The sequence below is a fragment of the Sanguibacter suaedae genome, assembly GCF_016342785.1.
Classification (GTDB): domain Bacteria; phylum Actinomycetota; class Actinomycetes; order Actinomycetales; family Cellulomonadaceae; genus Sanguibacter; species Sanguibacter suaedae.
Genome location: NZ_JAEINH010000002.1, coordinates 262,988 through 348,445, shown reverse-complemented (window position 1 = coordinate 348,445; position 85,458 = coordinate 262,988). Strand labels below are relative to the sequence as shown.

Sequence of the window (85,458 nt, the reverse complement as noted above, 5' to 3'; positions counted from 1 at the left end):
CGGCCCTCCCGGTTGTGGGGTGCCCCCGCCCGGCCCGCGCCGGACTGGCCCCACCACCGGTCGGGTCAGAGACCGAGCTGGTCGGCCGAGTAGAACTCGGAGTCCACGAGCAGGGACTCGATGGTGTCGGGCACGACGACCTCCGGCGGGAGGAGGAACGCGGGGACGACCTTGACGCCGTTGTCGTACGTCGTCTCGTCGTTGACCGTGACCTCTTCCTCGTCGATGATCTGGCCGACCATCGTCGCGACCTGGTCGCCGAGGGTTCGGGTGTCCTTCCAGACGGTCATCGACTGCATGCCGGCGATCATGTTCTTGACGTTCGCCTCGTCGGCGTCCTGACCGGTGATGAGGGGCCAGTCGGCCTCGGTGTAGCCCGCGCCGTCGAGAGCCTGCTCGATACCGAGGGCGAGCGAGTCGTTCGGGGAGAGGACGACGTCGACCTTCTTGTCGGTGTAGAAGGAGTTGAGGCGGTTCTCCATCTCGGACTGGGCCTTGGCGGACTCCCAGCCCTGGATCCCGATCGTCGTCCACTCGTCGATCGAGGCGGGCGCCTTCCCCGACGGCACGACGAGCTGACCGGACTCGACGTAGGGCGACAGGACGTCCCACGCACCCTTGAAGAAGAACCTGGCGTTGTTGTCGTCCGGGGAGCCTGCGAAGGGCTCGAGGTTGAACGGCCCCGCGCCGCTCGCGAGGTCGAGCTGCTCCTCGATGAACTGGCCCTGGAGCGTCCCGACGAGCTCGTTGTCGAAGGTCGCGTAGTAGTCGACGTTCTCGGAGTCGTTGATGAGGCGGTCGTAGGCGATGACGGGGATGTCCTGCGCAGCGGCGGTCTCGAGGACCGGACCGAGCGCGGTGCCGTCGATCGAGGCGATGACGAGGACGTCCGCGCCCTCGTTGATCATGTTCTGCAGCTGGGTGATCTGCTCGTCCACCTTGTTGTTGGCGTACTGCAGCGTCGTGTCGTAGCCCTTGTCCTCGAGGAGACCCTCGAGGTGGGCACCGTCGTTGTTCCATCGCTCGAGGCTCTTCGTCGGCATCGCGATGCCGATGAGCGGCGTGTCGGACCCGGAGTCCCCGCTGTCGCCCGAGCGCTCGGAGCTGCACCCTACGAGTGCTCCGAAGAGCATGGTCGTGCCCGCGAGGGCAGCAATCGTCTTACGCATTGACGTCATCGTCGTGTCCCTTTCACCGTTGAACAAGGGTGGGCGGCGGCAGCGCCGCCCAGGGCCGAGGTGTCTGTGTCCCAGACGTGGCCGCTGTCGAGAAAACTATGGCTGTTGAGTTCGACCGTCAAGCGCATCCCCCACTTCGTAACCATTTTGTGTTCGAGGCTCGAACTCAAGACAGTGATCCACCTCACAGGAGTAGCGCTGCGGTAGGCTGCCGCGTGTGACCATCGACCGATCCACCCCCGGATCGCAGACGTCGCTCCGAGAGGCGAACAGAGCGCGGATCGTCGATGCGGTCAAGCGGTTCGGCGGACTCACCCAGATCGAGCTCGCCGAGGCCACCGGCCTGTCCACCGCGACGATCTCGACGATCGTCAAGGAGCTCCTCGGCGCCGGTGTCGTCGACACCCGTCCCACGTCGCGCTCCGGGCGCCGCGCCCTCAAGGTCACCCTCGCCCGTCGGCTCGGTCTCGTCGCCGGCATCCAGTTCGGCCACCGCCACCTCAAGGTCGTCCTCGGGGACCTCGGACGGACGATCGTCGCCGAGCAGCACATGCCGCTACCCCTCGACCACCGGGTCGACACGGGGCTCGACCGCGCGGCGCTGCTCGTCGTGGACCTCCTGGACCAGGTCGGCGCGTCCATGGACGAGCTGCTCACCGTGGGCCTCGCGCTCCCGGCCCCGGTCGACACGTCCACCGGGATGATCTCGGTGCGCGGCGTGATGCGAGGCTGGGACGACCTGCACATCGGACAGACCATGTCCAAGCGCCTCGGACGCACCGTGGTCGTCGACAACGACGCCAACCTCGGCGTCCTCGCCGAGCACGAGCTGGGCGCGGGACGCGGGTACCGGGACACGATCTTCGTCCGCGCGTCCTACACGACCGGTGCCGGGATCATGCTCGGAGGACACGTGCACCGCGGCTACGCCGGGGCCGCCGGCGAGATCGGCCACATCCAGGTCGACCCCACAGGAGACATCTGCCGGTGCGGGAACCGCGGGTGCCTCGACACCGTCGTCAGCTCCACCGCGCTGCTCGACCTCGTGCGCTCGAGCCACGGGGACCTCACGCTGCGCGACCTCATCGCCAGGGCGATCGAGGGTGACCCCGGGTGCCGCCGCGTGATCGCCGACGCAGGAGACCGGATCGGCTCCGTCGTCGCCCAGGTGGTCAACACCCTCAACCCTCGGCGCGTCGTGGTCGGCGGGGAGCTCGCAGCTGCCGGCGAGGTCCTCATCGGTCCGCTCCGCGAAGCCGTCCTCAGGCACACGGCACCGAACATGATCGCTCCCGTCGAGGTGGTCGCGGGCGAGCTGGGAGCAGAGGCCGAGGTCATGGGCGCGCTCACCCTCGCGCTACAGTCCGCCGAGGTGGCCACGGACCACCGGACCATCAGCACCCTGACCGACGAGTCGTCGGCCGGCCGACCCGATCGCCCCCCCGCACCATGACGTCCCTCCGCCCGACACCACGACGACGTGGCTGTCCTGCCGCCCCCCTCGGGGCCCTCCCGAACAGAGGACTGACGTGAACGACCCCACCCCGACCCCAGCGCTGGAGCTCCGCGGGATCGACAAGTCCTTCGGAGCAGTCCGAGCACTCTCCGAGGTCAACTTCACGATCCGGTCGAGCGAGGTCGTCGCGATCGTCGGCGACAACGCCGCCGGGAAGTCGACGCTCGCCAAGATCATCGCCGGGGTCATCACCCCCGACGCCGGGATCATCGAGTCCGAGGGCGTCCCGGTGACGATCCCGACCCCGGCGAGCGCGCACGCCCTCGGGATCGCGACCGTCTTCCAGGAGCTCGCCCTCTGCGACAACCTCGACGTCGTCTCCAACCTCTTCCTCGGCCGAGAGCTGCGCCGCGGTCGGCACATGGACGAGGCGGCGATGGAGGAGATCGCGCGGAAGATCCTGCGCGACCTCACGTCGCGGATCCCGTCCGTCCGGACCCTGCTCTCGTCCCTCTCCGGAGGGCAGCGTCAGAGCGTCGCGATCGCACGGACGCTGCTGGGCAACCCTCGGATCGTGGTGCTCGACGAGCCCACCGCGTCGTTGTCCGTCGCCCAGACCGCCGAGGTGCTCACGCACATCGAGAGGCTCCGAGAGCTCGGGCACGCTGTCGTGCTCATCAGTCACAACATGACCGACGTGCGCTCCGTCGCCGACCGCATCGAGGTGCTGCGGCACGGCAGGAACAACGGCAGCTTCCCGGGACACTCGACGAGCTACGAGGAGATCATCGCCGCGATCACCGGAGCCGTGGACTTCTCCACACCCCACCGCTAGGAGGCGCGGGCCACCTCGAGCAGCCTCTCAGGCCTCGCCGGCGCTGACGCTCGCGTCGTCGTCCGCGACACCCTCGCCGAGGATGCGTCGGAGATAGGCATAGGTGAGGTCACCGGCGACCTGGTCGTGCTGGTGCTCGTAGCCCTGCTTCTGGTACATCGCGAGGTTCTGCTTCGAGTCCTTGCCGGTGAAGACCCAGATCTCGGTGGTCTCCTCGGGGAGGTGCGGCAGCACGGCGAACATCATCTGCGTCCCGATGCCCTTCCCCTGGAGGTCCGGCGCGACGGCCAGCCTCCCGAGGGTCGCCTTGTCGTCCTCGATCTCGACGCGCACCGATCCCACGAGCCGGGTGCCGGCCCAGGCGCCGAGCGTGACGACGCCCTCCGCGGCGAGGTCGGCCTTGAGCTCGCCCAGCGTCTGGGTCAGCGGCGGGATGTTGGGGTCACCGTAGACCTGCGCCTCCGTGACGAACGCGGCACGGCGCAGCGTGAGGAGCTCCCCCGCTGCGTCGTCGGTCACGAGTCCGATGGTGATCTCTGGCTCACTCATGCGCTCATCGTCTCAGACTTCCGTGCCGCTCCGCCCCCCGCACCCACCCCAGCACTACCCTGGGGCGGTGACCTCCACAGCTCCTGCACCCGACGCCCTCACCCACCGGGTCCTCACCCTCTCCTGTCCGGACCGGCCGGGCATCGTCCGCGCCGTCGCCGGGGCGATTGCCGAGCACGGGGGCAACATCACCGAGTCGCAGCAGTTCGGAGACCCGGACACCCACCTGTTCTTCATGCGCGTGCAGGTGGAGTCGTCGGCGTCGCACGACGAGCTCGCCGGGGCGATGACCGTGCTCGCGGAGGAGTTCGGGATGACGTGGCACCTCGACGTCGTCGGACGGCCCGTGCGCACCCTCGTCATGGTGAGCACAGCGGCGCACTGCCTCAACGACCTCCTCTTCCGCCAGCGCTCCGAGGGCCTGCCCATCGAGGTGGTGGCCGTCGCAGGCAACCACCTCGACCTCCGCCCGCTCACGGCCTTCTACGGCAAGACGTTCCACCACATCCCCGTGACCAAGGAGACCAAGGCCGAGGCCGAGGCGGCCCTCCTCGCGCTGGTGAAGGAGCTCGACGTCGAGCTCGTGGTCCTCGCCCGGTACATGCAGGTGCTGTCCGACGACCTGTGCCGCGAGCTCGCGGGACGGGTCATCAACATCCATCACTCCTTCCTGCCCAGCTTCAAGGGCGCCCGGCCGTACCACCAGGCGCACGACCGCGGCGTCAAGCTCATCGGCGCGACGTCCCACTACGTCACGGGAGATCTCGACGAGGGCCCGATCATCGAGCAGGACGTCGAACGCGTGGACCACACCCGCCACGTCCAGGAGCTCGTCGCCCTCGGGCAGGACGTGGAGCGGCGTGTGCTCTCGCGCGCCGTCCGGTGGCACGCGGAGCACCGGGTGCTGCTCAACGGCCACCGGACCGTGATCTTCCGCTGAGCGTCCCGGTCGGGTCCCGGGGCTCCCGGGACCCGACCGCTGCGACGCGTCAGGTCCCGTCAACCCTCCCCCGAGCCCGGTAACGGCCGACGGCAACCGCCCCGGCACCGAGGAGCACGAGCGCCAGCGCCACCCCGACGAGGGCGGGGCTGAACCCGGTGAACCCGAGGAACCCGCCACCGGCGACGGCCACGACCGTGAGCTCCGCCGACGCCGTCGACGCAGACGCCAGACCGACGGCCTCGACCGTGTGCCGCCCGGGAGACGCGTCGGCCGGGACGGTGGTGCGTACCGTGAACCGCCCCTCCGTGTCGGCCGTGGGGGCGGCCAGCAGCTGCGCGTCCGACCGGAACCAGACCTGGACCGTCTCCCCCGGAGCGAACCCCTCCCCGGCGACCGTCACGGGGTCGCCCGCACGGACCCGCGTCTCGGACAGGGTGATCGAGACGTCCGCGGTGGGCTCCCCCGCACCTCCCGGCTCACCGGGCTGACCGGGTCCACCGGGCCGGCCGGGCTGACCGGGTCCACCAGGCTGACCGGGTCCACCAGGCTGACCGGGTCCACCCGGCTCACCAGGTCCACCAGGTCCACCAGGCGTCCCTGCCTGGGTCTCGACGAGGACCGCGACCGTGCGGGCGGGCACCGTGACCGTGCCCGACGCGACGTCCCACGCAGTGGACCGCACGACGGCGTCCGCACCGTCCTGCTGGACCTGCGAGAGGGTGAGCGCCCGGCCCGCCATCCCGTCGACCGGACGGCTCACCGCCTCGGGCGTCGCGTTGACGACCACGAGCATCCCGTCGAGCGCCGGGTCCACGTCGGTGCCGACCGTGTCGTCGACCCTCATGAGGATCACGCCCGGTGCGGCGTCGGGCCCGGAACCGGGGAAGGTGACCTTCTCCCCGATGAGCCCAGGGTCGCCGAGCCGGAAGAGCGGCGTGGAGTACCGCAGCCGCAGGAGGTCCTGCGCCCCGGCCGTCGCGGCCGCGATGTGCTCGGCGGACGGCTTGAGCGTCGGGTCGGCGAGCAGGGGCCCCAGGTAGGGCCACGACTCGCCGTTCTTCCCCTCGGGCGGGAGGCCCACCCCGAAGTTGTTCGTCGTCCCCGTCCAGTCGACGGCGTTGAAGTGGTCGCCCGAGTCGTAGCTGTCCCGGTCGAGCGACTTGCTGCGCAGGAGGTCGGTGCCCGCGTGCCAGAACGTCGGGGTCTGCGCCAGGGTCGTTGTCGCGAGCGACAGCGTGTTCATCCGCACCCGGTCCTCCATCGGGGTCCCGACAGGCAGCTTGAGGGTGAGGATGTCGAAGAGGGTCTCGTTGTCGTGGGCGTCGACGTAGGTGACGACCTCCTCCGGCGAGTCCGCGTACCCGGCGGGCGAGCCGCGGTAGTCGATCTCGTCGCCCCGGCGGACCTCCCCCGTCGAGGTGAGGAACGAGAAGGCGCGGAGGTTGCCGGCCATCCCGAGCCGCACGAGGTCGCTCTGGTGTGCGAGGCCGGCGATCTCGTCGGGCGACCCGTCGTTGACGGTGGCGGCGTCGCCGAGCCGCGCGGTGCGACCGTTCGGGTCGGTCCCGAGGCCCGTGCCGAACCCCTGCTCGAAGAGCGACGCCCCGTCGACGGGGCTGCCCCCGTGCACGGCGTCACGGAGGCGGTCCGAGAACGTCCCGATGCCGGTCCCGCCGAGCTGCCCCTGGGTGGCCTGGGTGAAGAGCGCGTTGTCGGCCACCTCCCCGAAGTTCCACCCCTCCCCGTACAGGTACACGGCAGCGCCGTCGACGCCGTCCTCCTCGAGCGTCAGTCCGTCGAGGGCGGCCCGGACCGCGAGCATGTTCTCCTTCGAGTGGTGCCCCATGAGGTCGAAGCGGAATCCGTCGACCCGGTACTCCCGCGCCCAGTGGACCACCGAGTCGACCATGAGACGCTCGGCCATCCGGTGCTCGGTGGCGACGTTCTCGCAGCACGTCGAGGTCTCGACCGTCCCGCTGGCGCTGAGCCGGTGGTAGTACCCGGGCACCACCTTGTCGAGCACGGAGGTGTCGGCCTGACCGCTGGCGGCCGTGTGGTTGTACACCTGGTCGAGGACCACCTGCAGGCCCGACCCGTGGAGCGCCCCGACCATGGACCGGAACTCGGCGGTGCGCGCACCGCCGTCCTGGGCGCCCGTCGTCGCGTACGACCCCTCGGGGGCGAGGAAGTGGTACGGGTCGTACCCCCAGTTGTAGCCGTCCTCGGCGGCGATCGCGCTCACCGCCTCCTGCTGCTCGGGCGAGTCGGGGGCGAAGCCGGACAGGTCACCGGTCGTGGCCTGGGCGGCCCGGTCCTCCTCGATGGTCGCGATGTCGAAGGTGGGCAGCAGGTGCACCGTGTTCAGACCGGCCGCCGCGAGCTCGCGCAGGTGCTGCATGCCGGTGGAGTCACGGGTGAACGCCTTGTACGTCCCCCGTTCCTCCGCGGGGACGGTCGGGTCGCCGATCGAGAAGTCGCGCACGTGCAGCTCGTAGATGCTGCGGTCCACGGGGCGCTCGACGGCGGGAGCCGGAGTCTGCTCCCAGAGGTCCGGCCGGAAGACCGGGTCGTCGAGGTCGACGGCCACGGACCGTGTCGAGTTCCTCGTCAGCGCGACGGAGTAGGGGTCCGTGACGAGGTTGTGCTCGACGGTTCCCGTCGTGGGCACGAAGACCTCGACGTCGAACAGGTAGCGGGCCCCCGCGAGGTCGTCGGTGCCGGTGAGCGTCCATGCCCCGTCCGTACCGCGCGTCATCGCGGACCGCTGCGCGTCCTCGACCTCTCCTGACGCGTCAGGGGTCCAGGTGAGGAGCTCGACGGACCGTGCCGTCGGTGCCCACAGGGTGAACGTCGGGTTCCCGGCGTCCCACGTGACGCCGAAGGACCGCTCGGCGGCGGGCTCGGCGTAGAGGGCGTCGAGAACCCCGGGCACCTGGACACCGGTGAGCGCGGTGAGGGTGCCGTCGGCGGTGGTCTGCGACACCTGGATCTGGCCGGTGAGGAGGTCCTCGACCGTCGCGCGGTCGGCGTCAAGCCGGAGCGCGACGTGCTCGGCGAGCGCGGGGAACGTCTCCGCGACGCCCGCGGGGATCCCGCCCGGGTCGACCGTGAGGGTGAGGGATCCGCCGTCGGACGGCACCTCGACGACGCCGTCGGTGGCTCCGATGCCGCCGGTGGGTGCGTGGTGCAGGGACCAGGAGAGGTCCGCCGCGTCGGTCCCGGCGGGCAGGAGGTCGCGCGGCCACGCGAGGACGCCCTGGTCGAGCCAGTGGGCGCGCGCCTGCCCGGTGCCCGCGAGGGGCGGGTCGGCGACGTCGACGGTCAGCACGTGGGTGGTGGGGTCGTAGGTGAGCACGACGTTCTCGCCCTCGGACGTGGAGAACGTGTAGTTCTCGCCGTCGGGCACACCGTCGACACCGTAGTTGACATCCCAGCTCCCGTTCTCGGCGACCTTCACCTCGTAGGTCCCGGCGGCCAGGGCGTCCGTCGAGTACGTGTAGAGGCCGTCGCCGTCGAGGTCCTGCAACCAGGTTGCCAGGCATCCGGGCTGCCAGGCGCCCGGGCAGCCGACCTGGTCCTGGTAGGAACCGGGCGCCGTGAGGACCGGGCCGTCGGCGCTCGTGGTGAAGTAGTGGGTCACGGGGTCGTAGTAGAAGGTCACGGTCCCGCTGTCGGGGACGGTGTAGGTCGCGTTGGCGCCGCCCGGGACCCCGCCGGTGCCGTAGTTCACGTCCCACGTGCCGCCCTCGGCGACCTTGTACTCGAAGGTCTGCCCGGCGGGCAGGTCGAACGTCGCGGAGTAGGCGCCGTCGTCCCGGAGGTCGAGGCGGGCCGCCTCGCAGGCGGGCACCCAGTCGCCGGAGCAGCCCATGGCGGCGTTGTGGTCACCGGGGACGGTGACGAGCAGGTCGCCCGGGTCGGGTTCCGCGGGGACGGTGCCGTCGACGGCGTGCCCGACGCTCGCGAAGGTCGATGCCGCGGCGCGCTCCCCGGAGGTGTCGGTCGTCACGGCGCGGTACTCGAGGAGGGTGCCGTCAGGCAGACCGGAGGTGGCGTGGTAGACGCGGGGCGTGGTGTCGTCGGCGGTGCCGAGGGGTGTCCAGGCCGTGTCGCCGACGGCGCGGACCGCGAAGCTCGTCTCGGCCCACCGGTCCGCGCCGAGGGTCGCTGCGACGGGCGTGACGCCGTCGACCGCTCCCCCGGGCGTCGGGACCTCGACGGTCACCTCGGGCGTCCCGGGGGCGACCTCGCGGTCGGCGACGAGGACGAGGGCGTCGAGCGCCGGGACCGTGAGGCTGACGACGCCGTCGGGACCCGCGACGACCGTGCCGTCGGTGCCGAGGAGACCGCTGAACGTCGCGCCCGGGGTGAGGGTGGGGACGTCCACGGTGCGGTCGGTGGTGGAGTTGTTGAGCGCCACGAGGTGCTCGACCCGCTCGTCGCGGTGCACGCGGGAGAAGGCGTAGACACCGGGCCCGTCGGACGCGAGCCGCTCGATCTGCGCACCGCTCTCGAGGGCGCGGTGGCCCGCGCGGAGCCCGGCGAGCGCGGCGATGTGCGTGTAGAGCGGCGCTCCTGTGTCGTGACGGTCCTGGGACCCGAGCGGTGTGCCGTCGAGGAGGGGCTGCTCCGTGTACTCGGTGACCTGGCTGGGGAAGAGCGACTGGCGGGCGTTCTTGTCCTTGCCGTCGCCGACCCCGACGAAGCCCTGCTCGTCGCCGTAGTAGACGACCGGCTGCCCCCGCGTGAGGTACATGAGGGAGTGGGCGAGGGCGCTGCGGCGCTGCCCGTCGCCCGACCCGGCGACCATCGTGCCGATGCGACCCATGTCGTGGTTGCCGAGGAACGTCGGGAGCGCGTGGGCGCTCGTCGTGGGAGTCGTGTAGAGGTCGTCGGTGGCGAAGAAGGAGCTCAGGCCGGCAGCCGTGAACCCCTTGGCGTAGCTCGCGGCGCTCGCCTGGAACGCGAAGTCGAGGGTCGCGCTCATGTCCGTGTCCCGCACGTAGGGGCTGAGCTTGGCCGCGTCGGCGTCGTACACCTCGCCGAACATGAAGAACTCGTCGTGCCCCTGGGCGTGGGCGTGGTCGAGGACCTCGGTGGTCCACTCCTCCCAGAACTCCATGTTCACGTGCTTGACGGTGTCGATGCGGAAGCCGTCGATCCCGAGGTCGACCCAGGTCTCGTAGACCTCGACGAAACCGTCGACGACGGTGGGGTGCTCCGTCATGAGGTCGTCGAGACCGTCGAAGTCCCCGAACGTGGTCGACTCGCCCTCCCACGTGGAGTTTCCGCGGTTGTGGTAGAGGGTCGGGTCGTTGAGCCAGGCCGGGACCTTGACGTCGGCCTCGTCGGCGGGCACCACGGGGGTGTACGGGAAGGACGTCGCGGCGTCGAGCTCGGGGAAGCTCCCGGTGCCCGCGTGGTCGGCCGGGTCGAAGGGCGTCCCCGCGGCGTCGAGATAGGGCGCGGTGGCCTGGTCGACGTAGGAGTACTGCTGCTCCTCGTAGTCGATGACGTCGGCCGTGTGGTTGGTGATGATGTCGAAGTAGACCTTCATGCCGCGCGCGTGGGCGTCGTCGATGAGCGCCTCGAGCTCGGCGTTGGTCCCCAGGTGCGGGTCGATCCGCGTGAAGTCGGTGATCCAGTACCCGTGGTACCCGGCCGACGCGTCGGCTCCGCTCCCCTGGACGGGCTTGTTGGCGAACGACGGTGTGAGCCAGATGGCCGTGGTGCCCAGACCCTCGATGTAGTCGAGGTCCGCGCGCAGCCCGGCGAGGTCACCACCGTGGTAGAAGCCCTTGTCGGTGGGGTCGTAGCCGGAGACCATCCGGTCGTCACCGAGGCCGGCGTCGTTGTTCGTGGGGTCCCCGTCGGTGAAGCGGTCGGTGAGCACGAAGTACATCTGCTCGTCGGAACCGGGCTGACGGGCAGGCTCCGCGACGAGTGCGTCGTCGGCCGGACCGTAGGCACCCTCGAGGCCGAGAGGCACGACCCCGGTCCGGTGGGTCGAGTCGTCGTAGGTGATGCGGAGGGTGGTCTCCCCCGCGACCGTGAGCGGGACGTTCGCGTCGCCGCCGTCGAGCCCGTAGGCCTCGTCCCACGAGCCGTCGATGGCGACCTTGTACTCGTAGGTGCCGGCGGGCAGGGTGACGTCCGCCGTGTACGTCCCGTCGCCGGCGGGCAGGAGCGCGCTCTCGGCGCAGTCCGGCAGCCAGTCCTCGGCGCACCCGAGCTCGTCCTGGAGGTCACCGACCAGGGTCGCCGTGCGCTCCTGGGCGACGGCCTGCTGGTCGACGGCGGTCAGCCCCACGGCGACCACCGCCAGTGCTGTGAGTGCGGACGCCGCTGCGCGCGAGCGCGACCCTGCGCTTGTTCTCATCCCGACTCCTTCGTCGAAAGACACGTGTCGGGACGGAACTGTACCCATTGCAGAAACTTGCAGCAATAGGCTCGAATCCTGTTGCAACGGACCATGCGTTCACCCGCCAGAACCGTGACTAAACGGTATCAAACGGACACACTTCTTGCAGCCGGCCTGGGTGACTCATCACCCGACGCACGGAGGCTCCCCCGCGCGGTGCGCGGAGGAGCCTCAGGACGTCCGGGGAGATCAGACGAGACCGAGCTCCCGCACGGCGTCGCGCTCCTCGACGAGCTCGGCCACGGACCGGTCGATGCGCTCCCTCGAGAGGTCGCCGATCTCGAGCCCCTGGACGATCTCCCACGCACCACCACGCGATGTCACCGGGAACGAGGACACGAGCCCCTCGGGGACCCCGTAGGACCCGTCCGACACGATGCCTGCCGACGTCCAGTCGCCCTCCCGCGTGCCCTGCACCCAGTCACGCACGTGGTCGACCGCCGCGTTCGCCGCGGACGCGGCCGACGAGGCCCCGCGAGCCTCGATGATCGCCGCCCCGCGCGTCGCGACGGTGGGCACGAAGTCGTCGAGCAGCCACGACTCGTCCTCGACGAGCGCCGGGGCGGGAGCCCCGCCGACCTCGACGTGGAAGAGGTCCGGGTACTGCGTCGCCGAGTGGTTCCCCCAGATGGTCAGGCGCCGCACCTCGTCGACGGGCACCCCGGCACGCCGCGCCACCTGCGTGAGCGCACGGTTGTGGTCGAGGCGCGTCATCGCGGTGAACCGGTCCGCGGGGACGTCGGGGGCGTTCGCGGACGTGATGAGGGCGTTCGTGTTCGCGGGGTTGCCGACGACGAGCACGCGCACGTCGTCCGCGGCCACCGCGTTGATGGCCTCACCCTGCGGCTTGAAGATGCCACCGTTGGCCTCGAGGAGGTCCGCCCGCTCCATGCCCTTGGTCCGCGGACGCGCACCGACGAGGAGCGCCACGTTGGTGCCGTCGAAGCCCGCGCGGGCGTCGTCGGTGATGTCGATGCCCGCCAGCAGCGGGAACGCGCAGTCGTCGAGCTCCATGGCCGTGCCCTCGGCCGCCTTGACGCCCTGCGGGATCTCCAGGAGGCGGAGCCGGACCGGCGTGTCCGGACCGAGCATCTGGCCGGAGGCGATCCGGAAGAGCAGGGCATAGCCGATCTGGCCTGCCGCTCCGGTCACGGTCACGGTCACGGGGGTGGCGGTCATGTCACAGCTCCTTCGTCGTTGAGGACACGCGGGTCGGTCGGGTCACGCTCGGCGCCCGGTGCGGCTGGAGCCGCACGAGAGACGCCGGGTGCGCGACCGTCGGCCGGGAGCCCGAGGCTCTCCGACCAACGATCACGCACCCGGCGTCGGACCGCGACCTCAGGCGAGGCGCGCGGCGAGGTTCTCGTCGAGGGCCGCGAGGAACTCCTCGGTGGTGAGCCACTCCTGGTCCTTGCTGATGAGCAGCGCCAGGTCCTTGGTCATCTTCCCGGACTCGACCGTCGTGATCACGACGTCCTCGAGCGTCTCGGCGAAGGTGACGACCTCGGGGGTCCCGTCGAGCTTCCCACGGTGCATGAGGCCGCGCGTCCACGCGAAGATCGACGCGATGGGGTTCGTCGACGTCGGCTTGCCCTGCTGGTGCTGACGGTAGTGACGGGTCACGGTGCCGTGCGCGGCCTCCGCCTCGACGGTCTTGCCGTCGGGCGTCATGAGGACGCTCGTCATGAGGCCGAGCGAACCGAAGCCCTGCGCCACGGTGTCCGACTGGACGTCACCGTCGTAGTTCTTGCAGGCCCAGACGTAGCCGCCCTCCCACTTCATGGCCGACGCGACCATGTCGTCGATGAGGCGGTGCTCGTAGGTGAGGCCGGCCGCCTCGAACTTCTCGGCGAACTCGGCGTCGAAGACCTCCTGAAACAGGTCCTTGAACTGGCCGTCGTAGGCCTTGAGGATCGTGTTCTTGGTCGACAGGTACACCGGGTAGCTGCGCTGCAGGCCGTACGCGAAGGACGCGCGCGCGAAGTCCTTGATGGACTCGTTGAAGTTGTACATCCCCATCGCGACACCGCCCTCCTCGGGCATCGTCACGACGTCGAACTGCATGGGCTCCCCGCCGTCGGACGGCTCGAAGGTCATGGTGACCTTGCCGGGCCCGGGGACCTTGAAGTTGGTCGACTTGTACTGGTCGCCGTGGGCGTGGCGCCCGATGATGATCGGCTTGTTCCAGCCCGGCACCAGGCGCGGGATGTTCGAGATGATGATGGGCTCGCGGAAGACGACGCCGCCGAGGATGTTGCGGATGGTCCCGTTCGGGGAGACCCACATCTTCTTCAGGCCGAACTCCTCGACGCGGGCCTCGTCGGGCGTGATCGTGGCGCACTTGACGCCGACGTTGTGCTCCTTGATGGCGTTCGCGGCGTCGATCGTCACCTGGTCGTCGGTGGCGTCACGGTTCTTGATCGAGAGGTCGAAGTACCGCAGGTCGACGTCGAGGTACGGGTGGATGAGGCGGTCCTTGATGAACTGCCAGATGATGCGCGTCATCTCGTCGCCGTCGAGTTCGACGACCGGCCCTACGACCTTGATCTTGCCCATGCGAGGAACACTCCTGTGTTGATCGGTTGCGACACCTCAGGCTACTCGACTTCTCGACGTCAAGATATCTCTGACGGCCCTCTTCCCGACCTTCCCCGGGGCCCCGCCGGTCCTCCTCTTCATGCGCCTCACAGGTGGAGGTGGAACGATGCACTGCGGAGCCGCCCCGACGTGGCTCCTGTTCGCCCCGGTCACGGCCCTGCGCGGACGCCAGCCGGGCGTCGCGGCACGGGCACGACCGTTCCCTCAACACGACAGGACCAACATGTCTCAGGACGCGTCTGCGCAGCAGACCCTCACGGCCGACCACCGTGACGCCGCTCCCTCCCGGAACCTCTTCGCGGTCGTCGGCGCCGAGCTCTTCGGGTCGTTCCTCCTCGTCTTCGTCGGCGTCGGGATCGCCCTGTACGCATCGCTGCACGGCGCCGGCGCGCTCGGCGTCGCCCTCGGCTCGGGCGTCGCTTTCATGGCCGCCGCCGCGGCGATCGGCTCGGTGTCCGGTGGTCACCTCACGCCCGCCCTGACCCTCGGCTCGGCCATCGCCGGCCGCACCCCGTGGGCCCATGTCCCCGCGTACTGGCTGGCGCAGGTCGTCGGTGCCGTCGCCGCGGCCGCCGCGCTCTTCACGACGATCCCCAAGAACCTCGTCGAGGGGCAGAGCGCCACGTTCGACGGCCTCAACGACTTCTTCTCGACGACCGCGAACGGCTTCGAGGAGCACTCCGGCGCGTTCCGCTCGGCGTCCGAGGCCTTCTTCGCCCCCTACTTCGCGCAGGGCATCACCCCGCAGCAGATCGACGACGCGGTCGCCTCCGGGCAGCTCGTGATGCCGTCCTTCCCCGAGTTCAGCCTCGTCGCCGTGGGCATCATGGAGGTCCTCGCCACGGCGCTCCTCGTGGGCGTCGCCCTCGCGGTCACGGACCGCCGCACCCGCAACCGGTTCGCACCCGTCGTGGTCGGCCTGACGTTCGGGTTCCTCGTCCTGCTCGCGACCCCGCTGTCGGGCGGCTCGCTCAACCCCGCCCGGTCCCTCGCGACCGCTCTGTTCTCCGAGGGCTGGGCCCTCGGCCAGGTCTGGGTGTTCCTCGTCGCCCCGCTCGTCGGCGCCGCGCTCGGCGCCCTCTTCTACCGCGGGTTCGTGCCCGACGACCAGGCCGTCGTCGTCGCGGACGACGTGGTCGTCGAAGAGGTGGAGGAGGTCACCGAGGTCGTCGTCACGGACACCACGCCGGAGGCGGCAGCCCCGTCGACGACGGACGCGTCGCCCTCGCTCGAGAAGGACACGACCGCGACGTCCCCCGAGGTCCCGACGACGGCCCGCGAGACGGCCGCCCCGTCCGCCCCGACCACTCCGCCCGAGACCGCGAGCACGACGCCGGCCGAGCGGACCGAGGACCCCGAGGCGCCCACGGGCACCACGGCCCCGAAGGGCACGAAGAAGCCGAAGGGCACGGGCGCCACGGACTGACGTCCCCCAGCCCCGCGGCAGGCCGGTGGCCGGAGCGCTCAGCGCCCGGCGCCGGCCTGCGGCGTCCCGGCACCCGGACCCGGGTGGTGCTCAGATGTTGGGGGCGGTCTGCGCCAGGGCGGCGATGACCGCGGCGAGCCCGACGAACATGAGGACGTCGACCCCCCGAGACCGGACGGTGATGCCGATGGGCCCCGGGCCGGGCACCAGCCCGCGGGTCACCGCCGCCGCGACGAGGAGCGCGGAGATGCTCATGGCCCCCGCCCTCGCCCCGACGTCGAACGTCACCGCGAGGGACGCCAGGAGCGCCACCATGACGATCCACATCGCGGTGCTCCTGCGCTGCGGGGCGGACGCGGCCCCGGTGGGCGGCCCGTCCGGCGGCTGCTCCACGACCGTCGCAGGGCCCTCGGTCGGGTTCACGAGACCGTCCTGGGTCGTCCGCCCGGGCACGTCATCCAGCACATCACCCCGTGAGACTACCGTTGCCCCATGCCACTCGAACCATCCGTACCCCCGCGCGGGGCCACCGACCCGCGCGCGGCCCGGGTCGTCGTCGTCGGGGCCGGTCTCGCCGGGACGCAGACGGCGGCCGCGCTCCGGGCCCACGGGCACACGGGGACACTCACCGTCGTCGGTGACGAGGATCTCCCGCCGTACGACCGACCGCCGTTGTCCAAGGAGCTGATGTCCCGCACCGAGCCGGCGTGGCTGTCCGCGGAGCTCGGGGCGGACCTCACCGCCCTGGCCGACGAGGTCCTCCTCGGCGACGCGGCCCGCGTGCTCCTCCCCTCGTCGGACGGCGCCCGCGTCGTCACCGCGTCAGGGCGGACCCTCGACGCCGACGTCGTCGTCCTCGCGTGCGGGTCACGGCCGGTCCGCCCGGCCGGGTGGGACGGCGCCGTCGTCCTGCACACCGCGGACGACGCCGCAGCCCTGCGGTCCCGCCTGCGCCCCGGGGTCCGGCTGGTGTGCGTAGGGGCGGGGTGGATCGGCGCGGAGGTCGCGGGTGCCGCGGCGCGGGCGGGCTGCGACGTCACGGTCGTGGAGGCCGCCGGCGTCCCGCTCCACCGCCAGCTCGGGACCGTCGTGGGCGAGCACCTCGGGGCCTGGTACGCGTCGGCGGGCGTCCGCCTGCTCACCTCGGCGACCGTCACCGGCGTGACCTCCCGCGCGGTCCACGCCACCGACGCGTCCGGGAGGCACCACGAGCTCGCTGCCGACGTGGTGCTCGTCGCGGTGGGGGCGCGCCCTGCGACGGGCTGGCTCGACGGTGCCGTCCGGACCGACGCGCGGGGGGCGGTCGTCGTCGACGCCTCCGGGCGGGCCGACCTCCCCGGGGCGCCGCCCGGCAGCGTGCGCGCCGTGGGCGACTGCGCGGTCCGGGCCGACGGCGCCTGGGGCACCGTCCCCGGCGGTCACTGGTCGGCCGCGCTGCTCGACCCCGACGCGGTCGCACGGTCCGTCCTCGGGCTCGACGCGCCCGCACGCCCCGCGCCCTACGTCTTCTCCACCCAGCTGGGCCACGACCTCGCGCTCCTCGGGCTCCCCGACGTCGCGTCGGACGACGTGGTGCTCCGGGGCGACCCAGGCACCCCGGGGACGGGGTGGGGCGCCTTGTACGTCGACCGCACCGGTCGGGTGACAGGGATCCTCGCCGTCGACTCGCCACGCGACGTCGGAGGGGCACGGCGGCTCCTCGCCCACGGCCCCGTGGAGCTCGACGTGGGGCGCGCCGCGGACCCGACGGTCGCCCTGCGCTCGACGGTCCGCGTCGACGCGGGCTGACCTCAGGCGGCCGCCACGGCGAGGATCCCGCTCTCCGCCACGAGGTCGACGGCGAGGGTCCGGTACCCGTGCTCCTCGAAGAGGACCGTCACGCGGCCGTCCTCGACGAGCGTCACGGTGCCCGCCCCCCACTCGGGATGGACGACCGCCTGCCCCAGGCGGTACGGGCCGTCGCCGGCGCTCCGGCTCGTGCCCTCGTCGCACCGGTCGCAGCGACCGCAGGGGTCGGGCTGCACCTCGCCGAGGAGCTCGAGGAGCACCCGCCGACGGCAGTCGAGGGTGTCCGCGTAGGTCCGCACCATCTCGACGCGCGACAGGTCGACGCGTCGGCGGGTCTCGTGGTTCTCCCGCACCCGGCGCAGCACGGCGTCGAGGCGCTGCCCGCGCACCCACCGGGGCCCGTCCTGCTCGTCGACGGCCCCGGCCTGGACGAGGGCTCCGAGCGCACGCGACACGGTGCGGGCGCCGAGGCCCGTGCGCCGCACCACCTCGGCACGGTCCGCCGGTGCCTTGCGGACGGCCGCGGCGACGGTGCGCAGCACCGTCTCCTTGGGCGCTCCTCCCCCACGGAGGTACCGGCTCACGGCGAAGTCCTCGGCACGGTGGAACAGGACCGCGGCGGCGGGCTCGCCGTCCCGGCCGGCACGGCCGACCTCCTGGTAGTACGCGTCGAGCGACGGCGACGGCCCCGCGTGCAGCACCAGGCGGACGTCGGCGCGGTCCACCCCCATGCCGAACGCGCTCGTCGCGACGACGAGGTCGGCGGTCCCGCCCATGAAGGCGTCCTGCGCCTCGTCCCTGTCCCGCGCGCGCATCCCCGCGTGGTACCTGAGCGCCGGTCGGCCGGCCGCGGTGATCGCCTCGGCGAGGGCGTCGACGTGGGCACGGGTCTGCGCGTACACGATGACGGCACCCTCGGCGTCGACGGCCTGCTGGACGACGGCGGCGTCGCGGGACGCGTCGTCGGCGACGTCGCGCGCGGCGAGGTGGATGTTCGGGCGGTCCACGTCGTGCACCACCACGGCGGGGTCGGTGAGGGCGAGGCGTTCCACGACGTCCTGCCGGACGGACGCGGACGCCGTGGCGGTCGTCGCGAGGACGCGCGGGGCGCCGAGGCGTGCGGCCGCGGCGGGGACGTGGAGGTAGTCGGGACGGAAGTCGTGACCCCACTCGCTCACGCAGTGCGCCTCGTCGACGACGAGGAGGCCGACGCCTGCGCCGGCGAGGGTGTCGACGACCTCCGGGCGGACGAGCTGCTCCGGGGCGAGGAGGAGGACGTCGAGCCCGCCGGACGCGGCCGCCTCGAGTGCGTCGCGCTGCTGCCGGGCCGTGCGGGCCGAGCTCACCGAGGCGGCGCGCAGCCCCGCCTCGGCGAGCGACTCGACGTGGTCGCGCTGCAGCGACAGCGTCGGGGACACGACGAGGGTCAGCCGGCGGGCGAGGAGGGTCGCGACCGCGAAGACCGCCGTCTTCCCCGCGCCCGACCGGGCGACGAGGAGGGTGTCGCGGTCCTGGAGCTCGGTGAGCGCCTCGCGCTGGGCGTCCCGCAACCGTGCTTCCTCGCCGAGCACCTGGCGGACCGCGTCCTCGAGACGGGATGCTGTCGTCATCGGGACACGCTAACCGCGCCGTGCGCACCCCGCACCGTGGACGACCCACAACCCGGGTCCGCGCCGCAGCGGGTCAGGCGAGAGTGAGCAGGAGCCTCTCCTCGGCGCGCGACGGGTCGCGCGGCAGGGGGTGCCGCTCGTCGGTGCGGGCGAACCCGGCCCGCACCGCGAGGTCACCGGCGGCCACGTCGTCGTCGACCACCCACGCCGAGAGGGTGCGCGCACCGTCGGCGAGGGCTGCGCGACGGACGGTGTCGAGGAGGCTCCAGGCGATCCCCTGGCGCCGGTGGGCGGGATCCACCCACAGGGACGTCACGTGCCGGTCGTCGGCGGGCGATCCCGGCTCCTCGATGAGGCACACCATCCCCCGGGGGGCGCCGCCGCTGCTCACCGCGAGCCACGTGGGGGTGCTGCGCAGCCGCAACCGCCAGTGGAGCTCCTTGAACCCCTCCTCCCGCTGGCGTGACGCCACGAAGGGGCTGTCCTCCTCGATGAGGGCACGGAGCCGGGCGTCCTGGACGAGGGCCCAGTCGTCCTCGGTGGCCCGGCGTACGGTCGTCTGCGTCGTCATGCCCACAGGATGCCGTGCACGGGGCGGGACCGTGGGACGCCGGGCCGAGGACGGCCCGGCGTCACCCGGTCAGTGCGCGAAGTGCCGGGTCCCGGTGAGGTAGAGCGTGACGCCCGCCGCCTCGGCGGCCGCGACGACCTCCGCGTCGCGCACGGACCCACCCGGCTGGACGACTGCGCGCACCCCGGCGTCGAGGAGCACCTGGAGCCCGTCGGCGAAGGGGAAGAACGCGTCGGACGCCGCGACGGCGCCCCGGGCGCGCTCGCTGTCGCCGGCGTTCGCGCGCTCGACCGCGAGGCGGCACGAGTCGACGCGGTTGACCTGTCCCATGCCGACCCCGACGGACGCTCCCCCGGTGGCGAGGAGGATCGCGTTGGACTTCACGGCACGGACGGCACGCCACGCGAACTCGAGGTCCGCGAGGGTGGCGTCGTCGGCCGGCTCGCCGGCGGCGAGCGTCCACGACGACGGCGCGTCCCCGCCGTCGGGGCCTGCCGCGTCGACCCGGTCCACGGCCTGGACGAGGAGCCCGCCGCTGACGGGCCGAATCTCGACGTCCGCGCCGGGCGCCCCGTCGACCTGGAGGAGCCGGACGTTCTTCTTCGCGGTGAGGATCTCGAGGGCCTCGGGCTCGAAGCCGGGTGCGACGACCACCTCGGTGAAGACGGGCGCGATCTGCTCCGCGGCGGCGCGCGTCACGACGCCGTTGGACGCGATGACGCCACCGAAGGCCGACAGCGGGTCGCACGCGTGCGCCTTGGCGTGCGCGTCGGCGACGTCGTCGCCCACCGCGATGCCGCACGGGTTGGCGTGCTTGATGATCGCGACGGCGGGGCGCGCGTGGTCGTGGGCGGCACGCCACGCAGCGTCGGCGTCCACGTAGTTGTTGTAGCTCATCGCCTTGCCGTGCAGCTGCGTGGCGCGGGCGAGCCCGGGCGCCCCGTCGGCGGAGGCGTACAGGGCGGCGCGCTGGTGTGGGTTCTCCCCGTACCGCAGGACGTCCGACCGGGTCCAGGTGGCCCCCACCCACGCGGGGAGGGCGGCCGAGTCCTCGGCGGGCGCGACGACGTCGGCCATCCAGCTCGCGACGGCGACGTCGTAGGACGCGGTGTGGGCGAACGCCTGGGCGGCGAGACCCTTGCGCTGGGCGTAGGTGAAGCCCCCGCCCTGCACCGCCTCGACGACGGCCGGGTAGGCGGCCGGGTCGACGACGACGGCGACGCTCGGGTGGTTCTTGGCGGCGGCGCGCACCATGGACGGCCCACCGATGTCGATCTGCTCGACGCACTCGTCGGGGCTCGCCCCGGACGCGACCGTCGCCGTGAACGGGTAGAGGTTGACGACGACGAGCTCGAACGGGGCGACGTCGAGGTCTGCGAGCTGACGGAGGTGGTCCTCCTTGCGGGTGTCCGCGAGGATCCCGGCGTGGACGCGGGGGTGGAGCGTCTTGACCCGGCCCTCGAGGCACTCGGGGAAGCCGGTGAGGGTCTCCACACCGGTGACGGGCACCCCGGCGGCGGCGATGGTCGACGCCGTCGAGCCGGTGGACACGATCTCCACGCCCGCGGCGTGGAGCGCCTGGGCGAGCTCCGGCAGGCCGGTCTTGTCGTAGACGCTCACGAGCGCACGGCGGACGGGCCGACGGGCATCGTCGGCGAGGGGCGGTGCGGAGGACCGGTGGGCGGGGCTGGCGGCAGAGGACATCTGCGGACTCCTGTCGTGGGGTGGTCGACGGTGACTCGACGGGGACGGAGTCCTCGACGGGTCATCACGAATGCCCAGGCGCCCAGGCGGACGGCGCTGCACAGGGACGTTCAGCCGCTCCCCGGTGGTGAACCCCACCCTCGCCAGTCGCGACCGTGGTCGATCCTATCCGGTAGGGCCGGTGGGCCCGCCACCCCCGACGACGACGTGCCGGCCGTCCACCGTGAGACCACCCCGGGCGACACGGCCCACCCACTCCACGAGGAGGTCGCGCTCGGCGACCTTGATCCGTTCATGGAGCGTGGACTCGTCGTCCCCGTCCTCCACGGGCACCGCCACCTGGGCGACGACGGGCCCGGTGTCCGTGCCCGCGTCGACGACGTGCAGCGTGCACCCGGTGACCCGCACCCCGTACGCGAGCGCGTCCCGGACGCCGTGCGCCCCGGGGAACGCGGGCAGCAGGGCGGGGTGGGTGTTCAGGGTCCGCCCGCCGAAGCGGTCGAGGAACGCCGCACCGAGGATGCGCATGAAGCCGGCGCTCACCACCCAGTCCGCGTGGAAGACGGCGACGGTCTCGGCGAGGGCGGCGTCCCACTCCGCCCTCGACCCGAAGTCCTTGGGTTCCACGACGGCGCACGCCACCCCGGCGTCCCGGGCGCGCTCGAGGGCGCCCGCGTCGGGCACGTCGCTCACGACGGCCACGACCCGGGCCCCGAAGGCCGGGTCGAGGTGGGCGTCGAGCAGCGCCGCGAGGGTGCTCCCACCACCGGACGCCAGCACGACGACCCGGGCGGCCTGCGCGTCGCCCAGCACGGGCACCTCGTGGCCCGACGGGGTGCGCGGGGCGCCGCGGCCCTCCGGGCTGGGACGGTGACCGGGTCCGGGAGCGGGAGGCGTCGTCATGCCCGGAACTGTAGCGCGGCGCCGTGGGACGCGGCCGTGCGGGATGATGGGCGCATGCCGAACCCGTACGCCCCCCGCCCCTCCGGGGCTCCCGGACCGGACCCCGACGAGGTGGAGGCGCACCGCGCCTCCGTGGCGGCGAGAGAGCACGGCGACGGGCCCGACCCGGCCACCGGAGGCCGCCCGGGACGCCCGCCCCGCCGCCCCGTGGACCCGGAGGCGGCACGGCAGGGCACCCGCCTCGTCCTGTGGTTCGGGCTCCTCATGCTCGCGTCGCTGCTCGCGACGGCGTTGCCGCTGCCGTGGCGGCTGGGCGGCCTGGCCGTCGTCGGGGCGGCCGTGGTGCTCGGTGTCCGGGCGCTGCGGCGCACCTGGCGCGCCGGCGTCCGCGGCACCATGACGTTCGCGCTGTCCGCCGGTCTGGTGGCCACGCTCGGCCTCGGGGCGACGATCCTCGCCGTGATCCCCGTGTGGGACGTCGAGACGGAACGGCAGGACTGCATGGACAGGGCGATCACCCTCACGGCTCGCTCGTCGTGCCAGAAGGCGTACGACGACGCGATCACCGCCTGGCTGGACTCCCTCAGCCGCTGACGTCCTCGTCGGCACGCCGGTCCCCGCGGCCCAGCGCACGCCGGACGGTGCGGACGACCGGCCCGCGGACCTCGTCCCGCACGAGCAGGAGCAGCACGAGCGCGCCGAGCCCGACCTCGGCCGCGACCCCCAGCCCCACGAACACCCCCGACGCACCGACGTCCTGAAGGACCCCGGGGCCGCCGGCCCCCGACGCCAGACCGACGAGCGCGCCTGCGACGACCCCCGCCGTGAGGGCGGCGATCCCGGCGGTGAGCGGGACCCGCCACCACGGCCCTGCGGACAGGTGACGGTGCACGCACCACCCCGCGACGACCCCGCCGAGCACCACGAGGAGCGGGACCCAGCCCAGGCCGTCGACGCTCGACGAGCCGGGCAGCCCACCGAGGAGGGGCAGCGCGGGCAGCGGGCCGGACGTCACCGCATCCGTCCCGAAGTGCGTCCCGGACCCGACCGAGAAGCCCGGACCGGACACCCACGCGATCCCCCACACGACGAGCGTGGGCAGGAGCACCAGCTGGGCGACCGCCAGCGAGACGCCGCCCGGGGCGTCGAGGGACAGTGCGGTGAGGACGTCCCGCGTGGCGGTGCGCCCCGCGAACGCCCACCCGAGGACCGCGGCCGAGGCCACGGCGACGGTGAGGGCCGCGGCGACCGCTCCGCCCCGCACCCCCGCCCGGACGACCACCGGCAGCCTGGCTGCGAGCCGCGCCAGCGAGGGACCGACCCGGTCGTCGTCCGGGCGGGCGACGACCCCGAGACCGAGGCCCACCGCCCCGACGCAGAACCCTCCGAGGGCTGCGGACAGCATCTGGGCAGTCCCGACCGCCCCGACGGCCACGGCGACGACGAGCGTCCCGACCGTGTGCACCAGCACGCCGGTGCTCAGGGCGGACCAGGCGCCGCGGACCGTGCGCCTCGCGGAGACGTAGGCCGAGGCGACGGCGATCGCCGTGACGCCCAGCGGCACGAGGGAGACCGTCGGGAGGTCGGGGTCCGTCCCGAGGGGCACCCCGTGGCCGAGCAACCACGCCCAGGTCCCGACGCCGGCGGCGGTCCGCCACGGAGTCACCTCGCCGGTGGTTCCCGCGGTCGCGACCAGTCCCATGACGACCGCGGGGACGACGACGGCGGCGAGCGACAGCAGCAGAGCCTGGACGCCGCCCAGGAGGCCCGAGATCCACGGGGACCCGTCGGTGGTGGGCCGTCCGCCCGCGCGGGCGACCTGCTCGCCGAGGGCACGGCGCAGGCGGCCGAGACGTCGTGCGGAGGCCGCGGTCGAGGTGCCTGGAGTCACCGGTCCATCGTCTCGCGCGGCGCACCGCGGTGGCGGGACGTGCCGCGGCGAGCCGGGCACCTGCAGCACGACGACGGGCCGCCCCCGGTTCCCCAGGGGCGGCCCGTCGTCGTGCTGCGTCAGGTCAGGTCAGGTCACGCGGAGAGGATCTGCCGCATGAGCTCGGCCGTCTCGGACGGCGTCTTGCCGACCTTGACGCCCGCGGCCTCGAGGGCCTCCTTCTTCGCCTGCGCGGTGCCGGACGAGCCGGACACGATCGCGCCCGCGTGGCCCATCGTCTTGCCCTCGGGGGCCGTGAAGCCCGCGACGTAGCCCACGACGGGCTTGGTGACGTTGGCCTGGATGTAGGCTGCCGCGCGCTCCTCGGCGTCGCCGCCGATCTCGCCGATCATGACGATCGCCGCGGTGTCGGGGTCGGCCTCGAACGCCTCGAGGGCGTCGATGTGCGTGGTCCCGATGACCGGGTCGCCGCCGATGCCGATGGCGGTGGAGAACCCGAAGTCCCGGAGCTCGTACATCATCTGGTAGGTGAGCGTCCCGGACTTGGAGACGAGCCCGATCTTGCCGGGGCCCGTGATGTCGGCCGGGATGATCCCGACGTTGGACAGCCCAGGGCTGATGAGACCGGGGCAGTTGGGGCCGATGAGCCGCACGCCCTTCTCCTGCGCCAGCGTGAAGAACTCCGCGGTGTCCTTGACGGGGACGCCCTCGGTGATGATCACGACGAGCGGGATCTGCGCCTCGATGGCCTCGACGACCGCGGCCTTGGTGAAGGCCGGGGGCACGAAGATCACGGAGACGTCGGCACCCGTGGCGGCCATGGCGTCGGAGACGGACCCGAAGACGGGGACGTCGACGGTGCCCTCGCCCTGCGGGAAGGTCACGGACGTGCCGGCCTTGCGCGGGTTGACGCCACCGACGACGTTCGTGCCCGACGCGAGCATGCGCGTCGTGTGCTTCTGCCCCTCGGAGCCGGTCATGCCCTGAACGATGACCTTGGAGTCCTCAGTGATGAAGATTGCCATTGTTGTCTGCTTCTACTCTCGTTCGGGTCCGGATCAGGCGTTCGCGGAGGCGTGGGCCAGCTCGGCCGCCTTGTCGGCGCCGCCGTCCATCGTCTCGGCGAGTGTGACGAGGGGGTGGGCCGCCTCGCGGAGGATGCGGCGCCCCTCCTCGACGTTGTTGCCGTCGAGACGCACGACGAGCGGCTTGGTCGCGGCGTCGCCGAGGATGGCGAGGGCGCTGACGATGCCGTTCGCGACGGCGTCGCACGCGGTGATCCCGCCGAAGACGTTGACGAACACGCTCTTGACCTGCGCGTCGCCGAGGATGACGTCGAGCCCGGCAGCCATGACCTCGGCGGAGGCGCCGCCGCCGATGTCGAGGAAGTTGGCGGGCTTGACCCCGCCGTGCGCCTCGCCGGCGTAGGCGACGACGTCGAGGGTGCTCATGACGAGCCCCGCACCGTTGCCGATGATGCCGACCTCACCGTCGAGCTTGACGTAGTTGAGGTCGTTCTCCTTGGCCTTGGCCTCGAGCGGGTCGGCTGCGGCCGCGTCCTCGAGCCCGGCGTGGTCCGCGTGGCGGAACCCGGCGTTCTCGTCGAGGGTGACCTTGCCGTCGAGGGCGACGATCGTGCCGTCCTCGGTGCGCACCAGGGGGTTGACCTCGACGAGGGTCGCGTCCTCCTCCTTGTACACGGTCCACAGCTTCTGGAACGCGTCGACGACCTGCGCCTTGACGTCCTCGGCGAAGCCTGCCGCCTCGGCGATCTCGACGGCCTTGGCCTCGTCGATGCCCACGAGGGGGTCGACGGCGACGCGGGCGAGGGCCTCGGGCCGCTCGACGGCGAGCTGCTCGATCTCCACGCCACCCTCGACGCTCGCCATCGCGAGGTACGTGCGGTTGGCCCGGTCGAGGAGGACGGAGAAGTAGTACTCCTCCGCGATCTTCGCGCCCGCCGCGATCATGACGCGGTGGACCGTGTGGCCCTTGATGTCCATGCCGAGGATGTCGGCCGCCTTCTCGGCGGCCTCGTCGGGCGAGTGGGCGAGCTTGACGCCGCCCGCCTTGCCGCGGCCTCCGGTCTTGACCTGCGCCTTGACGACGACAGTTCCTCCGCCGAGCTCTTCCGCGCCTGAGCGAGCCTCTTCAGGGGTGGTTGCGACCACTCCCCCCAGCACGGGCACGCCGTGCTTCTCGAAGATGTCGCGCGCCTGGTATTCGAACAGGTCCACCCTGCTGCGTCCTTTCGTCGACCGGTACACAGGTGTCTCGACATCGAGACACTTTCCCTCAGCGTAGTCTGCCCGGGCCCGCCGCGGGACCCGGGGCGCTGTCGGTTCGCCCACAGGACACCCGGCACCCCACCCGGTGCCTCACCGGAACGACGTCGGGTGGACGGCGCCCGCCCCGTAGGACGCGAGGACGACGGCCAGGGTCATGGAGAGCACGACCACGTCCCGACGGGTCACGCGCAGGTGCGCGAGGCGGACCTGTCGGCTCCGCGGGTCGTGCGCGGCGACCGTGAACCCGCGGGTCTCGAGCGCCTCCACGGTGGTCCGGGTGCGCTTCGCGGTGTTGAGCATCATCGGGTAGAAGGCGTGCACGAAGACGACACCCACGTTCACCACCGTGCGCCACGCGAACAACCCGCGGGACGGCACGGGCCGCGCCCGCAGCCGGTGGCCGTCGACGATCGTGTGGAACTCCTCCATGAAGATCGGGAGCATGCGGTATCCGTAGCTCACGCCGAAGGCCACGAGTGTCGGGGCGCGCAGGGCGAGCAGGGCGTCGGAGAGCTTCTCCGGGTCGAGGGAGACGAAGGCGGCCATGCTCGCGAGCGAGACCACGCCGAGCTTGAGGGTGAGCTCCGCGAGGGCCATGAGCGTGTCGACGTCCCCGCCGAACAGCCACGCCGCGACCGCGAGGTAGACACCCTCGGTGAGGAGCCCCACCACGAAGAGGCCGAGCACGAGCGGACCGACCCGGGAGACGACGACCATGACGACGGAGAAGGCGAAGAGCAGCCCCAGGACCGTGGCGTCGTGCGTGAACCACGGCGCGAGGGCGAGGAGCACGTACCAGGCGAGGACGGCCCGCGGGTCCATCGTCGCGAGCAGCCCGCCACGCGTGGCGTAGGCGGTGCGGAGCAGCTCGAGCTTGATCCACTCGACCGACAGGACGTCATGCGTCGTGCGTGCCACCGGGCACCTCCGTCCCTGCGTGCGGGCCCGACGCGGACGCGTGGGCGTGCGGGCGTGCTCCCGTGCGGGCGACCAGCTCGGTGACCGACAGGGGCGGGGGGTCCATCCCGAGCGCGCGCCCGAGCTGGGCGACCTGGGGCGGGACGAGCCCGACGCGGTTCGTGAGCGTGGCATCGCCGAAGAGCCGGGACGGCGTCGTGTCGGCGACCAGGTCGCCGTGGTCGAGGACGATCACGCGCGTCGCCCACTCGGCGACGAGGTGCATGTCGTGGGTGGCGACGACGACGCAGCGGATGTGGTCGGCGAGTCGGGCGAGCATCGCGATGACGCCGTCCCGGCTGCCGATGTCGAGGCTCGACGTGGGTTCGTCGAGGAGGAGGAGCGACGGGCGCATCGCGAGGCCGACGGCGAGCGTCGCCCGGCGCTGCTGGCCCCCGGAGAGGGTGCGGCCGTCCCGGTCGGCGAGGTGCTGGAGATCGACGAGGGCGAGGACCTCGTCGACGAGCCCGTCGGCGTCGGGGACGTCGCGGCCCTTCGGGTAGAGGGCGACGTCCCCGCGCACGGAGTCGGTGAGGAACATCTCCTCGGGCCTCTGGTAGAGGTAGCAGACGCGGTCGGCCATGACGGACGGGCTGACGTCGCGGGTGCTCACCCCTTCGACCGTCACCGTGCCCGCGCGGGGGACGCGCAGACCCGTGAGGAGGCGGAGCATGGTCGACTTGCCCGCGCCGTTGCTCCCGACGAGGGCGACGCGCTCCCCCTCGTGGAGGTCGAGGTCGACCCCGGCGAGGACGGTCTCGAGGCGCCCGTCGACACCCCGGTAGCCGTGGCGCACGTCGTCGAGCCGGGCGACGACCGGGCGAGCGGTCCCGCCGGCGGGACCTGTGGGACCGGTGGGGGCCGCCGGCCGTGCCTCGATCCCCCGGTCGGCGAGCCAGCGTGCGGCGTCCGCCGGGGTGAGCGGCACGGGGCCGGTCCGCTCGAAGGCGCGGGCGACCTGGACGACCTGCGGTGCAGGCACCCCGTGCGCGTCGAGCTCGGCGGAGCGCGCCATCGCCTCGGCGACGGGCAGGTGCCACACGACCGCGCCGTCCGCCATGAGCACCACACTGCGCGCGTACCGCGCGACGAGGTCCGTGTGGTGCTCGATGACCACGATCGTCGTCCCGTACGACGCGTTGAGGCGGGCGAGGCACTCGTAGATCTGCGCCGCGCGACCGGGGTCGAGCTCGGCGACCGGCTCGTCGACGACGAGGACCTGGGGCCGCAGCACCATGACGGCGGCGATCGCGACGAGGTGCTGCTGCCCGCCGGACAGCTGCCACACGAACCTGTCGGCGAGATGCGTGATCTGCAGCATCTCGAGCGCCTCCTGGGTGCGCGCGGCATGGTCGGGGAGCCCGAAGTTCACCGCGGCGAAGGACACCTCGTCGCGGACGGTGGGCCGGACCAGCTGGTTGGAGAAGTCCTGGTAGACGTACCCGACGACGGTGGACAGCTCGGCGACCGTCGAGGTGGCCGTGGGCACGCCCGAGACCGTGACGGACCCCTCGGTCCGACCGCTCCAGTAGTGGGGCACCAGGCCGTTGAACGCCTTGCACAGGGTCGTCTTCCCGGACCCGTTGCCCCCGACGACGGCCACGAAGTCGCCCTGCTCGACGGTGAGGTCCACCCCGCGCAGCGACTCGACGCCCGCGCCGGGGTAACGGAAGCGGAACCCGTCGACCTCGATGACGGCCGTCATCGTCCGCGACGCCGCTCCCGCACGGACCGTGCGACGAGGACCACGGCGAGGATCGCGGTGCAGGCCATCCCGACCCCGACCCAGAGGAACTGGGTGCCGAACCGGTCGAGGAACCCGGGCTCCCAGACGCCGACGTTCGCGTCGATGCCCTCGAGGAAGGCGAAGCCCGTGCCTGCGGCGACGAGCACGAGGCCGGTGAGCACCGTCGGGGCGGTCACGCGCAGGACGGGCACCGGGTTCTCGACGGGGTCGCGTGGGGACATGCCCATGAGCGGCTCGATCTTCCCGTAGAGGCGGGGCACGAGCCACAGCGCCGGCACGACTCCGAAGAGCACCCCGCTGATGGCGACGTCGACGACGAGGCCCACGGCCTCGATGGCGACGATCGACTCGGGCAGCCCCTCGACCAGCTCGGCGTCCTCGATCCCGACCCACACCTTGCCGATGTCGACGAGCGCGGAGAGCAGCTTGTCGACGACCACGACGACGACGGCCGCGAGCGCTACCTGGCCGCGCCGGCGGGGGTCGCGCACGATCGACCCGGCGAGGTAGAGGGCGAGGAACATCTGGAGGTAGCCCTCGATCTCGGCGAGCCCGGAGAAGTCGCCCATGAGGAGGTCGGTGAAGACGATCTCGCCGAGCGGCGCGCCGAGGGCCGCGTAGAGCGGGTTGAACAGGCACACCATGACGAGCGGCACGAAGACGAAGTAGGACACGGACAGGTCGATCGGGCCGATCGTCACCTCCGGGAACACCTCGGTGACGATGTTGGCCAGCCCGAAGAGCGACATGGACAGGACGAACACCATGAGCTTCTGGGCCTGGGTGAGGTCGTCGGGGCGTCGGGACAGGAGGCCTCGGTGGGTCTCGTCCCCGGGACGCGGACCGGACGGGGTCGTGGGGGCGTCGGTGCGTGGGAGCGACATGTCTACCTCTCGTGGGGGGTGTGCGTCGGGGTGGCGGGCTTGGAGGCGCGGGTCAGGAGCGCGAGGAGCCCGTGGATGTCGTCGACGACGTGGTCGGCGAGCGCCGTCCCGCCCGACGCCCGGGCGTCCAGGGCCTCGTCGAGCGGTGCGTCCGTGGTGCTCCCGCCGCGGACGAGGACGACGGTGCCGACGTCCGCGCGTCGGGCCGCGAGGGCGTCCCGGTGGGGCTTGTCGCCGACGAACCAGGCGTCCAGGGGGTCGACGCCGAGCGCTCGCAGCGCCGTGCGGGGCAGCTCGGGGTCCGGCTTGCGCCGACCGACCTCGTCCGAGCAGACGACGACCGCGAGCCGCTCGAGGAGGCCGTGGTGGTGCAGGCGCTCGCGGACGACCCGGCCGCTCACGGTGTTGGAGACGACGGCCACGGGGACCCCGAGCCGTGCGGCCTCGGTGAGGAGGTCGTCGACGCCGTCGCGCAGGCGCGCACGGCTCTTGGTCCGGGCGTGGCGGGCCATGAGGTCGACGGCCTCGAGGCGGACGAGCTCCTGCGCGCCGGCCGGCCAGCCGGTGGTAGCTGCGGCCCAGAACTCCTGCGGCGTGGTCTCGGGGACCACGTCACCGTCGGAGAGGTCGGCCTTCCACGCGTGGTACGTGCGCCGGGCGTGGGCGATCGACCGCGCCACCCGGTCCGCGGGGACCACGTGACCGGCCCGCGCGAGGGTGTCGGAGAGGGCACGGGCGAAGGCGTCCGCGGCCTCCGGGTCAGGGGTGCTGGTGACGACGACGCCGCCGTGGTCGAGGAGCAGGGCGGCGGGGGGCCGACCCCGGGACGGTCCTGCGGACCGCGCCGGGAGCGCCCCGACGGCTGCGGCGGACGGTTCCGGGGGCTGCTCGTCGAGGGTCCGTCGGAGGAGGTCGAGGACCCCCTCGGGCGTCTCGAGGACGGCGTCCGCGACGACGGACACGGGGTACGGCGGGGTGTCCGTGTGCCGGTGCCGGGTGACGAGGACGGCGCCGACGCCGGCCCGACGCCCCGCGACGACGTCCCGGTCCTGGGTGTCCCCGACGTACCAGCAGCGGTCGGCCGTCGTGCCCAGGGCGGTCGCCGTGCGGTGGATGGTCCCAGGGTGGGGCTTGCGGATCCCGATCTCGTCGGAGTAGGCCTGGACGGCGACGAGGGCGTCGAGACCGTGCTGCGCGAGGAGGCGCCGGTGCGCGAGCCCCGCGTGCGCGTTGCTGACGATCCCGACGGGGATGCCGCGGTCCTGGGCGTGGGCGAGCAGCTCGCGGACCCCGGGGCGGACGACGTGGTCGGAGAGGAGGACCGACATCTCGGCGAGGACCTCCGTGGCGTCGCACTCGAGGACCTGCCGCACGGTGGCGGGGAGGTCGGAGGCGAGGAAGTCCCGGACGATCTCGCGGTGGGTCATCTCGCGGGGCTCCAGCCGCCGCCCTGCGGCGTTCTTCCAGTCCTTGAGGGCGGCCCGTCCGGCGAGCAGCGCGGCGAGCAGGCGCTCGGACGGGCAGGTGTGGCCGGCTGCGGCGAGACGCGCTGTCCACCGCCCGACGACGGCCTCCGCGGCGTCCGTGCGCCGGCGGGTCTCGAAGACCACGCCGCCGAAGTCGAGGAGGAGCGCGGCGGGCGCTCGCCGGAGCACCGCGGGCCGGTGGTCGGGTGCCGGGCGGGAGCCGGGCACGATCGGGGGGGTCTGAAGGGTCACAGGGGGTCCTCACGTCGGGTTCACCACCGACGCTAGGCAGGTCGGGCCGGCGGCGGGCGACGGGAAGGTGAACAGGACTGGAACGTTCCAGCAGTGAGCCGACGCGGGTCGCGGCAACCTCCCGGAGTCCCTCTCCGTGGGGCATCCTTGAGCAGTGACCCCGGCCGCAGCACGCAGACCCACCATCCTCGACGTCGCCGCCCGGGCCGGGGTCTCCAAGTCGGCCGTGTCCCTCGCGCTGCGCGGGAGCCCCGGGATCTCGGACGCCACCAGGGCGCGGATCCTCACCTGCGCGGAGGACCTCGGCTACCGGGGCAACCGCCTCGCCCGCGCGCTCGTCGAAGGTCGCAGCGCCCTCGTCGGGGTGGTCCTCAACGACCTGTCGAACCCGTACCACACGGAGATCGTGGCGGGCATCGAGGACGGCGCCACCGCCATGGGGGCCACCACCCTGCTCACGCACGGACAGCGCGACCCGCACCGGACCGTACTTCAGGTCGAGATGCTCCTCGGGCTCAACGTCGAGGGACTCGTGCTCGTCGGCTCACGCGTCCCCGTCGACGCGCTCGAGCGCCTGGGCCGCACGCTCCCGACCATCGTCGTCGGCCGCCTCGAGGCGCCGGTCCCGGGCGTCGACACCATCGCCAACGACGACGAGGCCGGGGCACGCAGCGCCGTCCACCACCTCGCGGCGCTCGGGCACGAGCACGTCGCCCACGTGAGCAGCTCGACGCGACCTGCCGCGCTCTCCCGTCGACGGGCGTACCTCGCCACGATGGACGACCTCGGCCTCGGGGACCGCGCCGTCGTCCACGCCCGCGACCGTCTGGACGGGACCGAGGAGGACCTCGACGAGGTCGCCCGCCGAGCGGTCGCCGACCCCCGCACCACCGCGGTCTTCGCGTCCAACGACGTCGCCGCGCTCGCCGTCCTGGACGCCGCGAGCGCCGCCGGCCGGTCCCTGCCGGGCGACCTGTCCGTCGTGGGCTACGACAACTCGACGATCTCGCGCATCGTGCGCCCCAGGCTCACGAGCGTCGACCAGCCGCGCCCGCTCATGGGCACGCTGGCGGCCGAGATGCTCGCCGAGCGACTCGCCGGTCGCACGACCGACCGGCACGAGGTGCTCCCGCCCACCCTGGTGGTGCGGGACTCGACGGCGCCACCCGCGGCACGCGTCGTGTGACGTGTGGTGCGTGGCGCGCCTCAGGCCCTCCCTGCCGCCGCCGGCATCGCCTGCCCCTCGGACGGCTGGACGACGACGAAGCCCGGGCCGTGGAACGCGTACTGGACGGCCTCGCCGGAGCCCCCGCGCAGCATGGACCGGACGTTCATGCTGTTGACGATCCCCGGGGCGAGGTTCGCGGACCAGCACACGGCCGCGTCGGTGTCGACGTACACGGGCTGCTGCGAGCAGTCGAGGATGAGGGGCGGCCCGTCGGAGGTCAGGGCGACGGTGCCGTGCCCGCCGATCACCGTGTTGAAGAGCCCGCCGCCGAGGATCCCCGCCCCCTTGGTGCGGTGGACGTCCCAGGAGAGGGCGGCGTCGAACGCGAGGACGGACCCGCCCCCCACGCTGATGCCCTCGCCCTCGAGGAGGATCGTGAAGACGGTGCTCGCGGCCCGCGCGAAGTAGACCTCACCCTGCCCGGCGACCCGCATGAGGGGCTGGTCCTCGGAGGTGACGACCCTCTTGACGAGCTTGGCCATGCTGCCGGCGCTCTCGTGGTTGAACGTGATGCTGCCCGTGTAGGCGACCATGACGCCCTTCGCGGCGAGGACGTCGGGGCCGAGCGCGACCTTGAGCATCTTGCTGCTCTGGAGGGTGTAGCGCTCGCCCGTGTGGACGGCGTTGTGGGCCTGGTTGAAGAGCTCGCTTCGCATGGGGTCGAGTATGGACCTCCGCGCCGCGTCACGGGGTCAGGCGCTGCTCACAGCTTGGTCACGGGCGCGAAGCGCAGGAGCAGGCGCTTGGTGCCGTCCCCGCCGAAGTCGATCTTCGCGACGGCCTTGGCCCCGACGCCCTCGACGCCGACGACGGTCCCGAGGCCGAAGGAGTCGTGGGTGACACGGTCCCCCACGGCGAGCGAGGGGACGTCCGCTCCGGCCTGCGCCGAGCCGGACCCGAAGCTGGGCGCGGGGGGCTCGGGCTGCTTCTTCCACGCCGGGACGCTGCTGCGCCCGCCGGCCCGGCCGCTGCCGATGGGGGTGCCGAAGTCGTCGTCGTCGGAGCGGCGACGTGCGGAGGACCCGTAGCCGCCCGACCCGTACCCTCCCGTGTACCCGCCGGGGCCCCGCAGGGTGGACATGCTCGACTCGCGGCGGCGCCAGTCCCAGAGCTCCTCGGGGATCTCGTCGAGGAACCGGCTGGGCGGGAACTCGTTGGGGGTGCCCCACGCGGACCGGACGGCCGATCGGGACACGTACAGGCGTTCCCGGGCGCGGGTGATCCCCACGTACGCGAGGCGCCGCTCCTCGGCGAGCTCCACCTCGTCGTGCATGGAGCGCATGTGCGGGAAGGTGCCGTCCTCCATACCGGAGAGGAACACCACGGGGAACTCCAGGCCCTTGGCGGTGTGCAGGGTCATGAGCGTCACGACCCCCGGGTCCACCACGGGCGTCCCCTCGTGGCCCGCGTCGTCGCTCGAGGGGATCTGGTCGGCGTCGGCGACGAGGGACACGCGCTCGAGGAAGTCGGCGAGCGTGCCCTCGGGGTCGCTCTCCTCGAACTCGCTCGCGACGGCGTGCAGCTCGGCGAGGTTCTCCACGCGCGAGCCGTCCTGCGGGTCGTCGCTGGCGCGGAGCTCGGCGAGGTAGCCCGTCCGGTCGAGGACCTCCCCGATGACCTCGGCCGGCCCTGCACCCTTCGCCGCGAGCTCGCGCAGCCCCGCCATGAGGTCCCGGAACGCCCGCAGAGGGTTGAGGGCTCGCGCGGTGAGCCCAGGGATGTCGTCCACGCGGGTGAGGGCCTCCCCGAAGGAGGTGCGGTCGCGCTCGGCCTGGGCGACGACCATCGACTCGGCCCGGTCCCCGAGTCCGCGCTTGGGGACGTTGAGGATGCGTCGGAGGTTCACGTCGTCGTCGGGGTTGTCGACGGCACGCAGGTACGCGATGACGTCCTTGACCTCGCGGCGCTCGTAGAAGCGCGTCCCGCCGACCACCTTGTAGGGCAGGCCCACGCGGATGAGGACCTCCTCGAGAGCACGCGACTGGGCGTTGGTCCGGTAGAAGATGGCGACGTCCCCCGGACGCACCTTCTCCGTGTCGCCGAGGCGGTCGATCTCCTGGGCGATGAACCGGGCCTCCTCGTGCTCGTTGTCGGCGACGTACCCGACGATCTGCGCACCGGCCCCCGAGTCCGTCCACAGACGCTTGGGCTTGCGGTCGGTGTTCCGCGAGATCACGGCGTTGGCCGCGGAGAGGATGTTCTGGGTGGAACGGTAGTTCTGCTCGAGGAGGATGGTGCGCGCGTCCGGGTAGTCGGCCTCGAACTCGAGGATGTTGCGGATCGTCGCGCCGCGGAAGGCGTAGATCGACTGGTCGGCGTCACCGACGACGGTGAGCTCCCCCGGGGCGATCGGGGCGACCGCCTGCGGCGCGTCGCCCGTCGCACCGGACTCGCCGGTCGAGGCGGGCACGACTCCTGCGAGCTCACGGACGAGGACGTACTGGGCGTGGTTGGTGTCCTGGTACTCGTCCACGAGCACGTGGCGGAAGCGCCGCCGGTAGTGCTCCGAGACCGCGGGGTGCTCCTGGAGGAGCCGGACGGTCGTCATGATGAGGTCGTCGAAGTCCAGGGCGTGCGCCTGCTGCAGGCGCGCCTGGTACCGCGAGTACACGTCGGAGAGCACCTGGTCGAACTCCGCCGCGGTGGACCCGGCGGCGTCGGACGCCCCGGACTCCTGGGCGTACCGCGCCGGGTCGACGAGCTCGTCCTTGAGCGCGGAGATCTTGTGGCTCAGCTGCTTGGCCGGGTACTTCTTGGGGTCGAGGTCGAGCTCCCGCAGGACCATCGTCAGCAGGCGCTGGGAGTCCGCCGAGTCGTAGATCGAGAAGCTCTGGCGAAGTCCCAGGGCCGCGGCCTCGCGGCGCAGGATGCGCACGCACGCGGAGTGGAACGTCGACACCCACATGCGGCCCGCAGAAGGACCCACGAGCGCCGCGACGCGCTCGCGCATCTCGGCCGCCGCCTTGTTCGTGAAGGTGATGGCGAGGATCTCGCCGGGCCGGGCGCGGCCCGTCGCGAGGAGGTGCGCGATGCGGTGGGTGAGGACCCTGGTCTTGCCGGACCCGGCACCGGCGACGATGAGGAGCGGCCCGCCGCCGTGGACGACGGCCGCGCGCTGCTCCGTGTTGAGCCCGTCGAGGAGCGCGTCGGCGCGCTTCCGGGACTCCTCGCCGCGGTGGGTCGCGTCGGCCTCCCACGCCGCGGTTCGCTCGGCGGACAGCCGGGCGGACGCGGGGGCGTCGTCCGCCCGGCTGTGGTCGGAGGGTGCGGGCGCACCGGACGAGGACGCGGCGGGTCCGTCGAAGCCGGGGAGGTGGTCGAAGAGGGAAGTCATAGCGCGACAAGCCTAAGTCCCGTCACCGACAGGACGGGCCCCGGGCGCCCGCCCCGACCGGCCACGGCACGGAGGGGCGGGCGCCACCGGTCAGCCGGAGAAGGCGCTCACCGCGGTCTGCAGCGACCGCGACGACTCGGCGAGGTCGCGGGCCGCGGCGCGCACCGTGTCGATCTCCGCGGAGGCCGCACGGGTCGAACCCTCGACGTCGGCGAGCGTCGACGCGATGCTCCGGCCACCGTCGGCCACGGTCCCCACGGTGCGCGCCATGGCGCTCGTGGTCGCCGTCTGCTCCTCGACCGCACCGGCGATGGTCACCTGGTAGTCGTTGATCTGTCCGATGATGCTCGCGATCTGCGAGATCTCCCCGGCGGCCTGCTCGACGGCCGCCTGGATCGAGGCGACCTGCTCCGAGATGCCCCCCGTGGCCCGGGCGGTCTCCTGGGCGAGGTCCTTGACCTCGCTCGCGACGACGGCGAAGCCCTTCCCGGCGTCACCCGCACGCGCGGCCTCGATGGTGGCGTTCAGGGCGAGGAGGTTCGTCTGCTCCGCGATGGACGTGATGACCTTGACGACGCTGCCGATCTCCGCGGACGACTCGCCGAGCGTCCGCACGGTCCGGTTGGTCGTGTCTGCGGCCCGGACGGCGTCGGCAGCGATCCGGGCGACGGCCGTCGTGTTCTGGGCGATCTCCGAGATGGACGCCCCCATCTCGTGGGCACCCGCGGCGACCGCGTCGATCCCGGTGCTCACCTCGGCCGCGGCGCCCGCGACCTCGACGGTGCGGCTCGCGGCGGCGCTCGTGGTGCGGGCGATGCCGTCCCCGCTGTCGATGAGGCGCGCCGCGGCGGTGTCGAGCTGTCGCGCGATCCCCTGCACCTCGGCGGCGACGGCGGACGAGCGGTCGAGCGTCGCGTTGAGCGAGACCGCGAGGTGCTCGAGCTCGGAGCGACCACGCCCCTCGTCGAGGCGGACGGTGATGTCGCCGGAGGCGAGGACCTCGGCCGCCCGGCGGATGGGCGTGACGATGGACCGTGCGACGAGGACGCACGCGACCGTGCTCACCGCGAGGACGGCACCTGCCGCGAGGAGGAGGCGGCCGGCGTCGGCCAGCGCCGCGGACCGCACGTCGTCGACGTACACGCCGGACCCGAGGACCCAGCCCCACGGCTCGTAGCCGGTGACGTAGGAGACCTTGGGCTGCGGCGCATCAGCCCCCGGCTTGGGCCACTGGTACTCGACGAAGCCTGCACCGTCGGCCTTGACGACGTCGACCATCTCGACGAAGAGGAGCTTGCCGTCGGGGTCGGCGTTCTTCGACAGGTCGGTGCCGTCGAGCTCGGGCTTCATGGGGTGCATGACCATGGTGGGGGTCATGTCGTTGATCCAGAAGTACTCGTCACCCGAGTAGCGGAGCTCCTTGACGGCGGCGACGGCCGCGGCCTTCGCCTCGTCCTCGGTGAGGCGCCCGGCCTCGGCCTCCGCCCCGAAGTGGGCGATGACGCCCGATGCGGTCTCGACGACGGTCCGGGTGGCGTCCTTGCGCTCGGACATGATGCGTTCGCGCACCACGAGGGAGCCGACGAGCGCGAGGACCCCCATGCCGATGGCGGACAGGACGAGCATGACCACGAGCCTGCTCGTGACGGACGTGGAGCTCAGGCGTGACGACATCGGCACTCACAGACGATCGAAGGGACCTTTGACCCATTCATCGACCGACGGTAGGTGAACGTGAGGAGACTGCGCCGTCCGCCCTAGGTGAAGAACAGGCCGATCACCCAGGCGCCGGTGGCGACGAGGGCCCCGGCGAGCTCGACGAGGATGGTGATGCCCGTCGCCGCGAGGGCGACCTTCGTGGAGACCCACGCGAGGCGCTGGTCCCGGCGGCGCAGGTACTCGGCGAGGTAGACGCCGGCCACGAAGCCGATCGGCAGGCCGACGACCGGGATGGCGAAGAACCCGACGACGCCGAGGACGCCACCGACGAGGAGGGTGCGGTTGGGGACGTCGGCCCGCTTGAGGTGCCGACCGGCGAGGACGTACTTGACGACGGCCGCGACGACGACGGCGACCACGGACACGACGAGGACGGTCCAGGCGACGGCCCCGCCGGTCATCACGGCCCAGACGCCGACGGCGGCGAGGACGATGATGCTCCCGGGGATGATCTGGGTGACGGCCCCGAAGAGACCGACGAGGATCGCGAGGCCGACGAGGACCTCTCCTGCGGCGGGCACCTAGACCACGACCGCGACGACGACGTTCGCGAGCACGAGGGCCCCGACACCGTGGCGGACCGCGGGCGCGCGGACGTCGCGTGCGGTGGCCAGGTAGGTGAGGACGGCCACGGCGAGGGCGACGACGAGCTTCACGGCGATCTTCACGTGGTCGAGGTCCCAGCCGAGGGGCCCCTCGGCGAGGCCGACCATGAGCAGCCCGGTGACGAGCGCGGTGAGCGCACCGTGGAAGGTCCCTCGGTAGAGGGTCGGTTCGCGGAGGCTGGCGACGTACCCGCCGAGGACGATCGCCCAGCCGACGAGGTGCAGGACGAGGACGACGTCGTAGAGGAGATCCATGGGGTGATCGTAGGTTTCGAGGGTACGGGGCACAAAGGTGACCCTCGAGATCGGGACATCACACCCAGATCGTCGCGGGATACCGGATGCTGGAATGCCGTCTCGCTCCTCGGACGGTATCGACAGCGCTCCTCGGACGACGTACCTTCGTCACCATGACCACGGTTTGGAGCGCCCCCGATGTGACGATGCGTCACATCGCGACGGCGTGCGCTCCCAGCAGCACCTGTCGCTGTTGTTGACCCGCGCCTGACGCGGCCAGGGCGAGGACGCCCGGCCACACCCACCAGACCAGCGCGCGGACGACCAGCCGCACGGCCCTGGGTCACCCCTGCCGCGCTGGTCCCGCGCACACCACCGCACCGCGAGGACAAGCCACACCATGACTCCCTCCAGCGCTCCCTCGGACGCGCCCACCGCTACGGCCCCCACCTCCGGACCCGCTCCCCGAACCGCCCGCCCGGCACGAGCCGCCCGGCCCAACGGACAGTGGAAGGTCGACGGCACCGCTCCCCTGAACGCCAACGAGACCTGGAAGCAGGAGGACGGCGGCCTCAGCGTCCGCGAGCGCATCGAGACGATCTACTCCAAGGAGGGTTTCGACTCGATCACCGGGGACGACCTCCACGGCCGGTTCCGCTGGTGGGGCCTCTACACGCAGCGCAAGCCGGGGATCGACGGCGGCAAGACCGCGACGCTCGAGCCGCACGAGCTCGAGGACCGGTACTTCATGCTCCGCGTGCGCATCGACGGCGGTGGGCTCACCACCGAGCAGCTGCGCGTCATCGCCGAGATCTCCACGGAGTTCGGCCGTGACACGGCCGACATCACGGACCGCCAGAACATCCAGCTCCACTGGATCGAGGTGGAGGCCGTCCCCGAGATCTGGCGCCGGCTCGAGGCCGTCGGGCTGCAGACGACCGAGGCGTGCGGCGACGTGCCCCGCGTGGTCCTCGGGAGCCCGGTCGCCGGGATCGCCAAGGACGAGCTCATCGACCCCCGCCCGGTCATCGAGGAGATCACGCGCCGGTACATCGGCATCCCCGAGCTCGCGAACCTCCCCCGCAAGTTCAAGACGGCCATCACCGGCCACCCCAGCCAGGACGTCGTCCACGAGATCAACGACGTCGCGTTCGTCGCGCTCGAGCACCCCGAGCTCGGCATCGGCTACGACCTCTGGGTCGCCGGTGGTCTGAGCGCGAACCCGCGCCTCGGAGAGCGTCTCGGCGCCTTCGTCACCGAGGAGCAGGCGCCCGACGTGTGGCACGGCGTGGTCCAGATCTTCCGCGACTACGGCTACCGCCGACTGCGCAACAAGGCCCGCCTGAAGTTCCTCCTCGCCGACTGGGGCACCGAGAAGTTCCGGCAGATCCTCGAGGACGAGTACCTCGGCTACAAGCTCCCTGACGGCCCTCCCGCTCCCAAGCCGCCGTCCCCCGGCGACCACGTCGGCGTGCACGAGCAGCGTGACGGCAAGTTCTACGTCGGCGCGGCGCCGTACGTCGGCCGCGTCTCCGGGACGATCCTCTCGGGCGTCGCGGACCTCGCCGAGTCGGTGGGGTCCCAGCGGGTACGCCTCACCCCGCACCAGAAGCTCCTCGTGCTGGACGTCCCGCCGGCCGACGTCCCGACCGTCGTCACGGGGCTGCGCGCGCTGAGCCTCGAGGCGGAGCCCAGCGCCTTCCGCCGGAACACCATCGCGTGCACCGGCATCGAGTTCTGCAAGCTCGCCATCGTGGACACCAAGGACACGGCGACCGCGACGATCGACTCCCTCGAGGAGCGGCTCGGCGACATGTCCGGCCTCAAGCCGATCACGCTGCACGTCAACGGCTGCCCCAACTCGTGCGCCCGCATCCAGACGGCGGACATCGGCCTCAAGGGTCAGCTCGTGACGAACGACGCCGGCGAGCAGGAGCCCGGGTTCCAGGTGCACCTCGGAGGCGGGCTCGCCAACCAGGACCGCGAGCTCGCGGGCATGGGCCGCACCGTCCGCGGCCTCAAGGTCACGGCTGCGGACCTCACCGACTACGTGGAGCGCGTCGTGCGCCGCTACGAGGCGGACCGCACCGACGAGGAGACCTTCGCGGAGTGGTCCCACCGGGCCGACGAGGAGGCGCTCTCGTGACCGACCCCCTGTCCGCCCTGCGCGACGCCGCCCGCGCCCGCACCCTCGAGCGCACCTCGGCCCGGGCCGCGCACGCCACCGCCCGGGCGGAGCGCGCACGGCCCCACCGCACGCCCGACGAGCTCCGCGAGGTCGTCGCCCGGGGTGTCGCCGAGCTCGCCGGGTCGGGGATCGGCGCACCCGACGAGGCGACCGCCGACGAGGTCGTCGCCTGGGCCGCACGGGAGTTCGGCGACTCCATGGCCGTCGCCTGCTCCATGGCCGACGCGGTGCTCCCCCACCTCGTCGCACGCCACTCCCCCTGGGTGGACGTCCTCTTCCTCGAGACCGGGTACCACTTCGCCGAGACCGTGGGCACCCGCGACGCCGTCGAGCAGCAGATGGACGTGACCGTCGTCGACGTGCTGCCGCGGCTCACCGTCCCCGAGCAGGACGCGGCCCACGGCAAGGACCTCTGGGCGCGCGACCCCGGGGCGTGCTGCGCCGTGCGCAAGGTCGAGCCCCTCCACCGCACCCTTCAGGGGTACGAGGTGTGGGTCACCGGCGTCCGCCGCGACGAGGCCCCCACCCGCGCGCAGACCCCGCTCGTGACGTGGGACGAGAAGAACGGCCTCGTGAAGATCAACCCCTTCGCGGCGTGGACGTTCGACGACCTCCTCGCCTACGCCACGGAGCACCAGGTGATCCTCAACCCCCTGCTCACGGACGGCTACCCGTCCATCGGCTGCGCGCCCTGCACCCGGCGCGTCGCCCCTGGAGAAGACCCCCGTTCCGGCCGCTGGGCCGGACTCGACAAGACCGAATGCGGGTTGCACGTATGACGATCACCGACACCGACGGACCCGGGACCACCGTGGACGCCACGACACCTCCTGCCACCCCGCCCACCGAGGCCACCGCGGCTGTCGCCCACGTGCGACGGCTCAGCCAGCTCGAGTCCCTCGAGAGCGAGGCCGTGCACATCATCCGCGAGGTCGTCGCGGAGTTCGAGCGCCCCGTCCTGCTGTTCAGCGGGGGCAAGGACTCCGTGGTGATGCTCCACCTCGCCGCGAAGGCCTTCTGGCCCGCGCCGGTGCCCTTCCCCGTCATGCACGTCGACACCGGGCACAACTTCCCCGAGGTCCTCGCCTACCGCGACGCGACCGTCGAGCGCCTCGGGCTGCGGCTCGTCGTCGTGCGCGTCCAGGACTACCTCGACGACGGGCGCCTCTCCGAGCGCCCGGACGGCACCCGCAACCCCCTGCAGACGCAGCCGCTGCTCGACGGCATCGTGCAGAACAGGTTCGACGCCGTCTTCGGCGGCGGCCGACGCGACGAGGAGAAGGCCCGCGCCAAGGAACGCGTCCTGTCCCTGCGCGACGAGTTCGGGCAGTGGGACCCGCGCAACCAGCGCCCCGAGCTGTGGAACCTGTACAACGGTCGCCACCGTGCCGGCGAGCACGTCCGCGCGTTCCCGCTGTCCAACTGGACCGAGCTCGACATCTGGCGCTACGTGGAGCGCGAGGGCATCGAGCTCCCCGAGCTCTACTACGCCCACGAGCGCGAGGTCTTCGAGCGTGACGGCATGCTCCTCGCCGTCGGCCCGTACTCGACCCCCCGGGACACCGAGACCGTCGAGACCCGCCAGGTGCGCTACCGCACCGTCGGCGACATGTCCTGCACCGGTGCCGTCGAGTCCGACGCCACCGACGTCGCCGCAGTCATCACCGAGGTCGCCGCGACCCGGGTCACGGAGCGGGGCGCCACCCGCGCCGACGACCGCATCTCCGAGGCCGCGATGGAAGACCGCAAGAAAGAGGGCTACTTCTGATGGGCACCCAGACGACAGGCACCGAGAGCACGCTCCTGCGCCTCGCCACGGCGGGCTCCGTCGACGACGGGAAGTCCACCCTCGTCGGGCGCCTGCTGTTCGACTCGAAGTCGGTCCTCGCCGACCAGCTCGACGCAGTCGAGCGGGTCAGCCGCGACCGGGGCCTGACCACCACGGACCTCGCGCTCCTCACCGACGGGCTGCGCGCCGAGCGTGAGCAGGGCATCACCATCGACGTGGCGTACCGGTACTTCGCCACGGCGCGCCGGTCCTTCATCCTCGCCGACTGCCCCGGCCACGTGCAGTACACCCGGAACACGGTCACGGGTGCCTCGACCGCCGACGTCGTGGTCCTCCTCATCGACGCCCGCAAGGGCCTCCTCGAGCAGACCCGCCGCCACCTCGCGGTCGCGAGCCTCCTTCGCGTCGCGCACGTCGTGGTCGCGGTGAACAAGATCGACCTCGTCGACTACTCGGAGGACCGGTACCTCGAGCTCGCGGAGCAGATCAGCACCGCCGGCGCGGACCTCGGGGTCGCCGACCTGCGCACCATCCCCGTGTCGGCGCTCGAGGGGGCCAACGTCGTCGACCGGTCCGAGAGGACGCCCTGGTACGACGGTCCGAGCCTCCTTGAGCTCCTCGAGGAGCTCCCGCAGGCCGACGAGCCGAGCGACGAGTCGTTCCGCTTCCCCGTGCAGACGGTCATCCGCCCGCAGAGGGCGGCACGCGAGGAGCGCTACCGCGACTACCGCGGCTACGCGGGGCAGATCGCCGCGGGCGTCGTCCGCGTCGGCGACCCGGTCGTGGTCCTCCCCTCGGGGCGCCGATCGACGGTCGAGGGCATCGACACCGCCGACGGCCCCCTCGACGAGGCGTTCGCCCCCCAGTCGGTGACGCTGCGGCTCGCCGACGAGATCGACATCACCCGCGGCGACCTCGTGGCGAGCGCGTCCGACGCGCCCACCCCCACGCAGGACGTGGAGGGCACCGTCGCCTGGCTCGCCGAGCGACCGCTCCTCCCCGGCAGCCGCGTGCTCCTCAAGCACACGACCCGCACCGTGCAGGCCGTGGTCCGCGACGTCGTGGGACGCCTCGACCTCGACAGCGCGTCCCTCGAGCCCGCGGAACGGCTCGAGCTCAACGACATCGGCCGCGTCACCCTGCGTCTCGCGTCCCCGATCGCCGCCGAGGAGTACCTCGTGTCCCGACGCACGGGCGCGTTCCTCCTCATCGACCCCTCGAGCGGCGGAACCCTCGCCGCCGGCATGGTCGGCGACGCCCTGGCCGCCGTCCGATGTCCTCAGGAGCGGCCCGCCCAGTACGCCATCTGACCGGCGCGACCGGTGGCGGGGCCGCCCAGCCCGACCCCGCCACCGACCCGCACGAGAAGAGAGCGACCATGACCCGCACCCGACGCCTGCTCGCAGCGCTCACCGCGACCGCGATCGGCCTCACCGGCTGCGCGACCACCGGGAAGCCCGCGAACGCCGTCCACGAGGACCAGGGCCCGGCCACCGAGGTCCGTATCGGGTACTTCGCGAACGTCACCCACGCACCCGCGCTCGTCGCGGACGCGCGCGGACTGTTCGAGGACGCCCTGGGCGAGGACGTCAAGGTCACCGTCTCCGTCTTCAACGCGGGCCCCGCGGCCGTGGAGGCGCTGCGCGGCGGGTCCGTCGACATCGCGTACGTCGGCCCCAACCCCGCCATCACCGGGTACGTCACCACCAACGGCGCCCTCCTGCGGATCGTCGCCGGGAGCACGTCCGGCGGAGCCCAGCTCGTCGTCGACCCGGCGGTCCGCGTGGTCGGCGACCTCGCGGGCGCGACGATCGCGACGCCGCAGCGGGGCGGCACCCAGGACGTCGCCGCACGGGCGTACCTCGCGGAGCACGGCCTCACGACGGACCTCACCGGGGGCGGGGACGTCTCGCTCGTCCCCACCGCCAACGCCCAGACCCTCCAGCTCTTCACGGACGGCCGGCTCGACGGGGGCTGGCTCCCCGAGCCGTGGGCCTCCCGGCTGGTCCTCGAGGCGGGCGCGGAGGTCCTCGTCGACGAGCGGGACCTGTGGCCGGGCGGCCACTTCGTCTCGACGAACGTCGTCGCCAGCCAGGAGTTCCTCGGGGAGCACCCGGAGAGCGTCCAGGCCGTCCTCGAGGCTCACGTCCAGGCGCTCGAGTGGCTGCGGACCCATCCGGACGAGGCCGCAGGGCTCCTCAACGAGACCCTCGCCGAGACCGCCGGGAAACCGCTGCGCGACGACGTCCTCGACCGGGCGCTCGGCAACCTCACCTTCACCCCGGACCCCCTCGCCGAGACCCTCGCCACGGTGTTCGACGACGGACTCGCCGCAGGCACCACACAGCTGCCCCTCGGGATCCCCGAGGACGGCGCACTCGACGGCATCTACGACCTGAGACTCCTCAACACAGTGCTCGCCGCCCACGGGGACAGCCCCGTCGACGCGGCCGGGCTCGGCAAGGACCAGCCATGACGACCGCGCCCCACGCCGTCCGCGTGACCGGGGTCCACAAGCGCTTCGCGCCCACCGGACCGGCGGTCCTCCAGGGCATCGACCTCACCATCCGGCCCGGGGAGTTCGTGTGCCTCCTCGGGGCGTCGGGCTGCGGCAAGTCGACGCTCCTGAACATCATGGCCGGACTCGACCGTCCCACCGCGGGGACGGTCGAGGTCGCCGGCGACGGTGCCGCGCTCATGTTCCAGGAGGCCGCGCTCTTCCCGTGGCTCACCGCCGGTCAGAACGTGGACCTCGCCCTGAGGCTGCGTCGCGTCCCCCGCGCCGAGCGGCGAGAGCGCGTCGCCGAGCTCCTCGAGATGGTCCACCTCGGCGGTGCCGCCGGGAAGCGTGTCCACGAGCTCTCGGGCGGGATGCGCTCCCGGGTCGCCCTGGCGCGCGCGCTCGCCCAGGAGCGCGACGTCCTCCTCATGGACGAGCCGTTCGCCGCGCTCGACGCCATCACCCGCGACCTCCTGCACGACGAGCTCGAGCGGGTCTGGACCGCGACCGGCCGCACCGTCGTGTTCATCACCCACAACGTGCGCGAGGCCGTCCGCCTCGGTCAGCGCGTCCTGCTCATGTCGAGCCGCCCGGGACGGATCGTGCGCGAGTGGGACGTGGACGTCACGGGCGAGCGCAGCATCTCCGCGCCCCAGGTCGCCAGCCTCGCCCTCGAGATCACCGACCAGCTGCGCGAGGAGATCCGCCGCCATGCCGTCTGACGACACCACCACGCACACGCGTCCCGCGAGCGCCGCGCCGGACACGGACCGTCGGACACGGGACGAGTCCCTCACGTCGCTCGAGGCCGGGCTCGACGCCCTGCAGACCGACGTCCACGCCCGGACGGGCCGGGGCCGTCGCGCGCTGCGCGCTCTGCTCCCCCTGACGATCTCCGTGAGCCTGCTGCTCCTCGTGTGGGAGGTCGCGTTCCGTCTGGGACCGCAGGACGTCACCCGCTTCCCGCCCCCTGCCCTCGTCGGCCTGACGTTCCTCAGGCTCTGGGACGACCAGACCGTCGTCACGGCGCTCACCACGAGCGTGGAGCGCGGTGTCGTGGGGTTCCTCCTGGCGGCGCTCATCGGGACGCCCCTCGGCATCGTCGTGGCGCGGGTCCGCTGGGTCCGCGCGTCGTTCGGTCCGCTCATCACCGGCCTGCAGGTGCTGCCGTCCGTGGCGTGGGTGCCCGCCGCCGTCATCTGGTTCGGGCTGAGCGACGCCACCGTGTACGCCGTCATCCTCCTCGGTGCGGTGCCGTCGATCATCAACGGGATCGTCGCCGGCGTGGACCAGGTCCCGCCCCTGTTCCGGCGGGTCGGGCTGGTCCTCGGGGCCAACCCCGTGGAGCTCGTGCGGCACGTGATCCTCCCCGCCGCGCTCCCCGGCTACCTCGCCGGGCTCAAGCAGGGCTGGGCGTTCTCGTGGCGCTCCCTCATGGCTGCGGAGCTCATCACCGTCGGCGGCGACATCGGCTTCGGGCTGGGGCAGCTGCTCCAGCAGGGACGCGACCTCGGCGACATGTCCCGCATCTTCGTGGGGATCATCCTCGTGCTCGTGGTCGGCATCGCGGTCGAGCTGCTCGTGTTCGCCCCCGTGGAGCGCGCCGTCATGCGCAGGCGCGGGCTGGCGACGGCATAGGGTCTGGTGCCATGACGGACCACATCTCGGAGATCTTCCCCCTCGGCCTGCGGCTCGCCGGGCGTCGCATCGTGCTCGTCGGCGGCGGGAGCGTCACCGCCCGCCGGGCGGCGTCCTTCGTCGGGGCGGGGGCGGTCGTCGAGGTCGTCTCCCCCGAGGTGTGCGACGACCTCGCGGCCCTCGCCGCGGACGGCACCCTCACGTGGACCGCGCGCGGCTACCGCCCGGAGGACGTCGACGGTGCGTGGCTCGTGCACACGGCCACGGGAGACCCCACCGTGGACCGCCAGGTGGTCGCGGACGCCGACGCCCGGCACACGTTCTGCGTCGCCGCGGGCGACGCGACGAGCGGCACCGCCTGGGTGCCCGCCGTCGCACGTCTCGACGACGTCGTGGTGTCCGTGACGTCGTCGGCGGGCGAGGACCGCAACCCGCGCCGCTCGGCGCACGTGCGCGACGCGATCGCCGACGGCCTGCGCACCGGGACCCTGCCCGTCCGTGGAACCCGCCCCCGCCCGCGCGCGGTGGTCACCACGGACCCCGCCACGGCGGAGCGGCCCGTCGGGTGGGTGGCGCTCGTCGGTGGTGGGCCGGGGCGTGCGGACCTCCTCACCGTGCGCGGACGCACCCTCCTCGCGGCAGCCGACGTCGTCGTCGTCGACCGGCTCGCGCCGCGGGCCGTCCTCGACGAGCTCGCCCCGGACGTCGAGGTGATCGACGTCGGCAAGACGTCCGGGTTCCACCCCATCGCCCAGGAGCAGATCAACGCCCTCCTCGTGGAGCACGCCCTCCAGGGCAAGGGCGTCGTCCGCCTCAAGGGCGGCGATCCCTACGTGTTCGGCCGCGGCGGCGAGGAGCTCGACGAGTGCGCGGCCGCCGGGGTGCCCGTCGAGGTGGTCCCCGGGGTGACGAGCTCGATCTCCGTACCCGCGGCCGTCGGCATCCCCGTGACCCACCGAGGGCTGTCCCGAGGGTTCACGGTGCTCACCGGGCACGAGGACATCGGCAAGGTCCCGGCCGCGTCCGACCACACCGTCGTGCTCCTCATGGGCGTCTCCCGCCTCGCCGCCACGGCCGAGGGCCTCGTCGCGAACGGCAGGGACCCCGGCACGCCCGCCGCGGTCGTCGAGGACGGGTTCGGTGCGCGCCAGCGCGTCACGGTCGGGACGCTCGCGACGATCGCCGAGCGGGCCGTCGCGGCGGGCGTGCGCCCGCCGGCCGTCACCGTCGTCGGCGAGGTCGTCCGTCGGGCGCCCGCGTGGTCGGCCGCGACGGATCTCTGACCCCGGGCGTCAGATCACCCGTCGTCGTCCCGACGGCCGCGCGTCCGGCCGGCCTTGAGACCCGACCGGGTCCGCTTGGCGACGAGCCGCCGCTCCACGGAGCCCCGCGTAGGCCTCGTCGCGCGACGCCGCGGGGGCGGCGGTGCGAGCGCCTCGCGCACCGTCTGCGCGAGGCGCTCGCGTGCCGTGGCCCGGTTGCGCAGCTGCGCACGGTGCTCGGCCACGACGATCACGACGGCGCCCGCGACGAGGCGGGATGCCAACCGCGCCGCGACGCGGTCCCGGAGCGGCTCCGGCAGTCCCGCCAGCGCCGCGGACGTCCCGGGCTCCCACAGGAGCTCGACCCGGCTGTCCGCGGTGTTCACGCCCTGCCCCCCGGGGCCCGACGACCGGGAGAAGCGCCACACGAGCTCGCCCGCCGGGATGCTCAGCGCGTCCGTGACGTGCACGGGCCGGTCGACGTCGACCACGCGTCAGGCGTCGTCGAAGGCCGCAGCGGCCGTCCGGTACCGGTCGACCACGACGTGCGCGAGGAGCGGGTGCGTGCCCAGCGGCTCCGCGAGGACGTCGGCGCCCACCTTGCCGAGGTTGTCCTGGAAGAACCCGGGCGCCAGGAGGTAGGACGCGAGGACCACGCGGCCGTGGGACCCGCCGCCCAGCGACGCACGGGCGAGGTCCGCGGCCACCCCGACGCGCGGGGTGGCGAACGTCGCGTACCCGACGCTCACGGGCCCGCCCCACGCCGCCGCGACGTGCTCGACGACCTTCTCGACGTCACCGGCGGCGTTCGCGTCGCTCGACCCCGCCGCCGCCACGACCACGGAGTCGCCGGGGTGCGCACCGGCCTCCGCGAGCCGGTCGAGGAGGACCCGGGCGAGCCGCTCGTCGGGTCCCAGGGCCGACGAGGCCACCGTGGGGGCGCCCGTCGCGGCACGCTCCGCCACGGCCTCGGCGATGTCGACGTTCACGTGGAAGCCGCCCGACAGCAGGAGCGGCACCACGACGGCAGGACGGTCCGGGGCGATGCCGGCGAGGACCTCCCCCACCTGGGGGTGCTGCACGTCGACGTACGTCTCGAGGACCTCGACGTCGGGCAGCAGCCCGCGGACCTGGTCGACGATGCTGCTCACCACCGCACGGCCCTGCGCGTTGTCGGTGCCGTGGGAGCACGCCACGAGTACGGGACGGGCGGCGTTCACAGGAGCCTCCTCGCGGCGGCCCAGCGCGTCAGCTCGTGACGCGAGGACAGCTGGAGCTTGCGGAGCACGGCGGAGACGTGGGTCTCGACGGTCTTGATGGAGATGAACAGCTCGGTCGCCACCTCTCGGTAGGAGTAGCCGCGGGCGATGAGGCGCATGACCTCCTGCTCGCGGGCGGACAACCGGTCGAGCTCGTCGTCGGCGACCGCCACGTCGGCGGCCTGCGTGCCGAAGGAGTCGAGGACGAACCCTGCCAGTCGTGGCGAGAATACTGCGTCGCCGCCGCCCACGCGCTCGACGGCCGCCGTGAGCTCGTCGCCGGAGATCGCCTTGGTCACGTACCCGCGCGCCCCGGCACGGATCACCGCGACGACGTCCTCCGCAGCGTCCGAGACGGACAGCGCGAGGAACCGGGTCCCCGCGAGGAGGTCCGCGCAGCGGGTGAGCACCTCTGCGCCACCTCCTCCCCCGCCCCCCGGCAGGTGCACGTCGAGGAGGACCACGTGCGGGAGCGTGTCACGCACCACGGCGACGGCCGCGTCGACGTCGGCCGCCTCGCCGACCACCTCCAGGTGCGGCGCGAGGCTGGCCCGCACTCCCGCCCGGAACATGTCGTGGTCGTCCACGAGCACCACCCGGAGGGTCCCGGTCTCGCTCATCGTGCATCCTCCCCGTGCTCTGCCCGTGCGGCGGTCGCCAGCGGGACGCACAGCCGCACCTCGGTGCCACGCCCGTCGCCTGAGCGCACGGACGCCTCACCACCTCGTCGCTGGACGCGACCCAGGATGGACTCGCGCACCCCGAACCTATCGCGTGGGACGGCGTCGACGTCGAAGCCGTCCCCGCGGTCCCGGACGAACACCTCGGCGGACGCCGCACCCACCTCGAGGTACACCGACACCGGCGGACGACCGTGCACCACGGCGTTCACGAGCGCCTCCCGGGTGGCCTGCAGGAGCGCCGCCGTGGTCTCCGACGGCATGCAGTCGCCGACCACGACGAGGTCGATGGACACCGGCTCGTCCCCACCTGCCCGCTCGGCCAGCGTGTTCTCCACCTCCGCGACGAGCGCCCGCAGGTCGGCCGCGAGGGACGTGCCCGCTGCCGGGCGGTCGTCGTACAACCACTCCCGGAGCTCACGCTCCTGGTTGCGCGCCAGGCGCGTCACCTCCCCCGGCCGTTCCGCGGACCGCTGGATGAGCGCCAGGGTCTGCAGGACGCTGTCGTGGAGGTGCGCCGCGATGTCCGCCCGCTCGTTGGCCCGCTCGCGCGCCGCACGCTCCTCCCCCAGCTCCCGGCCCAGCCGCAACCACCACGGTGCCAGGACCAGCGCCGCACCCGCGAGCACGGCGAGCGCAGCCACGACCGACGGCACGATCACCGTGCCCGGCATGTCCTGGCTCACCAGGAGCAGCACCCCGACGAGGGCGAGGACCAGTCCGCCCGCGAGCCGCAGCACGCCGCTGGGCGTGCGCCCCCCGGCGCGGCTGAGCCACCGGCCACGCTGCGTCTCGTCGAGCTGGCTCCACGCGATGCCGATCCCGGCGAGCGCGATGAGCACCGGCAGCACCCACGACCACTCGATCTGCACACCGACACGGGACCCGATGAGGGCGGCCCCGCCGACGAGGAGGAGCAGGCCGACGAGGATGTCGCGGACGGGGAGCGCAGCGAGACGCCCCGAGAGGTCCGGTCCTGCGGCCGGGGTGCGCGGCGCGAGGCGGGAGAGCGACGGGTCGCGTGCCTCGGCGGCCGCACGCGCAGGGTCCCCGGTGGGGACGAGGGTCCACAGGAAGAGGTACGCCACGAGACCCAGCCCCCCGGCGAGGGCGAGGACGACGGCGAGGAGGCGGACCGTGCGCACCGGCAGGTCGAGGTGCACGGAGACACCGAGGCACACCCCACCCACGACACGACCGCCCTGGGGGCGTCGCAGGGGCAGGCGGGGCGGACCGGACGGGCCCGACCACCAGGGGGCCGGAGCGGCCCGGGGGCCGTCGGTGCTGTACGCGGGGGTCACGACACGATCGTCACACGCGCGAGGGCCCCGTGGGGGCACGTCCACGGGCGACCAGGGTCCGGGCGGCCCAGGATCAGGGAGGGTGGGCTCAGAACATCAGGGTCGGCTCAGGGGGTCACCCGATGGTCGCGCGCCGCCTGGGCGCGGGAGGATCGAGCCATGGACACGACAGGATCCCCCACCCCGGACGCCACCCACGAACCACCCCCGGACGGCCGCTCCGGCCGGGACGGCATCGACGACTTCTTCACGTCGGTCCGGCGACTCGGCGTGGTGCGCGCCGAGGACCGCTGGGTCGCCGGAGTCGCATCGGGCGTCGCCCTGCGCCTCGGGGTCGACGCGCTCCTCGTCCGCGCCGGCCTCGTGCTCCTCATGCTCACCTCCGGTGCCGGGTTCGTCCTCTACGCCATCGCGTGGGTGCTGCTCCCCGAGCAGCGTGACGGACGCATCCACCTCGAGGAGGCGCTGCGGGGCCGCGTCGACGCCGCGCTCGCGGGGGCGGTCCTCGTCCTCGTCGTCGGGCTCGGCTGGGGTCCCGGCTGGTTCGGGTGGTGGGGGACGTGGGGCGACGGCTGGTTCGAGGGCCTGTTCTGGCTCGCTCTCGTGGGCTTCCTCGTCTACCTCGCGGTGACCTACAACCAACGCCGCACCCCAGGTGCGCCGGGCGGACCGGCGGGACCGGCGGCCCCGGCCGCCACCTCCTCGGCCTCGTCGGCAGGACCCGTGTCGTTCACCAAGGCGGACGCCCCGACGGTCCGGGTCGCCGAGCCCGGGACGGGTCCCGTGCAGGACGAGCAGCCGACGGTGGTCGGGTGGTCGTCGGAGACAGGGTGGTCGGGCGGGACGGCGTGGTCCGCAGACGCCGCAGCGGCCCAGAAGCCCCCGACCCGGGGTGCGGGTGCCGTGTCGCTCGGCATCGTCCTGGGGCTCGGCCTCCTCGTCCTCGGGGTCCTCCTCCTCGCCGACCGTTCGTCCGACCTCCGCGTCTCGCCCTGGGCCACCGCCATCGGCGCGACCGTCGTCCTCGCCGGCGTCGGGATCGTCGTCGCCGGGTTCCGCGGCAGGTCGAGCGGCAGCCTCGGGTTCGTCGCGGTCCTGGGTCTCCTGGTCGGAGCCCCGGCGGCCCTGCTCTCGGGCACGCACCTGGACCTCGAGTTCGGGGACCAGGTCACGGGTGGCTTCATGGGTGAGGGGTCCTACGAACCCACCACGATCGAGGCCGCGGAGTCCGGGTACGGCTTCGGGCTGGGCGACCTCACCATCGACCTCACGGCCCTCGACCTCGAGGAGCTCGAGGACGCGGCGCCTGTGGTCGTCCCGGTGGGGCTCGGGATGGGCGAGATCACCGTCCTCGTCCCGGCAGGGGTCCCGATCGCGGCGTCCGTCGACCTCGGCATGGGGGACGTCCTCTGGGACGTCGACGGGGAGTCCGTCCGACGGGGCGGCGTGGGCACCAACGACGTCGAGCTCGCGACGCAGGACGTCGAGGAGGGCACGACGGAGCACATCCGGCTCGAGATCCGTTCGGGCATGGGCCAGGTCACCATCGAGGAGCAGTCATGACGGACACGACGAACACCCAGCCCGCAGCAGGCACCCCGGACCTCGGGACGGGCACGGGCCCGCAGCGGCGCCCAGCACGCAACGGCACCATCGTGTGGGGCATGGTGGTGACGGTCCTCGGGGGTGGGGTGCTCGCACGGGCCCTCGGGGCGGACTTCGACACGGAGCTCGCGCTCATCGTGCTCCTCGTGTCCGCGGGGGTCGCCCTCGTGGGGGCGTCGATCGTCTCCGCGGTCCGCCGTCGCTGAAGACCGTCGGTACGCCGGGCGCACGCACGACGGAGGCCGGGACCCGTGGGTCCCGGCCTCCGTCGCGACGCGTGCGGCGCTCAGCCCTCCGCGGAGGGCTTGTCACCGCCGGGCTGCTTCGACCCGTCGGACCGCGCGCCACCGTCCACGGGGGGCACGCGGTCGGCGGGCGACGCCCAACCGCTGCGCTGTCCGTCGATCTCCTCGAGGCGCGCGTCTCCCTTGGGACCTGCCGGGAGGTCGCTCCCGGAGCCGTGGACAGACGTGCTCGCGGACGACGACGGCGGCGTCGTCGTCGTGTCCGGGGTCCCTGCGCCCGGCTCCTCGGCGCTCGTGGACGAGGACGGCGCGCTCACGGTCGTCGGTGCCGCGTCGGGGCGGACCCCCGCAGGAGCGGGTGAGGCCGCGCGCTCCGCGCGGCTCGTGCGCTGCGGTGCGGCCGGTACCGACGTGGGGGCCGTCGCGCTCGGCGCGGCAGCCGCCGCCGCGACGACGGGGGTGGCGCTCGTGGCCGGCGCCGGCACGGTGCGGCGGGCAGCCTCGTCCTTGGTGGGCGCGTCCTTGGCCGAGGACCCGTCGTCCGGCGTGCGCGCCGCGGTCGCACCGGTCGGTGCCGGGTCGTCGGTCGACTCGACGATGACGGGCGGGCCCCCGGCGAGGCGACGCAGCGCCCAACCGACGATGATGAACAGCACCCCGAGCCCGATGACGAGCGCGGCGATCCCGAAGCTCACCACGGACGTGAACAGCGAGGCACGGAGGAACGACGCGTTCATCACGGCGTCGCGGCGAGGGTCCTCGCGGTCGAGCTGGGCGTACGTCTGGCCCTCGGCCATCTCGCGGGCGTGCCGGTCGATGACGTCCGCCTGCGCGTACGCCGTGAAGGGGTCCATCACCTGACGCCCGGCGAGGAAGGACGCGTCCTCGGCGACGGTGATGTCCTCGTCCGCGAGCTTGTCGGCGACCACCCACCAGGTGGCCCCACCTGCGAGGACGAGGACGATCCCGGCGATCAGGGTGAGCAGTCCCACGACCCCCGCACCCTTGCTCTGCCTGATCGTGACCTTGCTGGACATCGAGTTCTCCTTGCCGTGACGGGTCGACCTGTCCGACCCCACGGTAGCGAACCACCAGTTCAGCCGCGGGCCGAGCCCGCCCCGGTCACTCCCACTCGATGGTGCCCGGCGGCTTGCTCGTCACGTCGAGGACCACGCGGTTCACGTCCTTGACCTCGTTGGTGATGCGTGTGGAGATCACCGACAGCACGTCGTAGGGCAGGCGCGTCCAGTCGGCGGTCATGGCGTCCTCGGACGAGACGGGGCGCAGCACGATCGGGTGGCCGTAGGTGCGACCGTCGCCCTGGACCCCGACGGAGCGGACGTCGGCGAGGAGCACGACGGGGCACTGCCAGATCTCCCGGTCGAGGCCCGCGCGGGTGAGCTCCTCGCGGGCGATCGCGTCGGCCGCCCGGAGGATCTCGAGGCGCTCCGCGGTGACCTCGCCCACGATCCGGATGCCCAGCCCGGGACCCGGGAACGGCTGGCGCCACACGATGACCTCGGGCACGCCGAGCTCGAGGCCCACCGCCCGCACCTCGTCCTTGAACAGGGTGCGCAGGGGCTCCACGAGGGAGAACTGGAGGTCGTCGGGCAGGCCACCCACGTTGTGGTGGCTCTTGATGTTCGCGGCGCCCTCGCCACCGCCGGACTCGACGACGTCCGGGTAGAGGGTGCCCTGGACGAGGAACTTCACCTCCTCGCCGTGCGCCCCGGCGTCCTCGACGACCTCGCGTGCCGCGTCCTCGAAGACGCGGATGAACTCGCGCCCGATGATCTTGCGCTTGGTCTCGGGGTCGCTCACCCCGGCGAGCGCGGCGAGGAACCTCTCGCGGGCGTCGACGACCTTGAGCTGGACGCCGGTCGCGTCGACGAAGTCCTTCTCGACCTGCTCGGCCTCGCCGGCCCGCAGGAGGCCGTGGTCGACGAACACGCAGGTGAGCTGGTCGCCGACGGCCTTCTGGACGAGGGCCGCCGCCACGGAGGAGTCGACACCGCCGGACAGCCCGCAGATGACGCGTGCGTCGCCCACCTGGGCGCGGATGATGTCCACCTGGTCGGAGATGACGTTGTCGGCAGTCCACTCGGGCGACAGCCCGGCACCCTCGTAGAGGAAGTTCTCGAGCGCCTTCTGGCCGAGCGGCGAGTGCCGGACCTCGGGGTGCCACTGGACGCCGTAGAGGCGTCGGGCGTTGTCCTCGAACGCGGCGACCGGCGAGCCGGCGGACGTGGCGAGGACCTCGAAGCCCTCGGGAGCGGCGTGCACGGCGTCGCCGTGGCTCATCCACGTGGTCTGCTGGGTGGGCGACCCCTGGAGCAGCGCTCCTGTGCGGGAGACCTCGACGTGCGTGCCGCCGTACTCCGACAGCCCGGTCTGGGCGACCTCGCCGCCGAGCGCCTTCGCCATCGCCTGGAAGCCGTAGCAGATGCCGAGGACGGGCACGCCGGTCTCGAAGAGCGCCGGGTCCACGAACGGGGCACCGGTGGCGTACACGGACGACGGGCCGCCGGAGAGGATGATCGCGACCGGGTTCTTCGCGAGCATCTGCTCGACCGTCGCGGTGTGCGGCACGATCTCGGAGTAGACCTTGGCCTCCCGGACGCGGCGCGCGATGAGCTGCGCGTACTGCGCACCGAAGTCGACGACGAGGACAGGACGAGGCAAGGAGGGGGTCTGCGTCACCGGACCAGGATAGGGGGTCGGCAGGACGGGACGGGAAGTCAGTCCGACGGCGGGCCGTCGACGGTCCGCGCGTGCGCGGCCCGGACGGTCGCCGCGAGGGAGCGTGCCGCCTCGCCGGGGTCGACGGCGTCGGTGATGGCGCGCACGACGACGACGCGCGTGGCGCCCTGCTCGAGGACGTCGCCGACGGTCGAGAGGTCGATGCCACCGATCGCGAACCACGGGGTCGAGGGTGCCGTCGCTGCGACGTCGCGCACCGCCGAGACCCCGACGGCGCCGCGTCCGGGCTTGGTGGGGGTCGCGTGCACGGGGCCCACGCAGAAGTAGTCGACGTCGGGGTCGGAGCCGGCGACGAGAGCCTCTGCACCGCCCTGCGAGGACCGGCCGACGATCACGTCCGGGCCGACGATCGCCCGTGCGTGCGCCACGGGCAGGTCCCGCTGGCCCAGGTGGAGGACGTCGGCACCGACGGCGCGGGCGACGTCCGCCCGGTCGTTCACGGCGAGCAGCGCTCCGTGCTCGTGGGCCACCACGCGCGCCGCGGCGAGGTACTCGAGCTCGGTGAGGACGTCGAGGCCCCGGTCGCGCAGCTGCACGACGTCGACCCCACCGGAGAGCACCTCGTGGAGGAACTCCGTGAAGGCCCGCAGGTCACCGCGGCCCGTGCGGGCGTCGGTGCACAGGTAGAGGCGCGCGTCGGCGAGCCGCTCCCGTCGGGCGTCGGCCGGCTCCTTCGAGGTCATGGGCCGTGAGTGTACTGTGACGTCTGCACGGGAGCCCCGCACAGGGTGGGGCTGAGAGGGCGACTCCGCCGACCGTCGAACCTGCTCTGGGTCATTCCAGCGAAGGGAGCACGCGCATGGTCGCGCACCACACCACTCCTCCCACCCCCGCCGCACCGGCGACGGGGCGCACGTCCGACGTGCTCGTCGTCGGCGGCGGCATCGTCGGCCTCGTCGCCGCGTGGCGCGCCGCCCTCCTCGGGCTGTCCGTCGTGTGCCTCGACCCGGACCCGGGGAGCGGCGCCACGCACGCGGCCGCCGGGATGCTCGCCCCCGTCACGGAGGCGACCTTCGGGGAGGAGGCGCTCACGGCGCTGTGCGTCGACTCCGCGGCACGATGGCCGGCCTTCGCGGCAGAGCTCGAGGAGGCCTCCGGCCTCTCCACCGGCCTGCGCACGTGCGGGACGCTCGCCGTGTCCTACGACCAGGGCGACGCGGAGCAGGCACGACGCATGCGTGGCCTCCACCAGCGCCTCGGGCTCTCCGCCGAGGAGATCACCGTCGCCGAGGCCCGGGAGCTCGAGCCGTTCCTCGGCCCCCGCCTGAGCGCCGCCTACCGGGTCTCGGGCGACCACCAGGTGGACCCGCGAGCCACGCACCGGGCGCTGCTCGCGGCGCTCGACCGCATGCCCCACGTGGAGCTGCGCCACGTCGCGGCCGCCGAGATCCTCAGGTCGCCGTCCGGCGACGTCCTCGGCGCCGTGGACGTCGTCGGCGAGCGGCACGTCGCGGGCACGACGGTGGTCGCGGCGGGCGTCGCGTCGGGCGACCTCCTGCGCACCGTCCCGGGGGTCGACGTCCCCGTCCGGGGCGTCAAGGGGCAGAGCATCCGCCTCGACGCGTCGGACCAGCCGTCCTTCGGTCTGCGCCACGTGGTCCGCGGGACCGTGCAGATGCGCCCCGTCTACGTCGTGCCCCGCCCAGGCGGGGAGGTCGTCGTCGGTGCCACGAGCGAGGAGCGCTCGGACCACGACGCCCCGTCCGCCGGGGGCGTCCACGCCCTCCTGAGGGACGCCCGGGTCCTCGTCCCCGGCATCGACGAGCTCGCGTTCCTCGAGGTCACCGCCCGCGCCCGTCCGGCCATGCCGGACAACCTGCCGCTGCTGGGGGCCACCGACGTGCCCGGGCTCGTCGTCGCCACGGGCCACCACCGCAACGGCATCCTCCTCGCACCGCTCACCGCCGCGGTCCTCGAGGCGACCCTCGCCGGCGTGGCCGACGGGACGGCTCCCCCGCTGCCCGACGCCGTCGCGCGCACCGACGCCCGGCGCTTCTCCCGGCAGGGGGTGCCCGCATGACCACCGTCCACGTGAACGGCGTCGCCCACGACCTGCAGAGCACCGCACCGGACGTCGCGTCGCTCGTCGCACGGTTCGTGCCGGGCGTCGCCGACGCCGGCCCGCGCACGGAGGACGAGGAGGCGTCGCCCCCGCTCCCGGCGGGGGTAGCCGTCGCGGTGAACGACCGCGTCGTCCCCCGCTCCCGGTGGCGGAGCACGCACGTCGTCCTCGGCGACCGTGTCGAGATCGTCACGGCGGTGCAGGGCGGATGACCACCGACCAGCTCGTCGTCGCCGGGGTACCCCTCCGCTCGCGTCTCGTCATGGGCACCGGCGGAGCCCCCAACCTCCTCCACCTCGAGGAGGCGCTCGTCGCCTCGGGGACCGACCTCACCACCGTCGCCATGCGGCGGGTCTCGCGCGACGCGTCCCGCGAGAACCACGGAGCCGGGGCCACGAGCGTGTGGGACCTCCTCGCACGCCACGACATCCGCCCCCTGCCCAACACCGCCGGGTGCTTCAGCACCCGCGAGGCCGTCCTCACCGCAGAGCTCGCCCGCGAGGCGTGCGGCACCGACTGGGTCAAGCTCGAGGTCCTCGCCGACGACGTCACGCTGCTGCCCGACCCGCTCGAGCTGGTCCGCGCCGCCGACCAGCTGGTCCGCGCGGGCTTCGTGGTCCTGCCGTACACGAACGACGACCCGGTGCTCGCCCTGCGCCTCGAGGACGTGGGCTGCGCCGCCGTCATGCCGCTGGGCTCCCCCATCGGCTCCGGCCTCGGCATCCTCAACCCGAGGAACATCGCGGCGATCGTCGGCCGGGCCGGGGTCCCCGTGATCCTCGACGCCGGGGTGGGGACCGCGTCCGACGCTGCGCTGGCGATGGAGCTCGGGTGCGACGGCGTGCTGCTCGCGTCGGCCGTCACCCGGGCCGCGGACCCGGCACGCATGGCCCGTGCCATGCGGCTCGCGGTCGAGGCGGGGCACCTCGCCGCGGGGGCGGGACGCATCCCCCGGCGTGAGGAGGCGCTCGCGTCGTCACCGACGGGGGGGATGCTCGACCTCGCCCTCTGACGCCGCCACTATGCTGACGGCGTCCGGAAGGAGTCCCGTGCGTCAGCCCCACCTCGAGCCCCGTCTCGTGCTGCTCGTCGCCGCCGGAGGGGCCGTCGGGTCGGGAGCGCGGTACCTCCTCGCGCAGGCCGTGCCCGTCCGGGACGGGTGGCCGTACGCCACCCTCGGTGCGAACGTCCTCGGGGCGTTCCTCCTCGGGCTCCTCCTCGAGACGCTCGTGCACCGGGGCCCGGAGACCCGTCGGGCGCGCGACGTGCGGCTCGCCGCCGGGACCGGTGCGCTCGGCGGTCTCACGACGTTCTCCGGCCTGGCGCTCGAGGTCGAGCGGCTCCTCGCCGCCGGGTCGGTCGGCACGGCCGCGGCGTACGCGATCACATCGGTGGTGCTCGGCGTGGTCGTCTGCCTGGCCGGGGTGCGAATCGCGTCCCGTCGTGCGACGCGACGGTCCGGGAGGGTCTCGTGACGCTCCTCGTCGTCATGCTCCTCGGCGGACTCGGTGCCGCGACCCGGTTCGTCGTGGACGGCGAGGTGCGCCGCCGCTGGTCCACGCCCGTCCCCACCCTCGTCGTCAACGTCACGGGATCGCTGCTCCTCGGGCTGGTCGCCGGAGCGGCGTTGCGGACGGAGCTCCCGGTGCTCCTCGTCCTCGCGGCCACGACGGGTTTCTGCGGCGGATTCACGACCTTCTCGACCGCGATGATCGACACCGTCCGTCTCGTGCAGGACCGCCGGTTCGCCCTCGCGGTGCTCTCCTCGCTCGGGACCGTGGTCCTCACGGTCGCCGCCGTCGCGTGCGGGATCGCGGTCGCGTCGCTCTGACCTTCGAGGAACCCGACCCGGCCCGCCCGCACCTCGTCACGACCCCGGGGGGTCCCGTCGTCAGTAGGTGGGCTGCGTGGGGTCGACGTCCCGCACCCAGGCGAGCACTCCCCCGGTGACCGTCACCGCGTCCGTGAGTCCGGCGGCCCGTGCCGCGTCGACCGCGGTCCGCGAGCGCGCCCCCGACTTGCAGAGGAACGCGACGGGCCGGTCGCGCGGGAGGTCCGCGAGGCCCCCGTCGAGGAGGGTGCCGAGGGGGACGTGGGTGGATCCGGGGACCGAGACGATGTCGCGCTCGAAGTCCTCGCGGACGTCGACGAGGAGGAGCGTCCCGCGGTCGAGGTCCGCGGCGAGGCGGGCGGGGGTGATCTCGTCAGGCGCGGTCGACGCAGGCGCGCTCTCCTGGACGGGGAGCGCGCAGGACGCGTCGACGGCGGCGAGCGTCGTCACGCGCTCGAGGCCCGGGTCGGGCTCGATCTCGAGCTGGCGCCACGTGAGGTCGAGGGCGTCGTAGACCGCGAGCCGACCCAGGAGCGGCGTGCCCGCACCGGTGACGATCTTGAGGGCCTCGGTGACCATGACCGACCCGACGGTCGCGCAGAGCGCACCGAGGACGCCACCCTCGGCGCAGCTCGGGACGGAACCGGGCGGCGGCGGGTCGGGGAACAGGTCCCGGTACGTGACGGCCGGGAAGCCCTCGGGCGGCGAGGACCAGAAGACGCTCGTCTGGCCCTGGAAGCGGAAGATGGACCCCCACACCTCGGGGATCCCGAGGATGGTGCACGCGTCGCTCACGAGGTACCGGGTGGAGAAGTTGTCCGCGCCGTCGAGGACGAGGTCGTAGCCGCGCAGCACGTCGAGGGCGTTGTCCGCGGTGAGCCGGACCGGGTGGACGCGGACGTCGACGTGCGGGTTGAGCTCGAGGACCGCGTCGCGGGCCGACTCGACCTTCGGCCGCCCGACGTCCCGGGTGCGGTGGACGACCTGCCGCTGGAGGTTCGACTCGTCGACGACGTCGTCGTCGACCACGCCGAGCGTGCCGATCCCCGCAGCGGCGAGGTAGAGGAGGGCGGGGCTGCCGAGCCCGCCGGCCCCCACCACGAGGACGCGGGCGTTCTTCAGACGACGCTGGCCTGCCGCGCCGACCTGCGGGAGCGTCATGTGCCGGGCGTAGCGGGCGGCCTCCGTCGGGGACAGCGGACCGGACTCTGCGACGAGCGGCGGGAAGGCGGGGGCGGGGGTCATCGCGGTCCTCTGCGTGCGTCGTGGGCGGACGTGCACGACTCTACCGACGGCGGTTCAGCCACAGGTGTAGCCTCCGGCGTCGAGGTCCGCGGACTCCTCGAAGTAGTTGGTGCAGGGGTCGATCCCCTCGCGGAGGTAGAGGACGGCGAGGTCCGGACCGAAGAGCCGCCACTGACGGACGTGCTCGAGCTCGTGCGCGACGAGGTCGGGGTCCACAGGGCCAGGCTCCACGGGTGTGAGGAACGTGTCGCCGTACGTGGTCCCGCCGCGCTGCGCGAGGACGGACCGGACCCCGGCGCACACCCAGAGCGACGATCGCAGCTCGCACGTCGCGCCGTCCGCGATCGCACGGTCGCGGTGCTCCTGGCCCTGCTGCGCGACGAGGACCTGCCGGTCGATCGCGCACAGGGAGGCCTCGATCCCGGTATCACCGCACAGGCGGTCCGCGTAGGGACCGTCGCCGTGGTCGACCGGCGCGGCCGCGAGCCCCTGCCCCAGGCCGAGCACCAGCGTGAGCGCGACGGCCACCGGTCGGACGGTCACAGCGCCCGGGCGGCGGCGATCTTGGCGTCGGCGTCGGCGTGGACGCGCTTCTCCACGACGAAGGACATGACGGGCACCACGCCGCCGAGGACCATGACGACGAGGCGTCCCAGCCGCCACCGCATCTTGCTCCACAGGTCGACGACGGTGACCAGGTACAGGACGTAGATCCACCCGTGGGCGAAGGGGATCCACGCGATCCACCGCTTGGCGTCGTCGTCGATGCGCACGCCGTAGACGAGGACCATCTCGACGACCAGGAGGAGGAGCATCACGCCCGTGACGTACGCCATGGCGCGGTACCGCCGGAGAGCGCCCACCCCCGCCGCGATGATCGACGAGCGTGCCTGCGTGGGTGTGGTCATGAGCGGGCGACCCTTCCTATAAACCGTGGCCCGGTGTCGGGACCAGCACCTAATGTTAGGCAACGTGCGCTCCCTCCCTCTCCCAGATCCCGGTCGGCCTCCGCTGACGTCGCCCGCCGCCTACCTCGCGTGGCAGGCCCGGCGGCAGCGCGGTGTCCTCGCGGCGGCCGTGACCTGCGGGATCCTCACCTTCCTCGCGCAGGCCCTCATGCCGTACGTCCTGGGGCACGCGCTCGACGAGGGGCTGGAGAAGGGCCTGGGCCCGGAGCTCCTGCGGTGGGCGGGCATCATGCTCGCGGCGGGCGTCGTCCAGGTGGTCGCGAGCGCCTTCGGGCACCGGTTCGACGTGCAGAACTGGTTGCGTGCCGCGTTCGGGACGTCCCAGCTGGTCGGCGACAAGGTGAGCCGCAGCGGCGACCGGGTCACCGAGGACATCCCCACCGGTGAGGTGGTCGCCACCGTCGCGACCGACGCGATGCGCGTCGGCGAGTTCTTCTTCAACGCCGCACGCCTCATCGGGAGCCTCGTGGCGTACGCGGCCGTCGCCGTCCTCATGCTCCGCACGTCCGTCACGCTCGGGCTGGTCGTCGTCGTCGGCCTGCCCGCCGTCGCAGCGATCCTCGGTCTGCTCGTCCGGCCCCTGCACCGGCGCCAGTCAGCCCAGCGCGAGGCCTCCGGGCGCCTCACCACGCTGGGTGCCGACACCGTCTCCGGGCTGCGCATCCTGCGCGGCATCGGCGGCGAGGGCGTCTTCACCGACCGCTACCGCCGCCAGTCGCAGGCCGTGCGCGAGGCCGGGGTGCGCGTCGCCACCACGCAGTCCTACCTCGACGCCCTCCAGGTGCTGCTGCCCGGCCTCTTCGTCGCCCTCGTCCTGTGGCTCGGCGCCGTCCGTGCAGTGGACGGGTCCATCACCCCGGGTCAGCTGGTGACGTTCTACGGCTACGCGGCCTTCCTCACGTGGCCCATGCAGAACCTCACGCAGACCCTGCAGATCACCACGCGCGCGGTGGTCTCGGTGCGCAAGATCATCCGCGTCCTGCAGGTGGTCCCCGCGACCGGCGCGACGCCCGGCACCGCCGACGCGCCCGCCCCGGGCGCCGCGCTCGTCGACGAGGCGAGCGGCCTCACGCTGCCCGGGGACCGCGTCGTGGCGCTCGTGAGCGCCCACCCCGACGACTCCGCGCGCGTGGCCACGCGTCTCGGACGGTTCGACGACGTCGCCGACCGCGAGACGCCCGTGCGCCTCGGCGGCGTCCTCGTCCACGACATCGACAAGGACGAGCTCCGCCACCGCGTCGTGGTCGCCGAGGCGACGCCGCACCTGTTCTCCGGGGTGCTCCGCGGCGAGCTCGACGTCCGGGACCGCGCGACCGACGAGGAGATCCTCGCCGCGCTGCACGTCGCCGACGCGCAGGACGTGCTCGACTCCACCCCCGGCGGCCTCGACGGCGACCTCCCCGAGAAGGGGCGGTCCCTGTCGGGCGGACAGCGCCAGCGTGTCGCCCTCGCCCGGGCGCTCCTCACCGAGGCCGAGCACCTCGTGCTCGTCGAGCCGACGAGCGCCGTCGACGCGCACACCGAGGCCCGCATCGCCGAGCGGCTCACCGCCGCGCGCCGCGGCCGCTCCACCCTCGTCGTCACGGCCAGCCCTCTCGTCCTCGACCACGTCGACGAGGTCGTCGTCCTCCGCGACGACCAGGTGGTCCTCCACGGGACGCACCGGGAGCTCCTCGCCGGCACCGGCGAGGACCACGACCACTACCGCGCCGTCGTCGGCCGCACCCTCACCGAGGACCCCGTCCCGGCAGGACCCACGCACGACCACACCGAGGAGGTGACCCGATGAACGAGACGAGACTCCCGGTCGCAGACATCGCGACCGTCGGCAGGCACTCCGCAGCGCTCCTGCGGGCCAACGCCCGGCCACTCACGATCGTCGTCGTCCTCCACACGCTCGCCGCCGTGGCCGGGCTCGCCGGGCCGCTCCTCCTCGGCGGGCTCGTCGACGCCGTCGCCCAGGGCACCACACGCGAGAGGGTGGACACGGTCGTCCTCGTGTTCGTCCTCGCCGTGCTCGCCCAGACCGTGCTCATCCGGTTCGCCCAGCGCAACGCCATGGTCTTCGGCGAGACCGTCTTCGCGGACCTCCGCGAGGACTTCCTCGCGACCGTCACCGAGCTCCCCCTCTCCACGGTCGAACGCTCCGGGACCGGTGACCTCGTGGGCCGCACCACCAACGACGTCGACCGCATCCAGCACTCGGTGCGGTTCGGGGTGCCACGCATCCTCGTGTCGACCGTGACGATCGTCCTCACGGTCGCCGCGGCGTTCGTCACCGCGCCGCTCGTCGCCTTCGCGATGCTCGTCGGGGTCCCGATCTTCCTCGTCATCGGCCGCTGGTACCTCAAGCGTGCGGCGCCCGCCTACCAGCGGGAGTCCGCGGCGTACGCGACCCTCAACGGCACCATCACCGAGTCCGTCGAGGGCACCCGCACCGTCGACGCCCTGAGCCTCGGGGCACGGCGCCGCGAGCGGGTGCGGGCCGACCTCAGTGAGGCGTTCGCCGCCGAGAGACGCACCCTGAACCTCCGGACCGTCCTCATCCCCGGCATGGACAGCGCCTTCGTCATCGCGCCCATCGCGGTCCTCCTGTGGGGGGCGTTCCTCATCTCCAACGGGTCCGTCACCATCGGCGCCGTGACCACCGTGGTGCTCTACGCCATGCAGCTCATCGGCCCCGTGTGGGAGCTGATCTTCTGGCTCGACGAGGCCCAGGTCGCCGCCACGTCCCTGGCGCGCATCATCGGCGTCGGCCTCGTCGCCCGCGACCGCGAGGCGGGTGACCGCTCTCCCGACGACGAGCACGTCGTCGCCTCCGAGGTCCGCTACGCCTACCGTCCGGGCCACGACGTCCTCCACGGCATCGACCTCGACCTCGTGGTCGGCGAACGCCTCGCCGTCGTCGGACCCTCCGGGGCCGGGAAGTCGACGCTCGGACGGATGCTCGCGGGCATCCACCCGCCCACCGGCGGGTCCGTGAAGGTCGGCGGGGTGCCGCTCGTCGAGCTCCCCCTCGAGGACCTGCGCCGTCACGTCGCCCTCGTCACCCAGGAGCACCACGTGTTCGTGGGCACCATCGCCGAGAACCTCCGGCTCGCCGACGTCACGGCCGACGACGCCGCCCTCCTCGACGCCCTCGAGGCCGTCGACGCGCGCGGGTGGGTGGAGGACCTCCCGGACGGCCTGCTCACCGAGGTCGGCTCGGGCGGGCACGTCCTCAGCCCCGCCCAGGCGCAGCAGGTCGCGCTCGCGCGCCTGGTGCTCCTCGACCCGCACACGCTCGTGCTCGACGAGGCCACCTCGCTGCTCGACCCCCGGGCCGCACGGCACCTCGAGCGGTCGCTCAACGCGGTCCTCACCGGTCGCACCGTCGTCGCCATCGCCCACCGCCTCCACACGGCGCACGACGCGGACCGCGTCGCCGTCGTCGACGGCGGGCGCATCGCCGAGATCGGGTCGCACGACGAGCTCGTCGCTGCCGAGGGCGACTACGCGCGGCTGTGGCACTCCTGGCAACAAGCTTGAACCTTCAGGTGCTTCCCAGGGTCGCCTGTCCTAATGGGCTGCTCACGTCCCAGCAGCCCCGGAGGAAGACATGCCCAGAAAGCTCCTGATCGCCGTCGCCGGCGTCGTCACCGTCGTGCTCCTCGTCGTGGTCGGCACCGCCGTGTACGTCTCCGTGCAGAACGACAAGGCCCCCGAGGAGCTCGCGCTCTCGGACACCGAGGACGCCACGGACGGCACTGCGACCCTCACCGAGGACGACCTCGCCGGCGAGTGGCAGGTGTCCGACGGCTCCGAGGCCGGGTACCGCGTCGAGGAGGTCCTCAACGGCCAGGACGTCACCGTCGTGGGACGCACATCCGACGTCGACGGTACGTTCACGGTGGAGGGCACCGAGCTCACGGCGGCGGACGTCGAGGTGAGCATGACCACCATCACCTCCGACTCGGGCAACCGCGACGGCCAGTTCCTCGACATCCTCCGCACCGAGGAGCACCCCACCGCCACCTTCACCCTCACCGAGCCCGTGGACGTCGCGGACGTCGTCGACGGCACGGTCTCCGTCCAGGCCGCCGGCGAGATGACCATCGCGGGCCAGACCCAGGAGGTCGTGGTCGACCTCCAGGCGCAGGCCACGGCGGACGGGGTCGAGGTCAGCGGCACCCTGCCCGTCGCCTTCTCCGACTACGGGATCGACGCCCCCGACCTCGGCTTCGTCAAGGTCGAGGACACCGGGACCGTCGAGATGCTGCTCACCCTCTCGAAGTAGGTCCCCGCACGACCCGTCAGCCGCGGTGGGCCACGTCGCCCACCGCGGCGAACGGGTCCTCGTCCACCGTGGCCACCCCGCCCCGCGCCTCGTCGCGCACGAGGCGCGCCCAGAGCAGGACGGCGAACGCACCGAAGATCCACCACTGCAGGGCGTAGAAGAGGTTCCGGAGGCCGATGCCCTCCCCACCCTCGATGGTGGGCCGGGGCAGGAGCGCCACACCGTCCTGCGCCGGGTCCGACGTCGAGACGACGAGGTAGCCGCCGTAGATGGGTCCGCCCCACGCGTTGGCGAGGACCGCGGAGCTGATGGCGTCCGTGCTCCCCCCGGCGGGGTCGTCGCCGCCGGCCGCCTCCGACGCCTGGACGTACCCCGTGACACGGACCGTCCCGTCCGGGGGCGCCAGGGTCCCGACGCCCCCGGCCCCACCGTCGACCAGGAGCGCGTCGCCCGTCGCGTCGTCCACCCAGCCGCGCACCACCGGCACGACCGGTGGACCCGACAGGCCCGCCCACGACGCACCGCGCGTGCCGTCGTCGCTCACCCGCAGCGGTGTGAGGACGAGGTACCCGGTCTCGCCGTCGAGCGCACGCCCCGCGACGAGGAGCTGCTGCGACCCGTCGTACTCCCCCTCGACCCAGGCCAGCCGACCGACGAGGTCCCCGGGGAACGTCGACTGCGGCGGGAGCAGCACACCCAGGCCCTCCGGCCCGGCCGCGAGCCTCTCCGCGGCTGCCTGCCGCTCCTGCAGCTCCCCCCGCTCGTGCGCCCGGTCGAGCTGCCACACCCCGAGGCGGGCGCAGACCGCCGCCGCGAGGAGGAAGAGCAGCAGCAGGCCGATCATCCGGGGTTGCCGGGCGACGGAGAGGACCGAGGTCCTCGTGACGGTCGGGGATGGCTCGGCAGGGTCCTCTGGCACCCGCCCAGGCTACCTCCGGGCCGCGTCCCGACCGTGCCGTCCCGTCGACCCGCACCCTGCGCTGCCGCGCCCCGCTCTCCCGTACGCGGAGACCGGTGAGTTTGATCACGCACGCCCTCCCGAGGCACGGATCCGCACGGCCGCGCGTAGCACCCGTGGCGGGCGTCACCCGGCACCAAAGACCTAGTGCGCAGAGCCACCGGATACGGTTACATGAAAGCGTCAACAACCTCGCCGGTAGGGAGATCTCCATGAGCACCACCGCAGCAGCTGACGCTACGACCGCCTGGGCCGCACGCGCCTCCGAGACCGTGAGCGACGACACCCTGCGGAGGGTGGACGCCTGGTGGAGGGCCGCGAACTACCTGTCCGTCGGGCAGATCTACCTCCTGGCCAACCCGCTCCTGCGCACGGAGCTCACGCGCGACGACGTCAAGCCCCGCCTCCTCGGCCACTGGGGCACCACGCCCGGGCTGAACTTCCTCTACGCCCACCTCAACCGGGTCATCCGCGAGCGCTCCGTGTCGAGCATGTACATCACGGGCCCCGGCCACGGTGGCCCGGGCCTCGTGGCGAACTCCTACCTCGAGGGCACGTACACCGAGACGTACCCGGACATCACGCAGGACGAGGAGGGCATGCGCCGCCTCTTCCGCCAGTTCTCCTTCCCCGGGGGCATCCCGAGCCACGTCGCGCCGGAGACGCCGGGGTCCATCCACGAGGGCGGCGAGCTCGGTTACGCGCTCTCCCACGCCTACGGCGCGGCCTTCGACAACCCGGACCTCCTCGTCGCGGCCGTCGTCGGTGACGGCGAGGCCGAGACCGGCCCCCTGGCCACGAGCTGGCACTCGAACAAGTTCGTCAACCCCGCCAAGGACGGCGTGGTCCTGCCGATCCTCCACCTCAACGGGTACAAGATCGCCAACCCGACCGTCCTCGCCCGCATCTCGGACGACGAGCTCGAGTCGCTCATGGTCGGCTACGGGCACAAGCCGTTCGTCTTCGAGGGGGGCTTCGACGGCGAGGACCACCACGAGGTCCACGCCCGGTTCGCGGCGCTCCTCGACGACGTCATGGACGAGATCGCGGCCATCAAGGCCCGTGCCGCCGAGGGCGACGAGACGCGCCCCATGTGGCCGATGATCGTGTTCCGCACCCCCAAGGGCTGGACCTGCCCGCCGGAGATCGACGGGAAGAAGACCGAGGACTCGTGGCGCGCGCACCAGGTCCCCCTCGCGAGCGCGCGTGACACCCCCGAGCACCTCGAGGTCCTCAAGGGGTGGCTCGAGTCGTACCACGCCGACGAGCTCTTCGACGAGACCGGGCGTCTCGTCGACGACGTCGCGGCACTCGCCCCCGAGGGCGAGCTGCGGATGAGCGGCAACCCGCACACCAACGGCGGTCTGCTCATGAAGGACCTGCGGCTGCCGAACTTCCGCGACTACGCGGTCGACGTGCCCACGCCGGCCGGGTCCATCAGCGAGGCCACCCGGGTGCTCGGAGAGTGGCTCACCGACGTCGTGCGCCTCAACCCGGACAACTTCCGGATCTTCGGCCCGGACGAGACCGCGTCGAACCGCCTGCAGTCCGTGTACGACGCGACGGACAAGATGTGGAACGCGGACTTCGAGGAGTCCGACATGAACGAGCACCTCGCTCGCGCCGGGCGCGTCGTCGAGATGCTCTCGGAGCACCAGTGCCAGGGCTGGCTCGAGGGGTACCTCCTCACGGGGCGCCACGGCATGTTCAACTGCTACGAGGCGTTCATCCACATCATCGACTCGATGTTCAACCAGCACGCCAAGTGGCTCAAGGTGACGCAGGAGATCCCGTGGCGCCGGCCCGTCCCGTCGCTGAACTACCTCCTCTCCAGCCACGTGTGGCGCCAGGACCATAACGGGTTCTCCCACCAGGACCCGGGGTTCATCGACCACGTGGTGAACAAGAAGGCCGAGGTCGTGCGGGTGTACCTGCCGCCGGACGCCAACACCCTCCTGAGCACCTACGACCACTGCCTGCGCAGCCGCAACTACGTGAACGTCGTGGTGTCCGGCAAGCAGCCCGCCCCGAACTTCCTCACGATGGACGAGGCCGTGGCGCACTGCACGCGCGGGCTGGGCATCTGGGAGTGGGCCGGCACCGAGGTCCGCGGGGAGGACCCGGACGTGGTCCTGGGCTGCGCGGGGGACGTCCCCACGCTCGAGGTCCTCGCCGCGGCAGACCTGCTGCGCAAGCACCTCCCGGACCTCAAGGTCCGCGTGGTGAACGTCGTCGACCTCATGCGGCTCCAGGACGCCAAGGAGCACCCGCACGGGCTGAGCGACCGCGACTTCGACACGCTCTTCACCACGGACAAGCCCGTGGTGTTCGCCTACCACGGGTACCCGTGGCTCATCCACCGCCTCACCTACCGCCGTGCGGGGCACTCGAACATCCACGTGCGCGGCTACAAGGAGGAGGGCACCACGACGACGCCCTTCGACATGGTGATGCTCAACGACCTCGACCGGTACCACCTGGTCATCGACGTCATCGACCAGGTGCCCCACCTGCGCAGCAGGGCTGCGGGTCTGCGCCAGGAGATGGAGGACGCCCGGCTCCGGGCCCGCCAGTACACGCGGGACCACGGGGAGGACATCCTCGAGGTGCGCGACTGGGTGTGGCCGGACGCGGGCGAGACCGCGACCGAGGTCGGCGGTCCGCAGGCCAACACGCAATTCACCGGAGGAGACAACGAGTGAGCCCCGCTCGCAGCATCTACATCACGTCCCCGGAGGGGGAGACCGGCAAGTCGACGATCGCGCTCGGCGTGCTCGACCTCCTCGCCCGGCGCGTCCAGCGCGTGGGTGTGTTCCGTCCGGTCACCCGGACGGGGCACACCCCCAGCTCGACGACCGCCGAGGGGGCGGACGCCCGGGACTACGTCGTCGAGCTCCTCCTCGCCCACGACGGCGTCGACCTCACGTACGAGCAGTGCGTGGGCGTGACCTACGACGACGTGCACGAGGACCCCGAGGCGGCGCTCGGCAAGATCGTCGCGAAGTACCACGAGGTCGAGCAGCAGTGCGACGTCGTGGTCATCGTCGGGACGGACTACACGGATGTCGCCGGACCGACCGAGCTCGCGTACAATGCGCGCATCGCGGCGAACCTCGGCGCCCCCGTGCTGCTCGTCCTGTCCGGCAACCGCCGCTCCCCCGCGGGCATCCGTCAGATGTGCGAGGTCGCGGTCTCCGAGCTCGAGGCGAACCACGCACAGGTCATCGGTGTCGTCGCGAACCGGTGCCTGCCGACGGACCTCGACGCGATCCGCTCCGAGTTCGCCGCCGCGGACTCGCTGCCGGTGTGGACCGTCCCCGAGGACCCGTTCCTCATGACGCCCACGGTGAGCCAGCTCATGGCCGCGGTCGAGGGGCGCCTGGAGGTCGGCGACGAGGAGCTCCTGGGCCGCGAGGTCCTCGACGTCCTCGTCGGCGCCATGACCTTCGAGCACCTCCTCGACCGGCTCACCGACGGCGCCGTCGTCATCACGCCCGGCGACCGCACAGACATCCTCCTCGGCCTGCTCACCTCGCAGACCGCGAAGAACTTCCCGTCGCTCGCGGCCATCATCCTCAACGGCGGCTTCTACCCGCCCGAGTCCGTGGCCCGGCTCATCGCCGACCTCGCACCGAGCGTCCCCGTGATCCGCACCGACCTCGGGACGTTCCGCTCGGCCAGCGCCGCGGCGTCCGCCCGGGGGCGGGTGACCAAGGACTCCCAGCGCAAGGTCGACACCGCCCTCGCCCTGTTCGAGCAGAACGTCGACGGCACGGCGCTCCTCGCGAGCCTCGACGTCGAACGTCCCGAGGTCGTCACCCCGCTCATGTTCGAGTACGAGCTGCTCGGGCGCGCCCGCGCGGACCGCAAGCACATCGTCCTCCCGGAGGGGACGGACGACCGCATCCTGCGCGCCGCGTCGACCCTCCTCCAGCGCCAGGTCGCCGACCTGACCATCCTCGGCGACGAGGAGTCGATCCGAGCCCGTTCCGTCGAGCTCGGCCTCGACATCTCGGACGCGAAGGTCGTCGACCCCCACAGCGGGGAGCTCCACGAGCGCTTCGCGGAGGAGTACACGAAGCTCCGGGCCCACAAGGGCATGACCGTGGACCGAGCGCGGGAGATCGTCTCCTCGGTGTCGTACTTCGGCACCATGATGGTGCGCCTCGGGCTCGCGGACGGCATGGTGTCCGGCGCCGCGCACACGACAGCGCACACCATCAAGCCGTCGTTCGAGATCATCAAGACGGTCCCGGGCGTCTCGGTCGTCTCCTCGGTGTTCCTCATGTGCCTCGAGGACCGTGTGCTCGTCTACGGCGACTGCGCCGTCAACCCCGACCCCACCGCGGAGCAGCTCGCCGACATCGCGATCTCCTCCGCGGCCACCGCCGCCCAGTTCGGGGTGGAGCCGCGCATCGCGATGCTCTCCTACTCCACGGGCGCTTCGGGGACGGGCGCGGACGTGGACAAGGTCCGCGAGGCCACCGCGCTCGTCCGCGAGCGTCGACCCGACCTCTCCGTCGAGGGGCCCATCCAGTACGACGCCGCCGTGGACGCCTCCGTCGCCGCCTCGAAGATGCCCGACTCCCTCGTCGCCGGACGCGCGACGGTGTTCATCTTCCCGGACCTCAACACCGGCAACAACACGTACAAGGCCGTCCAGCGCTCCGCGGGAGCGGTCGCCGTGGGGCCCGTCCTCCAGGGCCTGCGGATGCCCGTGAACGACCTCTCGCGCGGTGCCCTCGTCCAGGACATCGTCAACACCGTGGCCATCACCGCCATCCAGGCGCAGGGGCAGCAGGCCCTCGTCGAGCAGACCGACCCGTCCACCACCACCCAGGCAGGAGCCTCTGCATGAACCCCACGACCGGTGCGGCCACCCCGTCCGCGCACGGCAGCGTCCTCGTCATCAACTCGGGGTCGTCCTCCGTGAAGTACCAGCTGGTCGACCCGGTGGGGGGCGAGGCGATCGCCTCGGGCCTCGTCGAGCGCATCGGCGAGTCCGAGGGCCGCGTGACCCACACCGTCGCCGGAGAGAAGACCCAGCGCACGACGGTGGTCGCCGACCACGGTGCCGCGCTGCGCCTGGCCCTCGACCTCTTCGAGGAGCTCGGCCCGAACCTCGACGAGGCGGGCGTGGTGGCCGTGGGTCACCGCGTGGTCCAGGGCGGCAGCAAGTTCTCCGGTCCCGTCGTCATCGACGACACCGTGGTGCAGGACATCACGGACCTCGTCCCGCTGGCGCCGCTCCACAACCCCGGGCACGTCCGGGGCATCGAGGTCGCCCGCGCGCTCCTGCCGGACGTCCCGCACGTCGCGATCTTCGACACGGCGTTCTTCCAGTCGCTGCCCGCCGCCGCGCACACGTACGCGATCGACGCGGACGTCGCGCGGGAGCACGGGATCCGGCGCTACGGGTTCCACGGCACGAGCCACCAGTTCGTGTCGCAGGAGGTCGCCCGCGTCCTCGGACGCCGCGTCGAGGACCTCAACCAGATCGTCCTGCACCTCGGGAACGGGGCGTCGGTCTCCGCGGTCCGCGGTGGCGTGGCCGTCGAGACCTCGATGGGCCTCACCCCCCTCGAGGGCCTGGTCATGGGGACGCGCTCCGGGGACATCGACCCGGCGATCGTGTTCCACCTGCACCGCAACGCCGGCATGTCGATCGACGAGATCGACGACCTCCTCAACAAGCGGTCCGGAATCAAGGGGCTCGCGGGGGACAACGACTTCCGCGTCCTCCACGACCTGGTCGCCCAGGGCCACGAGGGCGCCCGCCTGGCGCTGGACGTCTACGTCCACCGCCTGCGGAAGTACATCGGCGCCTACCACGCCGTCCTCGGGCGCGTGGACGTCATCACCTTCACGGCGGGCGTCGGGGAGAACGACGAGATCGTGCGCGCGCTCACGACGGCCGACCTCGAGAGCATGGGCATCGCGGTGGACGCCGCCCTCAACGACGAGCGCTCCCGCGAGGCGCGGGTCATCTCCCCGGGGTGGACCTCGACGCTCGTCATGGTGGTGCCGACCAACGAGGAGCTCGCCATCGCCCGGCAGTGCGTCGACCTCGTCGCGGGTGGCGCGGTCGCGAGCTGACCTACCTGCGTCCGCGGGCGTCTGCTCCACGGAGGCGACGAGGGCGGCGCACGAGAACAGGGAGAACGGAGAAGGGGCGGGGCGACCCCCGCCCCGCCCCGCGCCCGTCCCACCCGCGGGGGGGGGCCCCCTACCCGGGGCACCCGGGCGCCGGCCCGGCCCCACCCCCCCCCCCCCCTTCTCCGTTCCCACGGGCGCCCTCCCCCGGGCGCGCCCCGTCAGAGGCCGAGGACCGTCGCGACCTCGGGTCGCAGCGCGCGGCAGGCCGCCGCGTAGGCCTCGGGCGCGGACGACGCGGCGAGCGCGGCGAGCGCTACGTCCGCCGCCTGCGCAGCGGTGTGCTGCGCGAGCGCATACCGGACGAGCGGCACCGCACCTGCGGACATCGACAGCGAGGTGACGCCGAGCCCTGCGAGAACGACCGCCATGACGGGGTCCGCGGCGGACTCGCCGCACACGCCCGCCGGCTTGCCGGCTGCGGCCCCTGCGCGCGCCGTGGCGGCGACGAGGTCGAGGACGGCGGGCTGCCAGCGGTCGAGGAGGTCGGACAGCTCGCCCCGGAGGCGGTCGGTCGCCATGACGTACTGGGCGAGGTCGTTGGTGCCCATGGAGACGAAGTCGACCTCGGCGAGGATCGCCTCGGCGCGCAGAGCGGCTGCGGGGACCTCGACCATGACGCCCACGGTGGTGAGACCGTGCCGGCGTGCGGCGGCGGCGAAGTCCCGGGCCTCGACCGGCGTCGAGACCATGGGGGCCATGACCCACGGGTGCTCCCCCGTCGCGGCCTGCGCGTCCGCGAGTGCGGCGAGCTGCGTGTCGAGGAGCTCGGGGACGGTCCGCACGAGCCGGTAGCCGCGCACGCCGAGCGCGGGGTTCTCCTCGTCGGGCTGCGTCGCGAACGCGAGGGGCTTGTCCGCACCGGCGTCGAGCGTGCGGACCACGACCTTCCGGCCGGCGAAGCTGCGCAGCACCTCGGCGTAGACCTCGGCCTGCTCCTCGCGGGTCGGGGCGGTGGCACGATCGAGGAAGAGCACCTCCGTGCGGAAGAGCCCGACGCCCTCGACCGCGCTCCCGGCACCGGCGCGAGCGGCGTCGGCCGCGGTGCCGATGTTGGCGAGCAGCGCGACGGGCACACCGTCGGCCGTCCGGCCGGGAGAGGTGTCCTCGGCGAGCGTCCGGGCCACACGGTCGCGCTCGGCGAAGCCGTGGGCGACGTCCTCCGACGGGTCGACCTCGACGGTCCCTGCCGCGGCGTCGACGGCCACGACGGTGCCCTCGGCGAGGTCGAGCGCACCGGCCACGCCGACGACGCACGGGATGGCGCGCTGCGCGGCGATGATCGCCGTGTGGCTGGTGGTGCCCCCGAGCTCGGTGACGATGGCCACGACGTGGCGGAGGTCGAGCGCGGCCGTGTCGGCGGGTGCGAGGTCCTCGGCGACGATCACGGACGGGCCGGTGAGCTCCGGGACCCCTGGGGCGGGGACGCCGAGGAGCTCGGCGGCCACCCGGTCGCGGACGCTGCGCAGGTCGGTGACGCGCTCGGCGAGCATCCCCCCGGCCTTGGTGAACATGTCGACGAAGCCGCCGACGACGGCGTCGAGCGCAGCGACGGGCGGTTCTCCGCCCTCGATCCGGGCGACGGTCTGCTTGCGCAGGGCCCGGTCCTGGGCCATCTGCGCGGTCGCCTGCAGGACGGCGACCGCGGGCCCTTCGGACGTCTCGGCCTGGCGCCGGAGGCCGGCCGCCACCGCGTCGAACGCGGCGACGGTCCGCTCGGCGGCCTCGGCGGGGTCCGCCGGGGCCTCCTCGCGCTCGGGCGCGACGGGCGCCGGGGCGACCCGGACGACGGGGCCGATGGCGGCGCCGCGGCCGACGCCGGAACCGTGGAGCATCACGGCTCCTCGTCGAGGTCCGTGGCGAGGAGCGCCGCGAGCTCGTCGAGGACGCGGTCCGCGTCGGGCCCGTCGGCGGAGAGCGTGACCTCCTGGCCGTGCGGGACGCCCAGGGACATGACGAGCAGGATGCTCGCCGCGTCCACGGCATCGTCCCCGTCCGTCGCGATGGTCACGTCGACGCCGCTGTCTGCGGCGGCCTGCGTGAAGATGGAGGCGGGGCGGGCGTGGAGGCCGGAGCGGGAGGCCACGGCCACGGTGCGTGTGGGCATGTTCGGTCCTTCCAGGGTCGCGGTCAGCCCGCGACGGCGGTGGTGGTGGTGGTGGGGGTCTGGTCGGCGGCTGCCGCGTCCGCGGCGCGCTCCGCGTCGACCGCGGAGTTGGAGCCGATGCTCTTGAGGCCGATGACGACGGCGGCGGTGACGACCGTGCCGATGATCACGGCGAGGACGAAGAGGACGGGGTTCCCGATCAACGGTGCCACCCAGATCCCGCCGTGGGGGGCACGGAGCGTCGAGTCGAAGGCCATGACGAGACCGCCGGTGACCGCTGAGCCGACCATGGAGGCGGGCAGCACCCGCAGCGGGTCGACGGCGGCGAACGGGATGGCACCCTCGGAGATGAAGGACGCCCCGAGGAGCCAGGCGGCCTTGCCGTTCTCCCGCTCGGCGCGCGTGAAGAGCTTGCTGCGGACCACGGTGGCGAGGGCCATCGCGAGCGGCGCGACCATGCCGGCCGCCATGACGGCCGCCATGATGCGGTACTGCGTCGCGTCGGACGCCAGGCCCTCGGTCGCGAGTCCGGTCACCGCGAAGGTGTAGGCGACCTTGTTCACGGGCCCACCGAGGTCGAAGCCCATCATGAGGCCGAGGAGCGCTCCGAGCAGGACGAGGTTGGAACCGGAGAGCGAGCTCAGCCAGTCGGTGAGCCCGTCCATGAGGGCCGCGAGCGGCCGGCCGAGCACCACGAACATGAGGAGCCCGGTGACGAACGTCGACAGGAGGGGGATGACGACCACCGGCATGATGCCGCGCACGCCGCGCGGCACCTTCCACCGGCTGATCCACAGGGCCAGCAGACCACCGATGAACCCGGCGACGAGACCGCCGAGGAACCCGGCGCCCACGGTCACCGCGATGGCACCGCCGACGAAGCCGGGCACGAGGCCGGGGCGGTCGGCGATCGCGTAGGCGATGAACCCGGCGAGCACGGCGACGAGGAAGCCGAAGGCGACCCCGCCGATGGCGAGGAGGAGGACCGACCAGTGCTGGAGGGACGTGAGGTCGAAGCCCTCGATGATGGTCTCGACCGGGACCTTCGTGACCTCGACGGCGCCCTCCTCGTCCCAGGCGACCTGGGCGAGCATGAAGCTCAGGGCGATGAGGATCCCGCCGGCGGCGACGAACGGGATCATGTAGGAGATCCCGGTCATGAGCCACTGCCGCACGCGGTTCCCGACGCTCGCGTTCGCGTCGACCTTCGTGGCGGGCCCGGCGGGCGCCTGCGACGCCGTGGCCGCGGCCGTGGCCGCGGCACCTGCGGGGACGCCCGCCTCCACCGCAGCGACGGCCTGGGCGATGACGCCCGGCGCGTCGTGCACGGCCTTCTTCACGCCGACGTCGACGGTGGGCTTGCCGCTGAAGCGGGACTTGTCCTTGACCTCGAGGTCCGCGGCGAAGATCACGCCGTCCGCGTCGGCGATGGCCTGGGGGTCGATGGTGTCCGCCCCTGCGGAGCCCTGGGTCTCGACGGTGACCTCGTGCCCGGCGGCGCGACCTGCCTGCTCGAGGGCCTCGGCGGCCATGTACGTGTGCGCGATGCCCGTGGGGCACGACGTGACGGCGACGAACTTCATCGTGGAGCCACCTCCCTGGTGACGATCTCGGCGACGGTGGTCGCGTCGGGTGCGGTGCGCAGCGAGTCACGGAACGACTCGTGCACGAGGCGCCGCGCGAGCGACGCGAGGATCTTCAGGTGGTCGCTGTCGCCCTCGGTGGGCGCGGCGATGAGGAAGACGAGGGTCGCGTCACCGTCGGGAGCGCCGAAGTCGACGCCTGCGGGGACACGACCGACCGCGAGGGACGGCACGGTGACGTGCGCGGAACGGGCGTGCGGGAGCCCCACGCCGCCGGGCATGCCCGTGGCCATCTGAGCCTCTCGGGCACGGACGTCGGCGTGGAAGCCGTCGGCGTCGGTGATCCGCCCCTCGGCGAGGAGGAGGTCGATGAGGCTGCGGGTGACCGCGTCACGGTCTCCCCCGGCGAGGTCGAGGGCCACGAGACCCGGGGTGATCAGGGGTGCGCTGGGTGCGGGGTTGCTCACGTCACAGCTCCTTCAGTGCGAGGCGGCGGGATGGGTCGGGGACGAGCTGCACGTCCGTGACGTCGACGTCGTCGGGCGTGGGTACTGCGGAGCCGGGGAGCAGGACGGCAGCCCTGCCCCAGGCGACGGCGACCCGGAGTGCGTCCGGGAGCCGTGCGGTGATGTCCTCCTGGGAGGAGGAGGCGTCCTGGTCGAGGACGCTGAGGAAGCCGGCGAGCGTCGTGTCGCCTGCGCCCACGGTGGACAGCGGCACGAGGGGCGTCCCGCCCGCCCAGAGCACGCTGTCGGCAGTGACGAGGAGCGCGCCGTGTGCGCCGAGCGAGACGAGCACCGCGTCGGTGCCGGCCGAGATGATCTCGCGTGCGGCGTCGGTCACGTCGCCCACGGTCCTGAGCTCCCTGCCGACGAGCTCGGCGAGCTCGTCGTCGTTGGGCTTCACGAGAGCGAGCCCTCCGGCCTCGACGGCCTCCCGGAAGGGTGCGCCGGACGAGTCGACGACGGTCCGCGCCCCGTGCTCCGCGGCGACGCGCGCGACACGGACGTAGAGGTCGTCACCCGCACCGGTGGGAAGGCTCCCGGCCGCCACCACGACGGGGCGGTCGCCGGCGCTGCGCGCAGCGACGATCTCTGCGGCGAGCGCGTCGAGGAGCGCGGTGACGACAGCGGGGTCGAGGGGCTCGCCGGGGGCGTTGATCTTGGTGGTGGCGCCGAGCGCGTCGACGACCGCGATGTTGCTGCGGGTCGCCGTGCCCGCGGGGACGGGTCGCACCGCGACCCCGACGGCCTCGAGGTCGGAGACGAGGCGCACCCCGTCGGTGCCGCCCGCCGGGAAGATCGCGACGGAGCGTGCCCCGCCGGCAGCCAAGGCCCGCGTGACGTTGATGCCCTTGCCACCGGCGTCGACGTGCGTGGTCACCGCGCGGTTGACCTCGCCCGCGACGAGCGTGGGGACCTCGTAGGTGCGGTCGAGACTGGGGTTGGGAGTGAGGGTGATGATCATGCGCGTACCACCGCCACGCCGGCGTCCTCGAGCTCGGCGACGAGCCCACCGTCGGTCCCGGGGTCGGTGACGAGCACGTCGACCTCGTCGATGCCGACGACGCGGGCGAAGTCCGACCGGCCGATCTTCGTGTGGTCGGCGAGGACCACGACACGTCGCGCCGCGTGGGCGAGCGCCCGCTTCACGGCGGCCTCACCGAGGTCGGGGGTCGTCAGCCCACGGTCCGGGGTGAGCCCGTTGGCGCCGAGGAACACGACGTCGGCCTGGATGTCCGCGAGAGCGCGCTCGGCCCAGGGGCCGACGGCCGCGAGGGTGCGTCCGCGGATGGTGCCGCCCACCAGGTGGAGGGTGATGTTGGGTCGCGCGGCGAGGACGGCCGCGACGGGCAGGGAGTTCGTGACGACGGTGAGCTCGCGGTCGGTGGGGAGCTGCTCCGCGAGCCGCACCGTGGTGGTGCCGGCGTCGAGGACGACGGTCCCGGCGTCGGGCACCTCCGCGAGGGCGGCCTTCGCGATGAGGGTCTTCTCGGCCGCGAGGTGGGACTCCCGGTCGGCGACCCCGGGCTCGAACCCGAGCCGCTCGACGGGGATGGCCCCGCCGTGGACGCGGCGCACGAGGCCCTGGCGCTCGAGGACGGAGAGATCGCGGCGGACGGTCTCCGGAGTGACGTCGAGCGTCTGGGCGAGGGTGGAGACGTCGACCCGGCCCGCGGCACGCGCGAGCCCGAGGATCTCCTGGTGGCGTTCTGGTGCGTACACATCAACCCCATCGTCGATCCGCGCCCTGTCACGCGGATGTCTGTGTGGACTTGTCTACGCCCGTTTCTCTGTGTTTTCAAGCGCGGACGAGCGAATGAGGAACAAAAGAGCCCGGTTTAGAGTGGTATGCACCGAAGTTCAGAACGTAGGACCCACCGACCCGGGGCAGGTCGGGCAGGATCGGGCATGCCTGGAGACGACTGCGCCCCCGTCCCGGGTGGGACGAGGGCGGAAGATCGCAGGCGGGTGGGCGCCTCAGGACGGCTGGTCGACCCGCCGTCCCAGCACGGCGCATCCGGCATCCGTGTAGCCGAGCGCGGCGTAGAAGCCCGCGACGCCCTCGTTCGTCGACCGGACCATGAGCTGGATCTTCACCGCGCCCTGCGCGACGAGCCATGCCTCCGCGGCGACGACCAGGCTCCTGCCGATCCCGGTCCCCTGACGCGAGGGGTCGACGGCGACGTAGTAGAGCCAGCCCCGGTGCCCGTCGTACCCGGCCATCACCGTGCCGACGGCGGGCCCTCGGCCGCCGTCCGCCGCGGCGCCCGCCTCCTCGCGCGCGACGAGGACCGTCGCCGTCTCCGTCGTGCGGGCTGCGGCGAGGTCCGCGCGCGCGTCGTTCCACGGTCGCGTGAGACCGCAGGAGTCCCAGAGGTCGAGGACCTGCTCGACGTCCGCGTCCTCGATCTCGGCGATCCGCACGGTCATCGTGGCTGGTAGGGCGAGATCACGACCTCGACCCGCTGGAACTCCTTGAGGTCGGAGTACCCCGTGGTCGCCATCGCACGGCGCAGCGCCCCGACGAGGTTGAGGGTGCCGTCCGCCTGGCGGCCCGGGCCGAAGAGGATCTCCTCGAGCGACCCGGCCGTCCCGACGTGCACGCGCTCGCCGCGGGGCAGCTGCGGGTGGTGGGCCTCCGAGCCCCAGTGCCACCCGTTGCCGGGCGCCTCGGCGGCACGGGCGAGCGCCGCGCCCACCATGACCGCGTCGGCCCCGCACGCCACGGCCTTGACGAGGTCACCCGCTCGGCCCACACCACCGTCGGCGATGACGTGGACGTACCGACCGCCCGACTCGTCGAGGTAGTCCCGCCGCGCGGCGGCGACGTCCGCGACGGCCGTCGCCATGGGTGCGTGGATGCCGAGGGAGACGCGCGTCGTGTGCGCCGCTCCCCCGCCGAAGCCGACGAGCACGCCGGCGGCTCCCGTCCGCATGAGGTGCAGCGCGGCCGTGTACGTGGACGCACCACCGACGACGACGGGCACGTCGAGCTCGTAGATGAAGCGCTTGAGGTTGAGCGGCTCCGCGTTCCCCGACACGTGCTCGGCGGAGACGGTGGTCCCCCGGATGACGAAGAGGTCGACCCCGGCGTCGACGACGGTCCGGTAGAACTCCTGGGTGCGCTGGGGGGAGAGCGCACCGGCGACCGTGACGCCCGCGGCACGGATCTCCTTCAGGCGCTCGGTGATGAGCTCCGCCCGCACGGGCGCGGAGTAGATCTCCTGCATGCGCCGCGTCGCGTGCTCCGCGTCCAGGCCGGCGATCTCCTCGAGCATGGGCGTCGGGTCCTCGTACCGGGTCCACAGACCCTCGAGGTCGAGGACCCCGAGGCCCCCGTGCCTGCCCAGCGCCACGGCCGTCGCCGGGCTCATCACGGAGTCCATGGGGGCGGCGAGGATCGGCAGACCGAAGTGGTACGCGTCGATCTGCCAGTCGACGGAGACGTCCTCCGGGTCACGGGTGCGGCGCGACGGCACCACCGCGATGTCGTCGAAGGAATAGGCGCGCCGTCCGCGCTTGCCCCGGCCGATCTCGATCTCGTTGCTCACCGGACAAGGTTACCGTCCGGCGCCGCCTCCCCCGCCCGTGCGTGTCGGTGGCGGCTGCGATGCTCTGGCCAGGAAGAACCTCGCACGGACCGACGAGCACGCAGACCGTCACGCAGACGAGCACGCACAGGGAGAGCCAGATGACGTGGACCGCAGGACCCCTCCTCGGGTTCGACACCGAGACCACCGGTGTCGACGTCCGGAACGACCGGATCGTCACCGCCGCGCTGGTGCGCCGTGACGCGGGAGGGACCCAGGTGCGGTCCTGGCTGATCGACCCCGGGGTCGACATCCCCGAGGAGGCGGCAGCGATCCACGGCATCACGACCGAGCACGCGCGTACCCACGGTGAGTCCCCCGGGACAGCTCTCGACGCGATCGCGGACCAGCTCGCACAGGCGCTGAACGACGGCGTGCCCGTCGTCGCGTTCAACGCGACGTTCGACCTGTGCATCCTCGACGCCGAGCTCGCCCGCCACGGCCTGAGCTCGATGGCGGACAGGCTGGGCCGCGACGTGAGCCCCGTGATCGACCCCCTCGTCCTCGACCGGGCCGTGGACCGGTACCGACGGGGCAAGCGCAAGCTCGTGGACCTCTGCGGCGTCTACGGGGTCGCGGACACCGACAACCTCCACACAGCGGACGTCGACGTCGTGGCGACGCTCGACGTCCTCGACGCCATGGCGCGGCGCCACCCCGACCTCGCCGAGCTCGAGCTCACGGCCCTCCACGCCTACCAGGTCGCGGAGCACCGCCGGTGGGCCGAGAGCTTCAACTCGTGGCGCGAGCGCCAGGGCCTTGCCGGACCCGGTGCGGGGCTCACGTGGCTGCGCGAGCACCACCAGGTGCCTCAGCCAGCGTCCGTCGACTGACGAACCGCCGCCGCTCTCCCGTGATCGGGTCGTCGAGCTCGACCGACCTCGCGAGCAGCTGGAGCGGCGCCGAGTAGTCGTCGGGTGCGACGTCGTAGAACGTCGGGTAGAAGTTGTCGTTGACGATCGGCACCCCGAGCGACGCCATGTGCAGCCTCAGCTGATGGGTCTTCCCGGTGCGGGGGCGGAGCCGGTAGAGCCCCCGCGGGGCTTCGCCCGACCGGTCGGCCCCCGCCCGCCCACCACGCGGCACCGGACCGACGAGCTCGACGAGACTCTCGCTGTTGGGCTCCCCGGGCACCTCCTCGGCGGGGAGCGTCCCGTGACGTTTGACGATCCGGCTGCGGACCGTGCACGGAAGCTCGAGGTCCTCGCGCAGCGGAGCCACGGCCTCGTACGTCTTGGTGACGCGTCGCTCCGCGAAGAGCCGCTGGTAGGCGCCCCGTCGCTCGCGGCGCGTCGTGAGCACGAGGACACCCGCGGTGATCCGGTCGAGCCGGTGCGCAGGGCTGATCTCGGGGAGCCCGAGCTCCCGACGCAGGCGGACCACGACGGACTCCACGACGTACGCCCCGCGGGGCGTGCTCGCGAGGAAGTGCGGCTTGTCGACGACGAGGAGGTCGTCGTCGTGGTGCAGGACGTCGATCTCGAACGGGACGCGCGGTTCGTCAGGGGCGTCCCGGTACAGGTAGACGAGGGCACCGGGCACGAAGACCGATCCCTCGTGGAAGGGGCGCCCGATCTCGTCGACCACCTCCCTGGCCGCGACCTTCTCCCGCAGGCGGGTCTCGTCGTGGGGGAAGCGCGCCCCTAGTTAGTCGCCCACCGCCGCCCACCCCCCGGCTCCCGCTGGTGCGGCCGCCGGGACCAGGGGCATCTGGAGCCGGACGGGGTTGAGCCCGTCCCGCACGGGCAGCGGCGCGGAGCGAGCCACCGCCCGGCTCAGCGCCCGCTGTAGTTGGGCGCCTCGACGGTCATCTGGATGTCGTGCGGGTGCGACTCCTTGAGCCCTGCCGGGGTGATGCGGACGAACCGTCCACGCTCCTGGAGCTGCGGGACGGTGTGCGCCCCGACGTAGAACATCGACTGGTGCAGCCCACCCACGAGCTGGTGGGCGACAGCGCCCAGAGGTCCGCGGTAGGGCACCTGACCCTCGATGCCCTCGGGGACGATCTTGTCGTCGCTGGACACGTCGGCCTGGAAGTACCGGTCCTTCGAGTAGGAGGCCTTCTTCCCGCGGGACGCCATAGCTCCGATGGACCCCATGCCCCGGTAGTGCTTGAACTGCTTGCCGTTGACGAACACGAGGTCCCCAGGGCTCTCGTCGCACCCGGCGAGGAGCGACCCGAGCATGACGGTGTCCGCGCCCGCGACCAGCGCCTTGGCGATGTCCCCGGAGTGCTGGAGACCTCCGTCACCGATGACCGGGACGCCGGCGGGGCGGCACGCGAGCGACGCCTCGTAGATGGCGGTGACCTGCGGGACGCCGACCCCGGCGACCACGCGCGTGGTGCAGATGGACCCCGGGCCCACGCCGACCTTCACGGCGTCCGCACCGGCGTCGACGAGCGCCTGAGCGCCCGCTCGCGTGGCGACGTTGCCGCCGATGATCTGCACGGCGGAGAACGCCGGGTCCGCCTTGAGCCGACGGATCATGTCGAGCAGCAGACGGGCGTGACCGTTGGCCGTGTCCGCGACCAGCACGTCCACACCGGCCTCGGCGAGCGCGGTGGCCCGCTCCCACGCGTCACCGAAGAACCCGATGGCCGCTCCGACCATGAGGCGCCCCTCGGCGTCCTTCGTGGCGTCCGGGTACTGCTCGGACTTCACGAAGTCCTTCACGGTGATGAGCCCGCGGAGCCTGCCCCCGTCGTCGACCAGGGGCAGCTTCTCGATCTTGTTCTTCCCGAGGAGCGCGGCCGCGTCGTCCCGGGTGATGCCGACCGGCCCGGTGATCAGAGGCATCGGCGTCATGACGTCGCGCACCCGCCGTGCGGCGAAGTCCGCGGGTGCCACGAAGCGCAGGTCACGGTTGGTGATGATGCCCAGGAGGATGCCTGCGTCGTCGACGACCGGCAGACCGGAGACCCGGTACTGGCCGCACAGGGCGTCGAGCTCGGCGAGCGTCGCGTCCGGACCGACGGTCACCGGATCGGTGATCATGCCCGACTCGGACCGCTTGACGAGGTCGACCTGCTTCGCCTGGGCCTCGATGGAGAGGTTCCGGTGGAGGATCCCGATCCCGCCCTGCCGCGCCATCGCGACGGCCATGCGGGACTCGGTCACCGTGTCCATCGCGGCGGACAGCAGGGGCACCGCGACGGAGATCTCGCGGGTGAGGCGGGCGGTCGTGTCCACCTCGCTCGGGATGACGTCGGTCTCGTTGGGCAGGAGGAGGACGTCGTCGTACGTGAGGCCGGTGAATCCGAAGGGGTCGTGGGGCTGCGAGGTGCTCGACTCACTCATGGAGGAAGTCTACGCACCGCAGGGCCGCACCCGGACGGCAGATCCGTCCGGGCGCGGGCCGGCGCTCACCGAGCGACGGCGAGGACCTCGTGGAGGAGCCCCTGGAAGCTGCGCACCCGGCTGACGTTCGACGACAGCGGGAGGTCGGCGGCCGCGTCGTCGCTGCTCAGCCCCACGAAGATCGGGAGCTCGGGCTGCGCCTCGTGGAGCGCGTGGACGATCCCCAGCCCAGGCCGGGTGAGCGACGTCACGAGGACGGTCGCGACGGGCCGGACCATCGTCACGAGCTCCATGGACCGGTGCGCGTTGGCCGGCCCGGTGACGATGCGCGCCGTGACGCCCTGCGCGACGAGCGCCGCGGCGAGCGCGTGCATCGCGAGCGGCTGGGCGTCGTCGACGGCCGTGAAGAGCAGCACGATGCGCTTCATCTGGCTGGGGTGCGGGGAGCGCACGCCGGTGTCCTGGACCGACTGCTCCTCGCGCTCGCGGATGAACTCGGCCACCGCACGCAGCGTCGCGGACGCCAGGAGGGCCTCAGGGGCCTCGCCGGGCTTGGCGAGGACCGTGCGGGCCGCCAGCTTGTGGACCGTCGGCTCGACGAGGTCGGTCCACCACGAGGTGGGGTCCTGGTCGGCGTCCAGCGCGAGGAGCCGGTCGCACGCCTCGACGTTCCCGCGGAGCACCGCGTCGACGATGTCCGACGACGTCACCCCGGCGGCGTCGACGGGTGCGGCCAGGCGCAGGGCAGGCCGCACAGGGGCGGTCTCGGCACCGGCGGCCGCGTCGGCGGACCGCAACGGTCGGAGCGTCGCACCGCTTCCGTCCTCTGCCTGGTCCGCGTCGTCGTCGGGTGGTGCCGCGGGGTCGGTGTCCGCCTGCGCGAGCGAGGCGCGCAGCTCGGACTCGAGCTGCTCCCGGTCCGTGGACTCGAGGTCGAGGGCCAGCGCGGACCGTGCGGCGTCCGCGGGCGCGACGCCCTCGAGCGCGAGCCTGCGCATGACCATGAGGCGGGCGACGTCGTCGTCGGAGTATCTGCGGTGGGCCCCTGCCGAGTGGTCCGAGGGAC

General features: G+C 72.9%; 73 protein-coding genes and 2 riboswitches (1 of these 75 running past the window's edge). Of the genes, 29 read left to right on the top strand and 44 right to left on the bottom strand.

Annotated elements, in window-relative coordinates:
* Positions 1–65: 65 nt before the first annotated feature.
* Positions 66–1,169: a multiple monosaccharide ABC transporter substrate-binding protein gene (chvE, locus tag JAV76_RS03950; protein ID WP_198732702.1), complete on the bottom strand. Its 1,104-nt coding sequence runs from the start codon at positions 1,167–1,169 to the stop codon at positions 66–68.
* 226 nt (positions 1,170–1,395) lie between these two features.
* On the opposite strand from chvE, the gene JAV76_RS03945 reads away from it, so the two are divergent.
* Both JAV76_RS03945 and JAV76_RS03940 read left to right on the top strand, forming a co-directional pair.
* Positions 1,396–2,631, top strand: coding sequence for an ROK family transcriptional regulator (locus tag JAV76_RS03945; protein ID WP_198732701.1), 1,236 nt, complete (start codon positions 1,396–1,398; stop codon positions 2,629–2,631).
* 76 nt (positions 2,632–2,707) lie between these two features.
* Positions 2,708–3,469: an ATP-binding cassette domain-containing protein gene (locus JAV76_RS03940; RefSeq protein ID WP_198732700.1), complete on the top strand. Its 762-nt coding sequence runs from the start codon at positions 2,708–2,710 to the stop codon at positions 3,467–3,469.
* A 27-nt stretch (positions 3,470–3,496) separates the two neighbouring features.
* Here JAV76_RS03940 and JAV76_RS03935 read toward each other — a convergent pair whose 3' ends face one another.
* Entirely contained in the window at positions 3,497–4,018 is a 522-nt protein-coding gene (locus tag JAV76_RS03935; RefSeq protein ID WP_198732699.1) for a GNAT family N-acetyltransferase, read from the bottom strand.
* 67 nt (positions 4,019–4,085) lie between these two features.
* On the opposite strand from JAV76_RS03935, the gene purU reads away from it, so the two are divergent.
* Positions 4,086–4,958 carry a formyltetrahydrofolate deformylase gene (gene purU, locus JAV76_RS03930; protein WP_307843974.1) on the top strand — a complete coding sequence of 291 codons (873 nt, stop codon included), beginning with the start codon at positions 4,086–4,088 and terminating at the stop codon, positions 4,956–4,958.
* A 49-nt stretch (positions 4,959–5,007) separates the two neighbouring features.
* Here purU and pulA read toward each other — a convergent pair whose 3' ends face one another.
* The 3 genes from pulA to JAV76_RS03915 form a co-directional block, all read right to left on the bottom strand.
* A complete protein-coding gene (gene pulA / locus JAV76_RS03925) occupies positions 5,008–11,340 on the bottom strand; it encodes a pullulanase-type alpha-1,6-glucosidase (protein ID WP_198732697.1) in 6,333 nt (2,110 codons plus the stop codon).
* 231 nt (positions 11,341–11,571) lie between these two features.
* Positions 11,572–12,561: a malate dehydrogenase gene (locus JAV76_RS03920; RefSeq protein WP_198732696.1), complete on the bottom strand. Its 990-nt coding sequence runs from the start codon at positions 12,559–12,561 to the stop codon at positions 11,572–11,574.
* 159 nt (positions 12,562–12,720) lie between these two features.
* Positions 12,721–13,938 (bottom strand): NADP-dependent isocitrate dehydrogenase, encoded by a 1,218-nt coding sequence (locus tag JAV76_RS03915; protein WP_198732695.1) that lies wholly within the window; start codon positions 13,936–13,938, stop codon positions 12,721–12,723.
* A gap of 265 nt (positions 13,939–14,203) precedes the next feature.
* On the opposite strand from JAV76_RS03915, the gene JAV76_RS03910 reads away from it, so the two are divergent.
* On the top strand, positions 14,204–15,406 hold the full coding sequence (locus tag JAV76_RS03910) for an MIP/aquaporin family protein (protein ID WP_198732694.1): 1,203 nt from the start codon (positions 14,204–14,206) through the stop codon (positions 15,404–15,406).
* A 90-nt stretch (positions 15,407–15,496) separates the two neighbouring features.
* On the opposite strand, the gene JAV76_RS03905 is transcribed toward JAV76_RS03910, so the two are convergent.
* Positions 15,497–15,829, bottom strand: coding sequence for a DUF3017 domain-containing protein (locus JAV76_RS03905; RefSeq protein ID WP_198732693.1), 333 nt, complete (start codon positions 15,827–15,829; stop codon positions 15,497–15,499).
* Between the two features lie 69 nt (positions 15,830–15,898).
* Here JAV76_RS03905 and JAV76_RS03900 point away from each other — a divergent pair, with 69 nt between their 5' ends.
* Complete coding sequence (locus tag JAV76_RS03900) at positions 15,899–17,194, top strand: NAD(P)/FAD-dependent oxidoreductase (RefSeq protein ID WP_198732692.1); 1,296 nt, start codon at positions 15,899–15,901, stop codon at positions 17,192–17,194.
* A gap of 2 nt (positions 17,195–17,196) precedes the next feature.
* Here the strand turns inward: JAV76_RS03900 and JAV76_RS03895 are convergent, their stop codons facing one another.
* The 4 genes from JAV76_RS03895 to purN all read right to left on the bottom strand — a co-directional run bounded on the left by JAV76_RS03895 (position 17,197) and on the right by purN (position 21,982).
* Entirely contained in the window at positions 17,197–18,804 is a 1,608-nt protein-coding gene (locus JAV76_RS03895; protein WP_198732691.1) for a RecQ family ATP-dependent DNA helicase, read from the bottom strand.
* 73 nt (positions 18,805–18,877) lie between these two features.
* Complete coding sequence (locus tag JAV76_RS03890; RefSeq protein ID WP_198732690.1) at positions 18,878–19,375, bottom strand: GNAT family N-acetyltransferase; 498 nt, start codon at positions 19,373–19,375, stop codon at positions 18,878–18,880.
* A 69-nt stretch (positions 19,376–19,444) separates the two neighbouring features.
* Positions 19,445–21,079 carry a bifunctional phosphoribosylaminoimidazolecarboxamide formyltransferase/IMP cyclohydrolase gene (purH, locus tag JAV76_RS03885; protein ID WP_198732689.1) on the bottom strand — a complete coding sequence of 545 codons (1,635 nt, stop codon included), beginning with the start codon at positions 21,077–21,079 and terminating at the stop codon, positions 19,445–19,447.
* A gap of 73 nt (positions 21,080–21,152) precedes the next feature.
* Positions 21,153–21,240, bottom strand: a riboswitch (ZMP/ZTP riboswitch).
* Between the two features lie 4 nt (positions 21,241–21,244).
* Positions 21,245–21,982 (bottom strand): phosphoribosylglycinamide formyltransferase, encoded by a 738-nt coding sequence (gene purN / locus JAV76_RS03880; RefSeq protein ID WP_198732688.1) that lies wholly within the window; start codon positions 21,980–21,982, stop codon positions 21,245–21,247.
* Between the two features lie 54 nt (positions 21,983–22,036).
* Between purN and JAV76_RS03875 the strand changes: the two genes are divergently transcribed.
* On the top strand, positions 22,037–22,576 hold the full coding sequence (locus JAV76_RS03875; RefSeq protein ID WP_198732687.1) for a hypothetical protein: 540 nt from the start codon (positions 22,037–22,039) through the stop codon (positions 22,574–22,576).
* Here the strand turns inward: JAV76_RS03875 and JAV76_RS03870 are convergent.
* From JAV76_RS03870 to JAV76_RS15195, 7 genes are all read right to left on the bottom strand, one after another.
* Positions 22,566–23,873 carry a cell division protein PerM gene (locus tag JAV76_RS03870; RefSeq protein ID WP_198732686.1) on the bottom strand — a complete coding sequence of 436 codons (1,308 nt, stop codon included), beginning with the start codon at positions 23,871–23,873 and terminating at the stop codon, positions 22,566–22,568. The two genes, JAV76_RS03875 and JAV76_RS03870, sit on opposite strands and share 11 nt — an antisense overlap.
* 134 nt (positions 23,874–24,007) lie before the next feature.
* Positions 24,008–24,898 (bottom strand): succinate--CoA ligase subunit alpha, encoded by an 891-nt coding sequence (sucD, locus tag JAV76_RS03865; protein ID WP_198732685.1) that lies wholly within the window; start codon positions 24,896–24,898, stop codon positions 24,008–24,010.
* Between the two features lie 33 nt (positions 24,899–24,931).
* Positions 24,932–26,110: an ADP-forming succinate--CoA ligase subunit beta gene (gene sucC, locus JAV76_RS03860; protein ID WP_198732684.1), complete on the bottom strand. Its 1,179-nt coding sequence runs from the start codon at positions 26,108–26,110 to the stop codon at positions 24,932–24,934.
* 141 nt (positions 26,111–26,251) lie between these two features.
* Complete coding sequence (locus JAV76_RS03855) at positions 26,252–27,079, bottom strand: energy-coupling factor transporter transmembrane component T family protein (protein ID WP_198732683.1); 828 nt, start codon at positions 27,077–27,079, stop codon at positions 26,252–26,254.
* Positions 27,060–28,823 carry an ABC transporter ATP-binding protein gene (locus JAV76_RS03850; RefSeq protein ID WP_198732682.1) on the bottom strand — a complete coding sequence of 588 codons (1,764 nt, stop codon included), beginning with the start codon at positions 28,821–28,823 and terminating at the stop codon, positions 27,060–27,062. Before JAV76_RS03850 ends, JAV76_RS03855 begins: the two co-directional genes overlap by 20 nt.
* Positions 28,820–29,749, bottom strand: a complete 930-nt coding sequence (locus JAV76_RS03845; protein ID WP_198732681.1) for a DUF8171 family membrane protein — start codon at positions 29,747–29,749, stop codon at positions 28,820–28,822. Before JAV76_RS03845 ends, JAV76_RS03850 begins: the two co-directional genes overlap by 4 nt.
* A 2-nt stretch (positions 29,750–29,751) precedes the next feature.
* Entirely contained in the window at positions 29,752–31,467 is a 1,716-nt protein-coding gene (locus JAV76_RS15195) for an HAD-IA family hydrolase (protein WP_198732680.1), read from the bottom strand.
* A gap of 154 nt (positions 31,468–31,621) precedes the next feature.
* Between JAV76_RS15195 and JAV76_RS03835 the strand changes: the two genes are divergently transcribed.
* Entirely contained in the window at positions 31,622–32,653 is a 1,032-nt protein-coding gene (locus tag JAV76_RS03835; protein ID WP_198732679.1) for a LacI family DNA-binding transcriptional regulator, read from the top strand.
* A 20-nt stretch (positions 32,654–32,673) separates the two neighbouring features.
* On the opposite strand, the gene JAV76_RS03830 is transcribed toward JAV76_RS03835, so the two are convergent.
* The 5 genes from JAV76_RS03830 to JAV76_RS03810 all read right to left on the bottom strand — a co-directional run bounded on the left by JAV76_RS03830 (position 32,674) and on the right by JAV76_RS03810 (position 38,608).
* A complete protein-coding gene (locus JAV76_RS03830) occupies positions 32,674–33,351 on the bottom strand; it encodes an AIM24 family protein (RefSeq protein ID WP_198732678.1) in 678 nt (225 codons plus the stop codon).
* Between the two features lie 47 nt (positions 33,352–33,398).
* Positions 33,399–36,029 carry a DNA helicase PcrA gene (gene pcrA / locus JAV76_RS03825; RefSeq protein ID WP_198732677.1) on the bottom strand — a complete coding sequence of 877 codons (2,631 nt, stop codon included), beginning with the start codon at positions 36,027–36,029 and terminating at the stop codon, positions 33,399–33,401.
* A 90-nt stretch (positions 36,030–36,119) separates the two neighbouring features.
* Positions 36,120–37,703 (bottom strand): methyl-accepting chemotaxis protein, encoded by a 1,584-nt coding sequence (locus tag JAV76_RS03820; protein WP_198732758.1) that lies wholly within the window; start codon positions 37,701–37,703, stop codon positions 36,120–36,122.
* An 83-nt stretch (positions 37,704–37,786) separates the two neighbouring features.
* The gene (locus tag JAV76_RS03815; protein WP_198732676.1) at positions 37,787–38,269 is read right to left on the bottom strand and encodes a DUF456 domain-containing protein; all 483 of its coding nucleotides are present in this window, start codon (positions 38,267–38,269) and stop codon (positions 37,787–37,789) included.
* Positions 38,270–38,608, bottom strand: coding sequence for a hypothetical protein (locus JAV76_RS03810; RefSeq protein ID WP_198732675.1), 339 nt, complete (start codon positions 38,606–38,608; stop codon positions 38,270–38,272). It lies immediately after the preceding gene.
* Between the two features lie 382 nt (positions 38,609–38,990).
* On the opposite strand from JAV76_RS03810, the gene JAV76_RS03805 reads away from it, so the two are divergent.
* The 8 genes from JAV76_RS03805 to cobA all read left to right on the top strand — a co-directional run bounded on the left by JAV76_RS03805 (position 38,991) and on the right by cobA (position 47,988).
* On the top strand, positions 38,991–40,736 hold the full coding sequence (locus JAV76_RS03805) for a nitrite/sulfite reductase (RefSeq protein WP_198732674.1): 1,746 nt from the start codon (positions 38,991–38,993) through the stop codon (positions 40,734–40,736).
* Positions 40,733–41,557, top strand: a complete 825-nt coding sequence (locus JAV76_RS03800; protein WP_307843973.1) for a phosphoadenylyl-sulfate reductase — start codon at positions 40,733–40,735, stop codon at positions 41,555–41,557. Before JAV76_RS03805 ends, JAV76_RS03800 begins: the two co-directional genes overlap by 4 nt.
* Positions 41,554–42,546 carry a sulfate adenylyltransferase subunit CysD gene (gene cysD / locus JAV76_RS03795; RefSeq protein ID WP_198732673.1) on the top strand — a complete coding sequence of 331 codons (993 nt, stop codon included), beginning with the start codon at positions 41,554–41,556 and terminating at the stop codon, positions 42,544–42,546. The genes JAV76_RS03800 and cysD overlap by 4 nt, the downstream gene beginning before the upstream one ends.
* Positions 42,546–43,877 (top strand): sulfate adenylyltransferase subunit 1, encoded by a 1,332-nt coding sequence (locus JAV76_RS03790; RefSeq protein ID WP_198732672.1) that lies wholly within the window; start codon positions 42,546–42,548, stop codon positions 43,875–43,877. The genes cysD and JAV76_RS03790 overlap by 1 nt, the downstream gene beginning before the upstream one ends.
* A gap of 68 nt (positions 43,878–43,945) precedes the next feature.
* Positions 43,946–45,043, top strand: coding sequence for an ABC transporter substrate-binding protein (locus tag JAV76_RS03785; RefSeq protein ID WP_198732671.1), 1,098 nt, complete (start codon positions 43,946–43,948; stop codon positions 45,041–45,043).
* Entirely contained in the window at positions 45,040–45,789 is a 750-nt protein-coding gene (locus JAV76_RS03780) for an ABC transporter ATP-binding protein (protein WP_198732670.1), read from the top strand. The genes JAV76_RS03785 and JAV76_RS03780 overlap by 4 nt, the downstream gene beginning before the upstream one ends.
* Complete coding sequence (locus JAV76_RS03775; protein WP_198732669.1) at positions 45,779–46,705, top strand: ABC transporter permease; 927 nt, start codon at positions 45,779–45,781, stop codon at positions 46,703–46,705. Before JAV76_RS03780 ends, JAV76_RS03775 begins: the two co-directional genes overlap by 11 nt.
* A gap of 11 nt (positions 46,706–46,716) precedes the next feature.
* Positions 46,717–47,988, top strand: coding sequence for a uroporphyrinogen-III C-methyltransferase (cobA, locus tag JAV76_RS03770; RefSeq protein ID WP_198732668.1), 1,272 nt, complete (start codon positions 46,717–46,719; stop codon positions 47,986–47,988).
* Positions 47,989–48,002: 14 nt separating this feature from the next.
* On the opposite strand, the gene arfB is transcribed toward cobA, so the two are convergent.
* The 4 genes from arfB to JAV76_RS03750 are packed head-to-tail and all read right to left on the bottom strand — an operon-like array spanning position 48,003 to position 51,207.
* Entirely contained in the window at positions 48,003–48,458 is a 456-nt protein-coding gene (gene arfB, locus JAV76_RS03765; RefSeq protein ID WP_198732667.1) for an alternative ribosome rescue aminoacyl-tRNA hydrolase ArfB, read from the bottom strand.
* Between the two features lie 3 nt (positions 48,459–48,461).
* Positions 48,462–49,187 carry a sirohydrochlorin chelatase gene (locus JAV76_RS03760; protein ID WP_198732666.1) on the bottom strand — a complete coding sequence of 242 codons (726 nt, stop codon included), beginning with the start codon at positions 49,185–49,187 and terminating at the stop codon, positions 48,462–48,464.
* Positions 49,184–49,846, bottom strand: coding sequence for a LuxR C-terminal-related transcriptional regulator (locus JAV76_RS03755; protein WP_198732665.1), 663 nt, complete (start codon positions 49,844–49,846; stop codon positions 49,184–49,186). The genes JAV76_RS03760 and JAV76_RS03755 overlap by 4 nt, the downstream gene beginning before the upstream one ends.
* Positions 49,843–51,207, bottom strand: coding sequence for an ATP-binding protein (locus JAV76_RS03750; protein ID WP_307843972.1), 1,365 nt, complete (start codon positions 51,205–51,207; stop codon positions 49,843–49,845). Before JAV76_RS03750 ends, JAV76_RS03755 begins: the two co-directional genes overlap by 4 nt.
* A 159-nt stretch (positions 51,208–51,366) precedes the next feature.
* Between JAV76_RS03750 and JAV76_RS03745 the strand changes: the two genes are divergently transcribed.
* Complete coding sequence (locus JAV76_RS03745; protein WP_198732664.1) at positions 51,367–52,770, top strand: PspC domain-containing protein; 1,404 nt, start codon at positions 51,367–51,369, stop codon at positions 52,768–52,770.
* Complete coding sequence (locus JAV76_RS03740) at positions 52,767–53,018, top strand: hypothetical protein (protein WP_198732663.1); 252 nt, start codon at positions 52,767–52,769, stop codon at positions 53,016–53,018. The genes JAV76_RS03745 and JAV76_RS03740 overlap by 4 nt, the downstream gene beginning before the upstream one ends.
* 80 nt (positions 53,019–53,098) lie before the next feature.
* Here JAV76_RS03740 and JAV76_RS15190 read toward each other — a convergent pair whose 3' ends face one another.
* The 3 genes from JAV76_RS15190 to thiE all read right to left on the bottom strand — a co-directional run bounded on the left by JAV76_RS15190 (position 53,099) and on the right by thiE (position 56,500).
* Positions 53,099–54,094, bottom strand: a complete 996-nt coding sequence (locus JAV76_RS15190) for a hypothetical protein (RefSeq protein WP_307843971.1) — start codon at positions 54,092–54,094, stop codon at positions 53,099–53,101.
* Positions 54,095–54,179: 85 nt separating this feature from the next.
* Positions 54,180–55,757 carry a glutamine-hydrolyzing GMP synthase gene (gene guaA / locus JAV76_RS03730; RefSeq protein ID WP_198732662.1) on the bottom strand — a complete coding sequence of 526 codons (1,578 nt, stop codon included), beginning with the start codon at positions 55,755–55,757 and terminating at the stop codon, positions 54,180–54,182.
* A 38-nt stretch (positions 55,758–55,795) separates the two neighbouring features.
* Entirely contained in the window at positions 55,796–56,500 is a 705-nt protein-coding gene (gene thiE / locus JAV76_RS03725; protein ID WP_198732661.1) for a thiamine phosphate synthase, read from the bottom strand.
* A gap of 17 nt (positions 56,501–56,517) precedes the next feature.
* A riboswitch (TPP riboswitch) is annotated at positions 56,518–56,625 on the top strand.
* On the opposite strand from thiE, the gene thiO reads away from it, so the two are divergent.
* The 5 genes from thiO (at position 56,617) to JAV76_RS03700 (ending at position 59,710) form a co-directional block, all read left to right on the top strand.
* Positions 56,617–57,837 carry a glycine oxidase ThiO gene (gene thiO / locus JAV76_RS03720; RefSeq protein WP_230401783.1) on the top strand — a complete coding sequence of 407 codons (1,221 nt, stop codon included), beginning with the start codon at positions 56,617–56,619 and terminating at the stop codon, positions 57,835–57,837. Its footprint overlaps the riboswitch before it by 9 nt.
* On the top strand, positions 57,834–58,091 hold the full coding sequence (thiS, locus tag JAV76_RS03715) for a sulfur carrier protein ThiS (RefSeq protein WP_198732660.1): 258 nt from the start codon (positions 57,834–57,836) through the stop codon (positions 58,089–58,091). The genes thiO and thiS overlap by 4 nt, the downstream gene beginning before the upstream one ends.
* The gene (locus JAV76_RS03710) at positions 58,088–58,891 is read left to right on the top strand and encodes a thiazole synthase (protein WP_198732659.1); all 804 of its coding nucleotides are present in this window, start codon (positions 58,088–58,090) and stop codon (positions 58,889–58,891) included. Before thiS ends, JAV76_RS03710 begins: the two co-directional genes overlap by 4 nt.
* Before the next feature lie 37 nt (positions 58,892–58,928).
* Complete coding sequence (locus JAV76_RS03705) at positions 58,929–59,354, top strand: fluoride efflux transporter FluC (protein ID WP_307843970.1); 426 nt, start codon at positions 58,929–58,931, stop codon at positions 59,352–59,354.
* Complete coding sequence (locus tag JAV76_RS03700; RefSeq protein ID WP_307843969.1) at positions 59,351–59,710, top strand: fluoride efflux transporter FluC; 360 nt, start codon at positions 59,351–59,353, stop codon at positions 59,708–59,710. Before JAV76_RS03705 ends, JAV76_RS03700 begins: the two co-directional genes overlap by 4 nt.
* A 60-nt stretch (positions 59,711–59,770) precedes the next feature.
* On the opposite strand, the gene moeB is transcribed toward JAV76_RS03700, so the two are convergent.
* Genes moeB through JAV76_RS03685 form a run of 3 tightly spaced genes read right to left on the bottom strand, consistent with a single transcriptional unit; the run spans position 59,771 to position 61,863 of the window.
* A complete protein-coding gene (gene moeB, locus JAV76_RS03695) occupies positions 59,771–60,955 on the bottom strand; it encodes a molybdopterin-synthase adenylyltransferase MoeB (protein WP_198732657.1) in 1,185 nt (394 codons plus the stop codon).
* A gap of 54 nt (positions 60,956–61,009) precedes the next feature.
* The gene (locus JAV76_RS03690) at positions 61,010–61,483 is read right to left on the bottom strand and encodes a hypothetical protein (protein WP_198732656.1); all 474 of its coding nucleotides are present in this window, start codon (positions 61,481–61,483) and stop codon (positions 61,010–61,012) included.
* Positions 61,484–61,494: 11 nt separating this feature from the next.
* Complete coding sequence (locus JAV76_RS03685; RefSeq protein ID WP_198732655.1) at positions 61,495–61,863, bottom strand: DUF3817 domain-containing protein; 369 nt, start codon at positions 61,861–61,863, stop codon at positions 61,495–61,497.
* A 52-nt stretch (positions 61,864–61,915) separates the two neighbouring features.
* On the opposite strand from JAV76_RS03685, the gene JAV76_RS03680 reads away from it, so the two are divergent.
* The 3 genes from JAV76_RS03680 (at position 61,916) to JAV76_RS03670 (ending at position 66,199) form a co-directional block, all read left to right on the top strand.
* On the top strand, positions 61,916–63,712 hold the full coding sequence (locus tag JAV76_RS03680) for an ABC transporter ATP-binding protein (protein ID WP_198732654.1): 1,797 nt from the start codon (positions 61,916–61,918) through the stop codon (positions 63,710–63,712).
* Entirely contained in the window at positions 63,709–65,451 is a 1,743-nt protein-coding gene (locus tag JAV76_RS03675; protein WP_198732653.1) for an ABC transporter ATP-binding protein, read from the top strand. The genes JAV76_RS03680 and JAV76_RS03675 overlap by 4 nt, the downstream gene beginning before the upstream one ends.
* A gap of 70 nt (positions 65,452–65,521) precedes the next feature.
* Entirely contained in the window at positions 65,522–66,199 is a 678-nt protein-coding gene (locus JAV76_RS03670; RefSeq protein WP_198732652.1) for a YceI family protein, read from the top strand.
* 16 nt (positions 66,200–66,215) lie between these two features.
* On the opposite strand, the gene JAV76_RS03665 is transcribed toward JAV76_RS03670, so the two are convergent.
* Positions 66,216–67,118 (bottom strand): SURF1 family protein, encoded by a 903-nt coding sequence (locus JAV76_RS03665; RefSeq protein ID WP_307843968.1) that lies wholly within the window; start codon positions 67,116–67,118, stop codon positions 66,216–66,218.
* 251 nt (positions 67,119–67,369) lie between these two features.
* Between JAV76_RS03665 and JAV76_RS03660 the strand changes: the two genes are divergently transcribed.
* From JAV76_RS03660 to JAV76_RS03650, 3 genes are read left to right on the top strand one after another with little or no spacing between them, the layout of a single operon-like run.
* Positions 67,370–69,859, top strand: a complete 2,490-nt coding sequence (locus tag JAV76_RS03660; RefSeq protein WP_198732651.1) for a phosphoketolase family protein — start codon at positions 67,370–67,372, stop codon at positions 69,857–69,859.
* Positions 69,856–72,015, top strand: coding sequence for a phosphate acetyltransferase (gene pta, locus JAV76_RS03655; RefSeq protein ID WP_198732650.1), 2,160 nt, complete (start codon positions 69,856–69,858; stop codon positions 72,013–72,015). Before JAV76_RS03660 ends, pta begins: the two co-directional genes overlap by 4 nt.
* The gene (locus tag JAV76_RS03650) at positions 72,012–73,253 is read left to right on the top strand and encodes an acetate kinase (RefSeq protein ID WP_198732649.1); all 1,242 of its coding nucleotides are present in this window, start codon (positions 72,012–72,014) and stop codon (positions 73,251–73,253) included. The genes pta and JAV76_RS03650 overlap by 4 nt, the downstream gene beginning before the upstream one ends.
* Positions 73,254–73,471: 218 nt before the next feature.
* Here the strand turns inward: JAV76_RS03650 and JAV76_RS03645 are convergent, their stop codons facing one another.
* From JAV76_RS03645 to JAV76_RS03610, 8 genes are all read right to left on the bottom strand, one after another.
* Positions 73,472–75,145: a putative PEP-binding protein gene (locus JAV76_RS03645; protein WP_198732648.1), complete on the bottom strand. Its 1,674-nt coding sequence runs from the start codon at positions 75,143–75,145 to the stop codon at positions 73,472–73,474.
* The gene (locus JAV76_RS03640; protein ID WP_198732647.1) at positions 75,145–75,417 is read right to left on the bottom strand and encodes an HPr family phosphocarrier protein; all 273 of its coding nucleotides are present in this window, start codon (positions 75,415–75,417) and stop codon (positions 75,145–75,147) included. The genes JAV76_RS03645 and JAV76_RS03640 overlap by 1 nt, the downstream gene beginning before the upstream one ends.
* 23 nt (positions 75,418–75,440) lie before the next feature.
* Positions 75,441–77,000 carry a PTS fructose transporter subunit IIC gene (locus JAV76_RS03635; protein WP_198732646.1) on the bottom strand — a complete coding sequence of 520 codons (1,560 nt, stop codon included), beginning with the start codon at positions 76,998–77,000 and terminating at the stop codon, positions 75,441–75,443.
* Complete coding sequence (locus JAV76_RS03630; protein WP_198732645.1) at positions 76,997–77,467, bottom strand: PTS sugar transporter subunit IIA; 471 nt, start codon at positions 77,465–77,467, stop codon at positions 76,997–76,999. The genes JAV76_RS03635 and JAV76_RS03630 overlap by 4 nt, the downstream gene beginning before the upstream one ends.
* A 1-nt stretch (position 77,468) precedes the next feature.
* Positions 77,469–78,467 carry a 1-phosphofructokinase family hexose kinase gene (locus JAV76_RS03625; protein WP_198732644.1) on the bottom strand — a complete coding sequence of 333 codons (999 nt, stop codon included), beginning with the start codon at positions 78,465–78,467 and terminating at the stop codon, positions 77,469–77,471.
* Positions 78,464–79,225 (bottom strand): DeoR/GlpR family DNA-binding transcription regulator, encoded by a 762-nt coding sequence (locus tag JAV76_RS03620; protein ID WP_198732643.1) that lies wholly within the window; start codon positions 79,223–79,225, stop codon positions 78,464–78,466. The genes JAV76_RS03625 and JAV76_RS03620 overlap by 4 nt, the downstream gene beginning before the upstream one ends.
* Before the next feature lie 255 nt (positions 79,226–79,480).
* Positions 79,481–79,933: a GNAT family acetyltransferase gene (locus tag JAV76_RS03615; protein ID WP_198732642.1), complete on the bottom strand. Its 453-nt coding sequence runs from the start codon at positions 79,931–79,933 to the stop codon at positions 79,481–79,483.
* On the bottom strand, positions 79,930–81,054 hold the full coding sequence (locus JAV76_RS03610) for a GuaB3 family IMP dehydrogenase-related protein (protein WP_198732641.1): 1,125 nt from the start codon (positions 81,052–81,054) through the stop codon (positions 79,930–79,932). Before JAV76_RS03610 ends, JAV76_RS03615 begins: the two co-directional genes overlap by 4 nt.
* Positions 81,055–81,194: 140 nt before the next feature.
* Between JAV76_RS03610 and JAV76_RS03605 the strand changes: the two genes are divergently transcribed.
* Entirely contained in the window at positions 81,195–81,926 is a 732-nt protein-coding gene (locus JAV76_RS03605) for an exonuclease domain-containing protein (RefSeq protein WP_198732640.1), read from the top strand.
* Here JAV76_RS03605 and JAV76_RS03600 read toward each other — a convergent pair.
* The 3 genes from JAV76_RS03600 to JAV76_RS03590 form a co-directional block, all read right to left on the bottom strand.
* Positions 81,874–82,680, bottom strand: a complete 807-nt coding sequence (locus tag JAV76_RS03600; protein ID WP_307843967.1) for a pseudouridine synthase — start codon at positions 82,678–82,680, stop codon at positions 81,874–81,876. The genes JAV76_RS03605 and JAV76_RS03600 overlap by 53 nt on opposite strands.
* 188 nt (positions 82,681–82,868) lie before the next feature.
* Positions 82,869–84,392 carry an IMP dehydrogenase gene (guaB, locus tag JAV76_RS03595; protein WP_198732639.1) on the bottom strand — a complete coding sequence of 508 codons (1,524 nt, stop codon included), beginning with the start codon at positions 84,390–84,392 and terminating at the stop codon, positions 82,869–82,871.
* 65 nt (positions 84,393–84,457) lie between these two features.
* Positions 84,458–85,458, bottom strand: partial view of a MerR family transcriptional regulator gene (locus JAV76_RS03590; protein ID WP_198732638.1) — the 3' portion only. Its footprint extends 145 nt past the window's final position; 1,001 of the gene's 1,146 nt are visible here — the last part of the coding sequence; its start codon lies off the right edge, out of view; the stop codon is at positions 84,458–84,460.

Excerpts from the sequence above, each read along its gene's own strand:
- JAV76_RS03755 (WP_198732665.1), bottom strand. The coding sequence starts at position 49,846 with ATGAGCGAGACCGGGACCCTCCGGGTGGTGCTCGTGGACGACCACGAC.
- pulA (WP_198732697.1), bottom strand. The coding sequence starts at position 11,340 with ATGAGAACAAGCGCAGGGTCGCGCTCGCGCGCAGCGGCGTCCGCACTC.
- JAV76_RS03670 (WP_198732652.1), top strand. The coding sequence starts at position 65,522 with ATGCCCAGAAAGCTCCTGATCGCCGTCGCCGGCGTCGTCACCGTCGTG.
- pcrA (WP_198732677.1), bottom strand. The coding sequence starts at position 36,029 with ATGACTTCCCTCTTCGACCACCTCCCCGGCTTCGACGGACCCGCCGCG.
- JAV76_RS03605 (WP_198732640.1), top strand. The coding sequence starts at position 81,195 with ATGACGTGGACCGCAGGACCCCTCCTCGGGTTCGACACCGAGACCACC.
- cobA (WP_198732668.1), top strand. The coding sequence starts at position 46,717 with ATGACGGACCACATCTCGGAGATCTTCCCCCTCGGCCTGCGGCTCGCC.
- JAV76_RS03675 (WP_198732653.1), top strand. The coding sequence starts at position 63,709 with ATGAACGAGACGAGACTCCCGGTCGCAGACATCGCGACCGTCGGCAGG.
- JAV76_RS03790 (WP_198732672.1), top strand. The coding sequence starts at position 42,546 with ATGGGCACCCAGACGACAGGCACCGAGAGCACGCTCCTGCGCCTCGCC.
- JAV76_RS03805 (WP_198732674.1), top strand. The coding sequence starts at position 38,991 with ATGACTCCCTCCAGCGCTCCCTCGGACGCGCCCACCGCTACGGCCCCC.
- purH (WP_198732689.1), bottom strand. The coding sequence starts at position 21,079 with ATGTCCTCTGCCGCCAGCCCCGCCCACCGGTCCTCCGCACCGCCCCTC.
- JAV76_RS03680 (WP_198732654.1), top strand. The coding sequence starts at position 61,916 with ATGTTAGGCAACGTGCGCTCCCTCCCTCTCCCAGATCCCGGTCGGCCT.
- JAV76_RS03615 (WP_198732642.1), bottom strand. The coding sequence starts at position 79,933 with ATGACCGTGCGGATCGCCGAGATCGAGGACGCGGACGTCGAGCAGGTC.
- chvE (WP_198732702.1), bottom strand. The coding sequence starts at position 1,169 with ATGCGTAAGACGATTGCTGCCCTCGCGGGCACGACCATGCTCTTCGGA.
- JAV76_RS03710 (WP_198732659.1), top strand. The coding sequence starts at position 58,088 with ATGACCACCGACCAGCTCGTCGTCGCCGGGGTACCCCTCCGCTCGCGT.
- JAV76_RS03785 (WP_198732671.1), top strand. The coding sequence starts at position 43,946 with ATGACCCGCACCCGACGCCTGCTCGCAGCGCTCACCGCGACCGCGATC.
- JAV76_RS03645 (WP_198732648.1), bottom strand. The coding sequence starts at position 75,145 with ATGCTCCACGGTTCCGGCGTCGGCCGCGGCGCCGCCATCGGCCCCGTC.
- JAV76_RS03875 (WP_198732687.1), top strand. The coding sequence starts at position 22,037 with ATGCCGAACCCGTACGCCCCCCGCCCCTCCGGGGCTCCCGGACCGGAC.
- JAV76_RS03650 (WP_198732649.1), top strand. The coding sequence starts at position 72,012 with ATGAACCCCACGACCGGTGCGGCCACCCCGTCCGCGCACGGCAGCGTC.
- JAV76_RS03935 (WP_198732699.1), bottom strand. The coding sequence starts at position 4,018 with ATGAGTGAGCCAGAGATCACCATCGGACTCGTGACCGACGACGCAGCG.
- cysD (WP_198732673.1), top strand. The coding sequence starts at position 41,554 with ATGACGATCACCGACACCGACGGACCCGGGACCACCGTGGACGCCACG.
- JAV76_RS03775 (WP_198732669.1), top strand. The coding sequence starts at position 45,779 with ATGCCGTCTGACGACACCACCACGCACACGCGTCCCGCGAGCGCCGCG.
- thiO (WP_230401783.1), top strand. The coding sequence starts at position 56,617 with ATGGTCGCGCACCACACCACTCCTCCCACCCCCGCCGCACCGGCGACG.
- JAV76_RS03895 (WP_198732691.1), bottom strand. The coding sequence starts at position 18,804 with ATGACGACAGCATCCCGTCTCGAGGACGCGGTCCGCCAGGTGCTCGGC.
- JAV76_RS03625 (WP_198732644.1), bottom strand. The coding sequence starts at position 78,467 with ATGATCATCACCCTCACTCCCAACCCCAGTCTCGACCGCACCTACGAG.
- JAV76_RS03635 (WP_198732646.1), bottom strand. The coding sequence starts at position 77,000 with ATGAAGTTCGTCGCCGTCACGTCGTGCCCCACGGGCATCGCGCACACG.
- JAV76_RS03685 (WP_198732655.1), bottom strand. The coding sequence starts at position 61,863 with ATGACCACACCCACGCAGGCACGCTCGTCGATCATCGCGGCGGGGGTG.
- JAV76_RS03890 (WP_198732690.1), bottom strand. The coding sequence starts at position 19,375 with ATGACGACGCAGACGACCGTACGCCGGGCCACCGAGGACGACTGGGCC.
- JAV76_RS03850 (WP_198732682.1), bottom strand. The coding sequence starts at position 28,823 with ATGACGGCCGTCATCGAGGTCGACGGGTTCCGCTTCCGTTACCCCGGC.
- thiE (WP_198732661.1), bottom strand. The coding sequence starts at position 56,500 with ATGACCTCGAAGGAGCCGGCCGACGCCCGACGGGAGCGGCTCGCCGAC.
- JAV76_RS15190 (WP_307843971.1), bottom strand. The coding sequence starts at position 54,094 with ATGTCCAGCAAGGTCACGATCAGGCAGAGCAAGGGTGCGGGGGTCGTG.
- sucD (WP_198732685.1), bottom strand. The coding sequence starts at position 24,898 with ATGGCAATCTTCATCACTGAGGACTCCAAGGTCATCGTTCAGGGCATG.
- guaB (WP_198732639.1), bottom strand. The coding sequence starts at position 84,392 with ATGAGTGAGTCGAGCACCTCGCAGCCCCACGACCCCTTCGGATTCACC.
- JAV76_RS03845 (WP_198732681.1), bottom strand. The coding sequence starts at position 29,749 with ATGTCGCTCCCACGCACCGACGCCCCCACGACCCCGTCCGGTCCGCGT.
- JAV76_RS03920 (WP_198732696.1), bottom strand. The coding sequence starts at position 12,561 with ATGACCGCCACCCCCGTGACCGTGACCGTGACCGGAGCGGCAGGCCAG.
- thiS (WP_198732660.1), top strand. The coding sequence starts at position 57,834 with ATGACCACCGTCCACGTGAACGGCGTCGCCCACGACCTGCAGAGCACC.
- JAV76_RS03780 (WP_198732670.1), top strand. The coding sequence starts at position 45,040 with ATGACGACCGCGCCCCACGCCGTCCGCGTGACCGGGGTCCACAAGCGC.
- JAV76_RS03740 (WP_198732663.1), top strand. The coding sequence starts at position 52,767 with ATGACGGACACGACGAACACCCAGCCCGCAGCAGGCACCCCGGACCTC.
- JAV76_RS03640 (WP_198732647.1), bottom strand. The coding sequence starts at position 75,417 with ATGCCCACACGCACCGTGGCCGTGGCCTCCCGCTCCGGCCTCCACGCC.
- purN (WP_198732688.1), bottom strand. The coding sequence starts at position 21,982 with ATGACGACGCCTCCCGCTCCCGGACCCGGTCACCGTCCCAGCCCGGAG.
- JAV76_RS03745 (WP_198732664.1), top strand. The coding sequence starts at position 51,367 with ATGGACACGACAGGATCCCCCACCCCGGACGCCACCCACGAACCACCC.
- moeB (WP_198732657.1), bottom strand. The coding sequence starts at position 60,955 with ATGACCCCCGCCCCCGCCTTCCCGCCGCTCGTCGCAGAGTCCGGTCCG.
- JAV76_RS03900 (WP_198732692.1), top strand. The coding sequence starts at position 15,899 with ATGCCACTCGAACCATCCGTACCCCCGCGCGGGGCCACCGACCCGCGC.
- JAV76_RS03830 (WP_198732678.1), bottom strand. The coding sequence starts at position 33,351 with ATGCGAAGCGAGCTCTTCAACCAGGCCCACAACGCCGTCCACACGGGC.
- JAV76_RS03820 (WP_198732758.1), bottom strand. The coding sequence starts at position 37,703 with ATGTCGTCACGCCTGAGCTCCACGTCCGTCACGAGCAGGCTCGTGGTC.
- JAV76_RS03810 (WP_198732675.1), bottom strand. The coding sequence starts at position 38,608 with ATGGATCTCCTCTACGACGTCGTCCTCGTCCTGCACCTCGTCGGCTGG.
- JAV76_RS03660 (WP_198732651.1), top strand. The coding sequence starts at position 67,370 with ATGAGCACCACCGCAGCAGCTGACGCTACGACCGCCTGGGCCGCACGC.
- JAV76_RS03915 (WP_198732695.1), bottom strand. The coding sequence starts at position 13,938 with ATGGGCAAGATCAAGGTCGTAGGGCCGGTCGTCGAACTCGACGGCGAC.
- JAV76_RS03910 (WP_198732694.1), top strand. The coding sequence starts at position 14,204 with ATGTCTCAGGACGCGTCTGCGCAGCAGACCCTCACGGCCGACCACCGT.